This window comes from Saccharopolyspora karakumensis (genome assembly GCF_004349225.1).
In the GTDB taxonomy this organism is placed as follows: domain Bacteria; phylum Actinomycetota; class Actinomycetes; order Mycobacteriales; family Pseudonocardiaceae; genus Saccharopolyspora; species Saccharopolyspora endophytica.
In genome coordinates this window covers 57,672-164,913 of record NZ_SMLA01000011.1, presented here as the reverse complement: position 1 = coordinate 164,913, position 107,242 = coordinate 57,672, and the positions used below count along the sequence as shown (strand labels likewise).

General features: G+C 68.8%; 118 protein-coding genes. 27 read left to right on the top strand and 91 right to left on the bottom strand.

Going from position 1 to position 107,242, the window contains the following annotated elements; translation table 11 throughout:
• From E1202_RS10980 to guaB, 3 genes are all read right to left on the bottom strand, one after another.
• Nucleotides 1–1,784, bottom strand: a 1,784-nt coding sequence (locus E1202_RS10980; protein ID WP_132682664.1) for a GMC family oxidoreductase N-terminal domain-containing protein, incomplete at its 3' end; no start/stop codon positions are given.
• 82 nt (nucleotides 1,785–1,866) lie between these two features.
• Nucleotides 1,867–2,997, bottom strand: coding sequence for a GuaB3 family IMP dehydrogenase-related protein (locus E1202_RS10975; RefSeq protein WP_132682663.1), 1,131 nt, complete (start codon nucleotides 2,995–2,997; stop codon nucleotides 1,867–1,869).
• 311 nt (nucleotides 2,998–3,308) lie between these two features.
• Nucleotides 3,309–4,820: an IMP dehydrogenase gene (gene guaB, locus E1202_RS10970; protein ID WP_132682661.1), complete on the bottom strand. Its 1,512-nt coding sequence runs from the start codon at nucleotides 4,818–4,820 to the stop codon at nucleotides 3,309–3,311.
• 287 nt (nucleotides 4,821–5,107) lie between these two features.
• Here guaB and E1202_RS10965 point away from each other — a divergent pair, with 287 nt between their 5' ends.
• On the top strand, nucleotides 5,108–5,479 hold the full coding sequence (locus E1202_RS10965) for a DUF5319 domain-containing protein (RefSeq protein WP_132682682.1): 372 nt from the start codon (nucleotides 5,108–5,110) through the stop codon (nucleotides 5,477–5,479).
• A 240-nt stretch (nucleotides 5,480–5,719) separates the two neighbouring features.
• Here the strand turns inward: E1202_RS10965 and E1202_RS10960 are convergent, their stop codons facing one another.
• The 4 genes from E1202_RS10960 to E1202_RS10945 form a co-directional block, all read right to left on the bottom strand.
• Entirely contained in the window at nucleotides 5,720–6,787 is a 1,068-nt protein-coding gene (locus E1202_RS10960; RefSeq protein ID WP_132682659.1) for an anti-sigma-D factor RsdA, read from the bottom strand.
• Entirely contained in the window at nucleotides 6,788–7,360 is a 573-nt protein-coding gene (locus tag E1202_RS10955) for a sigma-70 family RNA polymerase sigma factor (RefSeq protein WP_093414059.1), read from the bottom strand. It lies immediately after the preceding gene.
• A 496-nt stretch (nucleotides 7,361–7,856) separates the two neighbouring features.
• Entirely contained in the window at nucleotides 7,857–8,453 is a 597-nt protein-coding gene (locus E1202_RS10950; protein WP_029536209.1) for a response regulator transcription factor, read from the bottom strand.
• Nucleotides 8,454–8,749: 296 nt separating this feature from the next.
• Nucleotides 8,750–9,841, bottom strand: a complete 1,092-nt coding sequence (locus E1202_RS10945) for a MerR family transcriptional regulator (protein ID WP_235878028.1) — start codon at nucleotides 9,839–9,841, stop codon at nucleotides 8,750–8,752.
• A gap of 238 nt (nucleotides 9,842–10,079) precedes the next feature.
• On the opposite strand from E1202_RS10945, the gene E1202_RS10940 reads away from it, so the two are divergent.
• Nucleotides 10,080–10,385, top strand: a complete 306-nt coding sequence (locus E1202_RS10940; protein ID WP_132622826.1) for a WhiB family transcriptional regulator — start codon at nucleotides 10,080–10,082, stop codon at nucleotides 10,383–10,385.
• A gap of 224 nt (nucleotides 10,386–10,609) precedes the next feature.
• Here E1202_RS10940 and groL read toward each other — a convergent pair whose 3' ends face one another.
• Together groL and groES are read right to left on the bottom strand one after the other, a co-directional pair.
• A complete protein-coding gene (gene groL, locus E1202_RS10935) occupies nucleotides 10,610–12,232 on the bottom strand; it encodes a chaperonin GroEL (protein ID WP_132682656.1) in 1,623 nt (540 codons plus the stop codon).
• 121 nt (nucleotides 12,233–12,353) lie between these two features.
• Nucleotides 12,354–12,644, bottom strand: a complete 291-nt coding sequence (groES, locus tag E1202_RS10930) for a co-chaperone GroES (RefSeq protein WP_093414065.1) — start codon at nucleotides 12,642–12,644, stop codon at nucleotides 12,354–12,356.
• Between the two features lie 814 nt (nucleotides 12,645–13,458).
• Between groES and E1202_RS10925 the strand changes: the two genes are divergently transcribed.
• Together E1202_RS10925 and E1202_RS10920 are read left to right on the top strand one after the other, a co-directional pair.
• The gene (locus tag E1202_RS10925) at nucleotides 13,459–15,033 is read left to right on the top strand and encodes an alkaline phosphatase D family protein (protein WP_132682655.1); all 1,575 of its coding nucleotides are present in this window, start codon (nucleotides 13,459–13,461) and stop codon (nucleotides 15,031–15,033) included.
• 310 nt (nucleotides 15,034–15,343) lie between these two features.
• Nucleotides 15,344–15,811, top strand: coding sequence for a SanA/YdcF family protein (locus E1202_RS10920; RefSeq protein WP_235878026.1), 468 nt, complete (start codon nucleotides 15,344–15,346; stop codon nucleotides 15,809–15,811).
• A gap of 3 nt (nucleotides 15,812–15,814) precedes the next feature.
• On the opposite strand, the gene tsaD is transcribed toward E1202_RS10920, so the two are convergent.
• The 7 genes from tsaD to E1202_RS10885 form a co-directional block, all read right to left on the bottom strand.
• Entirely contained in the window at nucleotides 15,815–16,867 is a 1,053-nt protein-coding gene (tsaD, locus tag E1202_RS10915) for a tRNA (adenosine(37)-N6)-threonylcarbamoyltransferase complex transferase subunit TsaD (RefSeq protein ID WP_132682652.1), read from the bottom strand.
• 71 nt (nucleotides 16,868–16,938) lie between these two features.
• On the bottom strand, nucleotides 16,939–17,418 hold the full coding sequence (gene rimI / locus E1202_RS10910) for a ribosomal protein S18-alanine N-acetyltransferase (RefSeq protein WP_132682650.1): 480 nt from the start codon (nucleotides 17,416–17,418) through the stop codon (nucleotides 16,939–16,941).
• Nucleotides 17,415–18,053: a tRNA (adenosine(37)-N6)-threonylcarbamoyltransferase complex dimerization subunit type 1 TsaB gene (tsaB, locus tag E1202_RS10905; RefSeq protein WP_132682649.1), complete on the bottom strand. Its 639-nt coding sequence runs from the start codon at nucleotides 18,051–18,053 to the stop codon at nucleotides 17,415–17,417. The genes rimI and tsaB overlap by 4 nt, the downstream gene beginning before the upstream one ends.
• Before the next feature lie 102 nt (nucleotides 18,054–18,155).
• Nucleotides 18,156–18,755, bottom strand: coding sequence for a GTP-binding protein (locus E1202_RS10900; RefSeq protein WP_132676949.1), 600 nt, complete (start codon nucleotides 18,753–18,755; stop codon nucleotides 18,156–18,158).
• Nucleotides 18,736–19,107, bottom strand: a complete 372-nt coding sequence (locus tag E1202_RS10895) for a DUF742 domain-containing protein (RefSeq protein ID WP_132624548.1) — start codon at nucleotides 19,105–19,107, stop codon at nucleotides 18,736–18,738. Before E1202_RS10895 ends, E1202_RS10900 begins: the two co-directional genes overlap by 20 nt.
• A gap of 5 nt (nucleotides 19,108–19,112) precedes the next feature.
• Complete coding sequence (locus E1202_RS10890) at nucleotides 19,113–19,529, bottom strand: roadblock/LC7 domain-containing protein (RefSeq protein WP_132682647.1); 417 nt, start codon at nucleotides 19,527–19,529, stop codon at nucleotides 19,113–19,115.
• A complete protein-coding gene (locus tag E1202_RS10885; protein ID WP_132682646.1) occupies nucleotides 19,526–22,219 on the bottom strand; it encodes a sensor histidine kinase in 2,694 nt (897 codons plus the stop codon). The genes E1202_RS10890 and E1202_RS10885 overlap by 4 nt, the downstream gene beginning before the upstream one ends.
• Before the next feature lie 792 nt (nucleotides 22,220–23,011).
• On the opposite strand from E1202_RS10885, the gene E1202_RS10880 reads away from it, so the two are divergent.
• From E1202_RS10880 to E1202_RS10865, 4 genes are all read left to right on the top strand, one after another.
• Nucleotides 23,012–25,234, top strand: a complete 2,223-nt coding sequence (locus E1202_RS10880) for a xanthine dehydrogenase family protein molybdopterin-binding subunit (RefSeq protein WP_132682644.1) — start codon at nucleotides 23,012–23,014, stop codon at nucleotides 25,232–25,234.
• A gap of 43 nt (nucleotides 25,235–25,277) precedes the next feature.
• A complete protein-coding gene (locus E1202_RS10875) occupies nucleotides 25,278–25,733 on the top strand; it encodes a (2Fe-2S)-binding protein (protein ID WP_132676955.1) in 456 nt (151 codons plus the stop codon).
• 76 nt (nucleotides 25,734–25,809) lie between these two features.
• Nucleotides 25,810–26,379 (top strand): superoxide dismutase family protein, encoded by a 570-nt coding sequence (locus E1202_RS10870; RefSeq protein WP_132682643.1) that lies wholly within the window; start codon nucleotides 25,810–25,812, stop codon nucleotides 26,377–26,379.
• Nucleotides 26,364–26,858, top strand: a complete 495-nt coding sequence (locus tag E1202_RS10865) for a copper resistance CopC family protein (RefSeq protein WP_132682641.1) — start codon at nucleotides 26,364–26,366, stop codon at nucleotides 26,856–26,858. Before E1202_RS10870 ends, E1202_RS10865 begins: the two co-directional genes overlap by 16 nt.
• 75 nt (nucleotides 26,859–26,933) lie before the next feature.
• Here the strand turns inward: E1202_RS10865 and E1202_RS10860 are convergent, their stop codons facing one another.
• On the bottom strand, nucleotides 26,934–28,055 hold the full coding sequence (locus E1202_RS10860) for a glycerate kinase (RefSeq protein ID WP_132682640.1): 1,122 nt from the start codon (nucleotides 28,053–28,055) through the stop codon (nucleotides 26,934–26,936).
• A gap of 17 nt (nucleotides 28,056–28,072) precedes the next feature.
• Nucleotides 28,073–28,873 carry a hydroxypyruvate isomerase family protein gene (locus E1202_RS10855; protein ID WP_132682638.1) on the bottom strand — a complete coding sequence of 267 codons (801 nt, stop codon included), beginning with the start codon at nucleotides 28,871–28,873 and terminating at the stop codon, nucleotides 28,073–28,075.
• 64 nt (nucleotides 28,874–28,937) lie between these two features.
• Between E1202_RS10855 and E1202_RS10850 the strand changes: the two genes are divergently transcribed.
• From E1202_RS10850 to E1202_RS10815, 9 genes are all read left to right on the top strand, one after another.
• The gene (locus E1202_RS10850) at nucleotides 28,938–29,186 is read left to right on the top strand and encodes a hypothetical protein (RefSeq protein ID WP_132682637.1); all 249 of its coding nucleotides are present in this window, start codon (nucleotides 28,938–28,940) and stop codon (nucleotides 29,184–29,186) included.
• Nucleotides 29,187–29,196: 10 nt separating this feature from the next.
• On the top strand, nucleotides 29,197–29,559 hold the full coding sequence (locus E1202_RS10845) for a helix-turn-helix domain-containing protein (protein WP_132682636.1): 363 nt from the start codon (nucleotides 29,197–29,199) through the stop codon (nucleotides 29,557–29,559).
• 171 nt (nucleotides 29,560–29,730) lie between these two features.
• The gene (gene uraD / locus E1202_RS10840; RefSeq protein WP_132682634.1) at nucleotides 29,731–30,231 is read left to right on the top strand and encodes a 2-oxo-4-hydroxy-4-carboxy-5-ureidoimidazoline decarboxylase; all 501 of its coding nucleotides are present in this window, start codon (nucleotides 29,731–29,733) and stop codon (nucleotides 30,229–30,231) included.
• Nucleotides 30,228–30,572 (top strand): hydroxyisourate hydrolase, encoded by a 345-nt coding sequence (gene uraH / locus E1202_RS10835; protein ID WP_132682633.1) that lies wholly within the window; start codon nucleotides 30,228–30,230, stop codon nucleotides 30,570–30,572. The genes uraD and uraH overlap by 4 nt, the downstream gene beginning before the upstream one ends.
• Nucleotides 30,573–30,575: 3 nt before the next feature.
• Nucleotides 30,576–31,466 (top strand): factor-independent urate hydroxylase, encoded by an 891-nt coding sequence (gene pucL / locus E1202_RS10830; RefSeq protein ID WP_132682631.1) that lies wholly within the window; start codon nucleotides 30,576–30,578, stop codon nucleotides 31,464–31,466.
• A gap of 264 nt (nucleotides 31,467–31,730) precedes the next feature.
• Nucleotides 31,731–33,062 (top strand): nucleobase:cation symporter-2 family protein, encoded by a 1,332-nt coding sequence (locus E1202_RS10825; RefSeq protein WP_132682630.1) that lies wholly within the window; start codon nucleotides 31,731–31,733, stop codon nucleotides 33,060–33,062.
• Nucleotides 33,063–33,236: 174 nt separating this feature from the next.
• Nucleotides 33,237–34,292, top strand: a complete 1,056-nt coding sequence (locus E1202_RS10820; protein WP_132682628.1) for a S8 family serine peptidase — start codon at nucleotides 33,237–33,239, stop codon at nucleotides 34,290–34,292.
• A 262-nt stretch (nucleotides 34,293–34,554) separates the two neighbouring features.
• Nucleotides 34,555–34,773: a hypothetical protein gene (locus tag E1202_RS31390; protein ID WP_165943818.1), complete on the top strand. Its 219-nt coding sequence runs from the start codon at nucleotides 34,555–34,557 to the stop codon at nucleotides 34,771–34,773.
• 8 nt (nucleotides 34,774–34,781) lie between these two features.
• Nucleotides 34,782–35,696, top strand: a complete 915-nt coding sequence (locus E1202_RS10815) for a serine/threonine-protein kinase (protein WP_132682627.1) — start codon at nucleotides 34,782–34,784, stop codon at nucleotides 35,694–35,696.
• 76 nt (nucleotides 35,697–35,772) lie between these two features.
• On the opposite strand, the gene E1202_RS10810 is transcribed toward E1202_RS10815, so the two are convergent.
• From E1202_RS10810 to aceB, 5 genes are all read right to left on the bottom strand, one after another.
• The gene (locus tag E1202_RS10810) at nucleotides 35,773–36,090 is read right to left on the bottom strand and encodes a hypothetical protein (protein WP_132682625.1); all 318 of its coding nucleotides are present in this window, start codon (nucleotides 36,088–36,090) and stop codon (nucleotides 35,773–35,775) included.
• Nucleotides 36,091–36,174: 84 nt separating this feature from the next.
• Entirely contained in the window at nucleotides 36,175–37,278 is a 1,104-nt protein-coding gene (locus tag E1202_RS10805) for an alcohol dehydrogenase catalytic domain-containing protein (RefSeq protein ID WP_132682624.1), read from the bottom strand.
• Nucleotides 37,279–37,521: 243 nt separating this feature from the next.
• Nucleotides 37,522–38,223: a protein phosphatase 2C domain-containing protein gene (locus E1202_RS10800; RefSeq protein ID WP_132682622.1), complete on the bottom strand. Its 702-nt coding sequence runs from the start codon at nucleotides 38,221–38,223 to the stop codon at nucleotides 37,522–37,524.
• A 332-nt stretch (nucleotides 38,224–38,555) separates the two neighbouring features.
• On the bottom strand, nucleotides 38,556–39,800 hold the full coding sequence (locus E1202_RS10795) for a DUF6986 family protein (protein WP_132682621.1): 1,245 nt from the start codon (nucleotides 39,798–39,800) through the stop codon (nucleotides 38,556–38,558).
• Nucleotides 39,801–39,864: 64 nt separating this feature from the next.
• The gene (gene aceB, locus E1202_RS10790; protein ID WP_132682620.1) at nucleotides 39,865–41,451 is read right to left on the bottom strand and encodes a malate synthase A; all 1,587 of its coding nucleotides are present in this window, start codon (nucleotides 41,449–41,451) and stop codon (nucleotides 39,865–39,867) included.
• Between the two features lie 227 nt (nucleotides 41,452–41,678).
• Between aceB and E1202_RS10785 the strand changes: the two genes are divergently transcribed.
• A complete protein-coding gene (locus E1202_RS10785; RefSeq protein WP_132682618.1) occupies nucleotides 41,679–42,452 on the top strand; it encodes an IclR family transcriptional regulator in 774 nt (257 codons plus the stop codon).
• Between the two features lie 61 nt (nucleotides 42,453–42,513).
• Here the strand turns inward: E1202_RS10785 and E1202_RS10780 are convergent, their stop codons facing one another.
• From E1202_RS10780 to glmS, 6 genes are all read right to left on the bottom strand, one after another.
• The gene (locus E1202_RS10780) at nucleotides 42,514–43,155 is read right to left on the bottom strand and encodes a DedA family protein (protein ID WP_207918553.1); all 642 of its coding nucleotides are present in this window, start codon (nucleotides 43,153–43,155) and stop codon (nucleotides 42,514–42,516) included.
• A complete protein-coding gene (tsaE, locus tag E1202_RS10775; protein WP_235878023.1) occupies nucleotides 43,152–43,625 on the bottom strand; it encodes a tRNA (adenosine(37)-N6)-threonylcarbamoyltransferase complex ATPase subunit type 1 TsaE in 474 nt (157 codons plus the stop codon). The genes E1202_RS10780 and tsaE overlap by 4 nt, the downstream gene beginning before the upstream one ends.
• Nucleotides 43,622–44,716, bottom strand: coding sequence for an alpha/beta fold hydrolase (locus E1202_RS10770; protein WP_132682617.1), 1,095 nt, complete (start codon nucleotides 44,714–44,716; stop codon nucleotides 43,622–43,624). The genes tsaE and E1202_RS10770 overlap by 4 nt, the downstream gene beginning before the upstream one ends.
• A gap of 127 nt (nucleotides 44,717–44,843) precedes the next feature.
• Nucleotides 44,844–45,995, bottom strand: a complete 1,152-nt coding sequence (alr, locus tag E1202_RS10765) for an alanine racemase (protein ID WP_132682615.1) — start codon at nucleotides 45,993–45,995, stop codon at nucleotides 44,844–44,846.
• Nucleotides 45,996–46,161: 166 nt separating this feature from the next.
• A complete protein-coding gene (locus tag E1202_RS10760; protein ID WP_132682679.1) occupies nucleotides 46,162–47,685 on the bottom strand; it encodes an NAD(P)H-hydrate dehydratase in 1,524 nt (507 codons plus the stop codon).
• A gap of 42 nt (nucleotides 47,686–47,727) precedes the next feature.
• Nucleotides 47,728–49,590 carry a glutamine--fructose-6-phosphate transaminase (isomerizing) gene (gene glmS / locus E1202_RS10755; protein WP_132682677.1) on the bottom strand — a complete coding sequence of 621 codons (1,863 nt, stop codon included), beginning with the start codon at nucleotides 49,588–49,590 and terminating at the stop codon, nucleotides 47,728–47,730.
• 177 nt (nucleotides 49,591–49,767) lie between these two features.
• Between glmS and E1202_RS10750 the strand changes: the two genes are divergently transcribed.
• Nucleotides 49,768–50,601, top strand: a complete 834-nt coding sequence (locus E1202_RS10750; protein WP_132682614.1) for a dienelactone hydrolase family protein — start codon at nucleotides 49,768–49,770, stop codon at nucleotides 50,599–50,601.
• Nucleotides 50,602–50,686: 85 nt separating this feature from the next.
• Nucleotides 50,687–51,430, top strand: coding sequence for a hypothetical protein (locus tag E1202_RS31765; protein ID WP_207918552.1), 744 nt, complete (start codon nucleotides 50,687–50,689; stop codon nucleotides 51,428–51,430).
• A 43-nt stretch (nucleotides 51,431–51,473) separates the two neighbouring features.
• Here the strand turns inward: E1202_RS31765 and E1202_RS10735 are convergent, their stop codons facing one another.
• The 19 genes from E1202_RS10735 to E1202_RS10655 form a co-directional block, all read right to left on the bottom strand.
• Nucleotides 51,474–52,073, bottom strand: a complete 600-nt coding sequence (locus tag E1202_RS10735; RefSeq protein ID WP_132682612.1) for a hypothetical protein — start codon at nucleotides 52,071–52,073, stop codon at nucleotides 51,474–51,476.
• Between the two features lie 31 nt (nucleotides 52,074–52,104).
• Nucleotides 52,105–54,705 (bottom strand): hypothetical protein, encoded by a 2,601-nt coding sequence (locus E1202_RS31760; RefSeq protein WP_132682610.1) that lies wholly within the window; start codon nucleotides 54,703–54,705, stop codon nucleotides 52,105–52,107.
• Complete coding sequence (locus E1202_RS10725) at nucleotides 54,705–55,016, bottom strand: hypothetical protein (RefSeq protein ID WP_132682609.1); 312 nt, start codon at nucleotides 55,014–55,016, stop codon at nucleotides 54,705–54,707. The genes E1202_RS31760 and E1202_RS10725 overlap by 1 nt, the downstream gene beginning before the upstream one ends.
• Nucleotides 55,017–55,166: 150 nt before the next feature.
• Entirely contained in the window at nucleotides 55,167–55,439 is a 273-nt protein-coding gene (locus tag E1202_RS31755; protein WP_207918551.1) for a hypothetical protein, read from the bottom strand.
• Between the two features lie 40 nt (nucleotides 55,440–55,479).
• A complete protein-coding gene (locus E1202_RS31750; protein ID WP_207918550.1) occupies nucleotides 55,480–55,695 on the bottom strand; it encodes a hypothetical protein in 216 nt (71 codons plus the stop codon).
• 83 nt (nucleotides 55,696–55,778) lie between these two features.
• Nucleotides 55,779–55,901 (bottom strand): hypothetical protein, encoded by a 123-nt coding sequence (locus E1202_RS32575; RefSeq protein WP_268952313.1) that lies wholly within the window; start codon nucleotides 55,899–55,901, stop codon nucleotides 55,779–55,781.
• A gap of 7 nt (nucleotides 55,902–55,908) precedes the next feature.
• Nucleotides 55,909–56,070, bottom strand: a complete 162-nt coding sequence (locus E1202_RS31380) for a hypothetical protein (RefSeq protein WP_165943817.1) — start codon at nucleotides 56,068–56,070, stop codon at nucleotides 55,909–55,911.
• A gap of 51 nt (nucleotides 56,071–56,121) precedes the next feature.
• Nucleotides 56,122–57,456, bottom strand: coding sequence for a phosphoglucosamine mutase (gene glmM / locus E1202_RS10710; protein WP_132682607.1), 1,335 nt, complete (start codon nucleotides 57,454–57,456; stop codon nucleotides 56,122–56,124).
• 238 nt (nucleotides 57,457–57,694) lie between these two features.
• Nucleotides 57,695–58,180 (bottom strand): 30S ribosomal protein S9, encoded by a 486-nt coding sequence (gene rpsI, locus E1202_RS10705; RefSeq protein WP_132682675.1) that lies wholly within the window; start codon nucleotides 58,178–58,180, stop codon nucleotides 57,695–57,697.
• An 8-nt stretch (nucleotides 58,181–58,188) separates the two neighbouring features.
• The gene (gene rplM, locus E1202_RS10700) at nucleotides 58,189–58,635 is read right to left on the bottom strand and encodes a 50S ribosomal protein L13 (RefSeq protein ID WP_132624452.1); all 447 of its coding nucleotides are present in this window, start codon (nucleotides 58,633–58,635) and stop codon (nucleotides 58,189–58,191) included.
• 415 nt (nucleotides 58,636–59,050) lie between these two features.
• Nucleotides 59,051–59,341, bottom strand: coding sequence for a WXG100 family type VII secretion target (locus E1202_RS10695; RefSeq protein WP_132677019.1), 291 nt, complete (start codon nucleotides 59,339–59,341; stop codon nucleotides 59,051–59,053).
• Between the two features lie 66 nt (nucleotides 59,342–59,407).
• Nucleotides 59,408–59,719 carry a WXG100 family type VII secretion target gene (locus tag E1202_RS10690; protein ID WP_132682606.1) on the bottom strand — a complete coding sequence of 104 codons (312 nt, stop codon included), beginning with the start codon at nucleotides 59,717–59,719 and terminating at the stop codon, nucleotides 59,408–59,410.
• Nucleotides 59,720–59,927: 208 nt separating this feature from the next.
• Nucleotides 59,928–61,730: a type VII secretion-associated protein gene (locus E1202_RS10685; RefSeq protein ID WP_132682604.1), complete on the bottom strand. Its 1,803-nt coding sequence runs from the start codon at nucleotides 61,728–61,730 to the stop codon at nucleotides 59,928–59,930.
• Nucleotides 61,731–62,062: 332 nt separating this feature from the next.
• Nucleotides 62,063–62,878, bottom strand: a complete 816-nt coding sequence (locus E1202_RS10680; RefSeq protein WP_132682603.1) for an ESX secretion-associated protein EspG — start codon at nucleotides 62,876–62,878, stop codon at nucleotides 62,063–62,065.
• Between the two features lie 32 nt (nucleotides 62,879–62,910).
• Nucleotides 62,911–64,260: a hypothetical protein gene (locus E1202_RS10675; protein WP_235878017.1), complete on the bottom strand. Its 1,350-nt coding sequence runs from the start codon at nucleotides 64,258–64,260 to the stop codon at nucleotides 62,911–62,913.
• Nucleotides 64,261–64,281: 21 nt separating this feature from the next.
• Nucleotides 64,282–64,821, bottom strand: coding sequence for a DUF3558 family protein (locus E1202_RS10670; protein WP_132682601.1), 540 nt, complete (start codon nucleotides 64,819–64,821; stop codon nucleotides 64,282–64,284).
• A 4-nt stretch (nucleotides 64,822–64,825) separates the two neighbouring features.
• Nucleotides 64,826–65,221 carry a hypothetical protein gene (locus tag E1202_RS10665; protein ID WP_235878015.1) on the bottom strand — a complete coding sequence of 132 codons (396 nt, stop codon included), beginning with the start codon at nucleotides 65,219–65,221 and terminating at the stop codon, nucleotides 64,826–64,828.
• 138 nt (nucleotides 65,222–65,359) lie between these two features.
• Nucleotides 65,360–65,545: a DUF397 domain-containing protein gene (locus E1202_RS10660; RefSeq protein WP_132682599.1), complete on the bottom strand. Its 186-nt coding sequence runs from the start codon at nucleotides 65,543–65,545 to the stop codon at nucleotides 65,360–65,362.
• Complete coding sequence (locus tag E1202_RS10655; protein ID WP_132682597.1) at nucleotides 65,542–66,384, bottom strand: helix-turn-helix domain-containing protein; 843 nt, start codon at nucleotides 66,382–66,384, stop codon at nucleotides 65,542–65,544. Before E1202_RS10655 ends, E1202_RS10660 begins: the two co-directional genes overlap by 4 nt.
• Nucleotides 66,385–66,497: 113 nt before the next feature.
• Here E1202_RS10655 and E1202_RS10650 point away from each other — a divergent pair, with 113 nt between their 5' ends.
• The gene (locus tag E1202_RS10650; protein ID WP_132682595.1) at nucleotides 66,498–66,719 is read left to right on the top strand and encodes a zinc finger protein; all 222 of its coding nucleotides are present in this window, start codon (nucleotides 66,498–66,500) and stop codon (nucleotides 66,717–66,719) included.
• A 75-nt stretch (nucleotides 66,720–66,794) separates the two neighbouring features.
• On the opposite strand, the gene eccCa is transcribed toward E1202_RS10650, so the two are convergent.
• Entirely contained in the window at nucleotides 66,795–70,880 is a 4,086-nt protein-coding gene (gene eccCa / locus E1202_RS10645) for a type VII secretion protein EccCa (protein ID WP_132682594.1), read from the bottom strand.
• A gap of 311 nt (nucleotides 70,881–71,191) precedes the next feature.
• On the opposite strand from eccCa, the gene eccD reads away from it, so the two are divergent.
• Nucleotides 71,192–72,634: a type VII secretion integral membrane protein EccD gene (gene eccD / locus E1202_RS10640; RefSeq protein ID WP_132682593.1), complete on the top strand. Its 1,443-nt coding sequence runs from the start codon at nucleotides 71,192–71,194 to the stop codon at nucleotides 72,632–72,634.
• A 14-nt stretch (nucleotides 72,635–72,648) separates the two neighbouring features.
• Nucleotides 72,649–74,037, top strand: a complete 1,389-nt coding sequence (gene mycP / locus E1202_RS10635) for a type VII secretion-associated serine protease mycosin (protein ID WP_132682591.1) — start codon at nucleotides 72,649–72,651, stop codon at nucleotides 74,035–74,037.
• A 241-nt stretch (nucleotides 74,038–74,278) separates the two neighbouring features.
• Here mycP and E1202_RS10630 read toward each other — a convergent pair whose 3' ends face one another.
• The 3 genes from E1202_RS10630 to eccB all read right to left on the bottom strand — a co-directional run bounded on the left by E1202_RS10630 (nucleotide 74,279) and on the right by eccB (nucleotide 77,436).
• Nucleotides 74,279–75,388: a WXG100 family type VII secretion target gene (locus tag E1202_RS10630; protein ID WP_132682589.1), complete on the bottom strand. Its 1,110-nt coding sequence runs from the start codon at nucleotides 75,386–75,388 to the stop codon at nucleotides 74,279–74,281.
• Between the two features lie 2 nt (nucleotides 75,389–75,390).
• The gene (locus E1202_RS10625; protein ID WP_132682588.1) at nucleotides 75,391–75,702 is read right to left on the bottom strand and encodes a hypothetical protein; all 312 of its coding nucleotides are present in this window, start codon (nucleotides 75,700–75,702) and stop codon (nucleotides 75,391–75,393) included.
• A gap of 162 nt (nucleotides 75,703–75,864) precedes the next feature.
• Nucleotides 75,865–77,436 carry a type VII secretion protein EccB gene (eccB, locus tag E1202_RS10620; RefSeq protein ID WP_132682586.1) on the bottom strand — a complete coding sequence of 524 codons (1,572 nt, stop codon included), beginning with the start codon at nucleotides 77,434–77,436 and terminating at the stop codon, nucleotides 75,865–75,867.
• A 164-nt stretch (nucleotides 77,437–77,600) separates the two neighbouring features.
• On the opposite strand from eccB, the gene eccE reads away from it, so the two are divergent.
• Together eccE and E1202_RS10610 are read left to right on the top strand one after the other, a co-directional pair.
• Nucleotides 77,601–78,914, top strand: a complete 1,314-nt coding sequence (gene eccE / locus E1202_RS10615) for a type VII secretion protein EccE (RefSeq protein ID WP_132682585.1) — start codon at nucleotides 77,601–77,603, stop codon at nucleotides 78,912–78,914.
• On the top strand, nucleotides 78,911–79,642 hold the full coding sequence (locus E1202_RS10610; RefSeq protein ID WP_132682583.1) for a hypothetical protein: 732 nt from the start codon (nucleotides 78,911–78,913) through the stop codon (nucleotides 79,640–79,642). The genes eccE and E1202_RS10610 overlap by 4 nt, the downstream gene beginning before the upstream one ends.
• A 614-nt stretch (nucleotides 79,643–80,256) precedes the next feature.
• Here E1202_RS10610 and truA read toward each other — a convergent pair.
• The 8 genes from truA to infA form a co-directional block, all read right to left on the bottom strand.
• Nucleotides 80,257–81,138: a tRNA pseudouridine(38-40) synthase TruA gene (gene truA, locus E1202_RS10605; protein ID WP_132682581.1), complete on the bottom strand. Its 882-nt coding sequence runs from the start codon at nucleotides 81,136–81,138 to the stop codon at nucleotides 80,257–80,259.
• Between the two features lie 17 nt (nucleotides 81,139–81,155).
• Nucleotides 81,156–81,677, bottom strand: coding sequence for a 50S ribosomal protein L17 (gene rplQ, locus E1202_RS10600; RefSeq protein WP_132682580.1), 522 nt, complete (start codon nucleotides 81,675–81,677; stop codon nucleotides 81,156–81,158).
• Between the two features lie 50 nt (nucleotides 81,678–81,727).
• Nucleotides 81,728–82,810 carry a DNA-directed RNA polymerase subunit alpha gene (locus tag E1202_RS10595; RefSeq protein WP_132624416.1) on the bottom strand — a complete coding sequence of 361 codons (1,083 nt, stop codon included), beginning with the start codon at nucleotides 82,808–82,810 and terminating at the stop codon, nucleotides 81,728–81,730.
• Between the two features lie 151 nt (nucleotides 82,811–82,961).
• Complete coding sequence (gene rpsD / locus E1202_RS10590) at nucleotides 82,962–83,567, bottom strand: 30S ribosomal protein S4 (RefSeq protein WP_132624414.1); 606 nt, start codon at nucleotides 83,565–83,567, stop codon at nucleotides 82,962–82,964.
• 27 nt (nucleotides 83,568–83,594) lie between these two features.
• On the bottom strand, nucleotides 83,595–83,999 hold the full coding sequence (gene rpsK / locus E1202_RS10585; RefSeq protein ID WP_093414154.1) for a 30S ribosomal protein S11: 405 nt from the start codon (nucleotides 83,997–83,999) through the stop codon (nucleotides 83,595–83,597).
• A 25-nt stretch (nucleotides 84,000–84,024) separates the two neighbouring features.
• Entirely contained in the window at nucleotides 84,025–84,405 is a 381-nt protein-coding gene (rpsM, locus tag E1202_RS10580; protein WP_093414155.1) for a 30S ribosomal protein S13, read from the bottom strand.
• A gap of 167 nt (nucleotides 84,406–84,572) precedes the next feature.
• Entirely contained in the window at nucleotides 84,573–84,686 is a 114-nt protein-coding gene (gene rpmJ / locus E1202_RS10575; RefSeq protein ID WP_010315372.1) for a 50S ribosomal protein L36, read from the bottom strand.
• Nucleotides 84,687–84,739: 53 nt separating this feature from the next.
• On the bottom strand, nucleotides 84,740–84,961 hold the full coding sequence (gene infA, locus E1202_RS10570; protein ID WP_009948665.1) for a translation initiation factor IF-1: 222 nt from the start codon (nucleotides 84,959–84,961) through the stop codon (nucleotides 84,740–84,742).
• A gap of 370 nt (nucleotides 84,962–85,331) precedes the next feature.
• Here infA and E1202_RS10565 point away from each other — a divergent pair, with 370 nt between their 5' ends.
• Both E1202_RS10565 and E1202_RS10560 read left to right on the top strand, forming a co-directional pair.
• Complete coding sequence (locus E1202_RS10565; protein WP_328590969.1) at nucleotides 85,332–85,970, top strand: class I SAM-dependent methyltransferase; 639 nt, start codon at nucleotides 85,332–85,334, stop codon at nucleotides 85,968–85,970.
• 114 nt (nucleotides 85,971–86,084) lie between these two features.
• Nucleotides 86,085–86,681 (top strand): class I SAM-dependent methyltransferase, encoded by a 597-nt coding sequence (locus E1202_RS10560; protein ID WP_235878011.1) that lies wholly within the window; start codon nucleotides 86,085–86,087, stop codon nucleotides 86,679–86,681.
• Nucleotides 86,682–86,685: 4 nt separating this feature from the next.
• Here E1202_RS10560 and map read toward each other — a convergent pair whose 3' ends face one another.
• The 31 genes from map to rpsL form a co-directional block, all read right to left on the bottom strand.
• On the bottom strand, nucleotides 86,686–87,480 hold the full coding sequence (gene map / locus E1202_RS10555; protein WP_132682578.1) for a type I methionyl aminopeptidase: 795 nt from the start codon (nucleotides 87,478–87,480) through the stop codon (nucleotides 86,686–86,688).
• Between the two features lie 97 nt (nucleotides 87,481–87,577).
• Nucleotides 87,578–88,132, bottom strand: coding sequence for an adenylate kinase (locus E1202_RS10550; RefSeq protein WP_132682576.1), 555 nt, complete (start codon nucleotides 88,130–88,132; stop codon nucleotides 87,578–87,580).
• Between the two features lie 194 nt (nucleotides 88,133–88,326).
• Nucleotides 88,327–89,640: a preprotein translocase subunit SecY gene (secY, locus tag E1202_RS10545; protein ID WP_132624410.1), complete on the bottom strand. Its 1,314-nt coding sequence runs from the start codon at nucleotides 89,638–89,640 to the stop codon at nucleotides 88,327–88,329.
• A 286-nt stretch (nucleotides 89,641–89,926) separates the two neighbouring features.
• Nucleotides 89,927–90,523, bottom strand: coding sequence for a hypothetical protein (locus E1202_RS10540; protein WP_235878009.1), 597 nt, complete (start codon nucleotides 90,521–90,523; stop codon nucleotides 89,927–89,929).
• Nucleotides 90,524–90,795: 272 nt separating this feature from the next.
• On the bottom strand, nucleotides 90,796–91,449 hold the full coding sequence (locus E1202_RS10535) for a hypothetical protein (RefSeq protein WP_132682574.1): 654 nt from the start codon (nucleotides 91,447–91,449) through the stop codon (nucleotides 90,796–90,798).
• Nucleotides 91,450–91,461: 12 nt separating this feature from the next.
• The gene (locus E1202_RS10530; RefSeq protein ID WP_132682572.1) at nucleotides 91,462–91,953 is read right to left on the bottom strand and encodes a hypothetical protein; all 492 of its coding nucleotides are present in this window, start codon (nucleotides 91,951–91,953) and stop codon (nucleotides 91,462–91,464) included.
• 327 nt (nucleotides 91,954–92,280) lie between these two features.
• The gene (gene rplO, locus E1202_RS10525) at nucleotides 92,281–92,730 is read right to left on the bottom strand and encodes a 50S ribosomal protein L15 (protein ID WP_132624390.1); all 450 of its coding nucleotides are present in this window, start codon (nucleotides 92,728–92,730) and stop codon (nucleotides 92,281–92,283) included.
• A 1-nt stretch (nucleotide 92,731) separates the two neighbouring features.
• On the bottom strand, nucleotides 92,732–92,914 hold the full coding sequence (rpmD, locus tag E1202_RS10520; protein ID WP_132624388.1) for a 50S ribosomal protein L30: 183 nt from the start codon (nucleotides 92,912–92,914) through the stop codon (nucleotides 92,732–92,734).
• A 5-nt stretch (nucleotides 92,915–92,919) separates the two neighbouring features.
• Nucleotides 92,920–93,534, bottom strand: a complete 615-nt coding sequence (rpsE, locus tag E1202_RS10515; RefSeq protein WP_132673945.1) for a 30S ribosomal protein S5 — start codon at nucleotides 93,532–93,534, stop codon at nucleotides 92,920–92,922.
• A 35-nt stretch (nucleotides 93,535–93,569) separates the two neighbouring features.
• Nucleotides 93,570–93,968: a 50S ribosomal protein L18 gene (gene rplR / locus E1202_RS10510; RefSeq protein ID WP_165943816.1), complete on the bottom strand. Its 399-nt coding sequence runs from the start codon at nucleotides 93,966–93,968 to the stop codon at nucleotides 93,570–93,572.
• A 2-nt stretch (nucleotides 93,969–93,970) separates the two neighbouring features.
• Nucleotides 93,971–94,510 (bottom strand): 50S ribosomal protein L6, encoded by a 540-nt coding sequence (rplF, locus tag E1202_RS10505; protein WP_132673943.1) that lies wholly within the window; start codon nucleotides 94,508–94,510, stop codon nucleotides 93,971–93,973.
• Nucleotides 94,511–94,526: 16 nt separating this feature from the next.
• Nucleotides 94,527–94,925, bottom strand: a complete 399-nt coding sequence (gene rpsH, locus E1202_RS10500; protein WP_132682570.1) for a 30S ribosomal protein S8 — start codon at nucleotides 94,923–94,925, stop codon at nucleotides 94,527–94,529.
• 243 nt (nucleotides 94,926–95,168) lie between these two features.
• On the bottom strand, nucleotides 95,169–95,354 hold the full coding sequence (locus E1202_RS10495) for a type Z 30S ribosomal protein S14 (RefSeq protein WP_132624378.1): 186 nt from the start codon (nucleotides 95,352–95,354) through the stop codon (nucleotides 95,169–95,171).
• Nucleotides 95,355–95,357: 3 nt separating this feature from the next.
• Nucleotides 95,358–95,921, bottom strand: a complete 564-nt coding sequence (rplE, locus tag E1202_RS10490; protein WP_132673942.1) for a 50S ribosomal protein L5 — start codon at nucleotides 95,919–95,921, stop codon at nucleotides 95,358–95,360.
• 2 nt (nucleotides 95,922–95,923) lie between these two features.
• Nucleotides 95,924–96,238 carry a 50S ribosomal protein L24 gene (gene rplX / locus E1202_RS10485; RefSeq protein WP_132673941.1) on the bottom strand — a complete coding sequence of 105 codons (315 nt, stop codon included), beginning with the start codon at nucleotides 96,236–96,238 and terminating at the stop codon, nucleotides 95,924–95,926.
• Between the two features lie 2 nt (nucleotides 96,239–96,240).
• Nucleotides 96,241–96,609: a 50S ribosomal protein L14 gene (gene rplN / locus E1202_RS10480; RefSeq protein ID WP_010315405.1), complete on the bottom strand. Its 369-nt coding sequence runs from the start codon at nucleotides 96,607–96,609 to the stop codon at nucleotides 96,241–96,243.
• Between the two features lie 148 nt (nucleotides 96,610–96,757).
• The gene (rpsQ, locus tag E1202_RS10475; RefSeq protein WP_132624370.1) at nucleotides 96,758–97,033 is read right to left on the bottom strand and encodes a 30S ribosomal protein S17; all 276 of its coding nucleotides are present in this window, start codon (nucleotides 97,031–97,033) and stop codon (nucleotides 96,758–96,760) included.
• Complete coding sequence (gene rpmC / locus E1202_RS10470) at nucleotides 97,030–97,272, bottom strand: 50S ribosomal protein L29 (protein ID WP_132624368.1); 243 nt, start codon at nucleotides 97,270–97,272, stop codon at nucleotides 97,030–97,032. The genes rpsQ and rpmC overlap by 4 nt, the downstream gene beginning before the upstream one ends.
• Nucleotides 97,272–97,691 carry a 50S ribosomal protein L16 gene (gene rplP, locus E1202_RS10465; RefSeq protein ID WP_132624366.1) on the bottom strand — a complete coding sequence of 140 codons (420 nt, stop codon included), beginning with the start codon at nucleotides 97,689–97,691 and terminating at the stop codon, nucleotides 97,272–97,274. The genes rpmC and rplP overlap by 1 nt, the downstream gene beginning before the upstream one ends.
• A gap of 3 nt (nucleotides 97,692–97,694) precedes the next feature.
• Nucleotides 97,695–98,543, bottom strand: a complete 849-nt coding sequence (gene rpsC, locus E1202_RS10460) for a 30S ribosomal protein S3 (protein ID WP_132624364.1) — start codon at nucleotides 98,541–98,543, stop codon at nucleotides 97,695–97,697.
• Nucleotides 98,543–98,956, bottom strand: a complete 414-nt coding sequence (gene rplV, locus E1202_RS10455) for a 50S ribosomal protein L22 (protein ID WP_132624362.1) — start codon at nucleotides 98,954–98,956, stop codon at nucleotides 98,543–98,545. Before rplV ends, rpsC begins: the two co-directional genes overlap by 1 nt.
• A 42-nt stretch (nucleotides 98,957–98,998) precedes the next feature.
• Complete coding sequence (gene rpsS / locus E1202_RS10450; RefSeq protein WP_093414191.1) at nucleotides 98,999–99,280, bottom strand: 30S ribosomal protein S19; 282 nt, start codon at nucleotides 99,278–99,280, stop codon at nucleotides 98,999–99,001.
• 18 nt (nucleotides 99,281–99,298) lie between these two features.
• Complete coding sequence (gene rplB, locus E1202_RS10445) at nucleotides 99,299–100,132, bottom strand: 50S ribosomal protein L2 (RefSeq protein WP_132682569.1); 834 nt, start codon at nucleotides 100,130–100,132, stop codon at nucleotides 99,299–99,301.
• 31 nt (nucleotides 100,133–100,163) lie between these two features.
• Nucleotides 100,164–100,463: a 50S ribosomal protein L23 gene (gene rplW, locus E1202_RS10440; RefSeq protein WP_132682567.1), complete on the bottom strand. Its 300-nt coding sequence runs from the start codon at nucleotides 100,461–100,463 to the stop codon at nucleotides 100,164–100,166.
• Nucleotides 100,460–101,143 carry a 50S ribosomal protein L4 gene (gene rplD / locus E1202_RS10435; RefSeq protein ID WP_132624358.1) on the bottom strand — a complete coding sequence of 228 codons (684 nt, stop codon included), beginning with the start codon at nucleotides 101,141–101,143 and terminating at the stop codon, nucleotides 100,460–100,462. The genes rplW and rplD overlap by 4 nt, the downstream gene beginning before the upstream one ends.
• Complete coding sequence (gene rplC, locus E1202_RS10430) at nucleotides 101,143–101,793, bottom strand: 50S ribosomal protein L3 (RefSeq protein ID WP_132682566.1); 651 nt, start codon at nucleotides 101,791–101,793, stop codon at nucleotides 101,143–101,145. The genes rplD and rplC overlap by 1 nt, the downstream gene beginning before the upstream one ends.
• Nucleotides 101,794–101,828: 35 nt before the next feature.
• Nucleotides 101,829–102,134, bottom strand: coding sequence for a 30S ribosomal protein S10 (rpsJ, locus tag E1202_RS10425; RefSeq protein ID WP_009948626.1), 306 nt, complete (start codon nucleotides 102,132–102,134; stop codon nucleotides 101,829–101,831).
• 545 nt (nucleotides 102,135–102,679) lie between these two features.
• Nucleotides 102,680–103,873: an elongation factor Tu gene (tuf, locus tag E1202_RS10420; protein ID WP_132682564.1), complete on the bottom strand. Its 1,194-nt coding sequence runs from the start codon at nucleotides 103,871–103,873 to the stop codon at nucleotides 102,680–102,682.
• A gap of 200 nt (nucleotides 103,874–104,073) precedes the next feature.
• Entirely contained in the window at nucleotides 104,074–106,176 is a 2,103-nt protein-coding gene (gene fusA / locus E1202_RS10415; protein WP_132682562.1) for an elongation factor G, read from the bottom strand.
• Nucleotides 106,177–106,272: 96 nt separating this feature from the next.
• A complete protein-coding gene (gene rpsG, locus E1202_RS10410; RefSeq protein WP_132673935.1) occupies nucleotides 106,273–106,743 on the bottom strand; it encodes a 30S ribosomal protein S7 in 471 nt (156 codons plus the stop codon).
• On the bottom strand, nucleotides 106,743–107,117 hold the full coding sequence (rpsL, locus tag E1202_RS10405; protein WP_009948619.1) for a 30S ribosomal protein S12: 375 nt from the start codon (nucleotides 107,115–107,117) through the stop codon (nucleotides 106,743–106,745). Before rpsL ends, rpsG begins: the two co-directional genes overlap by 1 nt.
• Nucleotides 107,118–107,242: the final 125 nt, after the last annotated feature.

The window sequence follows — 107,242 nt, the reverse complement described above, 5'->3', positions numbered from 1 at the left end:
CCCCATCGTCTGACCTCACCCCACAACCGCCCGATTCCAGTGGAAACCGGACTTCTGGTTTCAGTGGAAATCAGGTGCCCGGTTTCCACTGAAATCGTGTGGCCTGCGGCGGGGGCCGAGAGCGGGACGACCGGGGACTTGGGTTCGACCGGGGCGATCTTCCGATAGCCCTCGGACTGGTCGGGGCGGGTGTCGGGCTCGCCCTTGTTCGGCCACAGGGAGAAGGCGCGCTCGGCCTGCGCGGTGATGGTCAGCGACGGGTTCACGCCGAGGTTCGCGCTGATTGCCGAGCCGTCCACGATCGACAGCGTCGGGTAGGACCACGCCCGGTGGTACGGGTCGATGACACCGGTTTCCGGGCTGTCGCCGATCGCGCAGCCGCCCAGGAAGTGCGCGGTCAGCGGGATGTCGAACATCTCGCCCCAGGTGCCGCCCGCGATGCCGCCGATCTTGTCGGCGACCAGGTCGTTGGCGCGCTCGCCCGCCGGGATGTAGCTCGGATTCGGCGCGCCGTGACCCTGCTCGGAGGTCAGGAACCGCCTGCCGAACATCCGCTTCACGCTGGTGGTCAGGGAGTTGTCGAGGCTCTGCATGACCAGCAGGATCACCGTGCGCTGGCTCCACTTGCGCACCGAGAGCATCCGCAGCGACAGCAGCGGGTTCTCGCGCAGGAACCTCCCCAGCTGCTTCCACCGCGAGCCGTTGCCGCCCTTGGTCGCGGGGATCTGCAGCAGTCCCATCGCGTTGGCGCCCTTGGTGTAGCGGACCGGCTCGATGTGGGTGTCCTCGTCGGGGTGGAACGAGGAGGTGATCGCGACACCGGTGGAGAAGTCGCGGTCCGGGTCGACCCGGCTCACCTGCGAACCGATGATCGCCTCGGAGTTGGTGCGGGTCAGCTTGCCCAGCCGCTTGGACAGCCGCGGCAGATCACCGTTGTCGACGCTGCCGTGCAGCAGGTTCTGCGTGCCCCAGGTGCCGGCGGCGACCACGACCTGGTCGGCGCTGAAGATCTTCGGCCTGCGGTTGAGCTTCGCGCCGGTGCGGGAGGTGGCGATCCGCCAGCGCCCGTCGGCGCCCTTGCCGAGCCGGTTGACCGTGGTGAGCGGGAAGATCTCCGCTCCGGCCCGCTCCGCGAGGTACAGGTAGTTCTTGACCAGCGTGTTCTTCGCCCCGACCCGGCAGCCGGTCATGCAGGCGCCGCACTCGGTGCAGCCGGTGCGCGCCGGTCCCGCCCCGCCGAAGTAGGGGTCGCCGTCGGTGCGGCCGGGTTCGTTGAAGTACACGCCGACCGGGGTCGCGTGGAACGTGTCGGCCACGCCCATGTCCGCGGCGACCTGCTTCATCACCACGTCGTGCGGGGTCTCCGACGGCTGCTCGACCACGCCGAGCATCTTGGTGGCCTGGTCGTAGTAGGGCGCCAGCTCCGACTCCCAGTCGGTGATGTGCGCCCACTGCGAGTCCTGGTAGAAGGGCTTGAGCGGCCGGTAGAGCGTGTTGGCGTAGTTCAGCGATCCGCCGCCGACGCCGGCACCGGCGAGGATGAGCACGTCGCGGAGCATGTGGATCCGCTGCACGCCGAAGCAGCCCAGCTGCGGGGCCCACAGGAACTTGCGCAGGTCCCACGAGGTCTTCGGCAGCTCCTCGTCGGAGAACCGCCGACCCGCTTCGAGCACCGCGACCCGGTAGCCCTTCTCGGTCAGGCGCAGAGCGGCGACGCTGCCGCCGAAGCCCGAACCGATCACCACCACGTCGAAATCGGTACCGCCATCACCACGTTGTGCCATGCGCGACAGACTAAAGGAAGCTACTGAGCAGTAGCTAGTCCCGTTCCGGGGTGTGGGAGGTGCGATTCGGGCCGAGAACCCGTCAGCCGCGCAGCATCAGGCCGACCTTCTGGAACTCCTTGAGATCGCGGTAGCCCGTCTTGGCCATGGCACGGCGCAGACCGCCCATGAGGTTCATCGTTCCGTACGGATCGCTGCTCGGACCGAACAGCATCTTCTCCAGGTCGGCGTCGGTCCCGGCGAAGCCGACGATCTCGCTGCGCGGCAGGTTCGGGTGCGCGGCGGCGGAGGTCCAGTAGTAGCCCTGGGCGGGCGATTCGGTGGACTCGCTGAGCGCCTCGCCCAGCATCACCGCGTCGGCACCGCAGGCGATGGCCTTGGCGATGTCACCGGAGTAGGACAGCCCGCCGTCGGCGATGACGTGCACGTAGCGGCCGCCGGTCTCGTCCAGGTAGTCGCGGCGGGCCGCGGCGGCGTCGGCGACCGCGGTCGCCATCGGCACGCCGATGCCCAGCACCTGCGTGGTCGTGGCCGCGCGGGACTGGCCGAAGCCGACGATCACACCGGCGGCACCGGTGCGCATCAGGTGCATCGCGGTCCGGTAGTCGCCGACGCCACCGGCCACCACCGGCACGTCCAGCTCGTTGATGAAGCGCTTGAGGTTCAGCGGCTCGCCGTCGCGGGCCACGTGCTCGGCGGAGATGATCGTGCCCTGCACGAACAGCATCTCGACGCCGGCGGCCAGCAGGTCGGGGGTCAGCTCCTCGGCGTGCTGCGGGCTGACGCGCGCGGCGACCGTGACACCGGAGTCCTTGACCTGCCGGAGGGCCTCGCTGAGCAGGTCCAGCCGGATCGGCGCGGAGTGCAGCTCCTGCAGCCGCGCGATCGGCGCCTCCAGGTCGCTGGTCTCCTCGGCGAGGCGGACCACGTCGGCGATCTTGTCCTCGACGTCGGTGTGCCGGGCCCACAGGCCCTCGGCGTTGAGCACGCCCAGACCACCGAGCTCGCCCATGCGCACGGCCGAGGCCGGCGAGACGACGGCATCGGTCGGATGCGTGATCGCCGGGATGTCGAAGCGGTAGGCATCGATCTGCCAGGCCAGCGACACGTCCTTGGACGATCGGGTGCGCCGCGAGGGCACGATCTCGACGTCGTCCAAGTCGTAGCCGCGCATGGCGGTCCGGCCCATGCCGATCTCAACCTGATCGCGCACCGTGTGTCCCTCCTAGCAGCGGATGTCCAGCGAAACATTCTCTCCGCAAGCCCGGAACTCCCGCTGCCCGGGTCCCACGATCACACTCAGCGCACGGCCGAACTCACACCGTCAGGCAAGCGGCGAAGCCGCTTTCCCAGTGCCCCACCCGAGCAACCGGTACCGCCGCAGGTTCTGAGCGGCTCTCTGGTGAGGACGGCCACTCCGCCGTGTATTGGACACATCAGGAGTGGCACCCGCGGTCCAGAGAGCCGCTCAGGTTCTGCTACCCGCACCGCTGAGCAGAGCGGCCGCGGAGTTTCCCGGAAAACTCAGCGCGTGGTGTAGTTCGGCGCCTCGACCGTCATGGTGATGTCGTGCGGGTGCGACTCCTTCAGCCCGGCCGCGGTGATCCGCACCAGCTTGGCCTCCTGGAGCTCCGGGATCGTGGTGGAACCCGTGTAGCCCATGCCGGAGCGCAGACCGCCCACGAGCTGGTCGACGACCTGGGACAGCGGCCCGCGGAACGGGACCCGGCCCTCGATGCCCTCCGGGACCAGCTTGTCCTCGGAGAGCACGTCGTCCTGGAAGTAGCGGTCCTTGGAGTAGGACTTGGCCTGGCCGCGCGACTGCATCGCGCCCAGCGACCCCATGCCCCGGTAGACCTTGAACTGCTTGCCGTTGACCAGCACCAGGTCGCCGGGCGACTCGGCGGTGCCGGCGAGCAGGCTGCCCAGCATGACCGAGCTGGCACCGGCGGCGATGGCCTTGCCGATGTCACCGGAGTACTGGATGCCCCCATCGCCGATGATCGGCACACCGGCCGGCTTGCAGGCGACGCTGGCTTCGTAGATCGCGCTGATCTGCGGGACGCCGACACCGGCGACCACGCGGGTGGTGCAGATCGAGCCCGGGCCGACACCGACCTTGACCGCGTCCGCGCCCGCGTCCACCAGCGCCTGCGCGCCCGCGCGGGAGGCCACGTTGCCGCCGATGACGTCGACGGAGTTGCCCAGTTCCTTCTTCAGCGTCGTGACGGTGTCCAGCACGGCGCGCGAGTGGCCGTGGGCGGTGTCGACGATCAGCACGTCCACGCCCGCGTCGACCAGGGCCATCGCGCGCTCGTGCGAGTCCGCACCGACGCCGACGGCGGCGCCGCACAGCAGCCGGCCGTCGGGGTCCTTGGTGGCGCTCGGGTACTGCTCGGTCTTGACGAAGTCCTTGACGGTGATCAGGCCGCGCAGCTTGCCCGCGCCGTCGACGATCGGCAGCTTCTCGATCTTGTTGCGGCGCAGCAGGCCGAGCGCCGCGTCGGCGGTGACGCCGACCTGCGCGGTGATCAGCGGCGCGGTGGTCATGACCTCGCGCACCTTGCGCGTGTAGTCGACCTCGAAGCGCATGTCGCGGTTGGTGATGATGCCGACCAGCGTGCCGTCGGGGTCGGTCACCGGGACACCGGAGATCCGGAACCGGGCGCACAGCGCGTCGACCTCGGCGAGGGTGTCCTCCGGCGAACAGGTCACCGGGTCGGTCACCATGCCCGCCTCGGAGCGCTTGACGACCTCGACCTGCGACGCCTGCTCCTCGACGGAGAGGTTGCGCTGCAGGATGCCGACGCCGCCCTGGCGGGCCATCGCGATCGCCATCCGGGCCTCGGTCACGGTGTCCATCGCGGCGGACAGCAGCGGGACGCGGAGGCGAACGTTGCGGGAGAGCTGGGTCGAGGTGTCCACCGCGCTCGGGATGACGTCAGACTCGTCGGGCAGCAAGAGCACGTCATCGAAGGTCAGACCCAGCGTCGCGAACTTATCGGGGAGGCCGGGAGCGGAGAGTTCGCTGGTCATGGCGAGGGATGTGCCTTCCTTCACGATATGGCCCACAAACCTTCAAGGTGCGGCTTGCTGGGATTACCACGGCGATCGCGTCCTGCGCATCAGCTGTGCTGATGAACAACGCGGTGTCCGGATAGAGGATTCCCCAGATGATAGAGACCACAGGTCAGGGCGCGGTTGCCCCGTCCCGGCAGGGGTGCGCCAGACCACGGGCAGTGGCCGCAGGCGTGTGAAACCCGCCCCGCGAGCCCCGCGCAGGCGATGCGCCCGGTACCGTGCGGGCCGTGCCGCACGATCCGATGCCACCAGACCCGTTCGCGGGTGATCCGGAAGATCCGAGCATGGCACTCGGTGACCACGACGCCGAGGACGGTCCGCCGCTCGGCGACGAGGAGCGCGCCGAGCTGCTCGCAGACCTGACCGACCTGGCCGTCTACCAGGCCCTCCTGGAGCCCAGGGGCGTTCGCGGCATCGTGGTCGACTGCGCGGACTGCGGAGAGTGCCACTACCACGACTGGGAGCTGCTGCGCTCGAGCCTCTCCCAGCTCCTGCACGACGGCCGCATGCGCCCCCACGAACCGGCCTTCGACCCGGACCCAGGCCAGTACGTCACCTGGGAGTACTGCCGAGGCTACGCAGACGGCATGACGGAGAGCGAAAGCGCACTCTGAGCGCGCGCTCCCAAGCGGTTCACGTCAGGCAAGCGCCGAAGGCGCTTTCTCCTCGCCCCACCCGGGCAACCGGCACCGCCGCGGGTTCTCAGACGTCGTCTGGCGAGGACAGCCGTAGCGCCGCGTATCCGTTCATACTCAAGTCTCGGATCCCGGAGCCAGACGGCGTCTGAGGTTCCGCCACCCGCACCGCCACGCAGAAGAAGGACCCCTCTTCCAGAAGAGGAGTCCATCGCTGCATCAAGGCGTTGACGTCTGCGGTTGGTTGGGCCAGAACCATCCGCCGGACGAGCTCTCCGAACTGCTGGTCTCGCTCGGCGAGGTGGTCGGCGAGGTCGGGCCGGTGGTGCTCGACGGCGGGGTGGTGCTGTTGGTCGGCGGCACGCCCGGGGGCGGCGGCAACGGCTGGGACGGCGACGGCTGAGTCGTCGGCGGCAGCGTCGTCGTCGGCGTCGAGGACTGCGAGGAGTCGTTGTCGCCCTGGCCGATGCGCATGGTCAGCGACTCGTGCGCGGCCCGGAGCTCGGACAGGCCGTGCTCCTTGTCCACGTCGGCCAGGTGCTGGTTGGCCGACCGCAGCGCCTCCTCGGCTGCCAGCCGGTTGCCCCGCTCGACCTCGCTCTCGGCCGTGTCGAGGTCCGTGCGAGCCGAGGCGGCGGCCTGGACGGCGCGCGTGTGATCGGTGTAGAGCACCTGCGCCACGCCCCACAGCATGTCGCCGGGTTGCGCGTCCCGGGCGGCCACGCCGACGCCGGTGAAGGTGATCATCAGAACCGCTGCCGCGGTGGCCACCGGGACGAGGTGCCTGCGGCGCAGGAAGCTGCGCGGCCGGCCGGCCTCGGCGATCGCCGCAACGGCGGTGTCGGTGTCCACCAGGTCACCGATCGGTGCCGAGTCGACGTCCTGACGCCACGCCACCAGCAGCTGTTCCAGGCTGGGGCCGTCGTCGGCCGTCGCGGGCACGTCGGGGTTGGTCCCGCCCAGCGCGTCGAGGAGGACGTCGTCCTCCTGCAGCGCGGCCAGGTCGATCGGTTCGTCGCTGAAGTCGTCGAGGTCGGTGAGCTCCTCGTCCGCGTCACCGCGCGGACGGAAGGTCAGCACCTCGGCGCCGGCCTCTTCGCGGGAGGTCTCGGACTCATCTGAGCCGGAGTCCCGGTGGTTGTCGCTCAGTTCCGTTCCCTCGCCTGCGGATCCCTCAGCAGGAGCCAGGTCCTGCCCGTCTGCATGGGTCGAACGGTCCTGCTCCAGGGCGGATTCCTCGACGGGTTCGCCTCCCAGCTCCCCATCGGGCCCTTTCCGCTCAGCCATTCAGACCACCTCCTCCGCGGACAGCGTCTTCCGCAACCGGGCCAGTGCGCGATGTTGTGCTACGCGCACAGCGCCCGGTGTCGAGCCGACCGCTTCGGCGGTTTCCTCCGCCGACAGCCCGACTACCACCCGGAGCAGCAAGATTTCCCGCTGCTTGGCCGGGAGGATTTGGAGCAACTGCGCCATCCTGCCCGAGAGCTCACCCTGCATCGCCCGCTGCTCTGGACCGGCCTCGGACTCCGGGGTGTCCGGCATGTCCGCGACCGGTTCTGAACGGTTGCGAGCTGACGCACGGTGCGCATCAGCCACCTTGTGCGCGGCGATGCCGTACACGAACGCCAAGAACGGACGACCCTGGTCCTTGTAAGTGGGCAGCGCGGTGAGCACCGCCAAGCACACTTCCTGGGCGACGTCGTCCGCTGACGCGAACGACCTCTCGTTTCGTCCGACCCTGGCGCGGCAGTACCGCACCACCAAAGGACGGATTTCGGCCAGCAAGCGCTCAATCGACTGACGATCGCCGTCGACGGCGGCGCTTACAAGAGCGTCCAGCCCGTCCCCCACATTGGTCATCGCAGACAGCAGCCCTGGTGTTACGCGTTCAAGCGATTCGGATTTGCCCGGCGTGTTTCGCGTGCACCGCACGCCGCGCCGTGGTCACCGTACCGGGCTGGAGGCGTTCGCAGAACAGGGACCGGGGGTCGGGGGCCGTCGTCGTCACGCATCCACATCTACCAGAAGCCGTGGCCGGCGGTGTTTGTCCAGGCCACCGACATCGTCGTGGTGCGTGGGACAGCGGTCGGAGACGATCTTCACATCGTCTCGAGCGAGGTGCGCGGCGGCGGCGACGGCCGAGTGGAGAAGGTTCTCGCCGCCAGCACCTGAAGCGGGGCCGACCGGAGGCGGCTATGGCTCACATCACGAATTCCCTGCGTCGCCGTGAAACACGGCGGGCACGAGCGCGATGCGAGCCACAGCCACTCCCGAAGCGTCAGCTCACCGGAAGGCACTCTCGTCGGGCGGTCACCGGCGTCCCCCAACTCCGTGCCGGTGCCACCTTGTCACCAGCTCAGGCGACGAGACCGCGGCGGAACCCGTGCGCCACCGCTTGAGCGCGGTCGCGGACGCCGAGCTTGCGGAACAGCCGGCGCGCGTGGGTCTTGACCGTGTCTTCGGAGAGGTAGAGCTCGCGGCCGATCTGGCCGTTGCTCTTGCCCTGGCTCATGCCGCGCAGCACCTGGAGCTCGCGCTCCGTGAGCTGCACGCCGGGGTCGGACGGTTGCCGCGGTGCGGGCACCGAGGTGCTTGCCAGCGTGTGGGCCAGCGCCGCGACGAGTTCGGGCCGGGACGCGTCCCAGCGGAGGTAACCGCGGGCACCACCGGCGATGGCCGCGGCGATGCTGGCCGCGTCGTCGGGGGCGCCGAAGACGATCACGTTGGCTTGGGGATGCGCGGAGACGAGCCGGCGCGTGGCCTCGACGCCGTTGGGCACGGCGCGCTGGGTTCCCACCAGCACGACGTCCACGGCCTGCCGCGAGAAACGGGCCAACAGCTCGTCGCCATGTGCGACGCAATCGATCCGGCTCACTCCGGGGACAGCTGACATCACACGAGTGAGCCCTTCCCGGACGCTACGTCGGTCATCGCAGATCAAGACCGTCGTCACGGGAACTCCTTCCTGCAGGCGAGTGACGTTCCACATCCCCTATCGGACGCATGAGGCGAAACCTTGACACGATCCGGTGCTTAATCCCTCCAGAATTCGGGCCGCGGACACACGTGAGGGACGTTCACCGGAACGGAGCAGGCGCTAGCCGTTACCCCTCGAGAGGGCCCGACCCCGCGTCATACCTGCGATGTTCACCCGTTCGCTGCCAATGTGACGATCACTTCGCCCGTCCGAACGAACATCGAGATCGACCCCGCAAATGGTTCTGTGATTTGGGTCACATAGTACTCAACTCAGCCCAGGACGGTAGCGGAAACCCGGGACACCGCGGTCTCGAGCGACCCGAGCAGCTCCACGTGGCCGGGCAGCGCCTCGGCCGACCAGCCCGCCCCGGCGACGAACGCGCGAGCCCGCTGCCGGGTGATCGGGATGTCGTCGAGGACGCGCGGAGCCGCGTAGTACGGCTGGTCCGCCCACAGCACCACGGCGGCCGGCGCGGAGCGCTTCACCGCGGCGGCCAGGCCCTCGCGGGGCAGGGCGGCGCCGAACAGCCGGTGCCCGACCCGGTTCGCCGCCAGCGCGGCGGCCAGCGCCACGAGTTCGAGCTCCTGGTTCTCGCCGGGAACCGGTGCGAGCACCACCGGGCGCGGGTTCTCCGGCTTCGGAGCCCGCGCGATGACCGAGCGCAGCGCCGTCGACGCGCAGTCGTTGAGCAGCTGGAGCACTTCCACGCCGGTCCCGGACCGCTGCCTGCGCTCGCTGACCGCGCGCAGCACCGGCTGGAGCATCTCCTGCCAGGTCCGGACCACGCCGTCGCCGTCCATCGACTCGATCAGCAGCTGCTGCACCGACCACGAGTCCAGCGCCAGCGCCGCGCGGCCCAGCCCGCGGGTTCGCGGCCCGGCACCGGAGAGCTTGAGACCCCTGCCACCCGTGTTGGCCCCGGCCACCAGGGCGAGTTCGTCATCGGCGCCGTCGAGCACGCCGGACATCAGCAGCGGCCCGTCCTCGGCGTCGGCCCGCTCCGGCGAGGAACCGTCCGAGCGGCGCTGCGGAGGCGGTGCGGCGACCGTGCGGGCGTAGCGGGCGGCCTCCATCGGCGAGGCGCCGCGCAGCAGCGCGCGCTGCATCTGCTCCAGGCGAGCGATGTCGTCCGGCCCGTAGCGGCGGTGCCTGCCGCTGGTGTGGTCGCTGGGGCCCAAGCCGTACCGGCGGTCCCAGGTGCGCAGCGTGGCGGGCGCGACGCCGAGCCTGCGTGCAACCGCGGCGACGCTGAGCCTCGGCTCGTCGTCCAGACCGATCCCCTCCGGCTCCTGCGCTGACGCCTCCGACGCGTCCGCTCGATCACCAGCCGGTGAATCGCCGAGCGGGTCGGGGGTGTGCACCCCCGCAATTGGTTCAGGCCGCGTCGTCACCCGGCACATATTCCGGTTCTCACCCGCCGAGAGCAAGCCGGTCGGACTTCGATCACCCCATTTCCAAGGATCACACCAATGATGAACAGCTTTTGGCGCGAAAGGGGTTGAACAAGTTTTGACTCGGTTCTACGGTCGGATCATGCGAGGCTGCGGCGGTCCCGCCGTAGCAAGGGAGGGGATCCACCGGTGGGAGGTGGTTGTCGCAATGGCAGACACTCGACGTCTTCCAGGACCGAACGCCGATATCTGGGATTGGCAGATACGGGGCTCGTGCAGGGGGATGGACAGCGCGTACTTCTTTCATCCGGACGGAGAGCGAGGTCCGGCACGAGCGAGGCGTGAGGCTAAGGCGAAGGAGGTGTGCCAGCACTGCCCTGTGCTCGCCCAATGCCGCACTCACGCATTGGCGGTCCAGGAGCCGTACGGCATCTGGGGAGGACTGTCCGAGTCGGAACGGGAAGTGATCATCAAGGCGCGCAAGCGCCACCAGCTGGCCGTAGCAGCCGGCTGACCCCAGGACCATGACCGGCGGTGGGGGAAGCGCCGCAGGTCAGGTGGCCGGGAACGAATGGCACGAGGGGCGTCATTCGCTCCCGGCGGAAGCGAAAAAGAGATCGGGGCGGTACCCAGGCATGGGTACCGCCCCGATCTTCACGTCGAGCGAGCGGTGCAGCCGCTCGTCGCTCCTGAACGACCCGCACCGCCGCGCGGGCGGGTCGTTCAGATCACCTCTGGTCAGTGGCCGTGGCCGTGGCCGTGTCCGTGACCCGCGGCTTCCTCGGTCTCCTCCGGCTTGTCCACGACGGCGCTCTCGGTGGTGAGCACCATGCGGGCGATGGAGGCCGCGTTGGCGACCGCGGAGCGGGTCACCTTCAGCGGGTCGACGATGCCGGCCTGCACCAGGTCGCCGTACTCGCCGGTGGCGGCGTTGTAGCCGGAACCCCAGTCGAGGTCGCGGACCTTGGACACCACGACGGCGCCCTCCTGCCCGGCGTTGGCGGCGATCCAGAACAGCGGAGCCTTTAGCGCGCGGCGGACCAGCTGCACACCGGTCGCCTCGTCACCGGTCAGGCCGAGGTTGTCCTCCAGCGACTTGGCGGCGTGGATCAGCGCGGACCCACCACCGGGGACGCTGCCCTCCTCCGCAGCGGCCTTGGAGGCCGCGACGGCGTCCTCGATCCGGGACTTGCGCTCCTTGAGCTCGGTCTCGGTGGCCGCGCCGACCTTGATCACCGCGACGCCGCCGGCCAGCTTGGCCAGCCGCTCCTGCAGCTTCTCGCGGTCCCAGTCGGAGTCGGTCGCCTCGATCTCCTTGCGGAGCTGAGCGGCGCGCTCGGAGACGTCCGCGGCGGAGCCGCGACCGTCGACCAGGGTGGTCTCGTCCTTGGTGACGGTGACCCGGCGGGCCGCACCCAGCACCTCGGGGCCGCACTCGGAGAGCTTCAGGCCCAGCTCGGGCGCGATGACCTGAGCACCGGTGACGATGGCCAGGTCGTCCATGAACGCCTTGCGGCGGTCACCGAAGAAGGGCGCCTTGACCGCGACGACCTTGAGGGTCTTGCGCACGGCGTTGACGGCCAGGGTCGACAGCGCCTCGCCCTCGACGTCCTCGGCCACGATCAGCAGCGGCTTGCCGTCCTGCACGACCTTCTCCAGCAGCGGCAGCAGCTCCTGGATGTTGGAGATCTTCTCCCGGTGCAGCAGGATCTGCGCGTCCTCCAGGACGGCTTCCTGACGCTCGGCGTCGGTGACGAAGTGCGGCGAGACGAAGCCCTTGTCGAACTGCACGCCCTCGGTGAGGTCCAGCTCGGTGGCCAGCGTCGAGGACTCCTCGATGCTGATGACGCCGTCCTCGCCGACCTTCTCCATGGCCTCGCCGATCAGGTCGCCGATGGCCTCGTCGCGCGAGGACACGGTGGCGATCTGGGCGATGTTGTCCCGGCCCTTGACCGGGGTGGCCTTGGCCTTCAGGGCCTCGACCACGGCCTCGGCGGCCAGGGTGACGCCCTTGTTCAGCGACGCCGGGTTCGCGCCCGCGGCCAGGTTGCGCAGGCCCTCGCGGACCAGCGACTGGGCCAGCACGGTCGCGGTGGTGGTTCCGTCACCGGCGACGTCGTTGGTCTTGGTCGCGACGTTCTTGGCGAGCTGGGCGCCCAGGTTCTCGAACGGGTCGTCGAGCTCGATCTCGCGAGCGATGGTGACGCCGTCGTTGGTGATCTGCGGTCCGCCGAACTGCTTGTCCAGCACGACGTGCCGGCCTCGCGGCCCGAGCGTGACCTTCACCGCGTCGGCGAGCTGGTTGACGCCGCTTTCCAGCGCACGGCGCGCCTGCTCGTCGAAGGTGATCTGCTTAGCCATCTTTGCTACAGCCCTTCAGATGAGTGCCTGATCCCGAACATGCAGCCGCCCCGGCGGTCCCGCGGTCGGGACCGCCGGGGCGGCTGTTGCCCACGCTGGGTGGGCGCACGATGATCTGGCGTCAGTTGACGACGGCCAGCACGTCGCGGGCGGAGAGGATCAGGTACTCCTCGCCGTTGTACTTGACCTCGGTTCCGCCGTACTTCGAGTAGATGACGACGTCGCCTTCCTTCACATCCACGGGGATGCGGTTGCCCTTGTCGTCGATGCGACCCGGGCCGACTGCCAGGACCTTGCCCTCCTGGGGCTTTTCCTTGGCGGTGTCCGGGATCACGATGCCGGACGCAGTCGTCGTCTCGGCTTCGCTCGCCTGGACCACGATCTTGTCCTCAAGCGGCTTGATGCTCGCCACGGTGTGACCTCCACCTTCTGGGGCCTTCGAAGCGTTGGCTGGGAATGACGGCTCCGTCGCTCCCCGTCGTCGCGGGTGCCGGGGCGCGGTGGCGCCGTGCTGCTAGCACTCTACCTAGGAGAGTGCCAGCGCTCAACAACCACCCGCTCACCCGAACGCCGGAACGCGACTTGCGCATTCAACGGCACCGCTCGGACCTCGCGGCGAGCGGGGTTCATTCAACCCGCACCGAGCCCTCCGCGATCGCCGTTTCGGACCTCTTTCACCCAACGGGGCGACAGAGTCACCGACGGTGGCGGCACGCGGTGTCGATCACCGCACCCCGGTCCACCTGCGACGTCGTGACCTGTGCTGTGCGGACAGTGATCATCGCTGGTAGATCGGCATGCGGGGAATCTCACCAATGCCTCCAGGTGGTTCACACCTGCGGTGTCCGGTGGCCTAGGTTGCACGGCATGCCAGCCCTCTCCAAGCCCGCGAACCGGCCGTGGGAGCGACGTCCCCGACCCGCTCGCCCGCCTGGTCCGTCCGGCCCCCCGACCCGATCCAGCTGGCGTCCGAAGTAAGCGACGCCGCGAGCCAATCTTCAACGCCCCATGCGCGCAGCGGCGCCGGTCGCTCAGGTGACCGATCGCCGGCGACTGCGCCGCCCGCACCGCATGCGGGCTCCGCTCAGACCAGACCGCACTGCTGCGGTCGCCTGATTTTGCCGACAATTCACCAGACCCTCCAGGCATGTCGGTAGTTTCCGCCTTCGCCAGGCGATCACCGTCGATCTCCGGATGCGTCCGAAGGAAGACCTGGAGGGCTTGAGATGTCCGATCCCCACGTTCCGTTATCCGGCCGACTCACCCGGCGCGCCGTGCTGCTCGGCGGCGCCGCCGCCTTCGGCGCGACCGCGCTGGGTGGCTCGGCCGTTGCCCACGCGCTGGCGATGCCCGGCGCGGGTGTGCGCAAGCTGGCCGATCCCTTCACCCTCGGCGTCGCCTCCGGCGACCCGCTGTCCGACGGCGTGGTGCTGTGGACCCGGCTCGCGCCCGAACCCACCAACGACGACGGCCTGGGCGGGATGCCCGAGAAGGTCGTGCCGGTGCAGTGGGAGGTCGCGACCGACGAGAAGTTCAGCGACGTCGTGCAGTCCGGTGAGGCGCAGGCCGCGCCGGAGCTCGGGCACAGCGTCCACGTCGAGCTGGAAGGCCTCCAGCCGGGCGCCGAGTACTTCTACCGGTTCAAGGCGCAGGACGCGATCTCGCCGGTCGGCCGCACCCGGACCGCCCCGGCGGCGGGTTCGCTCGGCGAGCTGACCATGTGCTTCGCCTCGTGCGCGCACTACGGCGAGGGCTACTTCACCGCCTACAAGCGGATGGCCGAGGACGAACCGCACCTGATCCTGCACCTCGGCGACTACCAGTACGAGTACGCCGCGGCCGACGACGACGTCCGGAAGGTCCTCGGACCGGAGACCCGCACGCTCGCCAACTACCGGCAGCGCCACGCGCAGTACAAGACCGACCCGGACCTGCAGCTCGCGCACGCCACCGCGCCGTGGGTCGTGGTCTGGGACGACCACGAGACCGAGAACAACTGGGCCGACGAGACCCCGGAGAAGCCCGACGACGGATTCCTCGACCGCCGCGAGGCCGCGTTCCAGGCGTACTACGAGAACATGCCGCTGCGTTCGACTTCCCAGCCGAGCGGGATCGATCTCCAGCTGTACCGCCGACTTTCGTGGGGTTCGCTGGTGAACTTCCACATGCTCGACACCCGGCAGTACCGCAGCGACCAGGCCTGCGGCGACGGCGTCCAGTCCGGCTGCGACGACCGCGAGGACCCGACCCGCTCGCTGACCGGCGCAGAGCAGGAGAAGTGGCTCGTCGACGGGTTCAACAGCACGTCGGCTCGCTGGGACGTGCTGGGGCAGCAGGTGTTCTTCTCCAAGATCGACCTGACCCCGGGTTCCGAAGAGGGCTACAACATGGACGCCTGGGACGGCTACGTCGCCAACCGCGACCGCATCGCCGACGCCATGGCCGACAGCGCGGTCCGCAACGGGGTCGTGCTCACCGGTGACGTCCACCGGCACTGGGCGGCGGAGATCAAGCGCACCCACGACGACCAGGACTCCCCCGCGGTCGGCACCGAGCTGGTGACCACGTCGATCACCAGCGGTGGCGACGGCAGCGACGACGCCAACGGGGACGTCCTGGCCGAGAACCCGCACGTGAAGTACTACGCGAACCGCCGGGGCTACGTCCGGACGAAGTTCACCGAGTCCCAGCTCACGGCCGACTACCGGACCCTGGCGAAGGTGTCCGAACAGGACGCCCCGGCCAAGACCGCCAAGACCTTCGTCGTCGAGGACGGCAAGCCCGCCCTCAACCCCGCCTGACCCCGGGCCGCGAGTTCCCACCACCCGATCGAGCCCGAGCGCGGTGCCGTCCCCGGCATCACTGCCCGGGCCTCGATCGGGTGGTGGTTCGTGCCTGCCGCCGGGTTCAGTGGAAAACGGGCGTCAGGTTTCCACCGAAGTGTTCCCGGATTTCCACTGAAATCGTGCCGTTCACCCTGCCGAGGAGCGGTGGCAGACTGACGGGGTGCGTTTGGTGTGGGTGGTTGTCGTGGTGGCCGCTGGGGTTCTGGTCGCCCCGTTCGCGTGGGCCTGGGGTCGAAGCGTCGGCCGGGTTCGAGGCGTGGGGGACGTGCCCGAGTTGGACGTCGCCCTGGTCCTGGGCGCCGGGGTCCGGTGGGACGGCGTTCCCAGCCGCATCCTCCAGGGGCGGTTGGACGTCGCTCGGGAGCTGTTCCGGGCCGGGAAGGTCCGGCGGATCATCGTCAGCGGCTCGCCCGAGTCGCGCGGGCACAGCGAGCCGATCGTGATGCGGCACTACCTGCGGGCGCGCGGAGTCCCGGACGAGGCCGTGGTGCTAGACGAGTCCGGTGTGGACACCTACTCCTCCTGCCGGAAGGCCGCCGAGGAGCACGACTCGCTGGTCGTGGTGACCACGCGCTTCCACCTGCGGCGATCGATCGCGCTCGCGCGGCGGTTCGGCATCGACGCCTACGGCGTCGGGCACGACGCCGCCGCCGACGGGCTCCGGCGGGTCAACGCGCGCGCGACCCGCCGCGAGGTCCTCGCGACCGTCAAGGCGTTCTGGCTGCCCCGCTGAGCTCTACCGCACGACGATCGTGTGCACCGGCAGACCCGGGTTCGCCGGCATGTCCAGCGGCGACGGCTTGGCGCCGGAGTGCAGCACGTGCGCGCCCAGCGCCGCGATCATCGCGCCGTTGTCGGTGCACAGCCGGGGACGCGGCACGCGCAGCGTGATCCCGGCCGCCGCGCAGCGCTCGCGCGCCAGCTCCGACAGCCGCGAATTCGCCGCCACCCCACCGGAGATCACCAGGGTGTCGATGTCGTGGTCCTGCGCCGCGCGGACCGCCTTGGCGGTGAGCACGTCGGCGACGGCCTCCTGGAACGAGGCGCACACGTCCGGGATCGGGATGTCCCGGCCCGCGCGCTGCTCGGTCTCCACCCAGCGGGCGACCGCGGTCTTCAGGCCGGAGAAGGAGAAGTCGTACTTGGCGTCGCGCGGACCGGTGAGCCCGCGCGGGAACGCGATGGCCTTCGGGTCGCCGAGCTTGGCCTGCTGGTCGATCGGCGGGCCGCCCGGGTAGGGCAGGTCGAGGATGCGGGCGACCTTGTCGTAGGCCTCGCCCGCGGCGTCGTCGATGGTCGTGCCGACCTCGGTGATCTTCTCCCCGACGCCCTCCACCAGCAGCAACTGGCTGTGCCCGCCGGAGACCAGCAGGGCCAAGCAGCGCTCCGGCAGCGGACCGTGCTCCAAGGTGTCCACGGCGACGTGCCCGCCCAGGTGGTTCACGCCGAACAGCGGCACGTCGAGCGCGGTCGCGTACGCCTTGGCGGAGGCGACGCCGACCATCAGCGCCCCGGCCAGACCGGGACCGGCCGTGACGGCGATCGCGTCCACATCGGACAGCGCGAGCCCCGATTCGTCCAGCGCGCGGCGCATCGTCGGCGCCATGGCGGCCAGGTGCGCGCGGCTGGCGATCTCCGGAACGACGCCGCCGAACCGCGCGTGCTCGTCCACACTGGACGCGACCGCGTCGGCCAGCAGCTCCACGCGGCCGTCGGCGGAGAGCCGGACCAGACCGACTCCCGTCTCATCGCAGGAACTCTCGATCCCCAGAACGATCCGCTCGCTCATGACGCCTCCAGTGTCATGCGGGGCACCCGCGCCCGGTCGGCTCACACGAGCGCGGGGAGGAGCAGTGTCGCTCATGACGCCTCCACGGCTTCGCGTCGCATGGTGTGGGCATCGGCACCCGAGGGCTGGTAGTACCGCGGGCGCAGGCCGACGATCTCGAAACCGTGGTCGCGGTACATCGCGATCGCCGGCTCGTTGTCGGTGCGCACCTCCAGGAACGTCGTCGCCCGGTGCTCGTCGGCGCGCGTCAGCAGCGCCCGCAGCAGGGCCTTGCCGACGCCGCGTCCCTGGTGCGCGGGGTCGACGCCGATGGTGTGGACCTCGGCCTCCGCGTGCGGCGGGCGGCCGTTGACCGCCAGGCCCGCGTAACCGATCAGCCGTTCGTCGAGGTAGGCGCCGAGGTAGTAGTGGCCCTGGTCCAGCTCGGAGGAGAACGCCGCCTTCGACCACGGGTCGTCGCCGCCGAAGAGCACCTGCTCCAGCTGCGCGCAGCGGCGCAGGTCGGCCCGCCGCAGCTTGAGGACCTCGACCTCGGTGACCGACTCGCTCACCGGGTGAGCACCGACTTCCGCTTCCCCGGCTCCTCGGCGTCCGGTCGCCGCAGGTACAGCGGCACCAGCGGCTCGGGGTCGGAGTCGAGCGCGGCGGCGGCCACCAGTCCGGCGGGGGTGGGGAACCGCGGCTCGACGGCGTCGAGGCCGACTGCCTCCGCGAGCTCCCCCGCCGCGACCGCGCAGCCGCTGGTGGGGACGTCGGCGGGGCGCGCGACGTGCGGGCCGTGGACGCGGGTCGCGCCGTCGTAGGCGGCCCAGTAGGTCTCCTTGCGGCGCGCGTCGGTGGCGACCAGCAGCGGGCCGGTCACCTCAGCGGCGGCGGCGATGGCGTCCAGGCTGCACACCGGGTGCACCGGGACGTCGCACGCCTGACCGAGGGCGGCGGCGGTGGCCAGGCCGACCCGCAGGCCGGTGAAGGGCCCCGGTCCGATCCCGGCGACGATCGCGTCGACGTCGGCGAAGCCGCGACCGGCCTCGTCCATGACGTCGACCAGCTGCGGCATCAGGAGTTCGCCGTGCGCGCGCGGGTTGATCGTGACGCGCTCGGCGAGAACCCGCGGGCTGCCTTCGTCGAGGTCGACCAGCCCCGCCGTGACCGCGGGCGTCGAGGTGTCCAGCGCAATGACGAGCACAGCTATCCAGCGTACGTCAGCGCTGGTCACGGACGTCCATCGGGTCAGCGGGCACCGCTGCGCGCGGTCTGCGAGACCACACCCCGGATGCGCGGCGGAACCTCAGCGCATCGCGTGCTGCTGCTTGGCGCGGGTGACGGCCATGACGTGCTCCATCAGGGTCGTCAGCAGCTGCTTGTTGGAGTCCCGCTGCCGCGCGTCGCACAGCATGATCGGCACGTTCTCGTCGATGTCCAGCGCGCGCCGGACCTCTTCCGGGTCGTAGATCTGGGTGCCGTTGAAGCAGTTCACACCGATGATGAACGGCAGCCCGCGGCCCTCGAAGTAGTCGATCGCCGCGAAGCAGGTGTCCAGTCGCCGGGTGTCGGCCAGCACGATCGCCCCGAGAGCCCCGTTGGCCAGTTCGTTCCACATGAACCAGAAGCGCTCCTGGCCCGGGGTCCCGAACAGGTACAGGATCAGGTCGGAACTGATGGTGATGCGGCCGAAGTCGAAGGCCACCGTGGTGGTGGTCTTGCGCTCCACGCCCGTCAGGTCGTCGACCCCGGCGCTCGCCTCGGTCAGCGTCTCCTCGGTCCGCAGGGGCACGATCTCGCTGACCGACCCCACCAGGGTCGTCTTGCCGACACCGAACCCGCCCGCGATGAGGATCTTCGCGGCGACCGCGTTGAGGCTGGCTTGTTCAGAGTTTGCGGATCCCATCCAGCACCTTCTGCATCATGTCGAGGCTCGGTCCGGTCGTCGGCGACGAGTCCGGTCCGAAGACCACGTAGTCCCGCTCGATCAAGTCACTGATCAGAATCTTCACCACGCCCAGCGGCAAGTCCGCTCGTGCGGCGACCTCGGCGACCGAGACCGGATACCCGCATCCCGCCAGGACCCGCTGGTAGTTGGGCGACAGCGCACGCGCGTTCGGCGGCAGCGGTTGGCGCGCCACGACGAGCGTGATCAGGTCGAGCTCGTAGCTCGTGGCCCGCGTACGCCCCTTGGTCAGGGCGTACGGACGCACCACCGGTCCCGCATCCTCGTCGAACCATCCTCGCCCACCTGACATGGCGCTCACACATCAAGGGGAGAACCGGCGGCACGGGGCGCGGAGCTCAGGTAGTTGCCCACCCGGGTCACCATGCGGTTCGCCTCGAAGGCGATCATGCCGAGGTCGGCGTCCGCGGCGGCGATCAGCGCGAGGCAGGCGCCCTCGCTGGCCGCGGTGACCATCAGGAAGCAGTTCGCCATCTCCACGACTGTCTGGTAGACCTCACCACCGTCGAACTGCAGCGCCGCGCCCTTCGACAGGCTCTGGAATCCGGAGGCGACGGCCGCCAGGTGCTCCGCGTCGGCTTGGCCGAGCTGCGGCGTCTTGCCCAGCAGCAGGCCGTCGGAGGACAGCAACGCGGCCTTGTCCGCGCCGGCCAGCCGCTGCACGAGATCGTTGAGCAGCCAGTCAACTTCCTTGCTATAAGCCTTCAGCGTCATGCCTCGTTTCCTCCTGGCCGCGCACCATCGTTGTTCACGTCGTTGGTGCGCGCTCGCTTGGTGCCTGTCTGGAAGGCGTTCATGCTGTTGCGGAACCTGTCGGGCGTCCGCGGCGGACCGCTGCTGGGAGCGGGCTGCTGCGGCGCGGCTTCGGGCTTCTGGTTCTGGTCGATCTGGGCGCGGAGCGGCGCCGCGAGATTGGCCTTCTGACCGCGCCGGCGCTGCGGGAGCGGCGGCTTGTCGGCCGAGCTGGAAACCGACGTGTTCACCGAAACCCCGGCCGTGGTACCGCTCTTCGGCGGACCAGAGCCGTTGGTTCCGTTCGCAACGACCTCCGTCGGGAGGATTTCACCAGACGCGTTGGGCATGTTCGACGACAGCCCCGGCATGTTCGCCGGAGCCTCCGGCGCGATCCGCCGTCCCATCGCCGGACGCTGCTGTTCGTTGGCCCGGGGTTCGGGCTGGCGCGGCGGCGCGGCGGGGCGACGCTGCTCGGCCGGGTTCGGCTGCGGCGCACCGATCTCGCCGGTGGCCGGCCCGGATCCGTTGGTACCCTGGTGGGTCCAGCGCTGCGTGGCCGCCTCGTGGCCGACCGGGTTGTGCGGGGTGATCGGGCTGTCCGGTCCGATCGGGTCCGGCATGACGTCCGGGTCGAGCCGGCCCTCCATCCAGCGCTTGCGCGGGATCTTCGGGCGTGTCTCCGGCTCGGCGGCCGGGATCGCGGGCTGCGAACCGCTCTGCTCGACGCGCTCCTGGCGCTCGGTCTGCGGACCGCGCTCGGCGACGATGTGGTTCGGGATCAGCGCCACGGCCCGGATGCCGCCGTAGGCGGAGTCGCGCAGGGTGACCTTGATGCCGTGCCTGCCCGCCAGCTGCGCGACCACGAACAGACCCATCCGGGCCTCTTCGGACAGCGCCATCACCGAGAAGTCGGGCGGGCTGGCCAGCAGCTGGTTGAGCTCGTCGAGCTTCTCGGCCTCCAGGCCGATGCCCTGGTCCTCGATCTCGACGATGATGCCCTTGCCGACCACGTTGCCGCGGACCTCGACGTGCGATTCCGGCGGCGAGAACGAGGTCGCGTTGTCGACCAGCTCGGCGAGCAGGTGCACGAGGTCGGCGACCGCGCGGCCCTGCACCGAGATCTCCGGCAGCTGCTGGATCTCGACGCGGGCGTAGAGCTCGGTCTCGGCGACCGCGCCCTGCACGACGTCGTGCAGCAGGACCGGGTTGCGCCACTGCCGGCCGGGGCGCTGACCACCGAGGATGATCAGGTTCTCGGCGTTGCGGCGGGACTGGGTGGCCAGGTGGTCGAGCTGGAACAGCAGCTCCAGCTGGTCCGGGTCCTCCAGCTTGCGCTCGGCCTTGTCGAGCACCTGCAGCTGGCGGTGGACCATGACCTGGCTGCGGTGGGCGATGTTGAGGAACACCGAGCGGACGCCCTGCCGGGTCTCGGCCTCGGCGACGGTCGCGCGGATCGCGGTGCGCTGCGCCTCGTTGAAGGCGTTGGCGACCTCACCGATCTCGTCGCTGCCGAAGCGCAGCCAGGAGACCTCGCGCTCGACGTCGACCTGCTTCCCGTTGCGCAGCCGCGCCACGACCGAGGGCATCTCCCGCTCGGCCAGCGCCAGCGTCTCGCTGCGCAGCTTGTTGAGCCGTCGCACCAGCAGGTTCGCCAGCCGCAGGGCGATCAGGAAGACGATCAGGACGATCAGCACGATGATCGCGCCGGTGATCGCCGAGGTCAGCAGCGTCTCGCCGGCGACGGCGCCACCGAGGACCAGCGCGTACTGGTAGTGCGAGGTCGACAGCGCGTTGAGCTCGCGCGCCAGGTCGTGCGTGGAGCTGATCCAGTCGGTGGTGCTGACCGGGACCTTGATGACCTGACCGGCCGCGGCCTGGGCACCCGCGACCTCCATGGCGTCCTGCACCGCGTCGACGCGGGTCCAGGCCGAGCCCTTCTGGAGGTCCTTGTAGGTCTGCTCCTCGACCGGCGTCATGCGCGGCGTCAGGGAGTTCAGGTTGTCGTGGAAGGCGCCGATCTGGTGCGCGTACTCGTGGTACTGCGCCGGCGACATGCCGACCGAGGTGCGGCCCAGCGCGAGCGCGTGGCCTCGGGCCATGGCGTCGGCGGCGTCCATGAGGTCGGCTGAGACCGAGCTCTCGTAGGAGACCTGGGCGTCCGGGGCGTACCGGACGTAGGTCCGCAGGCTCATGTTGTAGGCGTCGAACAGTCCGTTGTAGAACTTGTACACCGCGTCCAGTTCGGCCGGTCCGCCGTCGACCTGCTTGCGCACCTCTTTGACGGTGTTGAGCTGAGAGCGGAACTCGTCGAAGTTGCCGCGCGCGTCGCTCGGCACCGCGTCGGCGAACTCCTCCGCGACGCCGTCCATCTCGGCCAGCGAGGCGTCGAACTTCGTGCGGACCTCGTCGAGGTTGCGGCGCTCGTTGCGGTTGCTGAGGTAGACGAGGGTCAGCTGGCGCTCGTCCTGCAGGTTGGCGACGAATCTGGCCGAGGGGTCCTTGGCGTCGGCGAGTCTGCCGACGTAGTTCTGCACGCTCAGGCCGTGAAAGATCAGGTACCCGGACAAGCCCACGCCGACGAGCAGGGCCGCGACACTCGGGACGAGTGCGATGGCCATCAGGCGCGCCTTGATCGTGCCGGAGGCGAAGGAGCTTTTCAGCGTTGACATGGACCTCGTCTCAAACCTTCTCCGTTGGTTGGCCGCAGCAAGAAGAACCCACGCCGACCCTGCGTACCCCGAAACGGCCGGGCCTGCGGCTGCGCCGAAAAATTTCGGACCCAACGGCGCATCAGATGACGACGCAGCCTAGGACCGCAGTCAGGCATGGTCAACGCGCTATTGGGACCTATCGACACAATTGTTATATACGCTGGTCGGGCAGTATGCGCGGGAAGATTAGCAGACGCGCTCGGCATTGCTGAATTGCATTGCCACTTATCCCATCACGCAGCGAACTGGTTCAGAACTGCAACACCGAGACCGCCTGTCCTGAACCGGTTCCGACTGGTTGGCCACCCGGTCAGAACTGGTCCGGACCTACGCAGAATTACTCTGTTCGGCCTAATCCAAACGCCGCCGAAAGGGTGATTCAGACCCTACTTTACCGTCAGGTAGGCTCTCGCGACGTTGGCAGGTGAAAACCGGCCACACCGACTTTTCAAGCACCATTTCCCCCGACCCCAGAGGAAGTCAACACAACCCCGGAAAGTCATCTTCGAATAGCTTCTGGTCACTGGAAGTGACGCGCGCGGCCAAATGTCGCAATTCGATTACTCCTGGCGACCGGAAATGAATTTTCGATGACGCGGTGCACACCCGTCGGCATCGCGCGGGGTTAGCGACGAACCTGAAGTCGGACAAGTCCTGCCTTGGCCTGTTTGAGTACGTCGGCACGTCTTTTCCGCTCGGTGAATGGTCCCCGGTCGGCCATTTGAGTGCTGGCGCGCGAGAGGAGTTTGGATGGTTCACCCCGCCACCGCTCACGAGGAAGCCGCTCCGGCGCCCGGCACGCGACGCCGACGCTTCCTCACCTACGTCGCGGCGGCCCCGATGCTGACCGTCGCCGGCAAGTTCGTGATGGAAGGCGAAGCCGCCGCCGCACCCGGCCAGGTGGCCGGTCAGCTGCCGCTTCCCCCGGTCTCCGGGCTCATGGACTTCGGCGACCTCATGGAGATCGCCACAGCGCCGACCATGGCGCTGATGAAGCTGGAGTTCACCGCGGACAACAAGGTCCGCTTCGAGCTCCCGCGCCTCGAATCCGGGCAGGGCCTCAACACCGCAGTGGTGATGATGCTGGCCGAGGAGCTCGGCGCGCGCACCCAGGACGTCGTGGTCGAGCTCTCCGACGCTCGCCCCGAGCTGCTGTTCAACCAGTTCACCGCGGCTTCGTCGTCGGTGCGCACGTTCTGGAAGCCGCTGCGCCAGATGGCCGCCACCGCGCGTTCCCGGCTGATCACCGCCGCCGCCAAGAAGTGGAGCGTGTCCGCCAACGGCCTCACGGCCCAGGGCACCGGCATCGTCGGTCCGGGCGGCCGCAAGGCCACCTTCGCCGAGCTGGCCCAGGACGCCGCCAAGGTGGTCATCCCCTCGGTGCCCGCCACGCCGAAGAGCCCGGACGAGTTCAAGGTCCTCGGCAAGGGGCACACCCGCTCCGACGCCACCGCCATCGTCACCGGCAAGGCCCACTTCGTCTCGGACCTGAAGATCCCGAACTCCGTGGTGGCCGTCGTGGTCCGCCCACCGACCCTGGACGGCGAGGTCGAGTCCTACGACGACTCCGCCATCCGCAACGTCCCGGGCTTCAAGGGCACCGCTGAGATCTCCACCGGTGTCGCGGTGTGCGCCGAGTACACCTGGCAGGCCATGGAGCTGGCCAAGAAGCTCGAGGTCACCTGGAAGCAGGGCCCCATCGCCGACATGTCGTCGGCGGACATCCAGGAGAAGCTGGCCGGGATGACCGGCAGCCTCGACGACGGGATCTCCGACGACGACGGCGACGAGATCGACGAGAGCTTCGACTTCGCCTTCGTCAGCCACGCGCCGATGGAGGTCAACTACGCGATCGCCGACGTCAAGGACAACAGCGCCGAGATCTGGGTTCCCGCCCAGTCCCCGCAGGTCGCGCAGAAGGACGTCGCCGCGGCCGTCGGCGTGCTCGACGTCAAGGTGCACGTCACCCGCGCCGGCGGTTCCTTCGGCCGGCACCTGTTCCACGACGCCGCGGTCGAGGCCGCCGAGGTCTCCAAGGCCATCGGCAAGCCGGTCAAGCTGATGTGGACGCGCAACGACGACACCCGCCACGGCCGGATGCGCCCCGCCTCGCACCACCGCGTCAAGGCGTCGTTCCGCAGCGGCAAGGTGCGGTCCTGGGCGCACAAGATGGCCAGCGTCTCGACCGACTTCAACCACGGCATCGGTGACCTGATCACCTCGACCGCCGTGCAGTCCGGGATCGGCAAGCTCCCGGCCGCGCAGCTGTACTTCAACCTGACCCAGTCGGTGCCCTACGAGTTCGGCGCGACCACCATCTCGCTGAACGACTACCCGCTGGAGGGCGTGCACACCGGCAGCTGGCGGTCGGTGCACTCGGCGACCTTCCGCACCGCGGAGGACCTGGTCGTCGACCAGATCGCGGAGAAGGCCGGTTCCGACGCGGCGAACTTCCGGTTGGACAACGCCAAGACCGACCGCGCCAAGGCCGTGCTGCGGAAGGTCATGAAGGACGGCAAGTGGGGCCGCTCGATGCCCAAGGGCCACGCCCAGGGCATCTCGATGCACGAGGAGTTCAAGTCGGTCGCGGCCTGCCTGGTCGAGATCAACGCCACCGATCCGAAGAAGCCGCGGGTCACCAAGGCCGTGATCGCCGTCGACGCGGGCATCCCGCTGAACCCGCGCGGCATCGAGGCTCAGATGATGGGCGGCCTGACCGACGCGATCTCCACGGTGCTGCAGGCGGGCATCCACATCGACAGCGGTGCGGTGCGCGAGGGCAGCTACGGGGACTTCCTGTGGGCGCGTCAGCGTCACACCCCCACCGACCTGCAGATCCACGTCATGCCGGCCACCACCGACGAGCCGGGCGGTGTGGGCGAGCTGGGCGTGCCGGTGTGCGCGGGTGCGATCGCCACCGCCTACGCCCGCGCGACCGGCACCAAGCCGCGCAGCTTCCCGGTCAACTACTGATTCCGGCCTGAAGAGATCTTCCGCTAAGGAGTCCCCGAGCGACATGCCCAAGTACGAGTTCACCGTCAACGGCAAGGACGTCGAGGTCGACGTCCCCGCGGAGATGCCCCTGCTGTGGGTGCTGCGCGACGAGCTGCGCATCACCGGTCCCAAGTACGGCTGCGGTGTGGGCGTCTGCCGCGCCTGCACCTGCCTGCAGGACGACGAGGCCGTCCAGACCTGCATGGTCAAGGCCGAGGACGCCGACGGCACCGAGATCACCACGATCGAGGGCCTGGCCGACGACGACGAGCTGCACCCGGTGCAGCAGGCGTGGCTGGACCGGGACGTCGCGCAGTGCGGCTTCTGCCAGCCGGGCCAGATCATGCAGGCCGTCGCGCTGATCAACGAGACCAGCGAGCCGACCGACGCGGACATCGACAAGATCGAGAACGTCTGCCGCTGCGGCACCTACGGCCGGATCCGCCAGGCCATCAAGCAGGCCGCCGAGAACATGTGAGCCTGTGTGGCCGGGCGGGGTTCCGCCGCCCGGCCACGAGCACAGGAACAGTTCACGAAGAGAAGTTGATGAGGGCATGACACTTCGCAAGTCTTTCGCCGCCGCGATCGTCTTCGGCTGCGCGGCGCTTTCCGCGTGCGGCGGTGGTTCGTCCGAGGGTCAGGACCACAGCATGCACATGCAGCACGGCGGCGATCAGGCCGGCGGCGGCATGCAGATGAACATGGGCGACGCCAACGCCACTCCGGCCAAGGACGTGCAGGGCGCGCAGCTGCGCACCAACCCGTTCACGCTGCTGCCCACTCGCGCGCCGGGCACCGACCAGGCCGCGGGCTCCGCGTGGATGGCGATCCACCCGGGTGGCACGACGGTCACGCTGGAGATGACCGGTCTGGCGCCGAACGGCAAGTACATGGCCCACGTGCACGCCAAGCCGTGCGCGGAGGAGGCCGGCGGTGAGCACTTCAAGTTCGACCCGGCCGGGTCGGAGATGCCGCCGAACGAGATCCACCTGGCGTTCACCGCTGACGCCACCGGGCGCGGTTTCATGACCGCCGAGAACGACAAGCCGGCCGAGGCCGCCAAGTCGCTCGTGGTCCACCCGGCCGAGTTCACCGACAACCGAATCGCATGCGCCGACCTCTGAGAACCACCGTCGGTGCGGTTCTGAGCGCGCTGCTGGTCCTGCTGGGCGCGGGCACCGCGTTCGCGCACAGCGGGCTCAACTCCGCTTCCCCCGGCCCAGGTGAAACCGCCCAGGCCGGGGTGGACCGCATCGAAATGGACTTCGCAGGGGCCCTGGACGCGTCGAAGCCGCCGCAGATCGAGGTGAAGGATCCTTCGGGAACCGATCACGTCTCGGGTGAGGCGGACGTCGACGGCAACCACGTGACCGTCCACATCGAAGCGCTGAAACCCGGTCTGCACACGGTGAAGTACCAGACCGTCTTCGACGACGGCCACACCACCGAGGGCGGCTTCTACCTCAACGTCGCCCCGGCTCCGCCGGGTGAGTCGGGCAGCGGCGGCTACATGCTCTGGCTGAGCGTCGGCGGTGGCGCGGTGATCGTCGTGCTGCTGATCGTGGTGGTCGCCCTGATCCCGCGCCGGTCCGAGTCGGACTAGCACAACGCGAACGGCCCCCTCCCGGGTTCACCTGGTAGGGGGCCGTTTTCGAGATCTCGCTTCGAAAGCCGCTGTTCAGAGGTGGTTCTCGGCCATGGTCGCGGCGAGGGTCGTCAGGATGGGGGCCGGGTCGGCCATGCAGCGCTGCGGGTCCGGTTCGACGTCGAGGAGGGCGTAGGCCGCGTCGATCCCCGCCTCCGCCAGCCGCTCCCGGGTGAGGTCGCAGCGGCCCGCGATGGCGATGACCGGGATTCCCGCTTCGATGGCGCGAGCCGCGACCCCGGCCGGGGCCTTGCCGTGCAGGGTCTGCTCGTCCAGCGCGCCTTCCCCGGTGATGACCAGGCCCGCGCCGTCGAGCCGGTCGTGGAAGCCGACGAGGTCGAGGACGACGTCCACGCCGGGCCGCATCGTCGCGCCCAGCGCCGCCAGAGCCGCGAAACCGACTCCGCCGGCCGCGCCCGCGCCGGGCTGCTCGGCGACGTCGCGTCCGCCCGCGGCCTTCATGGCCTGCGCGTACCGGCCCAGAGCGGCGTCGAGGAGCTCCACCTGCTCGGGGTTCGCGCCCTTCTGCGGCCCGTAGACGTGGGCGGCGCCGTTCGGTCCGGTGAGCGGGTTGTTCACATCGGACGCGAGGATCAGCTCGACGTCGCCGATCCTGGGGTCCAGCCCGGACAGGTCGATCTCGCCGACGTTGGCCAGCGGGCCGCCGCCGGGCGCGACCGGATTGCCGTTCGCGTCCAGGATTCTCGCGCCGAGAACGGTGAGCAGTCCGGCACCGCCGTCGGTGCAGGCGCTGCCGCCGACACCGAGCACGATCCGCTGGGCGCCGGTGCTCAGCGCCGCCAGCAGCGCCTCGCCGGTCCCGTCGCTGGAGGCGCCGAGGGCGTCGAGGTCGTCGGGGTCGAGCAGCGCGAGGCCGGAGGCGGAGGCGAGTTCGACGACGGCGGTCTCCCCGTCGTAGGCGATCTCGGTGTCCACCGGGTACCCGGTGGGGCCGCTGACCGGCACGGTCATCCGGGCGTACCCTGCGGCCAGGGCGGCGTCCACGGTGCCGTCGCCGCCGTCGGCCACGGGGGCGAGCCGCAGCTCGACGTCGGGCCGCGCCCGGCGCAGCCCGGCGGCGACCGCCTCGGCCACTTCCGGCGCCGTGAGGGTGCCTTTGAACTTGTCCGGTGCGATGAGGACGGGACCGGGCAACGTGACGCCTCCTTGGTTCAGCTCGCGATCCAGCCGAAGGATTCGGTGCTGGCGCCGCTGGGTTTGTATTCGAGTCCGATGTGGCCGGTGTAGCCGACCTCGTCGAGACGGCTGAAGTAGTGCGCGAAGTCGATCGATCCGGTGCCGGGTTCCCCGCGTCCCGGCGAGTCGGCGATCTGCACGTGCCCGATCGCTTCCGGGCGTTGGTCGAGCACCGCGTCCGGATCGTCGCCGTTGGTGACCAGGTGGTACAGGTCGAGCAGCAGGTGGACGTCGTCCACCTCGCCGGCCTCGCGCACCCGGTCGACGACGGCGAGCCCGTCGGCGGCGGTCCGCAGCGGATAGCTCGGGATCCCGCTGACCGGCTCGATGAGAACGGTACCGCCGATCCGGGCGACGCCGCGTGCGGCGCGCACCAGGCTCTCGGTGGCGGCCTCGTCCTGGGCGCGCGGGTCCACGCCGTCGATGCGGTTGCCGTAGAGCGCGTTGAACGCGCGGCAACCGAGGCGCTCGCCGATCTCGCAGAGCACGTCGATGTTGGCCGCGAACTGCCCGGCCCGGTCCGGGTCGGACAGCACTCCTCGCTCACCCGCGGCCAGGTCGCCGCCGTAGAAGTTCAGTCCTACCAGCGACACACCCGCGTCGTCGATGGCCCGGATGAACTTCTCCACGTCGGCTTCGGCGGGCACGGCGGCGTCGAACGGCCACCAGAACTCCACGCGGTCGAACCCCGCGGCCTTGGCCGCGGCCGGTCGTTCCAGCAGATCCAGCTCGGTGAACAGGATCGACAGATTGACGTCGAATCGGTCGGTCTTCATCGGCTTCCCGTCTGGGTCGTGGTTGCACGCGGACGCTACCGTCTCGGTCAGGGAGGTCGGTCCGATGATGCTGCGCGCAGAGTTCACCACGGAACCGTTCGAGGGCGAGGGGGAGCCACCGGCGCACGCCCTGGCGGCCCGGGACTGCCTGCTGGGGGCGGGCCTGGATCCGGACTTCGGCCCGCTGGGCACGGCGATCAGCGGCGACCGCGAGCAGCTGCTGCCCGCGCTGGCGGAGGTGCTGGACAAGGCGCTGGCCGCGGGGGCGAACCGGATCACCCTGCAGGTCACCGCCGAGGACGACCAGGTCTAGGCTGGTCACGATGCATCCGCTGGCCAACGCGATCGCCCCGCTGCTGGAACACATCGGGGCCACAGCCGTGCCCGTGGACCAGCGGGAACCGAGCGACATCGTGCTGAACTGGGAAGGTTCCCCCGCGGTCGCCGTGCGCGTGCCGGGCCACGAGCTCACCAGCGCCCTGGACCGCCTGATCCGCGAGGTGGAGACCGAGCTCGGCGCGAAGCTGCCCGACCTGCCCCGCCCGGAGAAGCAGAAGGCCGTCCGGCTGCTGGAGGAGCGCGGTGCCTTCAGCATGCGCAAGTCGGTCGAGACCGTCGCGAAGGCTCTCGGAGTCAGCCGCTTCACGGTGTACAACTACCTCAACCGCGACCAGGCCCGCGGCTGACCCCACGCCTGCCTCTCACCTTCCAGGACATAGCTGACCTGGCTTTTTCAACAAACTGTTGACACCCTGTCGGGGTGGTCGTAGCTTTTTGCGCACCGGACCGGACCTGCGGTCACCGAGTTCTCTCGGCACGATCGAACCGGCATGTGAACCACTTCAGCGGAGAAGCGCATGGCTACCACCACCGGTGTGCGACGGCTCAACGAATCACCTCGGGCCGAACTCATCGACAGGCTGCTGAACTGCCTGGACATCACCCGTTGGGCGGCCGACATCGCCGATGCGCGCCCCTTCGCCGACGCCGAGGCCGTGCAGCGGACCGCCGCGAAGGCCGCCCCGGACCTCACCGAGTCCGAGATCTTCCAGGCACTCGCCGCCCACCCCCGCATCGGCGAACGACCCGCCGACACCGGCCGCGGCGCGGAGTTCTCCCGCCGCGAGCAGGCCGGCGTCAGCGACGACCTCGCCGAGGAGCTGCGAGCCGCCAACCTGGAGTACGAACGCCGCTTCGGGCACGTCTACCTGGTGTGCGCCAGCGGCCGCAGCGGCGAGGAGCTCCTGGAGATCCTGCGCTCCCGGCTGGACAACAAGCCCGACGACGAGCTGCGCATCGTCGACTCCGAACTCCGCAAGATCGCCGCGCTGCGGCTGGCGAAAGTGATCGAACCATGAGCGCTGTGACCACCCACGTCCTCGACGCCGCCCAGGGCAAGCCCGCTGCCGGCGTCGCCGTCCGACTGGAGACCGCCGACGGGAAACCCCTGCCGGGCGGAGATCCGTCGGCGACCGGGCGGACCGACGCCGACGGCCGCTGCCGCGACCTCGGTCCCGAACGCCTCGACGCGGGCGACTACCGGCTGACCTTCGACACCGGCGCGTACTTCGACCAGCGAGGCACCGCCGCGTTCTACCCGGAGGTGTCCATCACCTTCCGGATCACCGACCCCGAGCAGCACCACCACGTTCCACTGCTGCTGAGCCCGTTCGCCTACTCCACCTATCGAGGGAGCTGAATCATGGGCATCTCCATGGGCCCGAACCAGTACGGCAAGGCCGAGGTCCGCATCGTCACCGTGGACCGCTCGACGCCGCGCCACGCCATCAAGGACCTCAACGTCAGCACCTCGCTGCGCGGCGACCTCGACGAGGTGCACCTCTCCGGCGACAACGCCAAGGTGCTGCCCACCGACACGCAGAAGAACACCGTCTACGCCTTCGCCAAGCAGCAGCCGATCGGCGAGATCGAGGACTTCGCGCTCCGGCTGGGCAGGCACTTCGTCTCCTCCGCCGAGGGCATCAACGGCGCGCGGATCCTCATCGACGAGTACGCCTGGCAGCGGATCCCCGTCGAGGGCACCGGTCACGACCACTCGTTCTCCCGGGCGAGCGACGAGAAGCGCACGACCGCGGTCACCATCGACGGCGACCAGGCGCACGTGGTCTCGGGCCTGAAGGACCTGGTGGTGCTCAAGTCGACCGGCTCGGAGTTCTGGGGCTACCCGAAGGACGAGTACACGACGCTGCCCGAGACCAACGACCGGATCCTGGCCACCGCGGTCACCGCCCGCTGGCGCTACCTGCACACCGACGTGGACTGGGCCAAGAGCTTCGAGTCCGTCCGCGCCACGATGCTGGAGGCCTTCGCCACCACGCACAGCCTCGCCCTGCAGCAGAGCCTCTACGAGATGGGCAAGGCCGCGCTGGAGGCGCACCCGGAGCTGGCCGAGGTCCGGCTCTCGCTGCCGAACAAGCACCACTTCCTCGTCGACCTCTCCCCCTTCGGGTTGGAGAACGACAACGAGGTCTTCTTCGCCGCCGACCGCCCCTACGGCCTCATCGAGGGCGTCGTCCGCCGCGACGACGTCGAGGACGCGCCGATGGCGTGGTACAGCACCGCGGAGTTCTGAGAACTCTCCGCCGACCGACCGGTCTCGCGCAGCGGCGCGGGCCGCGAGCGTGGCGCTCACGACTCGCGGCCCGCCGCTCGCACAACGCAGATCCGGCGAAAACCCTTGAAATTCGAGGCGTTCCTGGTGGGACGCCCGGTCCGTCGTACCCAAAAAGTGCACTGCGGGCCGCAATAGCGTTGCAACACAACGAAAACCGGGAAAGAACAACTCGTGCCGATAGTGACGTGACGACGTAGCCCTGCGGGTTTGGGAGCGAACAACATGGCCACAACCGACAGCACCACGCACCCGTGCGACGAGGTGCTACCGCCCACCCGGATGATCGCCTTCGGCATCCAGCACGTCGCGGCGATGTACGCCGGAGTCGTAGCACCACCGCTGATCGTCGGCGAGGCCATCGGGCTGCCACCGCTGCAGATGACGTTGCTGATCGGCGCGAGCCTGTTCACCGCGGGCCTGGCCACCGCATTGCAGGCGCTGGGGGTGTGGAAGATCGGCGCCCGGATGCCGTTCGTCAACGGTGTGACGTTCGGGTCCGTGGCGCCGATCCTCGCCATCGTCGCCCAGCAGAGCGGATCGCAGAACCCGCTGTCGGTGGTCTACGGCTCGGTGCTCATCGCCGGAGTGCTGGCGTTCATCGCCGCCCCGTACTTCTCCCGGCTGGTGCGGTTCTTCCCGCCGGTGGTCAACGGCACCGTGATCACCCTGATCGGGCTGTCGCTGATGCCCGTGGCGATCAAGTGGATCGCCGGGCAGGACAGCGATGCCCCCGACTACGCGGCACCGCAGAAGGTCCTGCTCGGCGCGGTCACCTTCGTGCTGGTGCTGCTGTTCAACCGCTTCCTCACCGGCTTCCTGAACCGGATCGCGCTGCTCATCGGCCTGCTCGTGGGAAGCCTCATCGCCTGGCCGATGGGCCTGGTCGACACCTCGACCTTCGAATCGGCGCCGCTGTTCAACCTCCCGGTGCCCTTCGAGCTCGGGACGCCGACGTTCAGCCTCACCGCCACGCTGTCCATCTGCATCGTGATGCTGGTGGCGATGATGGAGAGCACCGCCGACATGATCGCGCTCGGCGAGATCGTCGACCGGCCCGCCGACGAGAAGACCATCGCCGCAGGACTTCGGGCCGACGGCGCGGGCAGCGCCATCTCGGCGGTTTTCGGCGGGTTCACCTGCAGCGCGTTCGCGCAGAACATCGGCCTGGTCGCGCTGACCGGCGTGCGCAGCCGGTTCGTGGTCGCCACCGGCGGCGGCGTGCTGGTGCTGCTGGGTCTGTTCCCGGTCGCGGGCGCCGTGGTCTCGCTGGTGCCGCAGCCGGTGCTCGGCGGCGCCGCGCTGGTGCTGTTCGGATCGGTGGCCACCAGCGGCATCCGCACCCTGAGCAAGGCCGGGCTCGGCGACCCGCACAACGCGCTGATCGTGGCCGGAGCGCTCGGCATCGGGCTGATCCCGGTCGTGGCGCCCTCGTTCTACGACCACTTCCCCGAGGCGATGCGCACCGTCCTCGACTCCGGGATCAGCACCGGCTGCATCGCGGCTCTGCTGCTGAACCTGCTGTTCAGCAAGCGGCGCGAACCGCAGATGTCGTGAATGCGCCGGATGCGACCGCTTTTCGAACTCCCCAATTGGAATGATCACCTTCCGCATTGCTCCAGCCGAAGGAACTTGTCCCGGTGAACGGTCGAATCACGGTTGCGAGTGAAACTATTCGCCGACCGGCTCGTTGATCCGCCAAATGCCGAGCCAACCCAAATGGGAGTCGCAATGCGCATGCGGACCCTGGTCACCGCGAGCCTGGTCGGCTTATCGCTGGTGGCAACGCAAGCGAGCGCCGGCGCCGCAGCCGGTGACCCGCTGATCGACAAGCAGTGGGGCTTGCAGCAACTGCACGCGCTGGAAGCCTGGGCCGGCAGCACCGGCGCCGGGCAGACCATCGCCGTCGTGGACACCGGCCTCGACCTCGGACATCCCGAGTTCAGCGGCAAACTCGTCCCCGGCGCCACCTTCTCCTGCGGCGGAGCACCGGGGCCGTGCGGCAACGGTGACTGGACCGGTACCGACGGCGTCGGCCAGGAATCCGACGTGCACGGCACGCACGTCGCCGGGATCGCGGCCGCCGCCGCGGGCAACGGCGCCGGCATCGCCGGTGTCGCGCCGGACGCCAAGATCATGCCGATCAAGGCTCTGGAGAACGGCTCGGGCACGTTCGAGGAGATCGGGGCGGGCGTTCGCTACGCCGCCGATCACGGTGCGAACGTCATCAACCTGAGCCTGGGCGCCCAGCCCGGAATCCAGGTCCTGACCCTGCTGGGCCTGCAGGCGGCCACCAAGGAGGCCATCGCCTACGCCCGCGAGAAGGGCGTCGTCGTGGTGGCCTCGGCGGGCAACGAGACCGCGCCGCTGTGCGACACCCCGTCCTGGGAGGTGGGCGCGCTGTGCGTCGCGGCGACCGACGCCGACGAGATGCACGCGGTGTACTCCAACCTCGGCGTCAAGCTCAACCTGCGCGCGGTGTCCGCCCCGGGCGGTTCGTCGCTGGGCGACTGCGACGCCGACGTGTGGTCCAGCGTCCCGCGCGGGATGGGCAGGCCGGAGTGCGGCCAAGCCGACTACGACGCCCTCGCCGGGACGTCGATGGCCGCCCCGCAGGTCGCCGGGGTCGCCGCCCTGCTGGGCGCGCAAGGACGTGACGCCGCCGGCATCGAGGACGCGCTGATCTCCACCGCGCGCACCCCGATCGCCGGTCTGCGCGGGGTCTACAACCCGGCGTACGGCTACGGCGTCGTCGACGCCGCGGCCGCCGTCGCGTCCCAGGGCTGAGGTCGGAGGACGCGCACCACCGCCGCGTTCGGGATTTTTCCGAGCGCGGCGGTGTTGCGCCTCCCGTCCAGGCCCGGGCTGAAGTTCCCTCGAACCGCGGCCGGTGATGGCATGCGCCATTATCAGCCGCGGTTCTTCATTCGCTGCGTGAAGCCCTTTTCATCCGAAACCGGTCGCATCGGCCACTCGATCTACGGAACAATGGTCTGATGGGCCGCCCCCGCGGTGGCCCGAATGATCCTCTGACTTTCGGGAGTGCGCAGTGGACCTTTCCAAGCTGTTCCAGATGGTGTCCCCGGCCAAGCAACACCATTCGCGCGGCAGCAGCGACGACCACCGCCGGCACCGGGACAGCAGCGATCACCGCCGCCGCCGGGACAGCAGCGACGACCACCGCCGTCGCCGGCACGACAGCAGCGATCACCGCCGCCGCCGCGACAGCAGCGACGACCACCGCCGCCGGCACCGCAGTCACAGCTGATCGCAGCGGTGTTGACCGATTCGTTGACCTCCTCCTACTACTACGGCGAACCGGGGCAGAGCTGGGGACCGCCCGGAGCGCCGCTGGCGCCCGGCGACACCCTCGCCTCCGGCTACCGGATCGTCGACCACCTGCGGCGCGGTAGCCGGCTCGACGTCTACGACGTGTGGAGCGAGCAGCGGTCCTGCCGCTGCATCGCCAAGACGATCCGGCCCGAGCGCGCCACCGACGAACGCGCGATCGCCTGGCTCCGCAACGAGGGCGTGCTGCTGACCCAGCTCACCCACCCGCACCTGCTGCGCGGCTACGAGATCGTGCGCACCGCCGAACCCGAGCGCCCGGCGCTGATCACCGAAACGCTGCCCGGGCACACCCTCAGCTACCTGATCGCCGAGCTGGGCAGGCTCCGCCCGGTCGACGCCGCGGTGCTCGGCATCCAGCTGTGCTCGGCGCTGCACTACCTGCACGGGCACGGCTGGGTGCACCTGGACGTCAAACCGTCCAACGTGGTCGAGATCGGCGGCCGCGCGGTGCTTCTGGACCTGAGCCTGGTGTGCCGGATCGGCGAGAAGAGCTCGGCGGGCACGTTCGACTACCTCTCGCCGGAACAGGCCAGGGGTGAACGCATGTCACCCGCCGCCGACGTGTGGGGGCTCGGGGTGACGCTCTACGAGGCGTTGTCGGGCACCACGCCGTGGGCATCGGCCTCGCACCGCGAGCGCACCGAAGGCGGCAGCCGCCACTACCCGCAGCGCGACGAGCAGGCCGCACCGCTGCGCACCCACCGCCGGCTGCCCGCAGCGCTCTCGCGCACCGTCGACGAGTGCCTGACGCCGGACCCCAAGTCCCGGCCGAGCATCGCCGACGTCTCCGCGAAGCTGGTCGCCTGGTCCGGCATGGACCCCCGCTCGATCGGCGCTTAGGAAGGTTGTTCAGGAATCGCTTTGCTTCGCGGTGCCAGTCGCAGAACCTGAGCGGCTCCGCCGCACCTCAAAAGCCTCAGCGGCGTCGCCGGAACGCGATGGCGCAGGCCACCACGCCCGTCGCGAGCGCGAGCTGGCCACCCCACACGATCCGGTTGACGTTCACCGCCGGATGCCAGGAGACCGTTCCGTCGGCGGCGAGGGAGAACGCGCCGATCGCCCGCGCGCGCACTCCACCGCGGCCTCCGGTGTCGTCGCGGCGTCCGCCCCAGCCCCCGCCGAGCTGCACCTCGCCGACGGGGACGAGCGTGGTGTCGCCCTGGCTGACGGGCTCACCGAAGATCTGGTGATCGCCCAGCTGGTCCTTGAGCTTGTCGAGCGCGTCCTGTTGCATCCCCGGCCCCTTTCCACGACGTCCGAGCACAGTGTGCCGTGGCCGCGCGGTCGTTGATGGGCGGTTGGCCCGAACGCCGCTGGATCAGAAGCGGATGATCTGGCGCATGGCCCGGCCGGAGGCGAGCTCGTCCATGGCGTGGTTGATGCCGTCGAGGCCGACGCTGCCGGAGACCAGCTCGTCGACGGGCAGCTTCCCGGCGCGCCACAGCTCGGCGTACTCCGGGATGTCCTGCTGCGGCAGGCCGGTTCCCAGGAACGAGCCGATGATCGTGCGGGTCTCGCTGACCAGCGCCAGCGGCGAGATGCTGGCCCGCGCGTCGGGCGAGGGCAGGCCGACCGACACCGTCCGACCGGCGGGCGCGGTCACCTGAACCGCGGTCTCGAACGCCCGGGCGTTGCCGCTGGCGTCGATCACGACGGCGCTGCGGCTCCCGCTGTCGACGGCCTCGTCCGGTGTGAGCGCCTTGGTCGCGCCCAGCTCCAGGCCGCGTTCGCGCTTGCTCTGGAGGGGGTCGACGACGGTGATGCCGCCCGCGCCGAGAGCCTTGGCGACCAGCACCGCGGCCATGCCGACACCACCGATGCCGACGACCGTCACGTCCTCGCCGGGCTGCAGCGCGGCGGCGTTCTTCACCGCCCCACCACCGGTGAGCACGGCGCAGCCGAGCAGCGCACCGATGTCCGGCGGCACGTCGTCGGGCACCGGGACCAGCGAGTGGCGGTCGACCACGGCGTGCGTCGCGAAGCCGGAAACGCCGCAGTGGTGGTGCACTTCGCGTCCGTCCCAGCTCAACCGGCGCTCACCGGACAGCAGGGTCCCGGCGCCGTTGGCGGCCCACCCGGGCGTGCACAACCGCTTGCCGCCGGCTTGGCACGCCTCGCACTCCTCGCAGCGCGGCACGAAGAACAGGACGACCCGCTGACCGGCGGAAACGTCGGTGACGCCGGGACCGACGCGCTCGACGCGGCCGCACGCCTCGTGCCCCAGCAGCATCGGGACCGGCCGCACCCTGTTCCCGTCCACAACGGACAGATCGGAGTGGCAGACCCCGGCGGCCTCCATCCGCACCAGCAGTTCGCCCGGACCGGGCTCATCGAGCTCGACCTCGGTCACCGCAAGCGGTTTCGTCATCTCCCACGGCCCCGAACGACCGCACTCCTGCAGCACCGCACCCCGGATCTCCATGCCCCCATCCCCACACACCGAACTCGTTGGAGCAAGCCCCCGCTCATACCGCGGTCTTCTTGCTTGGCGGTGCGGGTGGGGGAGCCTGACCGGCTCCGTGGACTCCGCGCGCCACTCCTGATGTATGTCCAATACACGGCGTCGCGGCGTGCTCGCCACGAAGCCGCTGGAGAACGCCCGGCGGTGCCGGTTGCTCAGGTGCTCACCAGAAGGAGAAAGTGGCTCCGCCACTTCGCCACACCCTTATCGGACGTCCAGGACCAGGGTCGTGACGTTGTCGTCGGCGTCGGCGGCGAGGGCGGCTTCCACCAGCAGGTCGCAGATCCGCTGCGGGTCGGCGTCGGCGCCCAGCAGCTGCCGGATGTCGTCGTCCTCCAGGGCGTTGAACAGGCCGTCGGTGCACAGCAGCAGCCGGTCGTCCGCTTCGGCGGACAGCTCGACGTGGTCGGTCTCGACCTCGGGGCCGACGCCGACGGCCCGGGTCAGCACGTGCCGGTGCGGGTGGTTGCGCGCGTCGTCGTCGCTGACCTCGCGGCTGCGCAGCAGCTCGGCGAGCACGGTGTGGTCGGCGGTGAGCTGCGCGAGCTCCCCGCCGCGCAGCCGGTACAGCCGGGAGTCGCCGATGTTGACCGCGACGGCACCCGCGTCGGTGGTCATGGCCACGGCCACCAGGGTGGTGCCCATCGACTTTCCGTCGGCGTTGGCTCTCAGCCACACGGCCTCGTTCGCGGCGCGGGCGGCGCCGAGCAGTCCGGCGACCGTGGGGTCGGCGGCGTAGGCGCTCTCCAGGGTGTCGAGCGCGAGCCTGCTGGCGACGTCGCCGTTGACGAATCCCCCGATGCCGTCGGCGACGGCGAACAGCCCTTCGGCGACGAGCAGGGAGTCCTGGTTGTTGTCCCGGCCGCCGACGTGCGTCGCGGAACCGGACAGCAGAGTGCTGGTCATAGCGGTTCCCTTCCTCGGAAGGTCCCCTGGCGTGGTGTCGGCGAAAGGTCGCACGGGCGTCGGCCAGGGCTTTCCGACGCTCCTCCGAGGACTCCGCGAGCGCGCGGACCCGGCGTTGTCACTCCGTCAACGCTGGGATCGGCGAAGTAGTTCACGAAGTCGTCGACGCAGTCAACAACGCCCGGGCCGTTCGGTGGGGCAGATCGCTCCGCGAGTCGGGCAGTTTTGGTCCGAACCGACCGGAAGTCGATCGTGGACGGTTCGGACCACACCCGCCCACGCCCGCTGCGGAGCTCTCGGCGCGACGCGCGGCGCCGCGCCGAGAGCGCAGGTCAGAGGCGTCCGAGGGCCCGGAGGTCTGCTTCCGCGAGACCGGTGAGGACCTTGACCTCGTCGGCGTCGGTGGCACCGTTGTCGAGCGCCCGGACGAACGAGGCCGCCAGCGCGCGGGCGGTGGCCGGTTCGTCGAGGACCTCGGCGGAGCCGGTGCCGGTGTAAGCCGCGAGCCGCGCCGCTTCGGCGGGTGCCGAGTCGCGGAAGGCCGCGAACACCGCCGCGTAGCGGGTCACCAGCTGCGCGGGGTGCAGGTCCCAGCCCTGGTAGAAGCCGTGCGCCAGCGAGCGCCGCACCAGCTCGTAGTGGGTCTGCCAGCCCTTGACGACCTGGTCGCCCACCGGCAGCACGTTGGTGGAGCCGTCGGAGAGGAACACCCCCGTGCCCGCTGCGGCCACCTGCATGGCGTGCCGCGCGTAGTCGCAGGCGCGGTGCGCGAGGTGCTGGTGGGCGGCGGTGAGACCGCAGGACGCCGTGTAGTCGTAGGTGCCGAAGTGCAGCCCGGTGACCCGGCCCGCCCCGGCGCGCAGGAAGCGCGGCAGCGCGAACCGGCCTTCGGAGTCCACGATGGACTGCGTGGTCTCCACCTGGATCTCGAAGCGCAGCGCGCCTTCGGTGAGCCCGAACCGCTGCTCCAGCAGGCCCAGGATCTCCACGAACACCTCGACCTGCGCGACGTCGACGACCTTCGGGAAGGTCAGCACGAACCCGTCCGGCACTCCGCCGGTCCGGGCCAGCAGCGCGGTCAGGAAGAGGTCGAGCGTGCGCACCGAGCGTTCGCGCAGCTCAGGCGTGTCGTAGGACTTCACGCGGAGACCGAAGTTCGCCGGCGCCACCCCGTCCCGCAGCCAGTCGGCCACGACACCGGCGGTGCGCACGGCGTCGTCGTCCTCGGCATCGGCGCGGTAGCCGTCCTCGAAGTCGATCCGCAGGTCCTGCACGGGAGAAGCGGCCAGCTTCGCCCGCACCCTGGGGTGCACGGCCGCGGCGATCTCCGGGGTCAAGCCCAGGATCTCGGCCAGCCGGGCCGGAGTGGCCGCGTGCTCGTCGAGCGCCGCCAGCGCCTGGTCGGACCAGGACCGCAGCACGGTCGCGTCCACCCGGTCCGCGGGCACGTAGCAGGTGTGCGCCGGTTGCAGGTCGGATCTGGCGCCGGGGTAGGTCCGCGCCGTGTGATCGTCCACAGTGGATAAACGCGCCAGTCGTCGAGCGACCTCAGCGGAGTCCAACGAGGTTTCAGCCACTTGCACCCTCCCAATAGACCAAAGCGGGGGCACCGGAGTTCTCCGGCACCCCCGCGATGACGAATCAGTCGATCTGCTCGTAAGCGGGCAGCGTCAGGAAGTCGACGAAGTCGTCGGCCACCGCCACCTGCTCGAACAGCTCCACCGCGCTGGAGAGGTTCTCGGTCGGGAAACCGGCCTCCCCGCGCAGCGCCTTCTCCGTGTCGGCCAGGATCTCCCGCACCAGCTCCAGGGTCACCGTCTGGCCGTCGGCCAGCCGCACGTTGTTGTGCAGCCACTGCCAGATCTGCGAACGCGAGATCTCAGCGGTCGCGGCGTCCTCCATCAGGTTGTGGATCGCCGCCGCACCGTTGCCGCCGAGCCAGGACACGATGTAGCGAACACCGACGTCCACCGCGCCGCGCAGGCCCTCGATGGTCTTGTCACCGGGGGTCTCCGAGACGGCGAGCAGCTGGTCGGCGGTGACGCTGACGTCCTCGCGCTTGCGCTCGATCTGGTTCGGCTTGTCGCCGAGGACCGCGTCGAACTCCTCGAAGCAGATCGGCACCAGGCCCGGGTGCGCGACCCACGAACCGTCGAAACCGTCGCCGGCTTCGCGCTTCTTGTCGGCGTGCACCTTCTCCATCGCCGCGGCGTTGGAGTCGTCCTTGGTCGGGATGAACGCGGCCATGCCGCCGATGGCGAAGGCACCGCGCTTGTGGCAGGTGCTCACCAGCAGCTCGGTGTAGGCGCGCATGAACGGCGCGGTCATGGTCACCGCGTTGCGGTCCGGCAGGATGTACTTGTCGGAGTCGCGGAAGGTCTTGATGACGCTGAACAGGTAGTCCCAGCGACCGGCGTTGAGACCCGCGGAGTGGTCCCGCAGCTCGTAGAGGATCTCCTCCATCTCGAACGCGGCCGGGTAGGTCTCGATCAGCACCGTGGCGCGCACCGAGCCGTGCGGGATGCCCAGCTCCTTCTGCGCGTGGGTGAACACCTCGTTCCACAGCCGCGCCTCGAGGTGGCTCTCCATCTTCGGCAGGTAGAAGTACGGGCCGCTGCCGCGGTTGATGAGCTCACGGGCGTTGTGGAAGAAGTGCAGGCCGAAGTCGACCAGCGCGGCCACGACCGGCTTGCCGTCGACCTCGATGTGCTTCTCGTCGAAGTGCCAGCCGCGCGGGCGCACCAGCGGCACCGCGTGGGTGACGTCGTCGCGCAGCGTGTAGGACTTGCCGCCCGGGACGTGCAGCTCGATCTGCTTGCGGACGAGGTCGTAGAGGTTGACCTGACCGGAGACGACGTTGTCCCAGTGCGGGGTGTTGGCGTCTTCCAGGTCGGCCAGCCAGATCTTGGCGCCGGAGTTCAGCGCGTTGATGGCCATCTTGCGGTCGGTCGGGCCGGTGATCTCCACGCGGCGGTCGGCGATGTCGGCCGGCGGCGCGGCGACCTGCCAGTCACCCTCGCGGACGTGCTTGGTCTCCTCGAGGAAGTCCAGGCGACCCTTCTCAGCGGCCTCCGCGCGACGCTGCTTGCGACGTTCGAGCAGCTCATCGCGCCGCGCGCCGAAAGCGCGCTGCAAGCCGGCCACGAACTGCAGCGCCTCGGCGGTGAGGATCTCATCGCCGCGCTCGACGGCGCCGCCGAGGACCTTCACCCCTGCCGTTTCGGACATGAATCGTCCACCTCTTTCTGCTGCCGGATTTCAGACGGTGGCTGATGGCTCACCTTGCCGCGTGACGAGCCGGCGCGCACCCGCGAGCAGGTTCGTCACAAGCGAAGAACATCCTCATGAAATTCTGCATCGTGGATGTTAGTTTCCACATAGCGTCGAAAGCAACATGAGCTGGCGCACGCACCACGAACTAGACTTCGACTGGATCCGGGAGAGGGAGTTCTGCGATGACCACTGGCCCACGGCGGGCGAACCAGGGCGGCGGGGTGCAGTCGGTCGAGCGCACCTTCGAGCTCCTGGAACTGATGGCCGATGCCGGCGGTGAGGTCGCGCTGTCCGAACTCGCGGAGCGCTCCGGACTGCCGCTGCCCACCATCCACCGCATCATCAGAACCCTGGTGAACAGCGGTTATGCCCGGCAGCAGCCCTCGCGGCGGTACGCGCTGGGGCCGCGGCTGATCCGCTTCGGCGAGACCGCCAGCCGCGCGCTGGGCTCCTGGGCGCGGCCGTACCTGGCGGAGCTGACCGAGGTCACCGGCGAGTCGGCGAACATGGCCGTGCTCGACGGCGCGCAGATCGTCTACGTCGCCCAGGTCCCCTCGCCGCACTCGATGCGGATGTTCACCGAGGTCGGCCGCCGGGTCGACGCCCACGCCACGGCCGTGGGCAAAGCGGTCATGGCCACGATGCCCAGCGACGAGGTCACCCAGCTGCTGTCCCGCACGGCGATGAACCCGCAGACCGAGCGGACCATCACCGAGGTCGAGGCGATGCACGAGGAGCTCGACCGCATCCGCAAGCAGGGCTACGCCATCGACGACGGCGAGCAGGAGGTCGGCGTCCGCTGCTACGCGGTGGCGGTCCCGGGCGCCCCGGCGGGCGCGGGCATCTCCATCTCGGGCCCGGAGGGCCGCATGACGCGGATCACCACCGACGAGGTCATCCCGCTCATGCAGCGCCTCGCCAAGGACCTCTCCACCGAACTCAGCGCCACCGCGTGACCGCGGTCGGCCTCCCGCGCTCACCGACGCGAAGTCACCTCACCGAGGGGTGCTTCGGATTTCAGTGGAAGTCGGGCCCCTGATCTCCGCTGAAATCCGTCCCCCGGTTTCCACTGAAGTCGTGGCGACGACGGAACCACCAGAGCAGGCCGAGGACCACCGCGGCGAGGGCCACGACGGGAAGACCGAGAAGTCCCACGGCCGTGTGGATCTGGGTGTACGCCTCACCGGAGAAGGCGCCGAGGAGGGTGAGGCCGATGCCCCAGAGCGCGCCCACCGGGACGTTGCAGGCCGTGAAGCGCAGGTGGGGCATGCCCGAGCGGCCCGCGAGGCGGGGAACCAGGGTTCGGACCACGGCGAAGCACTGGGAGATCGCGGTGGTCGGTTCGGCGCGTCCGTCCATCGCGGACTCGATGCGCTTCACGCGCTGCTCGCCGACCCGGTCCACCAAGCGCCGGTTCAGCGCACCGGGATGAGCTCCCCGGAAGAAGCCGTGCTGGCAGCCGGCGATGGTGGCCAGCGACGCCGTCAGCGCCGCCGCCCAGACGGGCAGCGCACCCTGCCCGGCGAGCCAGCCCAGCGCCAGCACCGTCCCCGATCCGGGCAGGAGAACACCGATCAGCAAACCGGATTCGGCGAACAGCACGGCGGCGGCGATCGCGAGCGCCAGCAGACCGGGGAATCCGGCCAGGAATTCCGTCACCCGGTGAGCTCGCCCAGCCGCTCCGTCCAGCCCTCGCCGTGCGGTTCCAGGGTGAGTTCGCGGACGTCGTCCTCGCGACGCCGCAGCCGCACCATCAGGTGGGTGTCGGAGAGCTGGTCGGCCAAGCCCTCGCCCCACTCCACGACCACTGCCGCGTCGGTGAGGTCGGTGTCCAGGTCGAGGTCGTCGATCTCGTCGAGCCCGCCCAACCGGTAGGCGTCGACGTGCACCAGCGCGGGCCCGTCGCCGTCGGGCCGGTGCACGCGGGCGATGACGAACGTCGGCGAGGTGATCCTGCCGGTCACCCCCATGCCCGCCGCGACGCCGCGGGTCAGCACGGTCTTGCCGGCGCCCAGCGGCCCGTCGAGGAGCAGCAGGTCGCCCGCCCGCAGCACGGCGCCGAGACGGCGGCCGAACTCCAGGGTGTCGGATTCCTCCGGCAGTTCCACGGTTCTCAGCGCGGCGCTCAACTCCCGGTCCCCTTCTTGAACTTCATCCCGGTGGCGCGCCGCAGCACCGCCACGATCTCGTCGGTGACCAGCTCGGGGCGTTCGAGCATCACCGGGTGCCCGGCGCCTTCGACCTTCACCAGCGTCGCGTCCGGCAGCTCACCGGCGAGCACCTCGGCGTGCGGGGTGAACGGCGTGAGCTTGTCGAGATCGCCGCTGAGCACCAGCACCTCGCAGGTGTTGAGCGCTGCGAGGGCTGTCTTGCGGTCGTGCAGGCTGATCGTTTCGAGGAAGTCGGTGACGACCTCCACCGTGGTGGCGCCGATCATCTCGGCCATCAGGTCCACCACCGCCGGGGACACCTTGCGGTCCCCGAAGGACAGCGCGCGGATGATGCTCCACGCCAGCCGGTCGCCCATCTTGCGGGTGCGCTCGACCAGGCCCGGGTTGAGCTCGGACAGCAGCGCGAGTCCGCGAGGGACGGGGTTGGCGCGCGACAGCCAGGTGCGCGGCAGTCCCGCTTCGCCGAGCTGACCGGCGGAGGTGCCCACGAGCGCCACCGCGCGGACCCGGTCGGCGAACAACCGGGGGTTCTGCTCGGCCAGCGCCATGATCGTCATGCCGCCCATCGAGTGGCCGACCAGCGCGATCGGGCCGCGCGGGGCGGCGGCGCGCAAGACGGCATCGAGGTCGCGACCGAGCTGGTCGATGGTGCTGTTCTTCTTGCTGGAGTGGCCGGACCGGCCGTGGCTGCGGTGGTCGAACAGCACCAGCCGCACCTTGGGCCCGAGCAGTTCGGGCAGGTCGCGGCGCTGGAAGTGCCAGCAGCGGGAGTCCAGCGCGAAGCCGTGCACGAACACCACGGTCAGCGCGGGATCGCCGCCTGCGGCGGGGCCGATCTCCTGCACCGACAGCGGGACCCCGTCGTCGGCGGCGACGGTGGAGTGCCGGTCGGGGCGGAGCCTGCCGAGAGGTTCTTCCACGAAGGCGTCCTCACCCTTCCGCTGCACCGCGGCACGCGTGCTGTGCGCGGCCACACCCACGGCGGCGCCGGTGACCGCTGCCCCGATCACCCCGCTCGTCCAGGCCAATGCCTGCCACACCGGTTTCACGTCGCCTCCACTCGGCTCCGGCGGCGGAACGTGAAGATCGTTACAGAACGCAGCCCCGATTGCACAGCGCTCTGTGTGCTGCGCCCCACTTCCCGGGCGCTGATCTGGGCGAAACGACTCATTTCGGTCATGGCACCTCCAGTTCGGAGTCCACGACCGTTCTGGTCACCCGCGGCCGGTACATGCCGGTGACGATCTCGTAGTGGATCGTGCCGAGCTCGTCGGCCCACTCGGCGGCGGTCGGCTCTCCCCGATCGCCCGTGCCGAAGATGATGACCTCGTCACCTTCGGAGACGTCGTCGTCGCCGCAGTCCACCACCAGCTGGTCCATGCACACCCGGCCGCGCACCGGCCGCCGCCTGCCCGCCAGCCACACCTCCATGCGGCCGGACAGGTTGCGCGGCACGCCGTCGGCGTAGCCGACCGGGACCAGCGCCAGGTTGGTGGGCGTCCCGGCCGTCCACGAGTGCCCGTAGGACACGCTCTCGCCCGCGGGAACCCGCTTGGTCAGCGACACCGAGGAGCGGAAGGTCATGGCCGGGCGCAGGTCGTGGTCACCGGCCTCCGGGACGGGGTCGAGGCCGTAGGCGGCGATGCCCGGCCGGACCAGCTCGAAGTGCAGGTCGGGCCGGGTCAGCACGGCGGCGGAGTTGGCCAGGTGCCGGATCGGGTCGAGCCCGGCGGCCCGCGCCTGCTCGTAGGCGCGGTGGAAGCGCTCGGCCTGCATGTCGATGGACGTGTGGCCGGGCTCGTCAGCGCAGGCCAGGTGCGACCACACCGCCTCGACGCTGACGTGCCCGTCGGCCTCGGCCTTCGCGGCGGCCTCGACCAGCGCCGGCCACAGCTCGGCCGGGCACCCGCTGCGCGCCAGCCCGGTGTCGATCTTGAGGTGGACCCGCGCGACGCGGTCCTGCGCGGCGGCCGCTTCGGCGATGCGGGCCAGCGTGGCCTGCGACGACGCGGACAGCTCGATGTCGGCGGCGATGGCCGGGCCGAACTCGTCGGCCTCGGTGAACAGCCAGCACAGCACCGGTGCGGTGATCCCGCCCTCGCGCAGCTGGAGCGCTTCGGAGATCGCGGCGACGCCGAGCCGGTCGGCCCCGGCCTGCAGAGCCGCCCTGCCGACGGTGAGCGCGCCGTGGCCGTAGCCGTCGGACTTCACGATCACCATCGTCCGAGCACCGGACGCTTCGGCACGACCCGCCAGCACCCGAACGTTGTGGCGGATCGCGTCGACGTCGATCCGCAGGTCGGCGCGGTACGCGTGCTGGTCACTCATGGCTGGCCCATGGTCCCACATCCGGCATCCCACCCTTCGCCCCACATCGCCTTTGCGCAGCTCAACGCACTGACGAGACGCAGGCGACCGCACACACCCACGCGACTTCCCACCATCGAGTGGAAAACGTTCGAACTTCGCGCGAAATTCGAACGGGCACCTCGCGTCAGGAGGGCAGAGCGGCGTCCCGAACCGCGCGGATGGCGTGCGGAACCGCGGCCAGCAACGAGGAGGCGCCGATGGGCGCTCCGGCCTCGGACCGAGGTCCGTCACCGGCGGCTCCGTGGGCGGCGAGCTCGGCCGCCAACGAGTGAACGTGGGTGGCGAGACCGCAGGCCCGCAGCGGCTCGACACCGGCCGCGAGCAGAGCGCCGATCAGCCCGGTGAGCACGTCCCCGGAACCCGCCGTGGCGGGCCACGCCTGGCGGGCGTCGTTGACCACGACCCGCCCATCGGGTGCGGCGATGACCGTCGTGTTGCCCTTGAGCAGCAGGAACGCGTCGTAGCGGGCGGCGACCTCGCGGGCGGCCGAGACCCGGTCCACACCCGGACCTTCGCCGGCCAGCCGCGCGAACTCCCCGGCGTGCGGGGTCAGCACCAGCGGAGCGTCGGGATCGCGGGAGTCCCACGTGGTCTCGTCGTCGGCCAGGATCGTGATCGAGTCGGCGTCGGCGCACACCGGGCGCCCCGACTCCAGGACGAAGCGCAGCACCTCACGACCGCTCGCGCCGAGCCCGATGCCCGGTCCGACCGCCCACGCCTGCACCCGTCCGGCGTCCCCGACCGAACCGGTGGCCACCACCTCCGGCCAGCGGATGCGCACCTCGTCGGCGGCGGGACCGGCGTAGCGCACCATCCCCGCCGTGGCCTGCACGGCGGCGCCGGTCGCCAGCACCGCGGCGCCCGGGTAGGTCGCCGAACCGGCGGCGATGCCGACGACTCCGGTGCTGTACTTGTCGTCCGCCGGGCCGGGGATCGGCCACTCCTCGCCGACCTCGGCGGCGTCGAGCAGCGCGATCTCGGGTTCGGGCAGCTCCCCGGTGATGCCGATGCCGGCGACGGTGATCTCACCGGAGCGCACCGCCCCGGCCCCGAGCACGTGGCAGGGCTTGAGCCCGCCGAAGGTCACGGTCAGATCCGCCGACACCGCAGGCCCTTCCACGGCTCCGCTCACCGGGTCGACGCCGCTGGGCAGGTCCACGGACACGATCGGCACCAGCACCCGGCGCACCAGCTCGGCGGCGGTGGGGCGCAACGGCCCGCGCGCCGACAGGCCCACGATCCCGTCGATGACCAGGTCGGCTCGCTCCAGCGCGTCGGCGGCCTCGGCCCCGATCCCGGAGGTGTCGGCGTTGGCCCCCTCGGCGGCGACCGCCCGGCCTCCCGCGCGGCGGAGCCCCGCGAGCCCGGCCTCGTGGGTCTTGCCCGGTGCCAGCAGCACGGCCGTCACCCCGACCCCGCGCCGACGCAGGAACGCGCCCGCCCACAGGGCGTCGCCGCCGTTGTTCCCGGCCCCGACCAGCAACGCGACCCGCCGACCGGCGACACCACCGGTCTGATCGGCCAGCATCCGGGCGCACTGCCCCGCGACCGCGTAGGCCGCCCGGCGCATCACGGCGGGCTCGGGAGTCCGCGCGAACAACCGCTGCTCGGCACCCCGGATCTGGTCAGGAGTCCACACGCCCTGCATCACGAGCCCTCTCGCCGAACGGTCAACCGTTCCCGGATGGTGTCATTCGACGGTGACGGACTTGGCGAGGTTGCGCGGCTTGTCGACGTCGTAACCGCGAGCGCGCGCGATCTCCGCCGCCAGGACCTGGAGCGGGATCGTGGACACCAGCGGCTGCAGCAGCGTCGGCACCGCCGGGATGGTGATGAGCTCGTCGGCGAAGGGCTTGATCTCCTCGTCGCCCTCCTCCGCGATGACGATCGTGCGGGCGCCGCGCGCCTGGATCTCGCGGATGTTGGACACCATCTTGGCGTGCAGCAGCGCCCGGCCGGTCGGCGACGGCATCACGATCACGACCGGGAGCTTGTCCTCGATCAGCGCGATCGGGCCGTGCTTGAGCTCGCCGGCCGCGAAGCCCTCGGCGTGCATGTAGGCGAGTTCCTTGAGCTTGAGCGCGCCCTCCAGCGCCACCGGGTAACCGACGTGGCGGCCGAGGAACAGCACCGCCTTCGAGTCGGCCAGCTCCTGACCCAGCTTGCGGACCTGGTCGACGGTCGACAGCGTCTCGCGCACGGCCTCGGGCATCGCGGCGAGCTCGTCGAACTCGCGCGCCACCTCGTCGGAGTACTTGGTGCCGCGAGCCTGCGCCAGGGCCAGCCCGACCAGGTAGTTCGCCGCGATCTGCGCGAGGAAGGTCTTGGTGGCGGCCACGCCGATCTCCGGGCCCGCGTGGGTGTAGAGCACCGCGTCGGACTCGCGCGGGATCTGCGCGCCGTTGGTGTTGCAGATGGCCAGCACCCGCGCCCGCTGCGTCCGCGCGTGCCGCACCGCCTCCAGGGTGTCGGCGGTCTCACCGGACTGCGAGATCGCCACCACCAGGGTGTCGCGGCCCAGGACCGGGTCGCGGTAGCGGAACTCGCTGGCCAGCTCGACCTCGACCGGGATGCGGCACCAGTGCTCGATGGCGTACTTGGCCAGCAGGCCCGAGTGGTAGGCGGTGCCGCAGGCGACGATGAACACCTTGGTGATGTCGCGCAGGTCCTGCTCGGTGAGCCGCTGCTCGTCGAGGACGATCTGGCCGTTCGCGAAGTGCCCGCGCAAGGTGTCGGCGAGCGCCTCCGGCTGCTCCTCGATCTCCTTGAGCATGAAGTAGTCGTGGCCGCCCTTCTCGGCGGCCGAGAGGTCCCAGTCCACGCGGAACGGCTTGGCCTCGACCTCGGTGTGGTCGAAGTCGCTGACCCGGTAGCCGTCGCGGGTGATGGTGACGACCTGGTCCTGGCCGAGCTCCACCGCGTCGCGGGTGTGCTCGATGAACGCGGCCACGTCGGAGGCCACGAAGTGCTCGCCCTCGCCGACACCCACCACCAGCGGGGAGGAACGACGGGCGGCGACGATCGTGCCCGGCTCGTCGGCGTGCGTCACGACCAGCGTGAACGCGCCTTCGAGGCGTCGCGCCACGGCGCAGACGCTGGCGGTGAGGTCACCGGCGGTCGGTCCTGCCGCGTAGGCGGCGGACACCAGGTGCGCGGCGGTCTCGGTGTCGGTCTCGCTGGCCATCTCGACGCCGTCGGACTCCAGCTCGGCCCGCAGCGCGGCGAAGTTCTCGATGATGCCGTTGTGCACCACCGCGACGCGGCCGGCCGAGTCCCGGTGGGGGTGGGCGTTGCGGTCGGTGGGTGCACCGTGGGTCGCCCACCGGGTGTGTCCCATGCCGCCGTTGCCCTCGAACCGGGAGCCGTCGCTCTCGGCGAGCTTCTTCTCCAGGTTCGACAGCGCTCCGGCCGCCCGCTCCACCGCGAGGCCGCCCTCACCGTCGAGCAGCGCCACGCCTGCCGAGTCGTAACCCCGGTACTCAAGTCGCCGAAGTCCGCCCAGCACGACTTCCAGCGCCTGGCGATGTCCTACGTAACCCACGATGCCGCACACGCGAGTCAGGGTAGCCATTCCGGCCGAACGGAACATGACGGAGCCCGGGTGACCCACGTCGCTCCGGCGGGCTCGCGGAGCCGCGGAGATCCACCCGCCCGGCACCGCGGAGCGATCGGATCACGGCTGCGAGCTCACAACGCGCGCGTCGGCGTAGATCCGCTACCGTTGTCGACCATGGCGCGCAAAGCCAAGAAGCTGCCCTCCGCGAAGCACGCGTTCGTCGAGCTGTCCCGTCGTGGCCCGCACGACGTGCTGCACGGCGACCTGGCCCTGGTCGGCCTGCCCGGCATCGTCTGCACCCCGCGCACGGGGACGAACCTGCCGGCGGTCGTGTTCGGGCACGGCTTGCTGCAGCCGCCGCGCCGCTACCTGGCCCTGATGAGGCACCTGGCCAGCTGGGGGATCGTCGTGGTCTCCCCGGCGACCCACCGCGGCCCGCTGGCCTCCCACCGGCTCTACGCCGAGGACATGCGCACCGCGCTGGACATCGCCGCCGGGGTCCGGCTCGGCGACGGCCGGATCAGCGTCGACCCGACCAAGCTCGGCGCGGCCGGTCACGCCATGGGCGGCGGTTGCGCGGTCCTGGCCGCGGCCGAAGACCCGCGCATCAAGGCCGTGGCGACGCTGGCAGCGGCCGAGACCCTCCCGTCGGCCCTCGACGCGGCCGCGAAGGTCAAGGCCCCCGCCCTGCACCTCGCCGCGGGCGAAGACCTGCTGACACCCCCGGTGGCCAACGCCGAGCCGATCTCGCGCGCCTGGGGCGGGCCGGTGCAGATGCGCACCATCAAGAAGGCCACCCACCTGGGGTTCACCGAAGGTGTGCACTGGACCCAGCTCCTGCTGCACGGCAAGCCGGAGTACCACACCCAGCGCATCGCCAAGGGCCTGCTCACGGCGTTCTTCCTCCGCGCCCTCGCCAACGACCGCCGAGGCGACCTGCTGCTCAACGAGAACATCAAGGGCGCCACCATCGACCAGGTCAACACCCACGGAAAACTCGCCGCCTAGAGCTGCCCCGAACGCTCTCGCCGCGGCGAGCTCTCGGTGCGGATCTCGCCCACAGCGGTCAGAGGGTGCGCGACAATCAGGCACCATGACGCCCCCGCAGCCCCCGTACGGCCAGCCTCAGCAGCCGGGATACCCCCAGCAGGGCTATCCGCAGCAGCAGGCATACCCCCAGCAACCTGCGCATCCGCAACCGCAGGTCGGTTATCCACAGGGTTATCCACAGCAGCCCCACCCGCAGCAGGGCCATCCACAACAGCCGCAGAGCGCCAACGCCGGACGCATCATCGGCATCATCGCTGCAGCCATCGCGATCATCGCCGGCATCTACATCTTCTTCGACGGCATCGACAACCTGCTCAACATCCTGCTGTGCGCGACCGGTGGTCTGGCGTTGATCGCCGGTGGTGTTCTGCTGATCCTTCGGCTCTGGATCTCGCCGTTCGTCCTGCTCGGCGGCACCATCCTGCTGCTGGCGAACCTGGTGCGGCTCATCGTCTTCCGCATGATGAACATGGAGCAGGAGGACACGATCGCCGAAGCGCTCCTGACCTTCGCCGGTTGGGCGACCTTCCTTCCTGGTGCGGTCGTCACCGTTCTCGCCCTCCTGCCGATCGTGCGCAACTCGCTCAAACCCAAGCCCGGTGGAACACCTGCGGCCCCGCTCGCGCAGGCCGGTGGATATCCCCAACCCGGCTACCCGCAACAGCAGCCGGGTTTCCCGCAACAGCCCGGCTATCCGCAACAGCCCGGTTTCCCGCAGCAATCCGGCTACCCGCAGCAGCCCGGATACCCGCAGCAGCAGCCTCCTGGCGGTTATCCGCAGCAGTGACACTTCGGGCCGTGATCCAGCGGATCACGGCCCGACAACGCGCTCAGCGCAACCAGCTCTGGTTCTCGTAGTCCTCGTCATCGTCGAACGCGGGCCTCCGACGCGGGGCGGGCTTGGGCGGAGCAGGCGGTTTCGGCGCGGCAGGTGGCGGAGCCGGCTGCTGTTCGTTCCGGCGGCCAAAACGGCCTGCCTGCACGTTCCACCTGCTGTCCGGCGCAGGAGGCTGCGGTGCCGGTTGGCTGTAGTTCCCTTGCTGCGAACCGGAATTCCCCTGCTGCTCCGTGACTTCCGCCGACTGCGCGGTCGTCGCGGCGGCGTCCTCCACCTCGCTCTTCTGACTTGCGTAGAGCTCCTGCGAGAACCGCTCCACTTCCGGATCCGCGTCGACGGTCTCCGGCTCTTCGCCCACCGAGATCTCCTGCACGCCAGACTTCTCGTCTGCGCGACGGAGGTTCTCGGCCCGCTCGCGGATGCGCTCCACGAGCTTCTGGCCCTTCTCCGTGGTCTCCTGCGCGGACTTGTCGGCGGCCTTCGCGGAGTCGGCCCAGTTCTGCTCGACGGCGCGGACGCTCGCCGAGTTCTCCCGTGCCAGGCCCTCCATCGCGTTGCGGAACGCCTTGGCGTTCTCACTGATCGCGGTCACCGCTGCACTCCTTCACCGGTATCCACCAGGCTCACTTGTCCCGGTCCTCACCCAGCACCGAGCGGAAGCGCACGTTCGACGCATCCACCCCGTCGTCGAAGAGCTGGCCCTCGGTCCGCCACGGGCTGGCATTGGTGCGCTCCTGGTCGCCGCCCTGCTGGCCACCCTGACCACCACCCATCATGCCGCCCATCATTCCGCCGCCCATCGCGGAGGAACCGCCCTGACCGCTCTGCGAGCCACCTGACTGGCCACCCGCGCCTGGATCACCGCCGAACGAGGAAAGACCTGTCGAACCCGCGCCTTGTGCCGCACCTCCGGCTGGATCGCCGCCGCCCAGCGATGAAAGACCGCTGGAACCCGAGTTCGCGGGAGACGCCGCGTCCGGGGCATCACCGAAGAGGTTTCCCGCCATGCTCCCGAAGGAGTTCTGCACGCCATCGCCGGAAGGCGCCGACGAAGCGACGCCCGCGGCCTGCGCAGTGGTCGCGGCCGGGGAGCCCGGAACCGGCTCAGCGGTCGTGTCCGCCGCGGGCATGGTGGTGAAACCGCTGGTGCCCGCCGCGGGCATCGCGCCAAAACCGCTGGTGTCCGGCGCAGGCATCGTCGTGAAACCACCTGCCGCACCGGGCCCCGCGAGATCGGGCGCGGGTGGTGGCACGGCAGCGGCCGGAGCGACGGGCTCAGCCGGGGGAACACCCGGCTCCACCGGCGGGACTCCGGGTTGCGGCGGCTCGGCCGGGTACGGACCACCGATGACCCCGCCGCCTGCCGGAGAACCTGGCGCACCGAGGTTCGGCGGCTGCGGCTCGTCACCGAAGTCGATCGTCTGGTTCAGCGGGGGCTGACCCCCGCCGTTGTCGACGCTGACCTTCGTCTCACCGCCGGGCCCCTGTTCCAGGGTGATGGTGCGGTCGCCCTCGTGGATGACGGCGCGTCCGTCCGGTCCCGCCTGGACAGGAATCGGCTGCGGGCCACCCGGAGCGGGTGCTCCCGGCGCGGGAGCGGGCATCGCCTGCACACCGCCGGGCGCCGCTCCTGGCTGGCCGGGCATCTGACCTGGCTGGCCCTGCCCGAAGTCGACCGCGTAGGTCTTGGGCTGGCCGTCCGGCCCGGTCAGCTGGACCTGTGTCTTGCCGTACGCGCCCGGCTCTTGGACGGTCACGGCGTTCTGACCCTCGCCGAGCGTCACCTTCTCGCCCTCGGGCCCGCCCGGCCCGCCTTGGCCCGGCATGCCGGGAACCTGTGGCATTTCCGGCATTTCCGGAGGCTTGGGCATCTCCGGAGTGGGAGGCATCGCACCACCACCGGCTCCGGCACCGCCACCGGCACCCCCGCCAGCGCCTGCACCTGCCCCCGCACCAGCGCCACCGCCGGCTCCCGCACCGGCCCCGCCGCCACTGCCGGCGCCACCAGCGCCTTGCTGGCCTCCGGGCTGCTGCTGGCCACCGGGTTTCTGGTCGCCGCCCTTGTCGGCCGGCCCCGGGTTCTGGAAGGGGTTCTCCTCGGCCTTGCCCAACTCGTCGTTGAGCTTCTTCCACGCGTCGTTGATGTTCTTCTTGGTGTCCTCGCACATCTTCACGAAGCCCGCGCAGGTGTCCTCGACCTGCTTCGCGAAGGTGTGGCGGACGACCTTGTGACACTCCTGTTTGATCTTGTCCCGAGCTGCGTCGGACAAGTCACCGCAATCTTCCTCGATCGGGATTCCCCAGATCTGACAGGCCTTGCGCAGCGTGGTGTCGTCCTCGGTGTCGTTCGCCACCGTGATGGTGGTGTCCCAGTCCTGCTCCGCCTTCTCACCGATGCGCTCGGAGAACTTGTCGAGCTCCAGCGCGGCGTTGGCCTTCTCGCGAATCATCTTCGACACGGCCTTCACGGTGTCCTGCGTGGTCGAAGCGGCGTCGCTGACCGTCTGGATCACACGTTCCTGCGCTGTCGGCGTGAACTTCGACGAGAAGAAGTCCTGCGAGGCGTCCGACGCGCCACCGGTCCAGCCCTTCCACAAGCCTCCGAGCTTGTCGGACATGGTCTGCACGGACTCGCGCATGCCCTTTTCGGCGCTCTTGAGGTCTTCGATGTTCTTGGCGAACTTGTCGAAGTTGAGCTGCCGCTGCTCGTCGTAGTGCTCATTGAGCTTGTCGAGCTTCGGAACCTTGCTCTTGTCGCCGTAGTCGTTCTCGATCTTCTCGTAGAGCGGCACCCACCGCTCGAAGAACCTCAGCCCCGGCTTGCCCGCGTCGAGCAGCTCGTCGCCTGATTTGGCGCCGGCCCCGCCGTTCTCGCCGTTCTCGGACTTGCGCTGGACGTCGTCGAGCTTGCCCTTGCCGTCCTTGACGGCCTGGTCGTGCTGCTGTTCCGCCTTCGCGGCCGTGTCAGACTCGCCCTTGGCGTCTTTGTAAGACTCATTGAGGTTGTCGACGGGGTCTTCGAGGAAACCCTCCCCTCCGACGCGCCACATGCCGTCGTCGTACTTGTCGAGGTAGGGCTCAACTTCATCATTGATGCCGTTGCCCCAGATCTCGTCGGAGTTCTGGGCGTAGGCGAGTGTCAGCTCACGCTTCTTATCGTCAGAGACGTTGGGGTCGTCGAGTAGCTTCTTGACGTCTTCCCACTTCGGGCTCTCGTCCGACATCAGTTACCCCCGGATTTTCCGACGGTGTTAGCCGCGTCGGCGTCGGACCAGGTGTAGCCGGAGCCGGTTTTCTCCAGCTTCCCGGCGAAGTCGTCCATGCCGTCGGCGAGACTCGCGACGCACTTGGAGATCTTCTTCATCGCCTGGTCGTAGGGCTGGAAGTTCTCGCCATGGGCCTTGCCGAAGTCGGCCTGCCCCATCCCCATGTCGGCGATGTTCTTGCTGTGCTGATCGCGGACTGGATCCGCCGCAGCGCGAATGCTTCCACCTGCCGATGAGAACTCACCGGCGTTTGCCCCGAACCCGGTCACCCTTCCCCCTCCATCAAAGGAACCCGCCGTCGCTCATGCGGCGCTCAAGCACAGGTTCCGACGTGAACCAAGACTGTCTGGTTCCTCATCTTCGCAGGATTGCGCGGCTGAGAGGCTGAAACGGAGGAGGTACTTGCATCCGCGAAGGGGTCACGGGTGCGGCTGGCCGTAGCCCTGCTGCGGCGGGTACTGCTGCTGGGGAGGCTGCTGCTGCCACTGCTGTTGCGGCGGCACCTGCCCCCACTGCTGCTGCGGCTGCTGCGGCGTCTGACCCCACTGCTGCGGAGGCTGCGGGTACTGCTGGCCCCAGGGCTGCGGCTGCTGTGGGTAGCCCTGCTGAACTGGCCGTTTGCGGAAGATCAGGAATGCGATGAGGAACCCGATCCCGAATCCGACGGGCAGGACGATGACAGCTGAGAGCAAGGCTTTCCTCCGGTGGTGACGACGCTGACGACCGCGCAGGTCACTGGGGCGGGCGGGGCGGCCGGCCGAAGCCCTGCTGAGGGGGGAACTGCTGCGGCGGCGCCTGCTGCCACTGCTGCGGCGGAGTGGCCTGCCACTGCTGGGGCTGGGCGAACTGCGGCTGCTGGCCGTGACCGGCCTGCCCCTTGTCGCGGAACACCAGGAACCCGACGAGGAAGCCCAGCCCACCACCGAGGACGAGCCCGAACAACGTCATCGTCAGAACCATTGCGCTCCGCCTCCGTCCAGCCGTGATCGCACCGCGAACCTACCGAACGCGGGCGGCGGACGGGACGGCGTTCAGTGCACGAGCGTGTGCAGGCCCCAGCCTTGGGCGAGGACGACCGCGAAGATCAGCGCGCCCAGGAGCATGCAGACGAGCGGGACGATCAGGATCGTCCAGAGGTCGCCGAGGAGGCGCATCGGATTCTCACACCTTGTGATGACGTCGGTTGACGTACCAGGAACGGCCCTCGTGGGCTGCGTTGACAGCCTTGAGAGCTCCGAGCACCAGCGCGCCCAGCGCGATGATCCCGACAACGAGTCCGACGGCGATGAGACCGACAACTATGGCGACGACGATGGCACCCATGTGAGCAGGGTCTCACAGATCGAGGCCCTGTGGAGACTCACATCACAAAGATCACCGAATAGCGGAAACGATCTTTGCCAGTCTGTCCGCGATGTCCTGCGCGTTCTGCTCGCTGGACGCCTCGACCATGACCCTGACCAGCTGCTCGGTGCCGGATTGGCGGAGCAGGACCCGGCCGGTCTCGCCCAGCTCGACCTCGGCGTCGGCGACCGCGGCGGTCACCTCGGGGGCGACCACGGCCGCGGCCTTGTCGGCGACGCGCACGTTCACCAGGACCTGCGGCAGCCGGCGCATGACCTTCGTCAGCGTGGCCAGCGGGGTGCCGGTCGCCGAGACGCGGCCCATCAGGCGCAGCGCCGTCAGCAGGCCGTCACCGGTGGTGGCGTGGCCGGGCAGCACGACGTGACCGGACTGCTCGCCGCCCAGCGAGTAACCGCCCGAGCGCAGCTCCTCCAGCACGTAGCGGTCACCGACGGCCGTGGTGCGCAGGGACACGCCGTGCTCGCGCATCGCCAGGTGCAGACCGAGGTTGCTCATGACCGTCGCGACCAGCGTGTTGTCCGCCAGCTCGCCGGATTCGCACATCGCGACCGCGAGGATCGCCATGATCTGGTCGCCGTCGACGGCATCGCCCGAGGCGTCCACCGCCAGGCAGCGGTCGGCGTCGCCGTCGTGGGCGATGCCCAGGTCGGCGCCGTGCTCGAGCACCGCGGCCTGCAGCACGTCGAGGTGGGTGGAGCCGACGCCGTCGTTGATGTTGAGGCCGTCGGGCTCGGCGTTGATGGCCACGACCTCCGCACCGGCGCGGCGGTAGGCGTCGGGAGCCGCTTCGGAGGCGGCGCCGTTGGCGCAGTCGACGACCATCTTGATGCCGTCGAGCCGGGACGGTGCCGCGATCAGCAGGTGGTCGGTGTAGCGGCGCAGGGCGTCCGGGACGTCGCGGACGCGCCCGACGCGCACGCCCGTGGGGCGCTCGACGTGCTCGTGGAGGCGGGCTTCGATCTCGTCCTCGATCGCGTCCGGGAGCTTGTTGCCGCCCGCGCTGAACAACTTGATGCCGTTGTCGGGCATCGGGTTGTGCGAGGCGGAGATCATCACGCCGAGATCGGCGCCCAGCTCCTTGACCAGGTAGGCCACCGCCGGGGTCGGCAGGACCCCGATGCGCAGGACGTCGGCACCCGCCGAGGTCAGACCGGCCACGACGGCCGCTTCGAGCATCTCGCCGCTGGCCCGCGGGTCACGACCGACCAGCGCCACCCGGCGCCGGGAGTCGTCCCGGTCGTAGAGCACGCGCGCGGCGGCCGAGCTCACCGACATCGCCAGTTCCGGCGTGAGATCGCCGTTGGCCAAACCGCGCACACCGTCGGTGCCGAACAACCGAGCCATCAGCAGCAAGTCCTCCTCGTGTCTGCGACCGGTTGGTCAAGCGTCGCACAACCGGTCATCCGGCACTCCACAGCGTCCCCCGCGCTCGGGGGACGCTCGCGGCCCGCGCGGCCATGATCGAAGTCGCTTACGCCCGGTCAGTTCCGGGCACGACCGCCCAAGACCCCTGAAAAGACTGCGGGAGCAGGTTCGCCCGAGTGGGGCGAACCTGCTCCCGCAGGTAATGCTGGGGTTCGCGTCAGCGCTTGCTGTACTGCGGCGCCTTGCGGGCCTTCTTGAGGCCGTACTTCTTGCGCTCCTTCTCCCGCGAGTCACGGGTGAGCATGCCGGCCTTCTTCAGCGCCGGGCGGTCCTCCGAGTCGAAGGCGGTCAGCGCGCGGGCGATCGCCATGCGCAGCGCACCGGCCTGGCCCGAGGGGCCGCCACCGCTCAGGGTCGCGAGGACGTCGAAGCTCTCGACGCGCTCGACGGTGACCAGCGGCTCCTTGATGAGCTGCTGGTGGACCTTGTTCGGGAAGTAGTCCTCGAGGGTCTTGCCGTTGAGCTTGAAGCCACCGTTGCCCGGCACCAGCCGGACGCGGACCACGGCTTCCTTGCGGCGACCAACGGTCTGAACCGCGCCACCGGCCGGAACCGGAACGGGAGCGGGGGCCGGGGTCTCATCAGCGGCGACGGCCTCGACCGTCTCCTCCGCGGCAGCGGTCACTGCCTCTTCCTGCTGCAGTTCGTCAGTCACTTCTCGACCTTCGCCTTAATCTCGAACGCCTGCGGGTTCTGGGCCTGGTGCGGGTGCTCCGGACCGGCGTAGACCTTGAGCTTCTTGCCCATGGCCCGGCCGAGCTTGTTCTTCGGGAGCATTCCCTTGATCGCCTTCTCCAGCAGCCGCTCGGGGTGCGAGTCGAGCACCTGGCCGAAGGACTGCTTGCGCAGACCACCCGGGTACCCGGAGTGCCGGTAGTGGAACGCCTGCTCGCGCTTGTTACCGGTGAGGGCCACCTTCTCGGCGTTGATGATGACGACGAAGTCACCGGTGTCGACGTGCGGCGCGTAGGTGGGCTTGTGCTTGCCGCGCAGCAGCGTCGCGGCCTGAGTTGCCAACCGGCCGAGCACCACATCCTCGGCGTCGATCACATGCCAGGCGCGGGTCACCTCGCCGGGCTTCGGGCTGTACGTGCGCACGGGTCTACCTCGTCGTCGTTCGCGTCGGAATCTCAGTGCGGAGCCCGTCTCGATCACGCCGGACAGTTCGCACGAGGTCTTCTCGTGGAACCGGCACGTCCGCCAGTACCGCCGCCGGGACCGTGACCCGCTTTCGCGAGTCCGTTCCGCTGGCGCGAACTGCAGCCGCGCACCGCACAACAAAGAATGAGGGTACTTGGTGGCTTCTGGCCCGGTCAAAACGGGTCCTCGGTTGCTAATTCGAGGTTCTGACCTGGCAGATCGCCGAAACCAGCATAGCAATGCCCGCTGGTGCCCGGCTGGGGCCCCGGCAAAGCCGATCGGACCTCCGCAAACGGAGATCAACCGCCGGACGCGTTGATGGCCCCGGCGAAAACACCGGAGCCATCAACGCGGAAATCAGTGCGAGGTGAGCTCAGCCACCGAAGCGGCCGGCGTTCTTCTTCTCGCCGGCCTGGAAGGACTCGTTGGCCGCGCCCACGGCCATGCCCATCTTGGCGGCGGTCTCCTGCATCTTGGCGGCCTCCTGGTCCCAGGACGCCTGAGCCTCCTGGTACGCGGCCACGGCCTCGCCCTCCCAGGTGGAGACGAGCTTCTGGATCTTGCCCTCCAGGTCGTCCAGCTCACCCTGGATCTTCTGGGCAGCGGCCTGCAGGTCGTCGGAAGCCTGCTGCAGCTCCGCGAAGTTGACGTTGATCTCGCTCATTACCTGTCCCCTCGAATGCGTCTAGATCAAGAAATGTGGAATCTGCGAAGAAATGCGGAAGCGAAATCAGCCGTCGAGCATGCTGGTGATCTTGGAGATCTCCTGCGCCTGCTCCTCCTGGACCTGCGCGTAGTCCTGACCCGAGGACTGCACGTTCTGCCCCAGCTCGTCCAGCTTCTGGATGATCGTCCTGCCGCTCTGCTCGTACTGCTCCATCAGCTTGCGGAAGACGTCGGCGGCGGCACCCTTCCAGTTCTGCACCGGGCCCTCGAGCTGGCCCTGCAGCTGCTGCAGCGCCTGCTCGACCGCGTTGCGCGCCTCGTCGATGTCAACCGACGCCTGCTGGATCGCCTCGGTGTCCGCACCAATTCCAGCCATCTCTGGATGACCCCCTTCAAACTCGGTATCAAGCTCTGATGAACCTGCGACGCAGACATTGCCACGTCCGGTTCCCTGTTGTCCTGGATTTCTCGGCAAGCCGTTGCTGTTGTGAACGCAAAAACGGGAACCGGCAGGTCAACACGGGTTTTGCGGTTGCGAAAACCTCAAAGGCGGTTCGGCCGAACGGAGTCCGTTCGCAAATGCATCAGCCGATCCCGAGTGAACCCACGACCTGTTCGCAAGCGCGAACGACGTCGTCCTTCCCCTGCGGTCCGTACTTGCAGCCCACGCTCACTTTGAATTGACCTTTGTACAGCGTGTACCACTCGACGGTCGCCTCCGGCAGCGTTTCCCGGTAGTACACGACGTCCCGGCCGGCGAAGCTCGTGGACGGCGTGAACAGTGAGAACTTCTCGCCCACCGCAACGCTTTTCTCGTACTCGCCGCGCAACAGCTGCACCGCTCGATTGCGGTCGCCGTCGGTGTCGAAGGTCAGCCGCCCCTCCTCGACCGCGACCAGCGATCCCTGCGGTCCGTCGCCGGGCGCGACCAGCGTCTGGAACTTCGTCGCATCACCGCCCAGCGGACGCCAGTCACCGGGGTAGGAGAAGTGGTAGTCGTAGGCGGCCATCTGCTGCGCGGGCACGAGCGGATCGGCCTGCGGCCGGTTGCCGGTGAGCAGCAGCGCGGCCGCTCCGGCCGCCGCGACCAGCGCCACGGCCCCGGCGCCGACCAGCCACGGGGCCTTCCGCTTGCGCTTGAGCTTCGGCGGTTTGGTCACCGGGCGGGTCGGTTCGTCGCCGGTCATGACCGCCGGTCTGGGACGGCTCGGCGCCTCACCCCGGGTGGGCTGGTGCCCCGGCAGCGGGTAGTCGCGGACGGTCGTGCCGCCCGCCCAGGCTCCGGTCGGGGCCAGACCGCCGCTGCGCCCGGGGTCGAGCCGGACGGCGCGCAAAGCGCCTCGGGCGACCACGGTTTCGGGCTGGTCGAGCGTCGCCGGGACGACGCCGGTGCGCTCGTGGATCAGGCGCGCCACCATCGGGATCCGGCTGGAACCGCCGACGAGGAACACCCCGGCGAGCTGCCTGCGCGGGACCTGCCCGTCGCGCAGCGTCGCCAGCACCAGCTCGGCGGCCTTCGCCAGCGGTGCGGCGATGAGCTTCTCGAGGTCGGCGCGGGTGACGTGGGCGTCGGCGAACGGCGGCGGCATGGGGACGTCGGTGTAGGCGTGGCGGGACAGCGTCTCCTTGGCGCCGCGCACGTCCTGCCGCAGCACGCGGCGACGTCGCCGATCGGGCATCTCGCGGCCCTCGACGAGCTTGCGCCACGCGTCCGGATCAGCGGTGCCGACGAGCTTGCCGACGTGCTCCAGCAGCAGCTGGTCGATGTCCGCGCCACCGAAGTTCGGCTCTCCCTTGGTGGCCAGGACCTGGAAGGACGAGCCCTGCTTGCGCACCACGGAGGCGTCGACGGTGCCGCCGCCGAGGTCGAGGACGGCCAGCGCTCCTCCGTCGGGCAGGCCGTTGCCCGCCGAGTGGAAGACGGCCGCGGCGACCGGTTCGGGCACCAGGACGATCTCCTTGCCCAGGCCGGCGGCGGCCTGCCGGAGCTCGGCGGCGCGCACGGAACCCCAGTCGGCGGGGTGGGTCAGGACGAGGAGGTCGACGGCGGCACCGCCCGCGAAGCGGCGGGCCTCGCCGACCGCGCGGTGCAGCACGGCCCTGATGACGTCGCCGACCTTCAGCACGGTGCTGCCGAGCAGCAGTTCGCCCTCGTCGATGCGACGTTTGGGGTGCGGTTCGAAGCGAGCGGGATCGACCGCGGCCTGGCGTTCGGCCTCATGACCGACGAACAGCGTGCCGTCGGCGGCGGCGAACACCGCGGAAGGCACCAACGGCTGCCCGTCGATGACGACCACCTGTGGCTCGGCACCGCCGACCGAGACCACCGTGCATGTGCTCGATGTGCCGAAGTCGATCGAGACGTGCAGGGACACCCAGAACTCCATTCACCGTCGCCGAAGCGCTCGTCGGCGACGACGTCGTCATCCGGCCCGCCGTACCGGCGGCACCGTCCCCCCGGGGAGCACCCTAGAACCACCCGCCACCCCGGCACCAACATCCTCCCGCAATCAGCCGACGACGTTGGGTGATCGCCTGAGTGAGAGGCACCCCGCGAACGCAAACCCGACCCGACCCGGACCGCGCCGCACCCGCACCACCCACGACCAACACCGGCCGTTCCCCACGTCCCCGACACATCAGTCCGGGACCCACCTGAGAGGGTGAAGTCTCGGATTTCAGTGGAAACCGGGGGCCTGATTTCCACTGAGATCCGGGGTCAGGTTTTGGCTTGGGTTCGGACTTCTGCTACTCGGTTTTCGAGGGCTGTGGTCAGTTCCGGGGCGCCCAGGCCCGCTAGGACGATCTCCGGGCCCACGCCTGGGCGTTGTCGCTGGGTGAGGCCGTAGCGGCCGTCGGGTTCCGGGGCGTCGAACCACTTGAGGACCGCGGAGCGGTGGGTCCTGCCGTGGCGGTCGCGGAGGTTGGCCGTGAACTGGCCGTCGCGGTGGTGCTCGGCCTCGACGAAGGCGCGGAGGGTCTCGGCGGCCGGTGCTTTGCGCGGGCCCGCGGACTGCATGTGGTCGATGTTCTCGAAGTCGTCCGACGGCTTCTGAGCCGCCAGGTCGGCCGACGGGACGGCCAGGCGGGGACGTGTGCCGACGGGCGCGGGCGGCATGCCCTGCACCGCGGCAGCGCCCACCGAGGTTCGCGGCAGGACCGAGATCCGCAGGTCACCGCCGTAGTTCTCGGTGTCGCCGGACTGCTGGACGAGCAGCAGCGCGCCCTGCTCGGTGGCCACCGACAGCAGCCTGAACGGGGATTCGACGGTGTCGTCGGGCATCCAGAGCCCTTCGATCCACAAGCCCGGTTTCGCCAGCTGCCCGAGGACTTCGGCGAAGCGCTGGGTCAGGCCGTTCTGCCCGAGCAGACCGGCTTTCTGCAGCTCAGGAAGGCTGCGCTGACGCAGCGCGGCACGCTCTTCGAGCGTCTCACCGTGCGAGCGGACGGAGATCGGGAACGGGTACTCGTCGAACCCGCCGATCTCCCAGCACAGGTCGAACCACAGCGGTGGCAGCAGCCAACGCTCGGACACGCTTTCCTCCCCCAGCTACGCCGAAACGCTCGTCACTCGCCGAAAACGGGAGGCGCGGTCTTCGGCATGTCGTCCATCCAGATGTCTTCTTGCTCTTCGAGCCACGAGGGACGCTCGTGCTCGTTGTCCTCGGAACCTTCGCCGCGCTGACCCGCACCGGCACCGGCCCCGGGGGCACCCGCGGCACCACGACCAGCGGCACCCGCACCCGCAGCGCCCGCACCGGCACCTGCGCCGAGACCGCCCATCCCTGCCCGGCCACCAGCGCCCAAGCCGCCACCGGCCTTGCCACCGGCACCCATGCCGGCGCCCGCACCGCGAGCACCGCCCATGCCGCCGGCTCCACGACCGCCGGCGCCCGCACCGGCTCCCGGCGGCATCCCGCCGACGAACCCGGCCGACGGCCCGCCTGGACCGGGATTCATCCCGGGCGGCGTGCCACCACCGGCACCAGGACCGGTCGGCATCGGCGAAGCCCACTGCGAACTGCTCTGAGCAGGAGACGAACCACCGGAGGAACCCCCGGCGGACCCACCGCCGACCGACGAGCCGGAGTAGCCACCGCCACCGGACCCCGAACCGGAACCGGAGCCGCCGGGAACCGCACCACCGGGGTCACCCGAACCAGGCGGAGGCGGCGGAGGAGCCAGCGGGTTCACCGGCGGCGGGAACGTCGGAGTGCTCGTGTCGACGGCCTGGTAGCCCTTGCCGTAGACGTTCTCCGCGACCTGCCGCGCCTGCTGATCGGCTTCCTGCTGCTCGCGCATCTGCGCGGCGCCGTCCATGAGACCGCCGGTCGGGCCCATCGCGGTCGCGATCACACCGCGAGTGGTGTCGTACCCGGCGGGCGGCTGCAGGGATGCCTTGGTCTGCTCGGCCGCGACCCCCGCCTCCTGGATCTTCAGGCCCGTTCCGCGCACCGAGTCGCCGAAGGCACGACCCCACTCCTGCAGCGGCTTCGACGCGTTGAACCCGGCCTCGGCCGCCTGACCACGCATTCCGTCACCAGCGGCGGCGCGGGCCTTCTGGTCCAGGTCACCGAAGATCTCGGCGATGTCGGCGCCGATCTTCTCCCACGCCCGACCGACCTTCGCGATCTCCTCGGGATTCAGCGACGGCTTGAGCTGGCTGGCGAGCCGCGCCTGGTCCCAGTTCTTCCAGTTGTCCTGCTGGGTGATCGACGCGGGGTCGCGGCCATCGAGCTGGAGGTTCTGCTGCTGCTGGTTGAGCGCCTTGAGATCTTGGCGCCCGTCCTTGGCCGCAGCTTCGCGCGCCAGCCGAGCTTCCTCCTGCGCGGAGGTCTCACCACCAACGGCGCCGACGAACACATCACCGGCAGACGAGGCGACGCCGCCGACGAACTCGGTGAACCCGTTCCCCATGTCGTTCCCCCTCGACAGTTCCTACTTCGGCAACTTCTTCTCGGCGACCTGCGCGATCTCCATAGCCTTGGCACAAGTGGCTTCGTCGTTCTGGTAGCTCGCCGAAGACGTGGTCACCTGGATGGACACAGAACCCTGCCCAACAAAGATGGCCTGGCTGCAAACCCCGTTCCCGACCGAGGCAGTCGAGATCATCTTTGCGCCGTCCCGCTGCCCGACCTTGTTCGTCTCGAAAACAGCCATGTTCGAACGACGACCTTCCCAGTAAGCCAGGGAGCTCTGCTCGCCCTTTACGACGGACAGATCAAGAGCGTCGCCACTGAACTCGCACGCCTTCTCACCAATGCCCTGGTCCAGAGGCTCACCCGGCGCGCTCACGCCCAAAGCTTGCAGATCTTGTTCCCCGAGCACCTGGCACGGGTCCACCGATGCCAGCACGTTCAACGCTGGCTCTGGTGCCCCTTGCTGCGCGCCGCCGCCAGCGGAGCTGCAGCCACCAACAGTCACCGCGAACCCTGCGAGCAGCACGGCACCAATTCGTGTTTTACGCATACCCACCATCAGATCAGACGCGTCCTACGCGCCGGGAGTGTTCTTCGTCGGTGTTCTGCATTTCGCGAGACGAATCCCGGTATGCCTGCGCCATGTCGCGCAGGGTCTGCTCCATCTTGAACAGGATCGCTTGGAGACCAGTGTCCGGCGCACGAAGCTTGTCTGCGAACTTCTTCTCCAGCTGGTGCCCGATGAAGCAATCGCCAAACGACCCGCTGAGGAAAAGCCGCTCGGCGCGGGATCGCTGTTGCCGAAGGTCGTCGGCCTTGTCGTCATAGACCTTGGCGACTGCCTCCGCGCTCTCGTGGTTCATGACGAGTTGGCCGTTGTCGACGGCTGCCCGCAGGCCGACCGACTGGCCTTCGAGCGCTGAGGCGCCGGCGGCTAAGCCTTCCATCCCGGTGGTCATCGAGAGCCCCCTCCACGTTCGTGATCATGAACGTCACTCAACCGAGCGATCACGAACGCAGAGGCTACAAGTCAGTGACCTGCCGTGGGGCGGGTTTCACGGGAGGTAGCTCACACAACAGCCGATCAGCCCAAGCGATCAACGAGAACGGCGTAGTCCCGAGAGGAAGTCGGCCCACCTCTGCTGGGGAAACACCAGGACATCACCGTCCCGATCCTTCGAGTCCCGCACCCCGACGACTTCAGGAGCCACCGCGACCTCGACGCAGTTGCCCTCGACCGCGCTCTTGCTGGACTTCCGCCAGTTGCCTAACCCGGATGTCATTCCGTCTCCCGTTCGTACTGCCGCGCGTAGGCGTTGAGTATCTCGCGGGAACCATCGGAATCCGATGCCTGAGCTTCGAGCAGTTCGACGGAATCGAGGAAGGGTTGAACGTGGTCGGGCTCATCGATGAACGCACCTGAGCTGCGGGCTTCGAGGTAGACCACCGGACGTGCCCGGCCGAACTCGAACAGCACGAAAGTTCCGCTCAGCCCGGCGTGGACGCCCATCGACATCGGCAGCACCCGCGCGCTGATGTTGGACTCCTCCGTCGCGGTGACGATCTGCCGCAGCTGCTGAGCCATGACCCGCGGCCCACCGATCGGCCGGATCAGCGCTGCCTCGTCGATGAAGGTGCGCAGCTCAACCGGGTTCCGACGACTCAAGATGCCTTGCCGCATCTGGCGAATCCCGACTCGCTCGTCGATCTCCTCCTCAGCGAGATCGACGCTCGCCACGATCGATCGGGTGTAGGCCCTGGTCTGCAGCAGCCCGGGCAGGACGTTGAGGGTGACGTCCGTGATGCGCTTCGCGCGGGACTCGGCGTCGATGAGCGCCGAGAGCTGTTCGGGCAGATCGCGACCGACTTCCCACCAGGCGGGCTCGCGGACAGCGGCCGCCATCTTGATCAACCGGTCGCGGTCCTTCCCGTTGACCTTCAGGACTTCGAGCATCGCCTTGACGTTGTCGACGAGGATTCCGCGACGCGCGGTCTCGATGCGGCTGACCTTCGCCTCGGACCAGCCCAAAGCTCGGGCGAGCTCTCGCGCGGTCATCCCGGTCGCAGCTCGGGCCGCTCGAAGTTCCTTCGCCAACGTGCGAGCCCTGGGTGTGTCGGCCATGGGGTCAGCTTACGAGCGGCGAACAGCCTTGTTGACCTCCCTCTTTCGTGTAATTGATCAGTTTGCCCAACTCCGTGCAAACTTGCCCGCAATCAACTCACTGGGGAGTTCCGATGCCTGAATACCTGACCTACGTGTGGCGGCCCGTTCCCGGGAAGCGGCACGCCTTCCCGGTCGCCGCGACCAAGCTCGCCCCCGAGGAGACCGCGACCGCCTACTGCGGAGCCGAAGTCGAGGCCGCGAAGCTCCACGACCTCAACGAGATCGCCTGGATCCTCGAACCCACCTGCATGGACTGCTGGAAGCACCTGGCGGACAACCCGCCCACCAGATGACCACCAGGCCCCCGGGGACCAACCAAAAATCCTCCCCTCGAACCGGGTTCGAGGGGAGGCTTTTTCAGCGTCAGATCACTGCTGTTGTTCGGTGATCATGGCTGTTTGGATCATCTGCGGTCCGCCTCGCAGCGTGCGGCTGACGAGGGTGCCTCGGCCCGGGGGCAGTTGGCGGGACTTGATGTTGGCGACCAGCTGACCGTCGTCCTTGTTCGCGCTCATCGCCAGGCCGGGGGCCGACGTCTCGCGCATCTTGCCGATCAGCGGTTCGTACAACGCGCGTCCCGCACCGCCGGAGTTGCGGGCCAGGATGACGTGCAGACCCACGTCGGCGGCCTGCGGGATGAACTCCGCCAGCGGGGCCAGCGGGTTGTTGCCCTGCGGTGCGACCAGTTCGTAGTCGTCGACGACGACGAACAGTTCCGGACCCTTCCACCAGGAGCGGTCGCGCAACTGTTCCTGCGTGACGTCCGGTCCGGGCAGGCGCTTCTTCAGCGAGGCGCAGACGTCCTTGACGTTGCTCTTGAGCTGATCGGCGCCCACCGAGTACTCCAGCAGGTGGGAGTTGAGGAAGCCCAGCATCGAACGCCGGTAGTCCACCAGCAGGATCAGCGCTTCCTTGGGGGTGTAGCGCTCGGTGATGCCCCGCACGATCGTCTTGAGCAGCGCGGTCTTGCCCGATTCCCGCTCGCCGAAGGCGTAGAAGTTCGGCTCGGCGCGGAAGTCCAGGTAGACCGGGTGCAGGCCGTCCTCGTTGATGCCGATCGGCACCAGCTTCGGGTTCGGCTGCTGCTCCGGACGCGGCAGCTGCTGGTAGGGCAGCAGCTCCGGCAGCAGGCGCACCTGCGGAGCCGGACGGCCCTTCCAGGAGCTCTTGACCCGGTTGACCAGGTCGGCCACGCCCTCGGAGACGTCGTCGTTGTAGAGCTCCCAGCCCATCCGGGCCGGACGACGCTCGTCCTCGGCGGCCTGCCCCTCGACCGCGATCCGATCACCGATCTTCTCGCTGTCCACACGCGGCAACGCCGTCAGGAAGTGCAGCTTCGACTCGTGCATACCGCGACCCGGACGGCCCTGCGGCACCTTCACCGCCGCCTTGCGGTCGATCTCCGACTCGCTCGGGTCACCCAGCCGCAACTCGATGCGCGTCTGGATCAGGTCCTTCATCGCCGGCCGGATCTCCGCCCACCGGGTGGCCGTGATGAACACGTGCACACCGAAGGCCAGACCGTTGGACGCCAGGTTCAGCACGTCCTGCTCGAGGGTCTCGAACTCCTCGCGGAACGCCCGCCACCCGTCGATCACCAGGAACAGGTCACCGTAGGGGTCGTCGTCGAACTCACCGCGACGCTTGCGGTTGCGGTAGTCGTTCATGCCCTCGACGCCGTGCTGCTGGAACCGGCCCTCGCGCTCGGCCAGCACCGCCTTGAGCTCGGCGATCGAACGGCGCACCGTGTCCGGGTCACGACGCGAACCGTAACCACCCACGTGCGGCAGACCCCGCAGCGTGGTCAGCGAACCACCACCGAGATCCACGCAGTAGAACTGCATCTCCTGCGGCGTGTGCGTCAACGCCGCCGAAGCGATGATCGTCCGGATCGTGTTCGACTTGCCCGAACCCACACCACCGACCACGGCACCGTGACCACCCTGACCCGACAGGTCGAGGGTCATCGCGTCCTGACGCTGGTGGTAGGGAACGTCGATGATGCCGATCGGGATCTGCAACCGGGAGCTGCCCGAGTACCCGGCGGCGGTGTAGCCGCGGTCGTCGGTGGACTGCAGCGGCGGCAGCAGGGTGTCCAAAGTGGCCGGAGCGTCCAGCGGCGGCAGCCAGACCTGGTGCGCCGGTGGGGCGGCCAGCTTCTTGAACTTGTCGACGATGATCTGGAAGTCGGTGTACTCCGGCTCCTGGGCCTCTTCCTTGACCTCCGGCTCGTCCGACGACTCCGGTTCCGGGGGCTTCTCGATGAAGTCCGGGATGAAGTAGCGCGGCATCTTCTCACCGGTGACCGGCGAGGCCCCGCCCAGCATCGTCGGACGACGACCGCTGGTCTGGTGCAGGTGACCGGAGACGTAGGCCGCGCGGAAGCGGTCCATGCCGTTGGGGTGCTTGAGGTAGCCGTGACCACCGGTGGCCGGCAGGTCGGCGGCGTCCGGAACACCGATCGCCGCACGGGATTCCGCGGCGTTGAACGTCTTCAGACCGATCCGGTAGGACAGGTGCGAGTCCAGACCGCGCAGCTTGCCCTCTTCCAGCCGCTGCGACGCCAGCAGCAGGTGGACCTGCAGCGAACGACCCAGTCGACCGATCATCACGAACAGCTCGGCGAACTCCGGCTGCTGCGAGAGGAGCTCGGAGAACTCGTCGATGACCACGAACAGCGCCGGGAGCGGCTCCTGCGCGTGCTCGTCGCCCGCCTCGGCCATCTTCCGGTAGTCCCAGACGTTCTTCGCGCCCGCCTTGTTCAGAACCTCCTGGCGGCGGTTCATCTCACCGGCCAGCGCGTCCTGCATCCGGTCGATCAGCGAGCCGTCGCCCTCCAGGTTGGAGATCGACGCCGACACGTGCGGGGTGTCGAACCCGTTGAACGTCGCGCCACCCTTGAAGTCGACCAGCACGAAGTTGAGCATCTGCGAGGAGTGCGTGGCCATCAGGCCCAGCACGATCGTGCGCAGGAACTCCGATTTACCGGAACCGGTCGCACCGATGCACAGACCGTGCGGACCCATGCCGCCCGAGGCGGTCTCCTTGATGTCCAGGTGCACGATCTCGCCCTGCTCACCAGGGCCGATCGCGACCTTGTAGAGGTCGTCGGTGGGACGGGGGCGCCACGCCTCGTTGAGGTCGAAGGTGACCACGTCACCGGCCAGACCCAGCTGCTCGATGTAGTTCAGCGGCGTGGTCAGCGGCTCGTAGCTGCCCGAGTCGGTGTCGACGGCGGGACCACCGGCGACCCGGTACGGGGCCAGCTGGCGGGACAGCGACGTCGCCTCTTCCTCGGTCAGCGTGTCCGGCTTGCCGAACCACTCCACACCGGAACCACCGCGGGCACCGATGCGGTCCTCCTCCACGACCATCCGCATGCCGCGGCGAGCCGTGAGCGGACCCAGCAGGTCGGACAGGTCGATCATCGTGACGCCCGCCAGGCCGCCCTCGACGTAGAGGGCTTCCTCACGGCTGATCTCGGCGTCGTCGATCAGGATCACGACGTGCGGCTGACCGTCCGGCGGAGCCGCGTTGCGCTGGAAGCGCGGGCGGTCGGCCAGCTGCTCGGAGAGCATGCTCTCGACCGTGGCCAGCGAACCCGCCATCAGCCGCATCTGGCCGATGCCGTCGGTCTCGGTGGGGTGCTGCGCATGCGGCAGCCACTTCACCCACTCCCACTCGCGGCGCGCCTGGCCGGAGCTGGCGACCGCGATGATCACGTCCTCGGGGGTGTGGAAGGTCGCCAGCTGGCAGATCATCGCGCGAGCGAGACCGCGCACCTGCTCCTTGTCGCCCTGCAGGCCCACCGCGGCGAAACCGCGCAGCGACGTCGCGATCGGCAGGTCCTGCACCAGCGAGTGCGCGCGCACGAAGCGGCGCAGCGCCAGCGTGGTGATCGGCTCCAGCTCGTCGACGGGGCCGGTCTGCGGCGGGACCAGACGGGTCTCCAGCCGCTGCGAACCGCGGCCCACGCGGACCTGGCAGAAGTCGTTGTCGTTGGGGCGGCGCTCCCACATCCGGCGGCTGCCGGCCGCCAGCGACCACAGGGTCTGCGGGTCGGGGTGCACCCACTCGCGGGCCAAGCGCTGCTCGTCCGCCGCCTCGCGGGCGCGGTCGCGCATCTGGCCGAGGTACCGCAGGTAGTCCTTGCGGTCCTCGTCCATCTCGGCCTTCTTCTGACTGCCGTCCCGGCCGCCGCCGGCCATCATCCCGAACGTTGAGATGAGCATCATCATCGGCATCATCATCATCATCGGGTTGTTCTGGGCCCGCGTGAACATGAAGGCCATCATTCCCAGCGACGCCACGATCATCAGGCCCGGAAGGACCTTCTGAACGATGTTTCCCGGGATGGTCCGCGGAATCTCCGGCGGTGGTTCGAGGTGCACCTCCCCGCCCGGTGGCCTGGGAGCGGCCAGGCGTGGCGTTCGCTTGAACTGCAGCGTGCTCACCGGACGCAACAACCTTTCTCAGACGTGCCTGAAAACACCAGAAGACCTCCGGTGCTCGTCGAACTCGCAGCCAGCATTGTTCACTGCCGCGCAGCTCTGGATAACGGGGTGCGGCTCAGCGTGACCAACCAGATACCAAGTAGTTGACACGAGTTCCGCCAAACCCGTCACCCGTGGACGGTCGGTGTGGCCATACTAGGGGCGCTCTCCGATCGGGCGGGTGGGTTTCGACAAGAAAACCCGGCCTTGGTTGGATCGAGCCCTCGACAAACGAATGCAAGGCAATCAACTTCAGGGAGTAGGGGGCCCAAGTGGCGACCGGGACCACGGTGTTCAGCCGCGTGACGGTGGTGGCGCCTACAACTCGTATCGACCTGGCGCTGCCTTCAGACGTATCGGTGGCGGACCTGCTGCCGATGCTGCTGGATATGGCCCGCGAGATGACCCCGGACGGCGGTTCGCGGCACGGCGGCTGGGTGCTGGCCAAGCTCGGTGAGAGCGCGGCCCTCGATCCGAGTCAGTCGCTGTCCTCGCAGGGAGTTGTCGACGGCGACATCCTGCAACTGCGCCGCCGGTCGGACGACCCGCCGCCGCCGCTCTACGACGACGTCGTCGACGCGCTCGCGGAGGCCGAACCGGGCAGCTACCGGCCGTGGACCAAGGAGACCTCCGCGAAGGTCGGTCACGCCGCCGGTGCGCTGGGTCTCATCGCCGCAGCCGCCGCTCTCGGACTCGCAGGCCCCGCCGGGATGCTGCACCCGACCACCATCCAGGGCACCACCGCGGTCGTGTTCCAGCTGGCCGCGGCCGTGACCGCGATGGTCATCGCGATCTTCGCGACCGGCATCGGCTCGATGGTCACCCGCGCCTACGCGGCTTCCACGACCGGAACCGTGATCGCCGGTGCCGGTGGTCTGCCGATGGCGTTCGTGGCCGGCTTCAACATGGTTCCCGGCAACACGCTGGAACCGCGGTTGCTGCTGGGCAGCGCGCTGGCGTTCATCTTCGCCTCGATCTCGATCATGGTGATCGGCGCGGGCATCGTGACCTTCATCGCAGCGGCCACCGCAGGTGCTTTCGGCACCATCGCCTTCGCCGTCGCGACGATCTTCACGCAGGTCAGCTCCTCCAGCGTCGCCGCCGGTGCCGGTGCCGTGGCACTGGCCGGGATCTCCCTGCTGCCGCGCATCACCATCCAGCTGTCGAAGCTGCCGCTGCCGCACGTCCCGGGCAGCGCGGAGGACCTCAAGGAGGACTCCGGGTTCCCCGACTACCGGATGATCGAGAAGCAGACCGGGCTGGCCCACCAGTACATGACCGGTCTGATCATCGGTTGCGGCGTCGTCGCCGCCGTCGGCGCCATGGTCGCCGCCGCGACCAACCCCATCTGGGGCTCGGCGTTCGCCGTGGTCGTCGCCGCGGTCCTGCTGCTGCGCGGCCGCAACTACGCCAACGGCAGCCAGGCGCTGGCGCTGCTGTTCAACGGTCTGCTGGCCTCGGCCGGCATCGCCGTCGGACTGCTGGTGCAGGTCGCCGACAACCCGGTGTTCGTGGCGGCCGTGTTCCCGCCGCTGCTGATCCTCGGCGGCCTCGCGGTGATCTTCGGCGTGGTGTTCCCGAACCGCCGGTTCTCGCCGGTGCAGCGCCGGATGGTCGACATCCTCGAAGCCGTCCTCATCGCCCTGGTGCTCCCGCTGGCGCTGGCCGCGATGGACCTCTACATGGCCATCCGCGACCTGAACCTGAACTTCTAAGAGGGACCTCGCACATGGGCTTCAAGCACCCCCGCTCTCGCGGCGCACGGCGCGGACTCGCGCTGTGCGCCGCGGTGGGCGTCCTCGGGCTCAGCGGACCGATGGCACCGGCCATCGCGCAGCAGGTGGGACCGCCGCGGCTGGATCCCAGCAAGCAGACCGGGACGTCGCTCAAGCCGCAGAACTTCCCGCAGAAGCAGGGCTGCATGAACGGCAGTCCCGGCAGCACGATCCCCGAGAAGCCCTGGAGCCAGCTGGTACTCGGCTACGAGCGGGCGCACGAGCTGGGATACACCGGGGCCAACGAGATGGTCGCCGTGATCGACACCGGGGTGAACAACCACCCGCGGCTGGGCTCGGTCGTGCCCGGCGGCACGTCGATCACCTCCGACGGCCGGGCCACGCAGGACTGCGACGGGCACGGAACGATCGTGGCCGGCGTCATCTCCGCCGATCCTGACCCCACCGGGGAGACCGGCTACGTCGGTGTGGCGCCGGACTCGACGATCCTGTCGATCCGGCAGACGTCCAACCTCTTCGTCGACGACCAGACCAACGCCACGGTCGGCACCACCGAGACCATGGCGCAGGCGATCAACCTCGCGGCCTCGCGGGGCGCGAAGGTCATCAACATCTCGCAGTCCTCGTGCCAGCCGATCGCGCAGGCGAGCAGGTACGACGACTACGGCAACCAGATGTTGCACAACGCCGTCAAGAACGCCTACAACCAGGACATCGTGATCGTCGCCGCCGCGGGCAACGTGGGCGGGAACTGCCAGAAGAACTCCCCCGGCAGTCCGTCGACGGCCGTGCTTCCCGCGTGGTTCGACGACGAGGTGCTCACCGTGGCCTCGCTGAACCAGCAGGGAGCGCCGTCGGAGTTCACCGTCCCGGGCCCCTGGGTCGACGTGGCGGCTCCCGGCGAGAACCTGATCGCGCTCGACCCCGGCAACGGCGGTGACGGTCTGGTCAGCCAGATCTCCGAGGGCGAGCAGGGGAAGATGGCTCCGATCCAGGGCACGAGCTTCGCGGCTCCGTACGTGTCCGGACTGGCCCTGCTGATCAAGCAGAAGTTCCCCACGATGTCGGCGGCCCAGGTCATGGAGCGGATCAAGACCACCGCGCTGCACCCGGGCGGCGTCAACGGGCGCAACGACATCGTCGGCTACGGCATGATCGACCCGATGGCCGCTCTGCAGGACGTGGTCCCGGCCGAGCACGGCAAGCAGGCCCCGCCGAAGAAGCCGACGCACCTCGCGGCGGATGCCCTGCAGCAGAAGGACTTCCCGGCCATCATCGTCGCCATCGGCGGTGCGGGAGCGGGAATCGCGGGCATCGTCTTCACGGCGTTCCTCGTCAACGCGGTCCGCAGCGTCCGCGCCCGAGCCCGCCAGAACCGCTGAGGCGAAACCTCCGCTTCGCACGACCGAGAAAGGGCCGTCTCCCCTGGGAGACGGCCCTTTCTCACATCCACACCGCGCGACCCACAACGTACATCTCGCCCAAACATCACAACACCCCCAACACGCGGTGGGAGTGTCGCGGGAGCAGGAGGTTGTCGTCCGAACCGCCCGTGATCGATGACCGTTTCGCCTGGTCGGTTCGGGTCAGAACCGCCCGTTGCCCTCGGGAGCGCGGAGCGGGTCAGGCCCGGGGTTTCGGGGGTGGCGCGTCTCCGACGCCCGCGGTGCCCGTCTCCGGCTTCGGCTTGGCCTCCGCCTTGGGGGCCATGACCTCGTCGATCGAGGGCTTCGGCGGTGCCGGTTGCAGGGTCGACGGGAGGTCCAGCTTGTCCGGGGTCGCCTGCGGCTCCTGGGGCTTCTGATCCGCTTGGGGCTGCTGGGACTTCGCCGGCTCGCCGAAGACCGCGGGAGGCGCCTCCGGTTGGAAGCCGAAGAGGTCGTCCGGATTGGACTTGAGGCGGGAGGAGTTCTGGCGCTCCTGGTTGCCACCCCCCCGCTGCCCCATCATTCCGCCCATCATGCCCATCGGCATCATGCCCATGCCCACGCCCGCCGCACCCACGGCCGCGCCGGCGGCGATGCCGCCCGCAGCGGCACCGGCACCGGGCTGGTCCTCTTCGGACTCCGCCGACGCCGCGGTGGTCGCGGCAGCCGCCGTGGTCCCGGCGGGTTCCGCGGCCCCAGGGGCATCGGAAGTGCCCGGGGCGGCCGGAGTTCCAGCGGAGGCCTCGACCGGGGCCTGAGCCTCCCAGCGGCCGGGCTCGCGGGTCGCGACTCCGGCCATGTCGTCGCAGAGCCGGGTGAAGGCCATGTAGTAGTCCGCGATGGATTCCAGGAGCTCGCGGGCCGGTTCGGCGAGGTCCGCCAGGTGCTCGCGGGCGCGCTCGGCGTCAGCGGCGGTCATGGCGGCCCTGACGTCGTCGGCGGTCCTGGCGACCAGCTCGTTCAGGCGTCGTTCCTCCGCACCGACGCCGTCCGCGGTGTGCTCCAGGGCGTCGGCGAGTCCAGTCATCGCGTCCGCGAGGTCCTTGCCCGCCAGCCCGGCGTCGCGGACGTGCGCGACGAACGCCTCCGCGTCCGCGCCCTGCCAGGCCGTGTCGATCCCGCCCAGCTCGCCGTCCACGTCACCGGTGGACTGCTCGACGACCTCGGCCGCCTCGCGCCACACCTGGGCCGCCGCGCGGAAATCCTCCGGCCTGCCCACGAGTTCGTCGACGGCGGTGGGCGAGAAGTACGGGACGTCGAGCTCCTCGGCGACGCCCGCGAGGTAGCGCTGGTGCTCGGTCGGCATCCTCACGCCTCCTGTCTGCGCAGGTCAACAGCGCTGTCGTCGTCGCCGGCGGAGTGGTGGTCGACCACCTCGCGCAGCTCGTCGCCCGCGCTGGTCAGCGTCTCGGCGGCCTTGCGGTGCCGGTCGAGCAGGTGATCGCACAGCTGCTGATACGCCTCGGGCGCACCGGATTTCCGACCGATCTCGCCGAAAGACGCACCGGTGAGCTCTGCCTCCGCCAGCTTCGCCCGGCCGGTCGTGATGTCCTCACCGGCCTCCTTCACCTGCCGCGCGTGGGTCGACAGCCACTCGATGTCGATCCTGATCCCCGACATCCGCCCCACCTCCCAGATCGGATCTCGCTTCCAAGACGAACCGCCCGCAGCTCACCGTGGCTGCGGGCGGTTCGCTCGTTCCCTCGGACGTTCGGCACCGGCGGTTCGGTTCCCGGGCGAGGTGAGAGGTTTCGGCTGAAACTCCCACCTCACCCGCGCGGATCAGCCTCCGGCGGCTCCTCCGGCCTGCGGCTTCGGGGCGGGGCGGTTCACGCCGCCCGGCAGGACCGGGACCGAGTCGTAGGTGACGCTGGCGGCGGCCGGGTCGAGGAAGTCGCCGCGCGGAAGGCTCCGCATCAGCCACGACGGGCCCGCCTTGATGTCACCGGCGCTCTTGGCGACGCCGAGACCCTGCGCGGTGGCGAGGTCCTTGACGCCGTACTGCACGCCCTGGTCGGAGACCAGGAAGATCGGGCCGCTCTCGGCACCGGCCTCGTTGGACGTGCCGCGCACGACGGCCGCCTTGCCCGCCGCGCCGTAGTAGTAGTCGACCTGCGGGCCCGAACCGTCGAACTGGGCCAGCTTCACCGCCGGCTTGACCGCCGGGGTGCCCTTGTTCAGCGTGACGGTGATCATCTGCGAGCCACCGACGTTCTTCCAGCTCAGGCAGGACGTGTCGGCCTGCTGGAAGGACACCGGCTTCGGCACCGACGTCGGGAAGTAGTCGAGGTTGAGCGGGTTCTCCGTCGGCTTGGCGTCGGTGATGGCGCCGGTGACGTTCGGGATCTCCCGGCTGGAGACCTTGCCCGCGTGCAGCACGGCGGCCGCACCTTCGGCGCTCAGCTCCTGCTTTCCGTCCTGCAGCAGCACGAAGAACTGCTCCCGCTCGCCGGGAACGCTGCGCTTGACCACGTCACCGACCTTGTAGCGGGTCAGGTACGAGGCGGGCTGGCCCTCGCCGTCGATCTCCGGGACCGACAGCTCCGGAACGCTCGGGATCGCGTTGAGCGTGTTGGTGCTGATCGTGCGCGGCGTCACGCCGTTGAGCCCGAAGACGTCGCGGACGACGGTCTCGCTCTTGGCGATCTTCGACTTCACCGCGTGCGTGTTGGGCTGGTTCTCCCGATGGGCCCGGTAGACGAGGTACTCCTCGCCCGAGCTCTGGTCCTTGACGAACAGCGACTGCTTCGGGTCCAGCTCGACGCCGTGGTTGCCGTCGCCGCCGATGACGGTCGTCTCGACCTTCGTGGCCGCTTCCACGCGCGAGGAGCTCAGATTCCCCTGCACCTGGCCGACATCGCAGATCGCCCACGACGGTTCCGCCGGGTTGTCCGCGCTCGGCACGTAGGTCGGGGCGTTGACCATGCCGGTCAGCGGGCCGCGCGGGAAGTCCGCCAGCGCCGCTTCCTTGACCGTGGTCGTCGGCACCGCACCGCTGCCCTGCTTGCCGCCCTGCTGCATCACCAGAAGCTTCGCCGATGCCATGTTGAGCATCGGGATCAGCCGCTTCTGCGCCTTGTCGTCAGAGGTGACGACGAAAACGCTGCCGCTCTCCTTCGCGACGACGATGTTCCCCGGTTCGGGAACCGTGCCCTTGCCGCCGAACAGGCCCCAGACGAGGAACCCGACTACGCCGACGGCCGCCAGCACCGCACCCGCGACCGTGGCCCGCTTGTGCGAGCCCATCGGATCGTGGAGCATCACCGCGTCTTTCCGCACCAGCGCCGACTCCATGCGGCGAAGCACGAACCGATAGGCCTGAACCTGTGACTTCGTTGTGGGTGTTGATGCCATTCTTCGCCTACAGCTCTCCCGTCCGAGGTACGGTTTCGCAGGATAGTCGCTGAGATATACCGAATGGGTGCGGTTCGGCGGACTCCGTCAGTATTCTCTGCACGCGGCTCAACTCCGACGAACGCGTCCGCCGCACCTACCTGCGAGGGGGAGAGACCGAACGGATGTCCGTGCCCACACAACATCCGGCCCAGCCGAAGGCTCCCGGGGCCGCCAACCCGACCCGCGCCCGGATTCGCGCGCGCCGTCGGCGGATCAACGGCGTGACGCTCGCCGGGATCCCGGCGGCCAACATCGTGCTCATCGAAGTCGGTCTGGGGATCGGCGCCGGCATCTTCTTGATCAACCCGCGAGACCCCGTCATGTGGTCCATCGCGGGCGGAATCGCCTTGCTGGCCTTGATCATCGCGCTGCTTCGCCGTCGTGGCCGCTGGTTCACGCAGTGGTTCGGGCTGGTGCTCGAGTACCGCAGCCGCAACCACACCCGCGCCTCGCAGCCGGCGAACGTCGACATCGCCGAACCCGCTGAGGACAAGGACGGCGACGGCATCATCGGCCCGGACGAGAACCACCGGGTCGCCCTGCTGCGCTTGGTCGTCGAAGACCTCGTGATCGCCCGCACCCAGGACCACGACCGGAACCCGGTCGGAATGTCCTGGCACAACGGCAAGTGGACCGCGGTGCTGATGGTCGAGCCGACCCCCTCGCTGCTCAACCCCGTGGACAACGCGCCGAACCTGCCGCTGGGCGTTCTCGTGCCGTGCCTCGAGGACCGCGGCGTGGTGCTCGACGCGATCCAGGTCATCTGGCACTGCTACCCGGGAAGCGCGGCCCTGCCGTCGAACTCCCCGGCGCTGAACTCCTACCTGGAGGTGCTGGGTCGGCTTCCCGCCGCGGCCCGCCGCACCACCTGGATCGCCGTGCGGCTCGACCCGCAGCGGTGCGCCAAGGCCATCGGTGAGCGCGGCGGCGGCGTCCTCGGCGCCCAGCGCGCGCTGATCGGCGCCCTGTCCCGCGTGCGTTCTTCCTTGGAGCAGCGCGGAATTCCGGCCCGCCCGCTGGACCCCGACGAGCTGCTGCAGGCGGGCATCTCCTCCGCCGAGCTGCACAGCGTGCTCGGTTCGCAGCGGCCGGTCGGCCTCAAGGAGCGCTGGGACGGCGTCACCGCTGGTGGCGTCGGACACTCCAGCTACGCCATCACCTCGTGGCCGAACCAGATGAACGACAGCCTCAACGCGCTCACCGGCATCCGGGCGCTGTCCACCAGCATCGCCCTGTCGGTCTCGCCGGTCGGTGAGGAGAACGAGGTCGGTCTGCGCGGTCTGGTGCGGGTCTCGGCCCGCACGCCCGCCGAGCTGGACACCGCCGACGCGCGGTTGAAGGCCATCAGCAACCGACTCGGGTTGACCCTCACGCCGCTGCGCGGTTCGCAGCTGGCCGGCTACGCAGCGACGCTGCCGCTCGGAGGTGCGGCATGAGCCGAAGCAGGACGATCGACGTTCCGGGAAGCCAGGGCGTCGCACCGGAGTTCCTCGTCACACCGGAGACGCTGGACGCCATCAGCCCGTCCGGCGACCGCGGTGGCGTGATCATCGGATCCGACCCGCAGGGCGAGGCCCAGGCGGCGTCGATCCTGCGCTCGATGCCGACCCGCATGGTCACCGTCGGAGGTCTCTACCTGGCCCGCCAGCTCGCGCTGCGGGCGATGGCGACCGGCGCGTGGGTGATCATCGCGACCGGCCGTCCCGCCGCGTGGAAGATGCTGGAGCGCGCCGCCGGTGAAACCCCGGACGGCAAGCCCGTTCCGCTGGTGCAGATCCGCCGGCTCGCCCCGTTCGACCTGCCGCGCTCCTCCGAGGACACCCCGCTGCTGGTCATCCACGACGGCGGTGCCGTCCCGCAGGAACTGTTCCCGCCGCGCGCGCCGTGGCAGACGACCATGTACGTGCTGCCGTACCTGCACCCGCAGGTCAGCAGCGGCACCGCGGCCAACACCGCGGACCTGGTCCTGCTGCAGCGCCTGCCGCTCAACCAGGCCCAGCTCGCCCAGCGCATCTGGAGCCTGCGCAACCACCAGGTGCAGCCGCTCACGCAGCTCCAGGACGACCAGCTCATCGCGCTGGGCAACATGACCTGGACGATGATCCGCCTGGTGACCAACCAGAAGGAGAAGGAGATCCTCGGCCCCATCCGCCGAGGCGACTGACCTCCGCGCTCGCGAATCCCCCGGCCGCACCGTCGTCCGGGGGATTCGTCGTTTACGGCCGGAATCGGCTCCGCGTCGCTACGATCACCACGACCCGTTCTCGAGGAGCCGGAGGGGGCCGACGTGGGACGGTGGCGCGCACTCCGCACACCAGCGGAACTGCGGCCCGATGTGTCGTGCGACCTCGGCTGCCGGATGAGCGTCCGAGGCGGCGTCCTCACGTCGCAACACACGCCGTACGCGGTGTTCCGGTTCCGGTGGAGCGCCCGGCCAGGGGCAAGCGGCGCGAAACCGTCACGTGCCCGCGTTGCGGGGCCTCCGTGAGCTTCGCCGTCGGCAGCGTGGAACGCACCCTCCGGAAGCGCCGCATCTACCGCATCGCCTACGCGATCGGGAGCATCCCCACCCTCACCGCCTCGGTGGTGCTCGCCATCGCGATGTCGGACTTCGTGGGCTGCGCCCTGCTGCTCGTGACGGGGATCGGCCTCGGCATCGCCTGGGGTGTTCCACCCGCCTTGGGTGACCGGGGTCAACAAGCTCGTCACGAACGAGCACGCGGTGGCGCAAACCGGCTACTGGTCCTGGAACGTCCACCAGAGCTGAGCGCGGAAGGGTCAGGAGAGGTCTCGAACGGCCCGCGTCTGACCGGCTCTGCGCGCCAGCTCCTCCGGCGCGGGGTAGTCGATCGCGCGGAGGGTGAGGCCGTGGGGTGGGGCGACCGCCGTGGTGCGGGTCTGGGCCGCCAGGAGGTCCGCCGGGTGGGACTCCGGGCGGCGGCCGTCGCCGGTCATCAGGAGCGTGCCGACGAGGCTGCGGACCATGGAGTGGCAGAAGGCGTCGGCCGAGACCTCGGCGACGATCAGGTTGTCCTCCACGCGGTTCCAGGTGAAGCGCTGGAGCTCGCGGATCGTCGTCGCCCCTTCCCGGGGCTTGCAGTAGGCCGCGAAATCGTTGAGGCCCAGGAGCTCTCGGGACGCCTCGTTCAGCGCGTCCACGTCCAGCGGGCGGTTCCAGGCCAGCGTGTCCTTGCGCCGCAGCGGATCGGCGCCCCACGGGGCGTCCGAGACCTGGTAGCGGTAGTGGCGCCGCAGCGCCGAGAAGCGGGCGTCGAACTCCGGAGGGACCACTTGGGCACCGAGAACCCGCACGTCCGGCGGGAGGATCCGGTTCCACCGGTGGACCATGCGCGTCAGGTCCGGGATCCCGCGCGAATCGACCGCCAGGCGACCGGGCGTCTCGGGGTCCAGCGGGACGACGTCGAAGTGCAGCACCTGACCCGTCGCGTGCACACCGGTGTCGGTGCGACCGGCGACCACGACGGACTTGGGCACCTCGCGACCCGGGGGCTGCTTGGCCAGCGCGTCCTCCACCAGCCCCTGCACGGTGCGCAGACCCGGCTGCTTGGCCCAGCCCTTGAAGTCCGTCCCGTCGTAGGACAGGTCGAGGCGCACGCGAACGAGCCCGCCGTCCCCAGCGGGAACAACGGGCTCGTTCACAGCATCACCGGCCAGAATCAGGACTCGTCCTTCTTCTCGGCGGCGGTGTCCTCAGTGGTCTCCACCTGAGCCTCAGCGGACTCGGTGGTCTCCACGGTCTCTTCGGCCTTCGGCTCCTCGGCCTTCGGCTCGTCAGCGGCGAACTTGGTGCCGCGGGCGGCCTCGGCCTCGGCGGTGGCGGTCTTCTCCGACACCAGCGCGATCACGGCCATCTTCGCGTTGTCACCCTTGCGCGGCATCGTCTTGATGATGCGGGTGTAACCGCCGTTGCGGTCGGCGAAGAACGGGCCGATCTCGGCGAAGAGCTTGTGCACGACGTCCTTGTCGCGGATGGTCTTCATGACCTCGCGACGGTTGTGCAGGTCGCCCTTCTTGGCCTTGGTGATGAGCCGCTCGGCGATCGGCCGCAGCCGCTTCGCCTTCGCCTCGGTGGTGGTGATCCGACCGTGCTCGAACAGCGAGGTGGCCAGGTTGGCCAGGATGAGCCGCTCGTGCGACGGGGACCCGCCGAGACGCGGACCCTTGGTCGGGGTGGGCATCGGTTGCTCCTCTCGAGGGCGCGCCGGTGAACCCCGGACGCGCAACACAGCTACAGCTGCTCTGTCTCCGCGTAGTCCTGACCGTCGTCGTAGCCGTTGTCCTCGACGGGACCCGCCGAGCCGACGATGACCTCGTCCTCGGCGGTCCAGCTCTCCGCGGGGTACTCGGCCGCAGCTGCGGACGGGTCGAACCCGGGCGGGCTGTCCTTGAGGGCCAAGCCCAGACCGGCCAGCTTCATCTTGACCTCGTCGATGGACTTCGCACCGAAGTTGCGAATGTCCAGCAGGTCGGCCTCGCTGCGCGAAACCAGCTCGCCGACGGTGTGGATACCCTCCCGCTTGAGGCAGTTGTAAGAGCGAACCGTCAGGTCCAGGTCCTCGATCGGCATCGCGTAGGCCGCGATGGTGTCGGCCTCCGCCGGCGACGGGCCGATCTCGATGCCCTCGGCATCGACGTTGAGCTCGCGGGCGAGCCCGAACAGCTCGACGAGAGTGCGACCGGCCGACGCCACCGCATCGCGGGGCGTGATGGACGGCTTGCTCTCGACGTCGAGGATCAGCTTGTCGAAGTCGGTGCGCTGCTCGACACGAGTGGCCTCGACCTTGTAGGTCACCTTCAGAACCGGCGAGTAGATCGAGTCGACCGGAATGCGGCCGATCTCAGCACCGGTCTGCTTGTTCTGCATCGCGGGGACGTAGCCACGACCACGCTCGACGACGAGCTCGATCTCCAGCTTGCCCTTCGCGTTCAGCGTGGCGATGTGCAGCTCGGGGTTGTGCACGGTGACACCGGCCGGCGGGACGATGTCCGCGGCGGTGACCTCACCCGGGCCCTGCTTGCGCAGGTACATGGTGACGGGCTCGTCCTCCTCGGAGGAGACGACGAGCTCCTTGATGTTCAGGATGACGTCGGTGACGTCCTCCTTCACACCCGGAATCGTGGTGAACTCGTGCAGCACACCGTCGATGCGCAGGCTGGTGACCGCCGCCCCCGGGATGGAGGAGAGCAGCGTACGACGCAGCGAGTTGCCCAGGGTGTAACCGAAGCCCGGCTCCAGCGGCTCGATGACGAACCGGGAACGGGTCTCCGACACGGCCTCTTCGGACAGTGTGGGTCGCTGGGAGATGAGCACTTCGTATTCCTTTCCTCACGGCGCCCGCTATTTGACGCCGATGGAACGGCATGCCCGCGAAAGATCGCGGGCCGGCGACGGATTCCTGCACCGCCACCGCTGGTTGCGGACCGCCGGCGGCCACCTCGTGGAAGGCCGCCGGCGGGACGCGTCACTTCGAGTAGAGCTCGACGATGAGCTGCTCGGTGACCGGGGTGTCGATCTGCGCGCGCTCCGGGCGCTGGTGCACCAGGATGCGCAGGTTCGAGGGCACGACCTGGAGCCAGGCCGGAACCGGGCGCTCGCCGAGGGTTTCCTTGGCGATCAGGAACGGCGTGGTGCCCAGGGCCTTCGGCTTGACGTCGATGATGTCCCACTTCGAAACCTGGAAGCTGGGGACGTTCACCTTCTTGCCGTTGACCAGGAAGTGACCGTGGCTGACGAGCTGACGCGCCATGCGGCGGGTGCGAGCCAGACCAGCGCGGTACACGACGTTGTCCAGCCGGCTCTCCAGCAGCTGCAGGAGGTTCTCACCCGTCTTGCCCGGGCGGCGGTTGGCTTCCTCGTAGTACGCGCGGAACTGACGCTCGAGCACGCCGTAGGTGAACCGGGCCTTCTGCTTCTCCTGGAGCTGCAGCAGGTACTCGGTTTCCTTGATGCGCGCGCGACCGTGCTGCCCCGGCGGGTACGGGCGACGCTCGAATGCCTGGTCTCCGCCGACAAGGTCAACCTTGAGACGACGGGACTTGCGGGTCGCGGGACCGGTGTAACGAGCCATTGGTGATCCTTACTCCTTTCCCGCGGCTCAGACCCGACGACGCTTCGGCGGGCGGCAGCCGTTGTGCGGCTGCGGGGTCACGTCCTGGATGGTGCCCACCTCGAGGCCTGCGGCCTGCAGCGAGCGGATCGCCGTCTCCCGGCCCGAACCCGGACCCTTGACGAAGACGTCGACCTTCTTCATGCCGTGCTCGGCGGCCTTGCGGGCCGCGTTCTCGGCGGCCATCTGCGCGGCGAACGGGGTGGACTTGCGAGAGCCCTTGAACCCGACGTGGCCGGCCGAGGCCCAGCTGATCACCGCACCGGTGGGGTCGGTGATCGAAACGATCGTGTTGTTGAACGTGCTCTTGATGTGAGCCTGCCCGTGGGCAACGTTCTTCTTTTCCTTGCGCCGCACCTTCTTGACGGCGCCAGCGCGAGCCTTGGGTGGCATAGCTTTAGCTTTCTCCTAGCGAGGCTTACTTCTTCCCGGCCTTCTTCTTGCCGGCGACCGTCTTCTTCGGCCCCTTGCGGGTACGCGCGTTGGTCTTCGTCCGCTGCCCGTTGAGGGGCAGGTGACGACGGTGGCGCACACCCTCGTAGCAGCCGATCTCGATCTTCCGGCGGATGTCGGCCTGGACCTCGCGGCGGAGGTCACCCTCGACCCGGTAGTTCTCCTCGATGAAGTCGCGCAGCTTGGTCAGCTGCTCGTCGTCGAGGTCACGCGGCTTCGCGTCGGCCGAGACGCCGGTGCCGGAGAGAATCTCCTTGGCCCGGGTCTTGCCGATCCCGAAGATGTAGGTAAGCGCGATCTCCATGCGCTTTTCGCGCGGGAGGTCGACGCCAACGAGCCGTGCCATGTCGGCTCCTTCTCCTTGTGTCAGTCCAGGTCTGCTCCCACGCCGCCCCCGCACGGGATGTGCGGAGCCCCGGCCTGGTCCGGAGGTCAGCCGGCTCATCTCGCGAGCCGACAGGTCGTGGGAGTTCTTCTGTAGTTTCCGCTTGCTGCGACCTCAGTGGTCTGCGGTCAGCCCTGACGCTGCTTGTGTCGGGCGTTGTCGCAGATCACCAGGACTCGTCCGTGACGACGAATGACCTGGCACTTGTCGCAGATGCGCTTCACACTCGGCTGGACCTTCACGGTCGTGCTCTCCTGTTGGACGCGTGTCCAGGTCTCCCCGGACACCGTGGAGGTCACTTGTAGCGGTAGACGATGCGCCCACGGGAGAGGTCGTAAGGCGAGAGCTCCACCACAACCCGGTCCTCGGGGAGGATTCGAATGTAGTGCTGGCGCATCTTGCCACTGATGTGTGCGAGGACCTTGTGGCCGTTCTCCAACTCGACACGGAACATCGCGTTGGGAAGCGGCTCGATCACCCGACCCTCGACCTCAATGGCCCCGTCCTTCTTGCCCATGTCCTCCGCGTTTCGTGACGGTGACGGTTTGCGGGGCGAAAGCCCCTGCCACACGAACCGGAGGCCCCGGCACGCATGACCGACACACGCGGGATCCGATTCGAAATACCGATGACCACCCGATCCGGATACTCTTGAGCAGAGTCGCGCGGACGGACGCTCCGGGCACAACGAACCGGCGCCACTCGTGCGCCGATAGTCCATCGTACGCGCAGCCCGATGAGCACCACACATCGGGGCTGCTCACACCGCATCCGCCGCCACCGGCGGCTTGCGTCGATCTTCGAGCCCTCACTACTTTCGACCACACACTCGAAACCTCGACACCGGTGTCGAGGCGCGCCCACCCCGGAAACACCCGAGGAGCAGCGTGACAGCGCAGCAGCAGCCCACCGGCAGCCCCGTGCAGGCGTTGACCGGCAAGCTCGCCGAATACCGGACCTTCTTCAGCACCGCGGTCCGCAACCCGCACATGGTCGGTGCCGCCACACCCACCTCGGCCGCCGTGGCGGCCACCGTCGCGCAGGTCGTGCCCAGCACCGGCAGCCCCGTCGTGGTCGAGCTCGGCCCCGGGACGGGGTCGCTGTCCGACGGCATCCACGCCCGCCTGCCCGCCGGCGCCCGCCACCTGGGCATCGAGCTCGGGGCCGACATGGTCGCACACCTGCGCGAGCACAAGCCGTGGCTGGAGGTCGTGCACGGTGACGCGGGCGACCTGGGGTCGGTGCTGGCCGAACGCCGGATCGACGAGGTCGACGCGGTCGTCAGCAGCATCCCGTGGTCGCTGCTGGACGACGCCGCCCAGGGCCACATCCTCGGCCAGGCGGCCAAGGCCCTCACGCCCAACGGCGCGTTCACAGCCCTGACCTACGTCCCCGCGGAGCGCACCCGCAACGCGCGCCGGTTCCGCGATCGGCTGCACGAGACCTTCGACGAGGTCCTCACCCACACCACGTGGCGCAACTTCCCGCCCATCCTGCACTACATCTGCCGCCGTCCCCTGGTCTGAGCATTCCGACAACCGGGTACTTCCAGGCGAAAGCCGAGTTTCGGTCGACGTGGAGGTCCGATTGCGGACCGGTTACGGTCGGGCGGCATCAAACCCGGGGAGGGCAGGAGAGCCGTGAGCAAGTCACGCGAGTACCTGATGTTCGTGGGCCGCGCGGTCCAGAACCCGTCGAAGGTCGGCGCGGTGCTGCCGACCTCGGAGCACGTAGCCCGCGCGGTCGCCGACGTCGTGCCCAGCCACGGCCCCAGCACGGTGCTGGAGCTCGGCCCCGGCACCGGGGCGCTCAGCGATCCCATCCGGGAGCGCATCGCACCCGGGTCGCGACATCTGGCTGTGGAGATCGACCCTGAGCTGGTCCGCTACCTCAACCGCACCAAGCCGTGGCTGGAGGTGATCCACGGGGACGCCTCCGACCTGCGCAAACTCCTCGCCGACGCGGGCGTGGACAGGGTGGATGCGGTGATCAGCTCGATCCCGTGGACGCTGCTGCCCGGCGACAAGCAGCGGGAGCTGCTGCACGAGGCCGCCGCGGTGATGACCCCGGGCGGGGTGTTCACCACCGTCACCTACCTGACGACGCTGTGGCGCGCGCAGACCAAGGAGTTCATCGGCGCGCTCGACGACACCTTCGACGAGGTGTTCCCCCGCAGCGCCGTCTGGCGCAACGTGCCGCCGGCGCGCGTCTACGCCTGCCGCCGCCCCAAGGGCTGAGGGCTCAGGCCTCTTCCGGGGCCGTGAGGACCCAGGGGCCGTCTTCGGTGATGGCGACCGTGTGCTCCCAGTGGGCAGCGCGGGAGCCGTCAGCGGTGACGACGGTCCAGGCGTCGTCGAGCTCCTCGGTCTCGGCGGTGCCGCCGGTCAGCATCGGCTCGACCGCCAGCGCCATGCCCACCCGCAGCTTCGGGCCGCGGCCCGGCTTGCCGAGGTTCGGCAGGAACGGCTCCATGTGCATCTGCGTGCCGATGCCGTGGCCGCCGTACTCGGCGATGATGCCGTAGTCGTGGCCGTCCGCCGCAGCCGCCGACAGCGCGGCGGTCTCCACGGCGTGGGAGATGTCGGTGAGGCGGTTGCCGGCGCGCACCTTCTCGATGCCCGCCCACATGGACGCCTCGGTCGCGGCCGACAGCGCGCGATCGGCGTCGCTGACCTCACCGATGGCCAGCGTGACGGCGGAGTCGCCGTGCCAGCCGTCGAGGATCGCACCGCAATCGACCGACAGCAGGTCTCCCTCGGAGAGCACCTCGCGCACCGACGGGATGCCGTGCACGACCTTCTCGTTCAGCGAAGCGCAGATCGAACCGGGGAAGCCGTGGTAGCCCTTGAACGAGGGCACCGCACCGGCGTCGCGGATGACCTGCTCGGCGATGGCGTCCAGCTCACCGGTGCTCGCCCCCGGCACGGCCTTCTCGCGGACGGCCGCCAGCGCACGAGCGACGACCAGTCCGGCGGCTCGCATCGCCTCGATCTCACCGCGCGACTTGAGCTCGATGCCCTTACCCCGACGCAACAAGGCACTCACCTTCGAAGTATTGCTGGACGACGCCGGTTCGCGCCCGGCGAGGGAAATGCGGCGGCCGGCCACCATCGGTGACCGGCCGCGCGAACGCTCACTGGTGGCTGCGCAGTGCTTCCATCGCGCGGCCGGTGATCTCCTCGATCGAGCCCATGGCGTCGATCTTGATGACCTTGTCCCGGTAGTAGCCCAGGATCGGTTCGGTCTCCTCGTGGTACACCGCGAGACGGCGGCGGATGACGTCCTCGGTGTCGTCCGAGCGGCCGCGTGCCAGCATGCGCTTGACCAGCTCCTCCTCCGGGACGTCGAACTGCACGACCGCGGTCAGCGCGAGGTCCTTCTCGCCGAGGATGCCGCTGAGCACCTCGGCCTGAGCGGTGTTGCGCGGGTAGCCGTCGAGCAGGAAGCCCTGGGCTGCGTCCTCGTCGCCGAGGCGGTCGCGCACCATCTCGTTGGTGACCTCGTCCGGCACCAGCTCACCGGCGTCCATGTAGCTCTTGGCCTTCTGGCCGAGCGGCGTGGAGTTGCCGATGTTCGCGCGGAACAGATCTCCGGTGGAGATGTGCGGCACACCGAGCTTCTCGCTGAGCACAGCCGCCTGGGTACCCTTACCGGCACCTGGCGGGCCGACGAGAACCAATCGCACCAAGGGTCTGCCTCCGAATCCTCACCATCGCGCGCCAACTGCTGACGAGCTGCGCGGCGCCGCCCCGTACCGACGGCGCTGCGATCCCAACCACCCTACGCATTGACGAGGGGTGGGCGAACACGCCCATGCGGAAGTCCGCGCAAGGGCAAGCACGCTGGTCCGGGCGTGTGCAGCACACGCCCGGACGCTCCACCTTACCTGAGGAAACCCTCGTACTTGCGCTGCGTGAGCTGGCTCTCGATCTGCTTCACGGTGTCCAGACCCACGTTGACCATGATCAGCACCGCGGTGCCGCCGAACGGGAAGTTCTGGTTCTGGCCCTGACCACCGGTCAGCCCCAGGAAGAACATCGGCAGGATGGCCACGATGCCCAGGTACAGCGAGCCGGGCAGGGTGATGCGGGAGAGCACGAAGCTCAGGTACTCCGCGGTCGGGCGACCGGGGCGGATACCGGGGATGAACCCGCCGAACTTCTTCATGTCGTCCGCCCGCTCTTCCGGGTTGAACGTGATCGACACGTAGAAGTAGGCGAAGAAGATGATCAGCAGCATGTACAGCAGGATGTGCACCCAGCTGGCCGGATCGACGATGTAGGTCTGCAGGAAGCGCGCCCACCAGCTGTCCTGGTTGCCCGCCAGCTGACCGATCAGCTGCGGCAGGTACAGCAGCGACGAACCGAAGATGACCGGGATGACACCCGCCTGGTTCACCTTCAGCGGCAGGTACGTGGACGTGCCGCCGTACATCCTGCGGCCGATCATGCGCTTGGCGTACTGCACCGGGATCCGGCGCTGCGCCTGCTCGATGAACACCACGGTGGCGATGATCGCGACCGCGAACAGGCAGACCATGGCGAAGACCAGGCCGCCGTGCGAGGTCAGGATGTTGCCGCCCTCGGCGGGGATCCGCGAGGCGATCGAGACGAAGATCAGCAGCGACATGCCGTTGCCGATGCCGCGCTCGGTGATCAGCTCGCCCATCCACATCAGGACGGCCGCACCGGCGGTCATGACGACCACGATCGTGATCAGGTTCAGGACCGAGTCGTCCGGGATCGGCGAGACCGAGCAGCCCTGGAACAGCTGCCCGCGCACCGCGAGCGCGACGATGCCGGTGCCCTGCAGGACCGCCAGGGCGATCGTGAGGTACCGGGTGTACTGGGTGAGCTTGGCCTGGCCGGACTGGCCTTCCTTCTTCAGCTGCTCGAAGCGAGGGATGACCACCTGCAGCAGCTGGATGATGATGCTCGCCGTGATGTAGGGCATGATGCCCAGCGACAGCACCGACAGCTGCAGCAGCGCACCGCCGCTGAAGAGGGTGAGAAGAGAGTAGACACTCTGAGCGCCGCTGCCCTGAATCTGCTCGATGCACTGCTGGATGTTGGGGTACGACACACCGGGCGACGGAATCGTCGCACCGAGGCGGTACAGCACCACCATTCCCAGCGTGAACAGGATCTTGCGGCGCAGGTCCGGCGTTGCCAGAGCCGAGCGGAAGGCGCCGAGCACGCGAACCTCCTGTACGCGAACCGGTCGGAACCGGCCGGAAAACAAGCGGCCGGCTTCGCCAGCCGGCACGGCGGGAAACTCCATGGACAAGGCCGTGGTCACCCACGGCACTACCGCGCGACTTTAGCAGGCCGCGAGCTGGATACGGACAGCGACCGAACCCTCACGACGATCAACGTTTCGCAACATCGCCGCCAAGCAGCGGCAACCGCGCCCTGTCCGGCGCGGTTGCCGTTATTCCCAGCTTGACCTGCGGTGTTGTCGAAGATCGACGACCACATCGGGGTCAACCGCAGTTGGCCTGCTTTTCTTCCTCGGTCATCGCCCGTGTCGACTGGGTGACCGTCCCGCCCTGGTCGTCGGCCGGGCCGCTGGCCTCGAAGTCGTTGACGTACCAGATGTAGTGGTCGTAGAACTTGTCCTCGAAGTGCAGCTCGTAGGTTCCCTTGGCCTTCTGCATCTTCGGGCCGTGGTAGACCTGCCCGACCTCACCGGGACGCACGGTGATGAAGGTGGTCTGCGACTCGGTGTGCTCGGACCGCCACTCGTGACCGTAGGTGGCCTTGAAGGTCACCTTGAACACCTCGCCGAAGCTGGTGCTCATCGACAGCCCCACGCTGTTGCTCTCCGCGGTGCTGTCGGACCAGGCGACGTTCATCATCTGCTCCCTGTCGGTGCAGTTGAACACCGGAGAGCCGACCGCCTCTGAACTGTTCTGGTAGTGCTCCACCTCGCCCTCGGGGTGGAACACGCAGCTGTCGGTGCCGTTGTCGCACTTCTCCAGCAGCTCGCGAACCGTGGGCTCATCGGCCGCCGTGGCCGGCGGGGCCAGCAGCAGAGCCGCCCCGATCGCCGACACGCAGCTCACCGCGATGCGCTTCATCATCGAGTTCCTCTCGATCAACTTGACGACCAACCGAACAACGCCCCGACAACCGCACCACGCCCGTCCCGCCCCCGACCCGCCAGAACCCGGATTACCGCCGTAGTCGGGAACCCGATTACGGCCGTGTTCAGGAACCCGACTACGGCCGTTCTCGGGGGGACCGGACTTCGGCCGGTTCCGGGACGGACTGCGGCCGTTTTCGGGGGACGGATTACCGCCGCAATCCGGGGCCTGAATACCGGGGTAATCCGGTCAGGCCTGGTGGGCGGTCACGGGCAGGCGTCGACTTCTTCCTGGGTCATGTCCCGGGAGTGCTGGCTGACGGCGGTCGACGAGTCCTGAGCGGGACCGGTCGCCTCGAAGTCGTTGACGTACCAGATGTAGTGGTCGTGGAACTTGTCCTCGAAGTGCAGCTCGTAGGTGCCGCGCACCTTCTGCATCTGGGCCGCCCGCTCGACCCAGCCCACCTGGTGCGAGCCGGTGTCGACGAACGTCGTCTGCGATTCGGTGTGCGACTCCTCCCAGGTGTGCTGGAAGGTCTGCTCGTAGCTGACGGCGAAGACCTTGCCGAAGCCCGCCTCGGTGGTCATCGACAAGCCGACGCTGTTGCTCTGCGACGTGGTGTCCGACCAGGCGACGCTGTGACGCTGGTCGTCCGGGGTGCAGTTGTAGACCGGGTCGCCGACCTGCTTGGCGTCCGCGGTGAAGTACTCCGGCTCGCCGGCCGGGTGGAACACGCAGCTGTCGGTGCCGTTGTCGCACTTCTCCAGCAGCTCGCGGACCGTAGGGTCCTCGGCGGCGTTGACGCCCCGGGCGTTGATGACACCCGCGTTCTCAGCGGTCGCGTTGGCGGTGACGGGCACGACCAGCGCTCCGAACGCGCTCGCCGACGCCACCAGGGTGCGAATCGTTCGTGCTCGCATGGCGAGTTCCCCTCAGCTCAGACCGACGGACTGGGTGCGGTCGTTCAGCATCGAACCGACGTCGGGCGTGTTCTCCTTGAACGGCCCGTCGCGCTCGCCGCCCAGGTCGGGCTCGGGGTACAGCCAGATCCAGCAACCGCCCCACGGCTGGACCGAGGAGACGACGTTCTTCCAGTCGTCGGGCAGGTTGATCTGGAAGTTGACGACACCGTCCTTCTCGCACATGCCGGAGCCGTAGACGGTGAAGCTCGCGCCGCCGTAGTTGGGGTCGGCGAACAACGTCGCCTGGATGACGTCCCCGCGCGCGTCCCTCGACTGCGCGGTGGCCTCGGCCAGCGTCGTGAAGCACAGGGTCTCGCCGGTGCTGAAGTGATAGCTGCAGTGCGAATCCGGTTTCGGGGCCACCGGCCCGCCTGCTTGGGCCACCGCTGCTCCCGGGACAACCGCGGCCAACACCGCGACGATCACCAGGACGGCACGCCGTCCCACCTGTCGTGGTCGCATACGCCGTCGCTCCTCCCTCGATTCATCAGCGCCGTCCGGGTGAAACGGCGTCGACAAAGCTAGGGAGTCCTGTGAGGGGGCCACCACCATCGAAGAGCAGCTGCGCGAACCCAATTTCGCTTGAAACTCTTCGGTGGATCTCGTTCGGCTGAAGAGATGGGCGGGATTCCGACGTATCGCGGCGCGGGAATCGCGATCTGGCTAAGTGAACTGCCAAGAGTGATTCCCCGTGCGCACACGGTATCGCGTCCGTGAATGTGTGGGAATCACCAGAAAGGAGAAGACCCGCCATCCCGGTTGGATGGCGGGTCTTCTACAGAGCTCAGATCAGCGCTCGAGCTTCGTGACCGAGCCGCCAGCGGCGGTGATCTTCTCCTGAGCGCTGCCGGTGAAGGCGTGAGCGGTGACGTCCAGCTTGACGCCCTCCAGGTCCCCGTCGCCGAGGATCTTCACCAGCTCGTTCTTCTTGACCAGGCCCTTGGCGACGAGCTCGTCGAAACCGACGGTGCCACCCTCGGGGAACGCCTGGGCCAGCTTGCCGAGGTTCACACCCTGGTACTCGGTGCGGAAGCGGTTCTTGAAGCCCTTGAGCTTCGGGAGCCGCATGTGGATCGGCATCTGCCCACCCTCGAAACGAGGGGAGACGGTCTTGCGGGCCTTGGTGCCCTTGGTACCGCGGCCGGCGGTCTTGCCCTTGGAGCCCTCACCGCGGCCGACGCGGATCTTGTCGCGCTTGGCGCCAGGGGCCGGACGCAGGTCGTGCAGTTTGATGACCATGTCAGTCGACCTCCTCGACCGTCACCAGGTGACGGACGGCATTGACCATGCCGCGCACGTTCGAGTCGTCCGGGCGAACCACGGACTGACGGATCTTGCGCAGGCCGAGGCTGCGCATGGTGTCGCGCTGGTTCTGCTTCGAGCCGACCAGCCCGCGCACCTGAGTGATCTTGAGCTGTGCCATGACGATCAGACCCCCGTCCCGGCGGCACGCGCACGCATGATGAACGCCGGAGCGACATCTTCCAGCGGCAGGCCACGGCGAGCCGCGACCTCCTCCGGACGCTGCAGCTGCTTGAGGGCGTCCACCGTGGCGTGCACGATGTTGATCGGGTTGTCCGAGCCCAGCGACTTGCTCAGCACGTCGTGGACACCGGCGCACTCCAGCACCGCGCGCACCGGGCCACCGGCGATGACACCGGTACCGGCGCTGGCCGGACGCAGCAGCACGACGCCGGCGGCGTCCTCGCCCTGCACCGGGTGCGTGATGGTGCCGCCCAGGCGCGGGACGCGGAAGAAGTTCTTCTTCGCCTCCTCGACGCCCTTGGCGATGGCCGCGGGAACTTCCTTGGCCTTGCCGTAGCCGACACCGACCATGCCGTCGCCGTCGCCGACGACGACCAGCGCGGTGAAGCTGAAGCGCCGACCACCCTTGACGACCTTCGCGACGCGGTTGATGGTCACGACACGTTCGAACTGCGGGGTCTTCTCTTGGGCCGCCCCGCCACGGCCGCCGTCGCGGCGGTCCCGGCGGTCCTTGCCGCCGGACTCCCCGCCGCCTTCACGCCGAGTGCGTCCAGGCATCAGGCGTCCCTTCCAGTCTCGTTCTTACGCACTTGTCAGAACTCCAGTCCGCCATCACGGGCGGCGTCGGCCAGAGCGGCCACGCGACCGTGGTAGGCGTTGCCGCCGCGGTCGAACACGACCTTCTCGACACCGGCGTCCTTGGCACGGGCGGCGACGAGCTCGCCGACCTTGGTGGCCACGGCCTTCTTGTCACCCTCGAAGCCGCGGAGCTCGGACTCCAGGCTCGTGGCCGACGCAACGGTGTGGCCCTTGGTGTCGTCGATGACCTGCGCGGTGATGTTGCGCAGAGACCGAGTGACGACCAGACGCGGGCGCTCGGCGGTGCCCAGGATCTTCTTCCGGAGGCGCGTGTGACGCTTGGCGCGGGCGAGCCGACGCTTGGTCGAGATGTCCTTGCCAACCGGCTTGCGCTTGGTAGCTGTCTCGCTCATGGTCACTTACCCGTCTTTCCGACCTTGCGGCGGATGGTCTCACCCGCGTACCGGACACCCTTGCCCTTGTACGGGTCGGGCTTGCGCAGCTTGCGGATACGAGCCGCGATCTCGCCGACCAGCTGCTTGTCGATGCCCTTGACCGAAAGCTTGGTCGGGCCGTCGACCGCGAACTGAATGCCGTCCGGCGGCTCGATCACGATGGGGTGGCTGTAGCCGAGGGAGAACTCGAGGTTCGATCCCTTCTGCAGCACTCGGTAACCGACGCCCATGATCTCCAGGTCCTTCTGGTATCCCTGGCTGACGCCGATCACCATGTTGTTCACGAGAGTCCGGGTCAGCCCGTGCAGCGACCGGCTCTCCCGCTCGTCGTTGGGGCGCTTGACCAGCACCGCGCCGTCCTCGTCCTTCTCGACGACGATCGGCTCGCGGACCTGGTGAGCAAGCTCGCCCTTGGGGCCCTTCACGGTCACCGCCTGGCCGTCGATGTTCACCTCGACGCCGGAGGGGACGGTGATCGGCAGCTTTCCGATGCGCGACATAGCCGCTCCTCCTCCCTTACCAGACGTAGGCGAGGACTTCCCCGCCCACGCCCTTCTTCATGGCCTGCCGGTCGGTCACGAGACCGCCGGAGGTCGAGATGATGGCGACGCCCAGACCACCGAGAACCTTGGGCAGGTTCGTGGACTTGGCGTAGACCCGCAGACCGGGCTTGGAGACCCGGCGCAGGCCCGCGATGCTCCGCTCGCGGTTCGGGCCGTACTTCAGCTCGACGACGAGGTTCTGGTGAGTCTCCCCGTCCTCGACGCGGGAGCCGGCGACGTAGCCCTCCCGCTTGAGGATCTCGGCGATGTTCGCCTTCAGCTTGGAGTGCGGCATCACGACCTCGTCGTGGTATGCCGAGTTTCCGTTGCGCAGACGCGTCAGCATGTCTGCGATCGGATCGGTCATCGTCATGACCTGCTCAACCTTTCTCGTCTGGTTCCGATGAGCCCGGACCGCGACCCACCCGGAGGGTGAGCGTCTGGACTCTGGCCTGGACGAAGTTCGGGGTCTCCCGCCACGGTGACGGGGCCCTGTTCAGTCGTGCGCAAGCACGGCTCGCGTGCGGAGCGTGGGCATACGCCCTGGTAGCGCCTGCTTCAGGGTAAGGGTCGCCGGATCAGACCGGGCAACCGGGACCCCGAAGCAGGCGGGTGCTCACCAGGAAGACTTGCTCACGCCGGGCAGCTCGCCCGCGTGCGCCATCTCGCGGAAGCAAACGCGGCACAGGCCGAACTTGCGGAACACCGAGCGCGGACGCCCGCACTTCTGGCAGCGGGTGTAGCCGCGAACCTTGAACTTCGGCTTCTGGGCCGCCTTGATAACCAGCGCCTTCTTCGCCATCGCTCAGTTCTCCTTGAACGGGAAGCCCAGGTGCTTCAGCAGCGCCCGGCCCTCGTCATCGTTGGTGGCAGTGGTAACGACGGTGATGTCCATACCCCGCGGGCGGTCGATGTTGTCCGGGTTGATCTCGTGGAACATCGACTGCTCGTTGAGGCCGAACGTGTAGTTGCCCCTGCCGTCGAACTGCTTCGGCGAGAGACCGCGGAAGTCACGGATTCGCGGCAGCGCGATGGTGACCAGGCGGTCCAGGAACTCCCACATGCGGTCGCCGCGCAGGGTCACCCGCGCGCCGATCGGCTGGCCCTCGCGCAGCTTGAACTGCGCGATGGACTTGCGGGCCCGACGGATCTCGGGCTTCTGGCCGGTGATGGAGGTGAGGTCGCGAACCGCGCCCTCGATCAGCTTGCTGTCCCGCGCGGCGTCGCCAACACCCATGTTGACCACGACCTTGACCGCGCCCGGCACCTGCATCACGTTGGAGTAGTTGAACTCCTCGTTCAGGGCCTGGCGGATCTCCTCGCGGTACCGGGTCTTGAGCCGGGGGACGATCTTCTCAGCAGTAGTCATGATCAGATGTCCTTACCGTTGCGGCGCGAGACGCGAACCTTCTTGCCGTCCTCGTCGATGCGGTGACCGACGCGGGTCGGCTTGCCGTCCGAGTCCACGACCATCACGTTGCTCACGTGGATCGGGGCTTCCTGGGTGACGATGCCGCCGGACTGCGCGCCACGCTCGGTCCGGGAGACCTTGGTGTGCTTCTTGATCCGGTTGACGCCCTCGACCAGGACCCGCTGCTCCGCCGGCATGGCCTGGATGACCTTGCCCTTGGCGCCCTTGTCCTTACCGGAGATGACGACGACCGTGTCGCCCTTCTTGATCTTCATGATCACAACACCTCCGGCGCGAGCGAGATGATCTTCATGAACTTCTTGTCGCGCAGTTCTCGGGCCACCGGCCCGAAGATGCGGGTGCCTCGCGGCTCGCCACCCGGCTTCACCAGGACGGCGGCGTTCTCGTCGAACCGGATGTAGGAACCATCCGCGCGACGCTTTTCCTTCTTCTGCCGGACGATGACGGCCTTGACCACATCGCCCTTCTTGACTCCGGCACCGGGGATGGCTTCCTTGACGGTCGCCACGATGATGTCCCCGAGGCCCGCGTAGCGCCGGCCCGACCCACCGAGGACACGGATCGTAAGGATCTCCTTGGCCCCGGTGTTGTCGGCGACGCGAAGTCGCGACTCCTGCTGGATCACGTATGACTCCTGACCCTAAGTGCCCGAACCTTGTGCCCGGACACACTCTGGCGTGCCAAATTGCCGACCTGACACGCGCGGTCAACTACCACAAGCGAAACGGCCGGCCGCTGATCTTGCCGGCGACCGGCCGGTTCACTGGTGTTCGTTACTTGGCCTTCTCGACGACCTCGACCAAGCGCCAGCGCTTGCTGGCGCTGAGCGGCCGGGTCTCCATCAGCAGCACCCGGTCACCGACGCCGGCCGAGTTGGCCTCGTCGTGCGCCTTGACCTTGGTGGTCTGACGCATGACCTTGCCGTAGAGGGCGTGCTTCTTGCGGTCTTCCAGGGAGACCACGATCGTCTTGTCCATCTTGTCCGAGACGACGTAGCCCTCGCGCACCTTGCGGCTGTTGCGCTCCACGCCCTGTCCTTTCTCACTCATGCCGCGCCCTCCTCAGCGCCTTCGGGGTTAACCGTCAGGCCCAGTTCGCGCTCGCGCATGATGGTGTAGATCCGGGCGATGTCCTGTCGGACGACGCGCAGCCGCCGGTTGTTCTGCAGCTGACCAGTGGCCATCTGGAACCGGAGGTTGAACAGCTCTTCCTTCGATTCCTTCAGCCGCTGCACGAGCTCCTCGTTGTCCAGCTCGCGGAGCTCGGATGCGGTGACACCCGCTGCCATCAGAAGTCACCACCCTCGCGGGACACGATCTTGCACTTCATCGGGAGCTTGTGCGCCGCACGAGTCAACGCCTCGACCGCCGTCTTCTCGTTCGGGAAGGTCAGCTCGAACATGATGCGTCCGGGCTTGACGTTGGCGACCCAGGACTCCGGCGAACCCTTACCGGAACCCTGACGGGTTTCGGCCGGCTTCTTGGTCAGCGGGCGGTCCGGGAAGATGTTGATCCAGACCTTGCCGCCACGCTTGACGTGCCGGGTGATCGCGATACGCGCCGACTCGATCTGCCGGTTGGTCACGTAGCCGTGCTCGATCGCCTGAATGCCGTACTCGCCGAAACTGATCCGGGTGCCACCCTTGGCGAAGCCCTTACGCTTCGGCGCGTGGCTCTTGCGCCACTTCACCCTGCGTGGGACGAGCACGTCTCAGCCCTCCGTCTTCTCTTCAGCCGGCGCAGCCTGCGGCTGCTCGCCCTCCGCGGCCTTGGTCTCGGCCTTGGCGGACTTGTCAGCTGCACCGCGCTCACCGCGGTCCGCACCGCCACGACGACGGCCACCGCGGTCACCGCGGCCACCACGCTCGTTGCGGTCGTTGCCGCCGCCGCGCGGCGGACGGACCTCGGACTCCTGCTGCTTCTGCTTCAGGCCACCGACCAGCTCGCCCTTGTAGATCCACACCTTGACGCCGATGCGCCCGAAGGTGGTGCGGGCCTCGAAGAAGCCGTAGTCGATGTCCGCGCGCAGCGTGTGCAGCGGGACGCGACCCTCGCGGTAGAACTCCGAGCGCGACATCTCCGCGCCACCCAGACGTCCGCCGCACTGCACCCGGATGCCCTTGACCTGCGACGAGCGCATGGCCGACTGAATGGCCTTGCGCATCGCGCGCCGGAAGGACACGCGGTTGGACAGCTGCTCGGCCACACCCTGTGCGACGAGCTGGGCGTCCGCCTCGGGGTTCTTGACCTCGAGGATGTTGAGCTGAACCTGCTTGCCGGTCAGCTTCTCCAGCGCACCGCGGATGCGGTCCGCCTCGGCACCGCGACGGCCGATGACGATGCCCGGCCGGGCGGTGTGAATGTCCACGCGGACGCGCTCACGGGTGCGCTCGATCTCCACCTTCGAGATCCCAGCGCGCTCCATCCCGCGAGACAGCTGCCGGCGGATCTTGACGTCTTCCGCGACGTACTCCGAGTACTGCTTGTCGGCGTACCAGCGAGACTTCCAGTCCGTGGTGATGCCGAGTCGGAAGCCGTGCGGGTTGATCTTCTGACCCACTACCGGGCACTCCCCTTCTGGCTCTTTCGGGACTTGGTCACCGCGGGCCGAGATTCGACCTCGACCGTGATGTGGCTGGTCCGCTTCCGGATCCGGTACGCACGACCCTGCGCGCGCGGCCGGAACCGCTTCAACGTCGGACCCTCGTCCACGTACGCGTGGTTCACGACCAGCGTCTCAGGATCGAGGGAAAGGTTGTTCTCCGCGTTGGCGATCGCACTGGCGAGCACCTTCGACACCGGACCGCTGGCGGTCTGCGGCGCGAACTGAAGCACAGCCAGGGCATCGCTGGCGCTCCGGCCCTTGATGAGCTCGACCACGCGCCGCGCCTTCATCGGCGACACGCGGACGAACCGGGCCCGCGCCACTGCCCGCGGGGCTTCCGCGGCAGTGGAGTCGGAACGGGCTGTCATCCTGCTACCCCTTGCTCTTACTCGTTCGTGTCACAGACCCGCTCAGCGGCGGCGCGACTTCCGGTCATCCTTGACGTGGCCCTTGAAAGTGCGGGTCGGGGCGAATTCGCCCAGCTTGTGCCCCACCATCGCCTCGGTGACGAACACCGGGACGTGCTTGCGACCGTCGTGCACCGCGAAGGTGTGGCCCAGCATGTCCGGAATGATCGTCGACCGACGGGACCAGGTCTTGATCACGGTCTTCTTGCCCGACTCGTTAAGCGCGTCCACCTTCTTGAGCAGGTGGTCGTCCACGAACGGGCCCTTCTTCAGGCTGCGTGGCATGTTTGCTTACCTCCCTGCTCAGCGCTTCTTGCCGGTACGCCGGCGGCGGACGATGAGCTTGTCACTCGGCTTGCTGAGACGGGTACGACCCTCCGGCTTACCGTTCGGGTTGACCGGGTGGCGACCACCGGAGGTCTTGCCCTCACCACCACCGTGCGGGTGGTCCACCGGGTTCATGACGACACCGCGGACGGTCGGGCGCTTGCCCTTCCACCGCATGCGGCCGGCCTTGCCCCAGTTGATGTTGGCGTGCTCCGAGTTGCCGACCTCGCCGACGGTGGCACGGCAGCGCGCGTCCACGTTGCGGATCTCGCCCGAAGGCATCCGCAGCTGGGCGTACGGGCCGTCCTTGGCCACCAGCTGCACCCGGGCACCGGCCGAGCGAGCGATCTTCGCGCCCTGACCGGGGCGGAGCTCGATCGCGTGGATCACGGTACCGGTGGGGATGTTGCGCAGCGGCAGGTTGTTACCCGGCTTGATGTCGGCCCGAGCGCCGCTCTCGATCGGGTCGCCCTGCTTCACACCGTTCGGCGCGACGATGTATCGCTTCTCGCCGTCGGCGTAGTGCAGGAGCGCGATCCGAGCGCTGCGGTTCGGGTCGTACTCGATGTGCGCGACCTTGGCCGGCACACCGTCCTTGTCGTTGCGGCGGAAGTCGATCAGGCGGTAGGCCCGCTTGTGACCGCCACCCTTGTGCCGCGTGGTGATCTTGCCCTGAGCGTTGCGGCCCGCCTTGCGATTCAGCGGGACGATCAACGACTTCTCCGGCTCCGTCCGGGTGATCTCGGCGAAGTCGGACACGCTCGAGCCACGACGGCCAGGCGTCGTCGGCTTGTACTTGCGAATGCCCATTTCTAAAGCAACCTCGTCCTAATCAGCACCGTCAGGCGGCCGGACCGCCGAAGATCTCGATCGCCTTGCTCTCCGGCGTCAGGGTGACGATGGCCCGCTTGGTGTCCTTGCGCTTGCCGAACCCGGTGCGGGTGCGCTTGCGCTTGCCGTCGCGGTTGATCGTGTTGACGCTGGCGACCTTGACGTCGAAGATCTGCTCGATGGCGATCTTGATTTCGGTCTTGTTCGAGCGCGGGTCCACCAAGAAGGTGTACTGCGACTGCTCCAGCAGTCCGTAGCTCTTCTCGGAGATCACCGGCTTCAGGATGATGTCCCGGGGGTCGGCGCTCACTGCTCTGCCTCCTCAGCGGAAGAAGCGGCGGCCTTGACCGACCGGCCCTTGGCCGGACCTGCGACGAAACGGTCGTAGGCGGCCTTGGTGAACACAACGTCGTCGCTGTTGAGCACGTCGTAGGTGTTCAGCTGACCCGGGTCGATCAGGTGCACGTTCTGCAGGTTCCGCAGGCTCAGCCACGAGTTCTGCTCCTCGTGGCGGTCGAGCACGACCAGAACCTTCTTGGCTTCGGTCCAGTTCCGCAGCGCGGTCTTGGCCGACTTCGTGGACGGCTGCTCGCCGCCGACAACGCCGGTGACCACGTGCAGCTGGCCGGCGCGAACCCGGTCGGAGAGGGCACCGCGCAGGGCGGCCTTCACCATCTTCTTCGGGGTCCGCTGGGTGTAGTCCCGCGGCTGCGGGCCGTGGACGGTGCCACCGCCGGCGAACTGAGGGGCGCGGATGGAGCCCTGACGGGCGTTACCGGTGCCCTTCTGCCGGTACGGCTTCTTGCCGCCGCCGGAGACCTGACCGCGGGTCTTCGTGGCGTGCGTGCCCTGGCGAGCCGCGGCCAGCTGGGCCACGACGACCTGGTGCATCAGCGCCACGTTGGCCTGCGCGTCGAAAATCTCGGCCGGCAGCTCGACGGTGCCGTCGGTCTTGCCGTCCGGGGTACGGACGTCGAGCGTCAAGCTCATCACGCACCACCCTTCGCGGGGCTCTTAACCAGCACCAGGCCGCCCTTGGGACCGGGCACGGCGCCCTTGATCAGCAGCAGGCCGTTGTCGCCCTCGACCTTGTGCACCTTCAGGTTCTGCGTGGTGACGCGGTTGGTACCCATCCGCCCCGCCATGCGCATGCCCTTGAAGACGCGACCGGGGGTCGCGCAGCCGCCGATGGAACCCGGCTTGCGGTGCACGGCCTGAGCACCGTGGCTCATCGGCTGACGGTGGAAACCGTGCCGCTTGATGGTGCCCGCGAAGCCCTTGCCCTTGCTGGTGCCGACCACGTCGACCACGGCGCCGGCCTCGAAGAGGTCCGCGCTGATCTCCTGGCCGAGCTCGTACTCACCGGCATCCGCGGTGCGCAGCTCCACGACGTGGCGGCGCGGGGTGACACCGGCCTTGGTGAAGTGGCCGCCACGCGGCTTGTTCACCCGGCGGGGGTCGATGGCGCCGAACGCCAGCTGCACGGCCGAGTAGCCGTCCTTCTCGGGGGTCCGGATCTGGGTGATCACGTTCGGCCCGGCCTGCACGACGGTCACCGGGATGACCCGGTTCTTCTCGTCGAAGACCTGGGTCATGCCGAGCTTCGTGCCCAGAATCCCCTTGATCTGCCTGTCAGACATTGGTCTCGTTCTCTCCGCTACCTCGTCGCCGTGCCTTACTGGATGTTCACGTCGACGCTGGCCGGCAGGTCGATGCGCATCAACGCGTCGACCGTCTTCGGCGTCGGTTCGAGGATGTCGATGAGCCGCTTGTGCGTACGCATCTCGAAGTGCTCCCGCGAGTCCTTGTACTTGTGCGGGGAGCGGATGACGCAGTAGACGTTCTTCTCAGTGGGCAGCGGCACTGGCCCCACGACCCGAGCGCCGGTGCGCGTCACGGTCTCGACGATCTTGCGTGCGGACGCGTCGATCGCCTCGTGGTCGTAGGCCTTGAGCCGGATGCGGATCTTCTGTCCCGCCATGGTGGCTTGCCGTTCCTCTAGTCTCGTGCCGCGGTCAGGTACATGGGTGCAGGGCGCACCCATCGGTGCCCCTCACGGCCCTCAGCGTGGTGTCGTCCCCGATACCGGGAGCCGTCACAGCTCTCAGTCCGCCCCTGTTCAAGTGTGTAGGTGCCCGGTACACGCGGTCGGGCGTGTCGCCCAGCTGTCGCATACCGGTCCCCTCGAACGTCGCCGACGGGGTGGGCCCGAAAGCCCGTACACCTTCTTGTGCCCTGCTCGGCCGACCGAAAGCGGCCGGGGGATCGGATTCCGAAAGAGAACGGAGCCGAACACCGAACAAGGGCGCGAGGCCCTCGCACCAGGGCGGCCGGAGCTTCGTCGCGACTGCCAGGACCGATCGCGTCGATCCTCGAGCCTGAAATTCCGGCCGCCCTGAACGAGCAACCCATACAGGATGGCACATCCTCTGCACCACCCAAAATCGGGGGTCGTTTTACGGGACCGAGGTCACCGCAAAACAAGAGAGGACCCGCCTCCCGCGAGGGAAGCGGGCCCTCGTCACGTCACTTGGTGATCTTGGTGACGCGACCGGCGCCGACGGTGCGGCCACCCTCGCGGATCGCGAAGCGCAGACCCTCGTCCATCGCGATGGGCTGGATCAGCTGGACCGACATCTCGGTGTTGTCGCCCGGCATGACCATCTCGGTGCCCTCGGGCAGGGTCACAACGCCGGTGACGTCCGTCGTCCGGAAGTAGAACTGCGGACGGTAGTTGTTGAAGAACGGCGTGTGACGGCCACCCTCGTCCTTGGACAGGATGTAGACCTGCGCCTCGAACTCGGTGTGCGGGGTGGTGGTGCCCGGCTTCACGACGACCATGCCGCGCTCGACCTCTTCGCGCTTGATGCCGCGAATCAGCAGACCGACGTTGTCGCCCGCCTGGCCCTCGTCGAGGAGCTTGCGGAACATCTCGACACCGGTGACGGTGGTCTTGAGCGGCTTCTCCTTGATGCCGACCAGTTCCACCTCCTCGTTCACCTTGATGATGCCGCGCTCGATGCGGCCGGTGATGACGGTGCCGCGGCCGGTGATCGAGAAGACGTCCTCGACCGGCATCAGGAACGCCTTGTCGGTGTCACGCACCGGGTCCGGAACGTTCTCGTCGACGGCGGTCATCAGCTCGACGATCTTGTTGGCCCACTCCTCGTCGCCCTCCAGCGCCTTCAGCGCGGAGACGCGAACGACCGGCACGTCGTCGCCCGGGAACTCCTGGGACGACAGCAGCTCGCGGACCTCCATCTCGACGAGCTCGAGGATCTCCTCGTCGTCGACCATGTCGGACTTGTTCAGCGCGACCAGGATGTAGGGCACGCCGACCTGGCGAGCCAGCAGCACGTGCTCGCGGGTCTGCGGCATCGGGCCGTCGGTCGCGGCGACCACCAGGATCGCGCCGTCCATCTGGGCGGCACCGGTGATCATGTTCTTCACGTAGTCAGCGTGACCCGGAGCGTCGACGTGAGCGTAGTGACGCTTCTCCGTCTGGTACTCCACGTGCGCGATCTGAATCGTGATACCGCGCTCTTTTTCCTCCGGCGCCTTGTCGATCTCGTCGAACGGCGTGAAGGGGTTCAGCTCCGGGTACTTGTCGTGCAGAACCTTGGTGATGGCTGCGGTGAGCGTGGTCTTGCCGTGGTCAACGTGACCGATGGTCCCGATGTTGACGTGCGGCTTGTCCCTCTCGAACTTCGCCTTCGCCACTGGATTGTCCTCCTGGACTTGTTAACTTTCCGCCGTACGACTTGTTGTGCCAGGCGGAGTCCTGTCGGGTAGGTGACGAGCGGATCGCTTCCGAAGTGGTCGCGGGCCGCTCGCCGCCGTCTGGAGGGGATTGCTCCCCGGTCGCCTTCGCGAGGCGTCGCCTCTTGGCCGGCCCCGGTCACCCGAGGCCGACCAGCGGGTCACTCGCCCGTTGCCTTGGCGATGATCTCCTTAGCCACACCGGCCGGAACCTCGGCGTAGGAGTCGAACACCATCGAGTAGTTGGCACGACCCTGGGTCTTGGACCGCAGGTCGCCGACGTACCCGAACATCTCGGACAGCGGCACGAGAGCCTTGACGACGCGGGTACCGCTGCGCTCCTCCATGGCCTGGATGTGGCCACGGCGGGAGTTCAGGTCTCCGATGACATCGCCCATGTAGTCCTCGGGCGTGGTCACCTCGACCGCCATCATCGGTTCGAGCAGCGCCGGAGAAGCCTTGGCAGCCGCCTCCTTGAGCGCCATCGAACCGGCGACCTTGAAGGCCATTTCCGACGAGTCGACCTCGTGGTACTGGCCGTCGAGCAAGGTCACCTTCACGCCGACCAGCGGGTAGCCGGCCAGCACGCCGTACTGCATGGCGTCCTGCGCACCCTGGTCAACCGACGGGATGTACTCCCGGGGGATCCGACCGCCGGTGACCTTGTTGTCGAACTCGTAGGTCGCGCTGTCGGACGTCTGCTCGATCGGGTCGAGCTTGATGATCACGCGCGCGAACTGGCCGGAACCACCGGTCTGCTTCTTGTGCGTGTACTCGTACTTCTCGATCGACTTGCGAATCGTCTCGCGGTAGGCCACCTGCGGCTTACCGATGTTCGCCTCGACCTTGAAGTCGGACTTCATGCGGTTGACCAGCACCTCGAGGTGCAGCTCACCCATGCCCTTGATGATCGTCTGACCGGTCTCGTCGTCCAGCTTGACCTGGAACGTCGGGTCCTCCTCGGCGAGCTTCTGGATCGCCGTGGAGAGCTTCTCCTGGTCAGCCTTCGTCTTGGGCTCGATGGCCACCTCGATGACCGGCGCCGGGAAGGTCATCGACTCGAGGACGATGGGGTTCGCGGAGTCGCACAGGGTGTCACCGGTGGTGGTCTCCTTGAGGCCGATCACCGCGTAGATGTGGCCCGCCTGGATCTCCTCGACCGGGTTCTCCTTGTTGGAGTGCATCTGGAACATCTTCCCGATGCGCTCCTTGCGGCCCTTGGTCGAGTTGATGACCTGGGCACCGGAGGCGACCTTGCCGGAGTAGACCCGGATGTAGGTCAGCTTGCCGAAGAAGGGGTGCACCGCGATCTTGGAGACCAGCGCGGCGAACGGCTCCTGGGTGCTCGGCTTGCGCTCCGCCGGGGTCTCACCGTCGGGCAGGGTGCCCTGCACGGCGGGGACGTCCAGCGGCGAGGGCAGGTAGTCGACGACCGCGTCGAGCATGGGCTGAACGCCCTTGTTCTTGAACGCGGTGCCGCAGATGACCGGGAACGCGCTGCGCTCGACGGTGATCTTGCGGATGCCGTTCTTGATCTGCTCCTGGGTCAGCTCCTCGCCGCTGAAGTAGGCCTCCATGAGGGCTTCATCGGTCTCGGCGACGGCTTCGACGAGCTTCTCCCGGTACTCGGCGGCCTTGTCGGCCAGATCCGCCGGGATGTCCTCGACCTCGTAGTCGGTGCCCTTGGACACCTCACCACGCCAGGTCAGAGCCTTCATCTGAACCAGGTCGACGACGCCCTCGAACTCGGACTCCACACCGATCGGGAGCTGCAGAACCAGCGGCTTGGCGTGCAGCCGGTCCTCGATGGTGCTCACGGTGTAGTAGAAGTCCGCGCCCAGCTTGTCCATCTTGTTGACGAAGCAGATGCGCGGGACGTCGTACTTGTCCGCCTGGCGCCAGACCTGCTCGGACTGGGGCTCGACACCTTCCTTGCCGTCGAACACCGCGACCGCGCCGTCGAGGACGCGCAGCGAGCGCTCGACCTCGACGGTGAAGTCGACGTGGCCGGGGGTGTCGATGATGTTGATCTGGGTGTCGCCCCAGAACGTGGTGGTAGCAGCCGAGGTAATGGTGATACCCCGCTTCTGCTCCTCCTCCATCCAGTCCATCTGAGACGCACCGTCGTGCGTCTCGCCGAGCTTGTGCGTGATCCCGGTGTAGTACAGGACCCGCTCGGTGGTGGTGGTCTTGCCCGCATCGATGTGGGCCATGATGCCGATGTTGCGGACCTTGGTCAGGTCAGTCAGCACGTCGCGTGCCACGAGATTCTTCCCCGTTCCCTAACAGCAGGTGCAAGTCGCGGTGACAGGTGCAAAGCTGTCGAATCGGTTCGGCTGGCGGGCAAGACCCACCAGATGTCACCAGCGGTAGTGCGCGAAGGCCTTGTTGGACTCCGCCATCTTGTGAGTGTCTTCGCGCTTCTTGACGCTCGCGCCGAGGCCGTTGCTCGCGTCCAGCAGCTCGTTCATGAGGCGCTCGACCATGGTCTTCTCGCGACGCTGCCGCGAGTAGGTGGTCAGCCAGCGCAGCGCGAGGGTGGTGGACCGGCCGGCCCGCACCTCGATCGGCACCTGGTAGGTCGCGCCACCGACGCGGCGGCTGCGGACCTCCAGGGTCGGCTTGACGTTGTCCAGGGCACGCTTGAGCGTGACGACCGGGTCGGTGCCGGTCTTCTCCCGGCAGCCTTCCAGGGCTGCGTACACGATCTTCTCAGCCAGCGAACGCTTGCCGTCCACGAGGATCTTGTTCACCAGCTGCGTGACCAGCGGCGAGCCGTACACGGGATCAGCGTGCAGCGGCCGCTTCGGGGCCGGACCCTTGCGGGGCATCAGCTCTTCTCCTTCTTCGCGCCGTAGCGGCTGCGAGCCTGCTTGCGGTTCTTCACACCCTGGGTGTCAGCGGAACCACGGATGATCTTGTAGCGCACGCCGGGCAGGTCCTTCACACGGCCGCCACGAACGAGCACGATCGAGTGCTCCTGCAGGTTGTGGCCCTCACCCGGGATGTAGGCCGTGACCTCGATGCCGCTGGTCAGCTTGACACGAGCGACCTTGCGCAGGGCCGAGTTGGGCTTCTTCGGGGTGGTCGTGTACACGCGGGTGCACACGCCACGCCGCTGCGGGCTCCCCTTGAGCGCCGCGGTCTTGGTCTTGGCGACCTTGTCCTGGCGGCCCTTACGGACCAGCTGCTGGATGGTGGGCATGGACCGGCTTTCTGTCAGCGTTCGCGTCTTTTAGGTACTCGACCAAGCAGCCGCTCGTTCGAGCTTCGGCGTGCCCTGGGCGTCGAGCACCTGTCAGGCACTGTGTTTCGGGACTCCCCCGCACA

Excerpts from the sequence above, each read along its gene's own strand:
- guaB (WP_132682661.1), bottom strand. The coding sequence starts at position 4,820 with ATGACCAGCGAACTCTCCGCTCCCGGCCTCCCCGATAAGTTCGCGACG.
- E1202_RS10965 (WP_132682682.1), top strand. The coding sequence starts at position 5,108 with ATGCCACCAGACCCGTTCGCGGGTGATCCGGAAGATCCGAGCATGGCA.
- E1202_RS10960 (WP_132682659.1), bottom strand. The coding sequence starts at position 6,787 with ATGGCTGAGCGGAAAGGGCCCGATGGGGAGCTGGGAGGCGAACCCGTC.
- E1202_RS10955 (WP_093414059.1), bottom strand. The coding sequence starts at position 7,360 with ATGACCAATGTGGGGGACGGGCTGGACGCTCTTGTAAGCGCCGCCGTC.
- E1202_RS10940 (WP_132622826.1), top strand. The coding sequence starts at position 10,080 with ATGGCAGACACTCGACGTCTTCCAGGACCGAACGCCGATATCTGGGAT.
- groL (WP_132682656.1), bottom strand. The coding sequence starts at position 12,232 with ATGGCTAAGCAGATCACCTTCGACGAGCAGGCGCGCCGTGCGCTGGAA.
- E1202_RS10925 (WP_132682655.1), top strand. The coding sequence starts at position 13,459 with ATGTCCGATCCCCACGTTCCGTTATCCGGCCGACTCACCCGGCGCGCC.
- tsaD (WP_132682652.1), bottom strand. The coding sequence starts at position 16,867 with ATGAGCGAGCGGATCGTTCTGGGGATCGAGAGTTCCTGCGATGAGACG.
- E1202_RS10900 (WP_132676949.1), bottom strand. The coding sequence starts at position 18,755 with ATGGGATCCGCAAACTCTGAACAAGCCAGCCTCAACGCGGTCGCCGCG.
- E1202_RS10895 (WP_132624548.1), bottom strand. The coding sequence starts at position 19,107 with ATGTCAGGTGGGCGAGGATGGTTCGACGAGGATGCGGGACCGGTGGTG.
- E1202_RS10890 (WP_132682647.1), bottom strand. The coding sequence starts at position 19,529 with ATGACGCTGAAGGCTTATAGCAAGGAAGTTGACTGGCTGCTCAACGAT.
- E1202_RS10885 (WP_132682646.1), bottom strand. The coding sequence starts at position 22,219 with ATGTCAACGCTGAAAAGCTCCTTCGCCTCCGGCACGATCAAGGCGCGC.
- E1202_RS10880 (WP_132682644.1), top strand. The coding sequence starts at position 23,012 with ATGGTTCACCCCGCCACCGCTCACGAGGAAGCCGCTCCGGCGCCCGGC.
- E1202_RS10875 (WP_132676955.1), top strand. The coding sequence starts at position 25,278 with ATGCCCAAGTACGAGTTCACCGTCAACGGCAAGGACGTCGAGGTCGAC.
- E1202_RS10870 (WP_132682643.1), top strand. The coding sequence starts at position 25,810 with ATGACACTTCGCAAGTCTTTCGCCGCCGCGATCGTCTTCGGCTGCGCG.
- E1202_RS10865 (WP_132682641.1), top strand. The coding sequence starts at position 26,364 with ATGCGCCGACCTCTGAGAACCACCGTCGGTGCGGTTCTGAGCGCGCTG.
- E1202_RS10855 (WP_132682638.1), bottom strand. The coding sequence starts at position 28,873 with ATGAAGACCGACCGATTCGACGTCAATCTGTCGATCCTGTTCACCGAG.
- E1202_RS10850 (WP_132682637.1), top strand. The coding sequence starts at position 28,938 with ATGATGCTGCGCGCAGAGTTCACCACGGAACCGTTCGAGGGCGAGGGG.
- E1202_RS10845 (WP_132682636.1), top strand. The coding sequence starts at position 29,197 with ATGCATCCGCTGGCCAACGCGATCGCCCCGCTGCTGGAACACATCGGG.
- uraD (WP_132682634.1), top strand. The coding sequence starts at position 29,731 with ATGGCTACCACCACCGGTGTGCGACGGCTCAACGAATCACCTCGGGCC.
- uraH (WP_132682633.1), top strand. The coding sequence starts at position 30,228 with ATGAGCGCTGTGACCACCCACGTCCTCGACGCCGCCCAGGGCAAGCCC.
- pucL (WP_132682631.1), top strand. The coding sequence starts at position 30,576 with ATGGGCATCTCCATGGGCCCGAACCAGTACGGCAAGGCCGAGGTCCGC.
- E1202_RS10825 (WP_132682630.1), top strand. The coding sequence starts at position 31,731 with ATGGCCACAACCGACAGCACCACGCACCCGTGCGACGAGGTGCTACCG.
- E1202_RS10820 (WP_132682628.1), top strand. The coding sequence starts at position 33,237 with ATGCGCATGCGGACCCTGGTCACCGCGAGCCTGGTCGGCTTATCGCTG.
- E1202_RS10810 (WP_132682625.1), bottom strand. The coding sequence starts at position 36,090 with ATGCAACAGGACGCGCTCGACAAGCTCAAGGACCAGCTGGGCGATCAC.
- E1202_RS10805 (WP_132682624.1), bottom strand. The coding sequence starts at position 37,278 with ATGGAGATCCGGGGTGCGGTGCTGCAGGAGTGCGGTCGTTCGGGGCCG.
- E1202_RS10800 (WP_132682622.1), bottom strand. The coding sequence starts at position 38,223 with ATGACCAGCACTCTGCTGTCCGGTTCCGCGACGCACGTCGGCGGCCGG.
- aceB (WP_132682620.1), bottom strand. The coding sequence starts at position 41,451 with ATGTCCGAAACGGCAGGGGTGAAGGTCCTCGGCGGCGCCGTCGAGCGC.
- E1202_RS10785 (WP_132682618.1), top strand. The coding sequence starts at position 41,679 with ATGACCACTGGCCCACGGCGGGCGAACCAGGGCGGCGGGGTGCAGTCG.
- alr (WP_132682615.1), bottom strand. The coding sequence starts at position 45,995 with ATGAGTGACCAGCACGCGTACCGCGCCGACCTGCGGATCGACGTCGAC.
- E1202_RS10760 (WP_132682679.1), bottom strand. The coding sequence starts at position 47,685 with ATGCAGGGCGTGTGGACTCCTGACCAGATCCGGGGTGCCGAGCAGCGG.
- E1202_RS10750 (WP_132682614.1), top strand. The coding sequence starts at position 49,768 with ATGGCGCGCAAAGCCAAGAAGCTGCCCTCCGCGAAGCACGCGTTCGTC.
- E1202_RS31765 (WP_207918552.1), top strand. The coding sequence starts at position 50,687 with ATGACGCCCCCGCAGCCCCCGTACGGCCAGCCTCAGCAGCCGGGATAC.
- E1202_RS31760 (WP_132682610.1), bottom strand. The coding sequence starts at position 54,705 with ATGTCGGACGAGAGCCCGAAGTGGGAAGACGTCAAGAAGCTACTCGAC.
- E1202_RS31750 (WP_207918550.1), bottom strand. The coding sequence starts at position 55,695 with ATGACGTTGTTCGGGCTCGTCCTCGGTGGTGGGCTGGGCTTCCTCGTC.
- E1202_RS32575 (WP_268952313.1), bottom strand. The coding sequence starts at position 55,901 with ATGCGCCTCCTCGGCGACCTCTGGACGATCCTGATCGTCCCGCTCGTC.
- E1202_RS31380 (WP_165943817.1), bottom strand. The coding sequence starts at position 56,070 with ATGGGTGCCATCGTCGTCGCCATAGTTGTCGGTCTCATCGCCGTCGGA.
- glmM (WP_132682607.1), bottom strand. The coding sequence starts at position 57,456 with ATGGCTCGGTTGTTCGGCACCGACGGTGTGCGCGGTTTGGCCAACGGC.
- E1202_RS10695 (WP_132677019.1), bottom strand. The coding sequence starts at position 59,341 with ATGAGCGAGATCAACGTCAACTTCGCGGAGCTGCAGCAGGCTTCCGAC.
- E1202_RS10690 (WP_132682606.1), bottom strand. The coding sequence starts at position 59,719 with ATGGCTGGAATTGGTGCGGACACCGAGGCGATCCAGCAGGCGTCGGTT.
- E1202_RS10685 (WP_132682604.1), bottom strand. The coding sequence starts at position 61,730 with ATGGAGTTCTGGGTGTCCCTGCACGTCTCGATCGACTTCGGCACATCG.
- E1202_RS10675 (WP_235878017.1), bottom strand. The coding sequence starts at position 64,260 with ATGGGGAACGGGTTCACCGAGTTCGTCGGCGGCGTCGCCTCGTCTGCC.
- E1202_RS10670 (WP_132682601.1), bottom strand. The coding sequence starts at position 64,821 with ATGGTGGGTATGCGTAAAACACGAATTGGTGCCGTGCTGCTCGCAGGG.
- E1202_RS10665 (WP_235878015.1), bottom strand. The coding sequence starts at position 65,221 with ATGACCACCGGGATGGAAGGCTTAGCCGCCGGCGCCTCAGCGCTCGAA.
- E1202_RS10660 (WP_132682599.1), bottom strand. The coding sequence starts at position 65,545 with ATGACATCCGGGTTAGGCAACTGGCGGAAGTCCAGCAAGAGCGCGGTC.
- E1202_RS10655 (WP_132682597.1), bottom strand. The coding sequence starts at position 66,384 with ATGGCCGACACACCCAGGGCTCGCACGTTGGCGAAGGAACTTCGAGCG.
- E1202_RS10650 (WP_132682595.1), top strand. The coding sequence starts at position 66,498 with ATGCCTGAATACCTGACCTACGTGTGGCGGCCCGTTCCCGGGAAGCGG.
- mycP (WP_132682591.1), top strand. The coding sequence starts at position 72,649 with ATGGGCTTCAAGCACCCCCGCTCTCGCGGCGCACGGCGCGGACTCGCG.
- E1202_RS10630 (WP_132682589.1), bottom strand. The coding sequence starts at position 75,388 with ATGCCGACCGAGCACCAGCGCTACCTCGCGGGCGTCGCCGAGGAGCTC.
- E1202_RS10625 (WP_132682588.1), bottom strand. The coding sequence starts at position 75,702 with ATGTCGGGGATCAGGATCGACATCGAGTGGCTGTCGACCCACGCGCGG.
- eccB (WP_132682586.1), bottom strand. The coding sequence starts at position 77,436 with ATGGCATCAACACCCACAACGAAGTCACAGGTTCAGGCCTATCGGTTC.
- eccE (WP_132682585.1), top strand. The coding sequence starts at position 77,601 with ATGTCCGTGCCCACACAACATCCGGCCCAGCCGAAGGCTCCCGGGGCC.
- E1202_RS10610 (WP_132682583.1), top strand. The coding sequence starts at position 78,911 with ATGAGCCGAAGCAGGACGATCGACGTTCCGGGAAGCCAGGGCGTCGCA.
- rplQ (WP_132682580.1), bottom strand. The coding sequence starts at position 81,677 with ATGCCCACCCCGACCAAGGGTCCGCGTCTCGGCGGGTCCCCGTCGCAC.
- rpsD (WP_132624414.1), bottom strand. The coding sequence starts at position 83,567 with ATGGCTCGTTACACCGGTCCCGCGACCCGCAAGTCCCGTCGTCTCAAG.
- rpsK (WP_093414154.1), bottom strand. The coding sequence starts at position 83,999 with ATGCCACCCAAGGCTCGCGCTGGCGCCGTCAAGAAGGTGCGGCGCAAG.
- rpsM (WP_093414155.1), bottom strand. The coding sequence starts at position 84,405 with ATGGCACGGCTCGTTGGCGTCGACCTCCCGCGCGAAAAGCGCATGGAG.
- infA (WP_009948665.1), bottom strand. The coding sequence starts at position 84,961 with ATGGGCAAGAAGGACGGGGCCATTGAGGTCGAGGGTCGGGTGATCGAG.
- E1202_RS10540 (WP_235878009.1), bottom strand. The coding sequence starts at position 90,523 with ATGAAGCGCATCGCGGTGAGCTGCGTGTCGGCGATCGGGGCGGCTCTG.
- E1202_RS10535 (WP_132682574.1), bottom strand. The coding sequence starts at position 91,449 with ATGCGAGCACGAACGATTCGCACCCTGGTGGCGTCGGCGAGCGCGTTC.
- E1202_RS10530 (WP_132682572.1), bottom strand. The coding sequence starts at position 91,953 with ATGCGACCACGACAGGTGGGACGGCGTGCCGTCCTGGTGATCGTCGCG.
- rplO (WP_132624390.1), bottom strand. The coding sequence starts at position 92,730 with ATGGTCATCAAACTGCACGACCTGCGTCCGGCCCCTGGCGCCAAGCGC.
- rpmD (WP_132624388.1), bottom strand. The coding sequence starts at position 92,914 with ATGGCACAGCTCAAGATCACTCAGGTGCGCGGGCTGGTCGGCTCGAAG.
- rpsE (WP_132673945.1), bottom strand. The coding sequence starts at position 93,534 with ATGCCTGGACGCACTCGGCGTGAAGGCGGCGGGGAGTCCGGCGGCAAG.
- rplR (WP_165943816.1), bottom strand. The coding sequence starts at position 93,968 with ATGAGCGAGACAGCTACCAAGCGCAAGCCGGTTGGCAAGGACATCTCG.
- rplF (WP_132673943.1), bottom strand. The coding sequence starts at position 94,510 with ATGTCGCGCATCGGAAAGCTGCCGATCACCGTCCCCTCCGGCGTCGAG.
- rpsH (WP_132682570.1), bottom strand. The coding sequence starts at position 94,925 with ATGACGATGACCGATCCGATCGCAGACATGCTGACGCGTCTGCGCAAC.
- E1202_RS10495 (WP_132624378.1), bottom strand. The coding sequence starts at position 95,354 with ATGGCGAAGAAGGCGCTGGTTATCAAGGCGGCCCAGAAGCCGAAGTTC.
- rplE (WP_132673942.1), bottom strand. The coding sequence starts at position 95,921 with ATGACTACTGCTGAGAAGATCGTCCCCCGGCTCAAGACCCGGTACCGC.
- rplX (WP_132673941.1), bottom strand. The coding sequence starts at position 96,238 with ATGAAGATCAAGAAGGGCGACACGGTCGTCGTCATCTCCGGTAAGGAC.
- rpsQ (WP_132624370.1), bottom strand. The coding sequence starts at position 97,033 with ATGAGTGAGAAAGGACAGGGCGTGGAGCGCAACAGCCGCAAGGTGCGC.
- rpmC (WP_132624368.1), bottom strand. The coding sequence starts at position 97,272 with ATGGCAGCGGGTGTCACCGCATCCGAGCTCCGCGAGCTGGACAACGAG.
- rplV (WP_132624362.1), bottom strand. The coding sequence starts at position 98,956 with ATGACAGCCCGTTCCGACTCCACTGCCGCGGAAGCCCCGCGGGCAGTG.
- rpsS (WP_093414191.1), bottom strand. The coding sequence starts at position 99,280 with ATGCCACGCAGCCTGAAGAAGGGCCCGTTCGTGGACGACCACCTGCTC.
- rplB (WP_132682569.1), bottom strand. The coding sequence starts at position 100,132 with ATGGGCATTCGCAAGTACAAGCCGACGACGCCTGGCCGTCGTGGCTCG.
- rplD (WP_132624358.1), bottom strand. The coding sequence starts at position 101,143 with ATGAGCTTGACGCTCGACGTCCGTACCCCGGACGGCAAGACCGACGGC.
- rplC (WP_132682566.1), bottom strand. The coding sequence starts at position 101,793 with ATGTCTGACAGGCAGATCAAGGGGATTCTGGGCACGAAGCTCGGCATG.
- rpsJ (WP_009948626.1), bottom strand. The coding sequence starts at position 102,134 with ATGGCGGGACAGAAGATCCGCATCCGGCTCAAGGCCTACGACCACGAG.
- rpsG (WP_132673935.1), bottom strand. The coding sequence starts at position 106,743 with ATGCCCCGCAAGGGTCCGGCCCCGAAGCGGCCGCTGCACGCTGATCCC.
- rpsL (WP_009948619.1), bottom strand. The coding sequence starts at position 107,117 with ATGCCCACCATCCAGCAGCTGGTCCGTAAGGGCCGCCAGGACAAGGTC.